Raw genomic sequence first — 90,936 nt, 5'->3', positions numbered from 1 at the left:
CGGGGGCCATACCGGGGTCGACGACATCGACGTCCACCGAGAGATGGACGCCGTCGCAGTCGTCCAGCGCGGTGCGTGACGCCTCGGCGAGGCAGACCTCCAGACCACGTTCGACGATCTCGGTCATCTCGTACGAGCGCATGCCCTGTTCGGCCATCCACTCCAGAGTCTCCGGGCCGGGCCAGTAGCCGCGCAGGCCCAATTGCAGGAAACGGTCGCCGCGGGCCGCGCCCGATTCGAGGAGGCGGCGCATCGGCTGGCCGTGGGCGACGAGGGAACCGTGGCAGATGTCGCCGGTGTCGGCGTGGGCGTCGAAGTGGACGACCGAGACCCGGCCCCATCCGACCGCACGTGCGACACCGGTGACGTTCGGGAGGGCGATGGAGTGGTCGCCGCCGAGTACGAGGGGAATCCTGCCGGCGGCCGAGACGGTGTGCACCGCCTGTTCCAACGCGGCGTGTGCCTCTTGCGCGTTGCCGCTGAACATCATGACGTCGCCGGCGTCCTTGACGCGCAGGTCGAGAAGTCCGTCCACACCCAGTGCGAGGGAGGGCCGGCTGCCCTCGTGTTCGAGGTAGCAGGCCTGCCGGATGGCCTTGGGCCCGAACCGGGCGCCCGAGCGGTACGAGGTGCCGCCGTCGTAGGGCGCGCCGAGGATGACCACCTGGGCGTCATCCCACGTCGAGTGTTCGTCCAGATCGCACGGCGGGACGCCCAGGAATGTGACGTCGGGGCCGTACATTGCGCCGTAGCGGGTCATCGGGGAAGTCCTTTGCATCGTGCGGAACGGGCCGCCGGGCCGACCTGTCGCGGTGTGGCGCGATGCGGGCGCTCGGTGAGCAGGTCCGGTGCGCGGCGAACGATCCGCCTGCCGTGGCGGCTGCACCGGACCCACCCACATCACGTTTTTCGCCGGGTCTGCCCGGCCGCCGCCGCGCGCCCATCGCGCAGGCTCAAATCCTCACAGCCTTGCGGCTGGTACAGGTATGGACGAGCTTTCGACGACGCTCCATATGGTCTATGGAAGCTGCGCGCGGCCTGCCCGGGTGTTGCGGCTCCGTGCCTGCATGGGTGTTGCGCGACGCCTGCCCGAGTGACGCGCGAGGCCTGCCCGGGGGTTGGGCGGCGCGCGCCGGGTGGTGCGGTTCCGTCAGGGCATCTTCCGGATCGCCGCCGCGCGGTGCAGTTCCTCTCGCAACCGACCCACCAGAGCCGGCTGGGTGCCTTGAGGGGCGAGAAACCGGACGCTGCGCGAGCCCAAGACCTGTACGGCAGGGCGGGCGACGACGTCGTACCCCGCCTCCAAAGCGAGTTCGGGTACGAGCGCGACGGCGGTGCCGGCTGCGACGAAGCCGTGGACCACACCGTAATCGTCGGTCCTGAGCACCGTCCGGGGTCGGAACCCCAGGGACTGGCAGGTCGCGAAAAGAGTCTGGTCGCTGGGATCGTACGAGCCGCGAGAGACGATCCACCCGTCGTCGGCCAGCAGTTCGATGTCCACCGGACCCGCCGCCCGGGCCTGGGGGTGCGATGCGGGGAGCAGCACCCGGTACGGATCGTCGAACAAGGTCTCGGCCCGCATGTCCGCGCCGTATCGTGCCCCGGCTCCACCGACGTCGTAGATCACGGCGCAGTGCAGCGACCCGGCTCGTACACGTGCGACCAGATCGAGTGGCTCGGCCTCGATCAACTCGATCCGCACGTCCGAACCGATCGCGGCGTCCCGTACGGCCTGGGGAAGCAACCGCGAGGCCGCGGAGTGGAAGGCACCGATGCGCAGCGTCGACACGCCGTGCTTCGCCCGGGCCTCGACATCCGCTTCGACCGCGTCGATCCGGTCGAGCACGGCGCCCGCATGCTCCAGGACCATCGTGCCGACATCGGTCAGGACCGCCCCGGTGGGGCCGCGCTCCACCAGCTTGACCCCCAAGTGCGCCTCCAGCGCCGCGAGATGGTAGCTGATGGTCGGCTGTCCGTAGTGCAGCTCGCGGGCCGCGCCGGCCAACGAACCACTCGAGGCAACGGCGCGGAGCACCTGGAATTGGCGAAGATCGAGCATCCATACATGCTATGTATCCCGGCCGAGCAGCCACCTCGCCCCGTTACCTCCGTCCGTGCCTGACACCAAGGCGCCGCAGTAGGTGACCGCCCTGCGGAGCGAGGCGCCCGTGAAGGCCGCTCGATGTGCCGCGCCGGTCCGGCCGGCGCGTTCACCGCACCATGCGGCTGCGTCGTTGGCGGTCCGTGCGGGGGTGTGGTGGCCGTTGTGTGTCGATGTCCGAACCGGACCTCGGCATCGCCGGGCGGTGGCCGACGCCGCAGACGGTGTCCCGGTGGTGATCCATGCTCCGCACGGGATGCGGGCGGCGTTGGGCGCGCCGCGGGTGGTCGACGGCAACACCGAAGCAGGTGTGGGGGAGGGCCGTTGAACACGGCGGCATCCCCATGGAGTTCGCGACCGAGGTACTCGTCGACCACCCCGCGGGTGTCGAGGAATGCGGTGTGCCCGACCCGACCCCGACCGAATGTTGGACTGGGGCCGCGGAGGACCTGGTCGACCGGGAGGAGATCGTCGTCCGCCTGGACCGGGCCGGGCGACGACGCGCTGCGCTCCACGAGGAATGCCGAGGCCAAGGCGCCGACCGGCTGCGTGAATCCCACCTGCACATCACGGGCCGCGCCGACGGCCCGGAGGCCACCACGGAACTCCTGCTGCGCCCCTGCCGGGAGCAGATCGCGGCATGCGACCGCGCGGTCGAACCCGAAACCGAACACAGACGCCATTGACCGGCTCGACCAAGCGGCGGAACCGGATCCGGCGAGTGGGCCCGGCCGCACTTCCGTATCCGGGCATGTAGACCAAGATGGCCCCGGGATCTACAGGCCCAATCTCGCGGTGAACGCCGAGAAGGTGGGTGCTACGACCCGCCACTGGCACAGATGGGGGTTCGTCCAGAGAGAGAGGTCAAGTGGGCTGGGAGGGCAAGTCCACGGACTGTCGCAGGCGCCATGGCGTGCAGCTTCGCACGGCAGGACGACTCTGCTGCGGGGGCCACCCCAAGGAGACATGCTCCAGCCGTGAAACCCGCGCGTACGCCTGTTGGCCGCCCCGTACCGAGAGGCACTCGGCTTGCCCCCTACCTCCCGATGCGAATGACGAAGCTTCGCCCACCCGCGAGACGACCGGGCGTCGAGGTCACCCGCCCACCAACGTGACCACCACGCTCCCACCCCCGGCCGCGCGTTCGACCGCCGCCCACGGAACCGGTGAGAACGCTGCGGGACTTCCGATGTTGCGTCAGGCCAGGCACGGGTGGGTGCCGCGTCCCATCAGGCCAGCCCCAACCCTGACGCGCTGACCACCTCAATCGGGCCGAACACGGTCGGCCGCGCGGTGTGAGGGATGGGTTGTCGTCGGGCCGTTCTAGTGCCGCGTCCGGCAACGTTTGCCCCGCCACGGCGCCCGGCACGGCACCTCGCCGCCCCGCCGAAACGTCCGAGTACTCCGGTACGAGAACGTTCCGGCGCGACACCGATGCACCGCACCGAACACCGCGACGGGGCAAACGTTGCCGGACGCGGCACTAGGATCGGTCCTGGTGATGGCCTGTTCTCCCGGTTGAGCGGTTCGGCGATGTGGGCCGTGATCGTCCGCACCGGACCGAGCCGGAGGAAGCGCTGCGATGAACGAGCCGGGGGATGCCGCCGCCGTCTTGGAAGGCGGGAGTTCGGGTGGGGGGTCGCACGGGTCCTCGGAGGAGGCTTCGCGCGAGTTCGTGGAGGACATCGTGGTCGTCCACGAGGGCGGCGGCGTGGTGCACTTCCTGTTGATCGCGTACGCCCCCGGTGACTCGGGCAACGCGGTGGGGTACGTCTTTCGGCGGCCCGTCGGCAGCGACGAGGCGGCCGAGAACATCCTCGCGACCAACGACACGCTCCGCGAGCTGTGGTGTTCGCCGCAGGGGCATGTGTGGGCGACGAGCAGCACCGGTCTGGTCTGGACGAGCGCACCTGTTCCCTGGACGGACACCGCGCCGCCGGACCTCGAGTTCGACACGCCCGAAGGCGGTGTGACCTGGCGTCACACCGCGCTGCCCGCACAGGCGCACAACCGCGGTCGGCCGAACCCGGCGGCCGTTTGGGGGACTTCGGACGACGACGTACACATCGCAACCTTCGGCGGCGTGCTCTACCACTGGAACGGCCGCCACTGGTCGCAGTTCCACCCGGGTATCGGCGCACCGATCGGTGCCATCCTCGGCCGCGCGGCGAACGACGTGTATGCCGCCGGCCACAACAGCACCCTGCTGCACTTCGACGGGACCGCGTGGACGCGGATCGCCGATCCGGACGGACCCGACGCGGCCGACCTGCTGGCGGGCATCGCCTTCGACGCCGACGGCGACGTGTACGTCACCGGCAGATCGCGCGGCGGCCGCGTACTCCGCGGGTCCGCACGGCGCGGCTTCTCGGTGGCCGTACGCGACCGAGTCGCCGCGATCGGCGTGGCGTTCGTCGAGGGACGGTTGTTCTGCGCCGCGGGGAAGGGCGGCGTCGTGGAACTGACCGCCCAGGGCCCGAACACGCTTCGCGACGACATCGCCGCGTGGTCGATCGCCGAGGGCGAGGGCCGCGTCTACGTGACGGAGACACCGGGAGAGGCCGCATACTCCGAACTCGACCTCGCCACCGGGCGATGGCACCGCCGGTACTACTGAGCGACGTCTCATGCGGTACGGCCGCAACCGCGACGGAGCCGCGTTCTGGGCGGCGTATCGGGTGGCGGCGACGGACAACCCTGCGTGGCACCTCCACGGACCGGCAGGACGCGGCACCGCATCGCGTTCGACGGTCGGAACGCGAACGCGCACGAGCCGCTCGACATCGATGCCGATCCGCCCGTGCACGCGCGGCACGACGAGGAAGGCGAGTTCGTGGGCATTCTGCAAGCCCGGCGTCTTTCAGGGGACTGGCTGCCGGTGGTCCACGTGTAGTCGGGTTCGTCGTCCGTCGTCCGTCGTCCGTCGTCCGTCGTGCGGTGCGCGGTTGATCAGGATGCGTCCCATGCCTTGGCGTCGGGTCGGCCGCCCGGGCGAACAACGACGCGACCTCCAACCATGTCCGGGCCTGCTCGAACCGGATGGCACCGGCCGCCGCTCCGACCCTGCCCCGCACCGGGCGGAACTCGCGCTGCCCCGCCGCGGCGGGCGCTGCGCCGGCCTCGCCGACGACGAGGAAGCGCAGCGCATGTGTCGTGACCACTTGGCGCGAGTTGCCGGCGTGTCGAACGATCCTTCGAGGAGGTGGGTACGCCGTGAAGCGGGTCGGTCCGGTGTTGGCGGCGGCGTCGTGATCGGAGGCTCTCCGCCGGACATGCGGTGTCGTACATTGCCGTGCCGTGAACTCATCGGCTGTGGGCGGACTTTCCCGGAGTCGTGTTGTCCGTGCCGTGCGGCAGCATGACGCCTGGTGGCCCGGGTCGAGGACGCGGGGGCCGGTGACGTTCGGGGGGTGAGTGTTCGTGCGGACGGTGTTCGAGGGTTCGGTGCACGTGCAGTACACGCAGATGTACGTCGACAGCCGCGCCAACTGCGTGTCGATCCGGGACGACCACCAGGCGGGGCAGGTCAACGGCCTGTGCGGCGCCGCCGTGGAGGGGTATCTGTTCCTGACCACCGGCATGCACACCGGCCACGTCGGGCTGACCATCGAGGTCCACGAAACCCCACCTGCGGTGGACGAGCGGTGGGAGGACGTGGTCGAGGCGTCGTTCACCCCACAGACCCGCACCGTGTGGCTCGCGCAGTGGGAGGGCGGAATCGCGTGCGAGTTCGAACTCGATCCGGTCGACCATCGGGTGCGTTACTGCGCGGTGGGGATGGACGAGGCCACCGCCCACGGCGTGGTGTTCGACGGCGAGCCGCCGGTCGACCGCTACCTGCTGCAGTTCTGGCCCGCGCCCGCGGAACCGGACCGCGTGGTGCGGCAGACCAGCGACCAGGCGGCCTATTGGAACCAGGTCGCCCGGGACCGGCCACCGCCCCCGACGCCCCACGAACGGGCCGCGGCAGCGTGCGCGGCCCGCGAGGAAGAGGCCCGCGCGTACGCGGAAACCGTCCGGAAGTACGAACTCCGCATGTGGGCTGACCGGTTGCCGACCGAGCGGCTGCGGCGGGTGGGCGGGAACGTGCACGGTATGCGCATGCTCGACGTGCATCTGGTCCACGCGATCGCGCGGGTCGACGACGGGACGCAACGCGAGATCGCGCGCTGGGCGGCGCACCGCGCCCATGCTCTGGCGGGGCTCGACGGCGTCGACTGGATCGCCCCGGCGTTGGCGGCGCTCGATATGGGCGCGCCGCTCCCCGCGCCGTTCGACGAGCCGGACGTAGCGTGGCGGCGCCTGCTCGAGGACCCGAATGTTCCATGCACCACGATCACCCTCCCGGACGGGACCACCCACAACGCGCTCCAACAGGCTTGCGCACTGCCGGCGTTGCTCGGCGCCGCCGAGCCGGACTCCCTGCAGGCCGCCCTGGACGCCCTGTACGCCGCCGCGGTGACCCATGGCACCGACCACCGGGCCTTCCTGGACGAGGTCCGCGACACCTGGCCCGGGCTCGGTGTCGTACCACCCGCGCCGGCCGAGTCGCCCCCGCCGCCCTTTCCCTTCCCCCTGCTCACCCGGGACGTGCCCGACGACACCGCGTCGGGCGAGCCGACCCCGGCAGCCGAAGCACAGCCCACCGCTTCGGCGCCCGACCTCAAGGCCCCGAAGGCCCCCAAGGCCCCGCCCCGGACCCGCCCATCAGCCATGCCTCCCGTCGCTCCCCCCACCGCACGGCGTCCCCCTGGCATGGGCCTCGCACCGCCGGTTCCGGCCCCCGGTCCCCGGCCGCGCCCCGCCGGCGAAGGAGTCCCGATCGCGAGAGCCGAGATCGTCATCGCCGCGACGTTCCCGGGCCGGCCGGCGGCCGCCGAGGCCGTCGCAGCGGACGGGGCGGCGCGTGTCCCGATCAGGGAGGACGTCGATTCCGACGGCGACGGCGAGCAGGAGCCTCCGGACGCCGGATGAACACCTTGGGCATGAGGGCGGGGGATGTCGTGCACGGACATGAGACGTGCCACGACCGGGTTTTCTGCGGAAGGGCGGTTACGAGCGGTGTCGGGGACCGCGGCGCGCGACTCGCTGCCGCACGTCAGCAAGCTCCCGCGCGTGGTGGCCGCCGAACCCTGATCGAGAGATGCATAAAGGATTCATATAAAACTGCTATGCTTCGGGCGTGAGTCGCCGAGACGCCGCGCACGGCGCTTCCGATGCCATCGGGTCAGCCCTCTACGGTCTGGCCACCAGGGCCGTGAGACGCCTTCCCCGCGACATGAGCCTGACGTCCGCCGCCACCTTGGCCACCCTGGACAAGACCGGCCCGCGACGGATCACCGATCTGGCGCTGGCCGAGGGCGTCACCCAGCCCGCGATGACCGTCCTGGTCCGGGTGATGGAGGAAGCCGGGCTGGTCGAGCGGAAGGGCGATCCGTCCGACAAGCGGGTCACGCTGGTGTGCCTGACCGAGGCCGGCGCGTCGTACGTCCGGACGCGACGCCAGGCGGGCGTCGACGCGTACGCGCGGTTGATCGACGAACTCACCGGTGACGAGGTCGAGGCCTTGGCAGCAGCCCTTCCGGCGCTGCTGCATCTGGCGGAGCTCGAAAGCCAGGCCCGAGAGGCGTCGGACCGGTGACCGCGGCCCAGGCTCGTGACCAGCCTGTGAGCACCGCGCGTTCCGAGGCACGTCTGCTGGTCCCCGCCCTGATGTTCATCGCCCTGGTCGTGGCGGCGGTCGGCAGCCTCGGGACGCCGCTCATCACCAGTGTGGCAACCACGTTCCACGTCTCCCTCGACAGCGCGCAGTGGACGCTGACCATCGCCCTGCTCAGCGGCGCCGTCGCCACACCCGTCCTCGGCCGGCTCGGAGCCGGTCCGCACCGGCGGGCCACGATTCTCACCACGCTGGCGATCGTCGTCGTCGGCAGCGCGCTCACCGTGCTGCCGCTGCCGTTCGCCTGGCTGCTCGTGGGCAGAGCGGCCCAAGGCGTCGGACTCGGTCTCACGGCGCTGATGATGGGCGTGGCCCGCGACCATCTTCCCGAGGAGCGCAGCGCGGCCACGATCGCCCTGATCTCGGTGGTCTCCATCATCGGAGCCGGCGTCGGCTACCCGCTGGCCGCGCTGCTCGCCGAGTTCGGCGGACTGCGGGCCGCCTACGGCCTCGGCCTGCTCGTCACCGCCATCGCCTTCGTGACCGCGTGGCGCTCCATACCCGCAGCTCCGGAAGGCCGCTCCGCTCACGTGAACGTCGCCGGTGCGCTCCTCCTGGCGGGTGGACTGCTCCTCGTCCTGTTCCTGGCCGGCGAGAGGAGCCTGTGGAGCCGACACCTCGCCGTGGCGGTGACTCTTGCCGTCGCCGCCGTACTCCTGCTCTGCGCCTGGACCGTTGCCGAACTGCGAACCAGGAAGCCCCTGATCGACATCCGGGCGGTACGGCACCCGGCGGTCGCCGGGGCGAACATCGCCATGTTCGTCGGCGGGAGCGGCATGTACCTCCTGCTCACGCTCATCACCCGCTACGCGCAGACGCCGCACAGCGCCGGCTACGGCTTCGGACTGACCACCTTCGTGGCGGGGTTGGTCCTCATCCCGTTCTCCGTGCTGGGGTACGTCGCCGGCAAGCTCACGCCGCGGGTCCGCGAACGGATCGACGGCCCGCTGGTCCTGGCCGGCAGCGCCGCCATCGTCGGCGGCGGGTTCCTCCTGTTCGCCACCACCCGGTCCAACCTGGCCGAACTGCTCGCGGCCATGGGCGTGCTGGGCTTCGGCGTCGGCAGCTTCTCGGCCGCCATGCCCGGCGTCATCCTGGCCGTCACCCCCAAGCGCGAGACGTCGAGCGCCATGAGTTTCAACTACGTCGTCCGCAGCGTCGGGTACTCCCTGGGCAGCGCCATCGGCGGTCTGATCCTGGCCGCCGGCACCCCCACGGGCCACCTCTTCCCGAACGACGACGCCTACACGACCGCAGCGCTGGTCGGCGTCGCCGCGATGGCGATCACGACGATGGCCGGCCTCGCCCTCGCCCTCCGACGCTCACCCGAGACCAATGCGATCACAGCCCCAGCCGGTGTGTCGGGCCTGGGCCGGTCGAGTCGAAGCGGAAGCTGAGGATCGAAGCCGTCCGACCTCGACGCCGTCTCCGCCGGCTCGCCGACCCACAGCGTGCCGGCCATGGATCCGAGCATGCTTGCGAGCAGCAAATTCCGAACCAGCAGGAACCGTGGCCAAGGGCCATCGGGTCAGCGCTTACCGCACCATTGCGGACCGGGAGAAGCCGCAGATGCCGGGCGTGCTGACCCGGTTGTCCGTGGGAACCGTCTGCTACGGCCTCTACGCCAACCCCAAGAGCGGCAACCAGGGCGCGATCGCACGCGACGGAGCCATCGAGGGCTGGGACCTGCATCCGGGCGGCGGACCGTACGAGGACGACACCCCCGAGGAGGTCTTGGTCGCCTACCTCTACCGGTACAACGCGGTGGCCTTCACCTTCGCCTTCGCGGGACTGCGCCCGACCGAAGCGCGGGCGGTCGTCGGACCCCCCGACCTGTGGGTTCGATTGGCGGAACGCGACTACTGGGAACACCGACGGATTGCTTCCCGTCAGGTCCCTCCGGTGCGGAGGTGCGGAGGTGCGGAGGTGCGGAAGTGCGGGCGAGAGTGGCCGCCTGGCGGTCCGTGTGAGGACTTGGCACCGTACGTTCGGGCTGCCATGCACCCTTCGCTCCCGCACCGCGGCTTCCGCAAGCGGGGCTCGGCGCGGGCCGACTCCGTCCGAAGCCTCGCCGGGCGATGCCCTATCCTCGCGCCGATCAGTGTCGGGCGAGTTCGGGGGAACGTCATGCGTCGGAGAATCGTCGGTATCGTCGCGGCGGGGGTGCTCGGACTCGGGGGTCCGATGTGGCTGTCCGGATGTACTTCGTCGGATGGGTCGGGTTCCTCCGCTTCGAAGAGACCCCCCGGGCCGGCGAGTGGCCCGAACGCCGGGAAGGGGCCGTCCTATTCGGGCCCCGCGCTCCCGGGGCTCCAGGCGAGCCCGGTGTGGTCGCTCGCGACGCCGCAGGGGGCGGGCGGTGAGAAGCCGAACGTCTTTCCGGTGGGTACGGCGGTCGTTGTCGCCACCGCGAACGGCGCACGGACGACGGTGGAGTTGCGGGACGCCGCCACCGGACACGTGCGCAAAAGCTTCACCACCGACGGCCGGGTCAGCGGTGAAACGTGGTGGGGCAAACCGGCGATCGTCGTGCGGGAACAGCGCGTTGTGCCGTCGGACGGACTGAGCGCCGAAAAGCGTTCGTGGTCGGTCGACGCCTACGACGAGCGCGGCGAGCCGCTCGGGCGGACCGAACTGCCCTTCCTGGGAAGGGAGAACACCAATGGCGCCGCCATCGAGGACGGTTGGCTGATCCGGACCACCGACAGCCGCCCGGGCGGGAGTGTGACCGTGCTGCGTGCGGGCGACATGGGATCGGGGCAGGTGTTCACCTGCGCGAAGGATTGCAGTTTCGCAGTCGGGAGCGGGCGTCGCGCCTCGGTGGTCGGCAGTGGCGAGGTGCCGCTTCTGGTGAACGGAACGGTGTTCACGATCGAGCGCACGGGCACCGGCACGCTCGCCCCGCGCCGGATCGTCGCCCATGACGCGGCCTCCGGTGCGCGGCTGTGGGCCACCGACACGGTGGACAAGCCGGCCGGCGCCGACCCGAAGGCGTACGACACCGGCTCGCTGCCGGACATCCTCGGCTCCGTCGACGGCAGGATCGCCATCGCGTGGGACACGAAGCCCTACGGCCAGGCCGCGGTGGTGAGTCTCCACGATCGGGCCACCGGTCGCCTGGTGGCCACCGGGCCCACCAGTCCCGAGGGAGCGTCGACCGTCCTCACCGACGCGACCGGCGCGGTGGCGGTGCTGGGCAGCGGCGGTACGAACTCCCGGAGCACCGTCTGGGAGCCGTCGTCGGGCCGTACGTTGTGGCAGCAGGCCGCAGACGAACACCCGCTCAGCGCCGAGAGCGTCGTCGGCGGCGTGCTCTACGGGATCCGGGCCGATCAGGACACGATGAACACTCGGACCCCCATCGCCGTCGACGTGCGCACCAAGCAGGTTCTGGCGCAGGGCTTCGACGCGACCTACCTACCGACGCCGATCGGCGAGCGTTTCGCAGTGGTCGCCACCCACCTCGCGGTGTTCGTCTTCGCCGTCCAGCCGCAGTAGCGCGCCACGCACACCCGCGCCACGCACACCTGCGGCAGCCTCCTCGTGCGGGGTCCCGCATTCGCAGGGCGAAGGGGCCACCTCGTGCGACCGCCGTCCTCACGACTTCGACGGCGGGGACGGTGACCGGCCGGGTCACCGGTACCAACGGCGGTTGGGCCAGGGGGCGACAGGTTTGCCTGATGGTCGCCGAACGCCTGCGTTGTCTGTCCGGTACCGAATACTCCGATGTCTGGGACCGTTTCGATGCCCGGTTCACCTTCAGGCCCGCCGTGTGCGTGTTCCCGGGGATCACACACCACCCCTGAGCCACAGGTGGACTCTAGGCGCGCCGACCGTCGAGGCGGATCGTCCACGGTTCGACGCTGTCCACTCGAAGGTGCGTCTCGCTCCACGGATCACGCGCGAGCATGGCACGGACGGTGTCCTGCGATTCGGCCTCGACGACGAGCACCACGCGATGCTCGTCGGCGAGTGGTCCGCCCAACACGACGGCACCCGACTCCACCAACTCGTCCATGAAGGACGCGTGGGCGGGCCAGTCGGACTGCTCCTGCATCGGGCGGGACGGATCCCAGCGGGGACCGGAGCGGCGGAGGAAGACGAGGAACACAGCCACGCTCGGACTCTACCGAACCGCAGGAGGGCAGCACGCCGCGCGCCCGCGCCGCACGCACGAAAGCCCTGGACCCCCGGCGCCGTTGTTGCGGATGTGCACGAGCGGTTCGCGGGTCGGGCCGCCCCCCGTCGGGATGCCGCATGACACCGGCATACGCCCGCAACCGGCCCCGTCGTTACCGCTGACCGAAAATCTCAGTATCGTTCGCGGCGGCGGGTCGTCAGCGTCACCACGATCAGCATCAGCAGGGCGGCTGCGGCGTGCACGAGCGACAACGTCATCCGCTCGTGCACGGAGCTCATTTCCCGCTCGATCCGTTCGTCGGTCGGTCCGAGCCACGGGCAACCCATCGAACGCCACAGCCGGATCATCGGGGCCGGCGCGAGCACGGCGGCGGCCGCGATCGCGGTCGCCTTCAACGCTGCCGAGCCGATCGCGCCGCGCCGCGTTTCCCGCGCCGGACCGTGCCGGACCGCGCGGTCCCAGGACACCAGCACGGCCCACGCCAAGACGAGCACCATCATCAACAAACACAGTCCCGTGACACCCGGATGTTCGTCGGTCCGAGGCCGAAGCAGCGGCGCTTGCAGAGCGGTTGCCGGGCCGGGGCGGTAGAGGTCATCGCCGAACACGTCCGCGAGTTCTTCGACGTCCTCGGCGTGCCGGCCGTGCCAGGCCTCGATCGCTTCGGCCCGCTCGCCCGCCTCGCGCAGGCTTCGGCGGGCAGCGCGCGTTCGACGTAGGCGGACAGGTTTCCCGCCGACGCGGTTTTGGCAGTGGCCGGCAGGTCTGCGGGAAGCGTCACCGTGACCCGTTCCTTGATTGTCATACCGCGGCGAAATGTGACCGAGTGGGTGACGATCTCTCGGTGGGTGTGGGTGTCGCTGTCGGCGGCCCGGTGTTGCGTTGGCGCCGCGAGGAGACCCTCCTGGAGCTCGAATGGAGCTCGGAAGACGTGCGGTTGGCGCTGTTGTCGGCGGCGGTGGTCGAGAACCACGAGTACCAGGTCTCCAGGTGGAGCGAACGCGACGACGCGGTCGCCGAGCTCGGGGTGTGGCAGGCTCTCGGGCTCGACCGTGTGGGAATGGAGGACGTGTTCATACCGGGCGATCAACAGGCCCAGACCTGGGAGGAGTTCGTCCTGGGGCTGGAGGAGACGTTGTCGGCGATGGTGTGGGACATGGGCCGACTGGACGACGAACTGGTCCTGGTGATGCGGCCGGAGACGGACGAGGACAATCCGAACGTGGTGCAGTTGATCTGCAACGGTCGGCTGCTGCACCTGGAGGCGAGCACCGCGGTGCTGAGCCCGTCCACACTCGCGGGCCTGGGCTGGCGGCCCGGCCCCGAGGCCGACTTCCACGTCCTCGACTTCCCACACCCCCACCCCAGGGACGCCGTGCGCGCGGCCCGGACGCTGGTGGACACCTTGCGCGCGCAGGACGTGCAGCTGGGCGATCTGCGGCACACGGCGTGGCTGAACAGGAGCGACTGCATGCTGATCCTGTACGGGCTGGGCCTCGAGACACTCTGAGTGGTCCTGGCGTCGGCCACCACACCGGGCGGGGATGTGGTTGCCGGTTTCCCAACCGGCGGCGCTCCGGGACCGGACACCGCAGGAGGCGCATTCTCGATCATTGCCACACAGGCGGACCTGCTCGATACGACCGAGAACCGAGAGACGAGTCCTACCGGCGCTCCGACCATCGGATGGCCCCGGCGCCCGCCCTCCTTCATCCAGGATTTGCCGGCCGGTCATGTTCGCTGCCAGGTAGCGAGGCCGGTACTGCGGCGGTGCCGAGGGAGACGTAGCCGCGCTTGCCGTAGCGGTATCGGGCCGGTGCTGCTTGTACCGGTGATGACTGGTTCGACGTGTTGCGCTGCCTACAGGCCTCGCGGTCGAGGCTGGGCCGCCGGGCAAGGGCGTGTTGTGATCATGTCCGATCCCGCGCCTTTGTGATGCGTCAACGTGGCGTGCGAGTAAGGAAGTTGTGGTTTGTTCGTTGTCTTCTGTCTGTCGGCGGCCGGGTCTACGCTGGATGCATGTCTCCCGGTGAGTTGGTGCGGCCCGGCCCTGACGCCGGCACGACCGACCTTGTCTTCCGCGAGAAGGGCGGTTCGGACGGCCAGGCGGTGCTCATCGCACTTGCCGCTGTGGCGTGGGTGCCCATTCTGTTCGGCGGCGCCGGATGCATGATCTTCTGGTTGATGGTCGGCTTCGGCGCCGGCTCCGCCGAGGCGCTTTCCGTGGCCGGTCTGTCCGCGGCAGCCGCCTCCCTGATCACCTGTCCGTTCGTCGCGGCCAAGGAGCTGCGTCGTGTCCGCCGGGTTCGGTTTGCCCCGACGCAGGCCCCGGCCCGGTTCCGCTTCGTGCGCGCCCGTCGGCCCGGTCCATGGCTGCCGATCGCCGACCTGGCGCGAATACTTCTGCACGAGACCATCATCGAGACCGACGTGGGCGGCGACCCGCGGCCGGCCGGCGGAATGGTGTCGGTGGCGATTGTGATCGGCGATGACCACGTTGTGCACGTCTATTCCGGCCCGGAGTCCCCGGACGCGCGGCAAATGAAGCAAGACCTGGATGCCCTGCTATCGGGAGTCGGCGTCCCCGTTGTGTTGGAGACATCGCACGTGCGATTGCCCAAGCCTCCGGCGAGCCCTTCGCGCTCCGGATCGGCTCACGTTGCCGCGATCGTCACCAATGTGAACTCAGGCGGTGCAGGCCCCGGCAACGCGGGCGGGTCCACCGGCGGCGCGTGATCCTGTGACCGGCGTGTGTCCGGGGCCGGGGCTGGGCGGGGTCGGGAACGGATGGATTCGGACGCGTCCGAGCGGGGCGATTCCACCGGCGATGCCACTCCGGAACGACGGACGATGGTCGAGTTCCACCGTCGGGTCGCGCTCGTGGGGTCGGTGCTCCTGGCGGTCGTCGGTGCGGCGGCGTAGCGTGCGGGTTCGGTTTCCCGTGCCGGGTTCCGAGTTCCGGGCTCCGAGTTCCGGGGTTCCGGGTTCCGGTGTGGAGGACGTTCCCCGGGGGGTGGGTGCGATTTCCGTCGTTGATTCCGCGCGTGGTCTCCTGTTCGTCGACAACCACTCGCTGCACCTGGTCGCGGGGGAGAGGTTTGCCTGGGACTGGCCGTATTCCGGGAACACCACCGGTCTCGTCCAGGCCCGGGACGACGAGGTCCGCTTGAGCACCGGACTGGCGACGTGTGGGCGGATGCCGTTGACGGTGGAGGTCCACGACACGGACTCGGGCACACCAGCGGACGGTTGGGAGGACGTCGCGGAGTCCTCGCTGACCGTGCACACCGACGACTTCCACGTCGTGGAGATCTGCGATGTCCCCTCCGTGCGCCTACCCCTCGGCGCCGACGGGGCGGCCACCTTCCGGGTCCGGGTCCACGCCCACGGACGGGACCTGGAATACGACGGCAGCGCCGGCGACCCGGCAGGCGAGCGCTACCTCGTCCAACTGTGGCCCGCGGCCCACGCCCCGGACCGCGTCGTACGGCTGAGCGCCTTCGCCCGGCGCGCACTGGACGCCGCCATCGCCCACGCCCGCAACCCCCTGCCACCTCTCCCGCTCCCGCCCCCGATTCCGCCCGGCCCGCCCATGACCGAACCGCGCCCGATGTCCGCGCCCGCCTCGGGCAGCGGGCAACACCCCACAACCATCGGGGCCATGCGGCGGTCCGCGGACGACGACCGACGGATTCCTCCCGCCCGCTAGCCTGCGGTCCAAGAGCCCGGACGCCGAACCAAGCGCGTTGGCGGCCCAAAGGACCTCCCGGCCGACCTGCCCCCTGCCCACCGAATGCGGAAACGGCATCCTCGTGTGGCTCGACTCCGGCTGACCCACCGGCCGGCCGGAGGCTGCCTCCGCCCCAACCGACGTGGTAGGACCCCGAGCAACCGCCGCCGTACATGCAGCCGAGGCGGGCCGCCGGTGTCCGATGCGTCGTGGCGTTCGCTGTGGTGCGGTAGGCCCACCGGTGTCCCGGCGTGCGGGGGATGCACTGCCGTCGAGTGGGCCGGGGCGGGCCGGTAGACTCGACTGCCGTGGCGGACACCCAGTACGAAGACCTACTGCGACTGGTGCTCACCTCCGGGACGGCCAAAGCCGACCGGACGGGCACCGGGACGCGAAGTGTCTTCGGGCACCAACTGCGCTACGACCTCTCGCGGGGGTTCCCGCTGGTCACCACCAAAAAGGTGCATCTCAGGTCCATCGTGTACGAACTCCTGTGGTTCCTGCGCGGCGACTCCAACGTCGGCTGGCTGCGTGAGCACGGCGTCACCATCTGGGACGAATGGGCCGATGCGAACGGCGACCTCGGCCCGGTGTACGGCGCACAGTGGCGCTCCTGGCCCACCCCGGACGGCAGGCACATCGACCAGATCGGCGATGTTCTCGACACTCTGCGCCGCGACCCCGACTCCCGCCGGATGATCGTCTCCGCCTGGAACGTGGCCGAGCTGACCAATATGGCACTCGCGCCGTGTCACGCCTTCTTCCAGTTCCACGTCGCCGACGGCAAGCTCTCCTGCCAGCTGTACCAGCGCAGCGCGGACCTGTTCCTCGGCGTTCCTTTCAACATCGCCGGCTATGCCCTGCTCACGCACATGGTGGCGCAGCAGGTCGACCTCGAGGCGGGCGACTTCATCTGGACCGGCGGCGACTGCCACATCTACGACAATCACGTCGAGCAGGTGACCGAGCAGCTCTCCCGCACCCCGTTCGAGTTTCCCGAGTTGCGCCTGCGCCGAGCCGACTCGCTCTTCGACTACGCCTACGCCGATGTGGAGATGCTCGACTACCGGCACCACCAGGCCATCAAAGCCCCGGTCGCGGTGTGAACGTCGGGCTCATCTGGGCGCAGACTCTCGACGGCGTCATCGGCGCGGACAACGCGATTCCGTGGCGACTGCCCGAGGACCTGGCCCATTTCAAGGCGACCACCCTGGGCCATCCAGTGGTGATGGGGCGCAAGACGTGGGACTCGCTGCCTTCGCGATTTCGGCCGCTGCCCGGCAGACGCAACATCGTGGTGACTCGCAATCCGCGATGGGTGGCCGAGGGCGCGGAACGCGCCGGGTCCGTCACCGACGCTCTGGCACTCGCTGCCGAGCCGTCGGAACCGGGCGTCCCCGGTGCCGCATGGGTGATCGGTGGCGGGGAGATTTATGGTGCCACCCTGGAATACGCCACGATGCTTTCGGTGACCGAAGTCGAATCCACGGTGGACGGCGACACCTACGCCCCGACACCGGACTCGACGTGGAAAGTCGCCGAGGACAAGGGCTGGCAGTTCTCGACGTCCGGGCTGCGCTACCGCATCCGCAGATATGCCCGGTGACCGTCGACTCACCACCGTGACCCGGGCCGATCCTCCGTTGTCCGCCGGCTCGTCTGGCCGAGACGGGTCGAGGAAACGAAGGGGCACCAGGTGCGGCCCCGTCTTCGCGCGTGAACTCCACGCCGAACGCCGGATCCAAGCTCCCCCCGACGGACGCCACCCAAGGCGCCTCGACCCACAGCGTGGTCCGCAGGAACTGATTCCCTGACACCCGGGGCGGGGGCCGACCGCCACCGCGCCCCGGGGCAGGGAGCGGCCTTGTTGTCGCCGGGCGGGCGTTGCCATCGCTCGACCGCTCCGGTGTGCACCGCGCACAAGGCCGACATCCAGGACGACTACACCTGGGCGCTGCGCGAATCGCCCTCGTCCTCGACCATTCCGAGGCTGACATCCACGACGCGCGCACACGGTCCGCCCGGATCGCGGCCGGGACCCCCGCCCTTCAGGCCTCGCCCTGCCGACCACGACGGGCGCGGGTCAGGTACGGCGCACCTCACTGGTCGGAATAGCTGACATCACCAACGCTCCAGGCGCTGATGTCCTCGATCGCGACGCGATACATTCCGCCCGTCTCGGGGATCCCGAGGCTGCCCTGCAGGACCCGGGCAAGATGGAAGTGCAGGTGCGTGGGCGCGGTGCCGCGATCGGGTCGGCCCGGTGTCCGGTCCACCGCGAAGACATCGGAGAACGGACCGAGGTGGTCCGAGTTCCTCAGGACCTCCGACACACGCTCCCGCCACACGGCTTCCGGGGCCAAACGGCCGGTGATGACGGCTCCGCCGACCACCACGGTCAACGACATCTGATTGCTTTGCCCGGACTCCACCATGGCGGAGACGTTCACGAGCAGTTCGTCAGGGTTCGACATGGAAGCCGATTCTATTCGGCACCCCGTCCAGGCGCACCGGTGGGACGCAGAATATCCACCGAGAGCAGCGAATACTCCCAGACCGGGATGGTTCATCGGATCGCTCGTGACGGTGGGAGCTGTGGGCGCGTCGGATGTGGAGACCCCTCCGATTCGGTTTCGGTGCGTGGTGGCAGAGCCGGCCAAAGTCCGCACATTGACCGGCCAGGAGGGCAGCGCGCTTGCCGCAAAGGCTGCTCGTCGGGGTCGTGACGACCGTGGAGGTTGCGGTACGACCGGATGGGCAACGCCGCGCGGTGGACCGCGGACCGCGCCGCCGCCCCGCGCGGACACCGGACCTTCGCACCCTCGACACCGACCCGGACGCTTCCAGGCGGCGTGGTGGCGGTTGGTGTGAGGGGGCGCGGGCCGGGTCTTTCTTCCCCGAGGACCCGGCGCCGCGCCCGAGGGGTTTCTGCCCGGCGTCGGAGGGTTCATGGGTCACCCGTTGTGGTGAACTCCGGTCGCGCCGGTCGCGTTCTCGCCGTACGAAACGGTGATCGGTGGGCGTCACCGGTGTCGCCCCGTGCCCCGTGCCCCGTGTGCTCGGTGGGTCGCTCGATGCGGTGGGTCGTTGTTGGGGGGCGTCGGGTGCGTGGCCGGGTACCGTGCCGGACGGTGGACCGGGCATCGCGGCCGTTCGCGGGCCGCGCGGCGCAGGGTCCGCGGGGTTGCAGGGTGTCCGGCGAGTACGGGCGGGTCGGAGGGCGGGCCGGGGGTGGACGGCCGCTCCGTAATCTTTGCCGATTCGTGCGTTGTTCATTGCGTGGGTAAAGAGCACCTCGGGTGAACGGCGTCACTTCCCTGTGCGGGCACGGGATTCGCGTTCTCGGCGAGGCGGGTTTCACCGCGTGAGTGTTCATAAATGTTCAACAAGTGGCCGAAAAGAGGCACGAATCCGAGTCGTCGTTCACCGTTTCGGACCAGCGCCATTCAAGGGGGAGCGTCGTTACCCGGGCGTGACTCTCCGAGCCTCCGCGTCCGCCGCAGCTTCTCCCGTGCTCGCCCAACGTGCCTTCCCGATGGGGGATTGGGTGCTCACCCCTCGCGCGGCGACGCTCCGTAAACGGTCTCCGCACGCGTACATCGAGCGTGCGGGACATCGCGTCGCACTGCGTCATTGTTCCGCGGACATCGAGCAGTTCGCCCTGACGATGGTGCTGATCGCGGCGGAGTACTCGCGCCGTCTCGACGACGTCCTGGACGATCATCGTTCGTGAATTCCCGGACCGGCCACCCGCCGACCCCATCGAAACGTGTATTCGGCGTCCAAACTCGCCTCTCGGCGCCCGATCCCTCGAATGAGTCAGGACCGTGTACGAAGGTTATGGATACGACCCGTATCCCCCGCCCGGCATGCAATTCCCCCCGGGGGCCGCGTCGTCGCCCGGCGTGGTGGAGTGGGCGACATCGACATCGACATCGGCCGCGGCCGTGCCGCCCGACGGGCTCTCCCCGTCGTTCGCGGTGGTGGGGGACCCGCGGTTCGAGGCGGATCTCGCCCGGCTGCTGGGGAGTGCGGTCGAGGAGGTTCCCGTCACCGTCGAGCTCCCGGTCCCGGTCCCGGTTCGGGGGCCGGGCGGTCATCGTCGGCGGCCTCCCACGCCTGTCCGTCCGGTCACGGGCGGGCGGCGGCTGGACCGGCTCAGCCGCCTCATGGTGGTGGTCAGCGTCGTGGTGGTCGCCGCGATCGGTGTGCTAGGCGCGGTGATCACCCTCGCGCCGCTGGGGCACACCGCCGGCGCGACCTCGGGCCCGGCCCGGTGGTGGCCCGTCCTGGTCCAGGGGCCGTGGGTGGTGGCCTCGCTGTCGATCCTGCGCTCCAGTCTCCACCGCCGTCGGGCGCTGCACTCGTGGATCGTGGTCACCGCCTTCGCCGGCCTGTCCATGGCGCTCTCCCTCACCCACGCCCCGATGACCGTCCAGGGCGTCGTCGTCGCCGTCCTGCCCGCGGTCGCGACCACGGCCTGCCTGCACCAGCTCGTACGCCAGATCACCCTCACCCGACCACCCCGACGATCCATTCCCGGACCACGCCGCGAACCTTCCTCCTGAACCGCGCACTTCCGTGTGCCGCACGGCACCACGTTCGAACGCCGGTATTCGGGGCGGCAGTTGCCGCGGGTCGTCGGCGCTGAAAAGGTTTCTCGAGAGGTATTGGGGCGGGCTGATCGTCATCCCCGTCTTCATCGTGTTGCACGCCGCCCTCGGCTTCCACGCGTGGCTGTTGCGCGACGTCGCATCGGGGATCGTCCCGGTGGGGTTCGTTGTGTGGTGGGACCGCCGCCACAGGAAGCAACAGAGGCATCGATAGAGCCCGAACGAGGTTTGGCCCGCCGCAGAACCGGCGGGCCATACCCGCACTCGGCAACCACGTCACCGACTCGACCGGCACCCGCGCCGTCCCGCCCGCTTGCACCCATGCACCCGGATTCGGTGGGGAGCCACGCATCCGGCCGGGGCGAGCGGAATTCTCCGGTCGGAGTCGCCGCACGCTCGGCCGAGCGTGACCTTGGGCCCGAACCGCACTGATGCCTGAAGTCATGTCCATCGCATGTCGAGCGCGGTGAGCGCGTCGAGTAGCTCGGGCGCGTATGCGGCGCGTCGTTGTCGTGCGTCGGCGAGGGCGACCCCGAGCTTTATCCGGTGGGTCCGGCAGTCGTGTTCGATGGTTTCGACATGTTTGCGGGAGACGGTGAGGTGGCCTTCGCGGCGCGGATACGCCGACGCGGCGGCGAAGGTGAATGTCCACGGGTCCGCCCTCGCCGGCGACGCCAACGCAGCGGGCTGCTCCGTCTGTTCGGTGACACGGACGCCGACCCCGGCCGGCGCCGCCCGCTGCGCCGGTGTCAGGTTCGCCGAACTGCCTTGTTGTCGTTGGATCCAGGCTCCGACGTCCTCGCCGCCGACGGTGTGTCCGGGAACCAGGTCCTCCACGCTGCTGCCTGCTTCGACGTGGGCGACCGGGCCTTGCCGAAAATTGGTTATGCGCATAACGTTATCCGCATAACCAATCGAGGGGGATCCCATGGACTTCGCGTACGCAGATGAACTCAACCAGGCGGTCCGTCTCCTGAGCCTGCGTCACCGGACCAGAGCCGCGGCGTTGTTGGCGCCGCTCGGGCTGCATCCCGGGCAGGAGGTACTGCTCCTCGAACTCGCCCGGACCGGGCCGATGATCCAGGCCCGGATCGGCCGGGCGCTCGGGTGCGAGCCGCCGAGCGTCACCGGCATGACCCGTAAGCTCGAAGCCGCCGGTCACATCCGCCGCACCACCGACGCGTCCGACAAGCGCGCAAGCCTGGTCGAACTCACCGACGCCGGCCGGGCATTGGCCGAGCAGATCAAGCAGGTCTGGGTCGCCCTGGCGGGGGAGACCGTGGTCGGCCTGCCCGCCGGCACGGCCACCGAACTGCCCGGCCTTCTCGACACGCTGACCCGCAACGTCGACACCAGGCGCTCCGCGGACCCGGTCGTTGCGGTCGGACTCGCCGGGAAATACGAACCGAGCGGTCTGGCGTGGGTCCGCGACCACGTCGACCAGGTCCACCGCACCGGCACAACCGACGGCGTCACGATCAAGGGCCTGCCCACGGTGCTGATGACCTACCGGGGCGCCAAGACCGGCAAACTCCGCAAGACCCCGGTCATGCGCGTCGAACACGAGGGCCGCTACGCGGCCGTCGCGTCCAACGGCGGCACGGCGACCAATCCGCAGTGGTTCGCCGGCGTACTCGCCGAGCCCGTCGTCGCGATCCAGGACGGGCGGACCACCCACACGTACCGCGCGCGCGAGGTCTCCGGCGACGAGAAGGCCCAGTGGTGGGCCCGCGCCGTCGACGCGTACCCCGACTACGCCGAATACCAGCGCCACACCGATCGCCGGATCCCCGTCATCGTCCTCGAACCGCTCGTCGAGGACGGCCGGGCGGATTGACCCGATCGTGATCCGGACTCGGAACGGGCCCTTGCGGCGGACTTCGTACCGGTTCAGGCCACATTCGTTCTCGGCGGCCTGGAAGCACCTCGATGGTCCGTCGGGCGCCGTCCACCCGCACCGGTTCGGAGACGACGGCGTCCGCCCGCCGGGGCGAAGGCGAGGTGGTAGGCGATCTCGTCGGCCGGGCCGGACGGATCCGGGACTGGCGCCCGGGGCGAACCGCCGACCCGGGCCCGCACGACACCGGTCCTGCACCTGCCTCGGAGCGGCGATCGAGGACGACACCCGGGTGTTTCAGAAGGCGTAGCACTTCACGGTGTTCCCCTGGCGCGGGGCCTTGCGTAGGTCGCAGACTTCCCCGGATGCTTCCGAACGCTATGGCGGCGGACGTGTGCCGCGACATCGACCACGGGTCGAAGTTCCGTCTCCAACGCGCGGTGCAGCGACGCCGGGCCGTGGTACCAGCGCGATAGGCAACCCACGCCTGGCGAGGTCTTCGGGCCGGACGGACCCGGACGGGCCACCCTGCCCCCACGGCTCGGCCGGCGCCGCGCAACGAAGAGGGCGCGCCTCGGTGGAGGTGGACCCGGACTTCGCTCGGTTCGAGTCCCCCGGCAGGCACACGACGAAGCACCACCGGAACCGGGCGGGACCTGGCTGGTGGCGGTCGCTCTCCGGTAGGCGCGCAGGCTCGACGCGGCCGGTTGTCTTGCCGGGCCGGGTCTGGACGAGGCCCCGCGGATCGAGGCCGACAGGCCGCGTCGGTCGGGGCGTTGCAGTCTCCGCTCGTGGTCGGGGACGACCGGGCGCGGGCGGCCGGCCTACGCGAACTCGCGTCCAGTCGGCTGGAAATCGGTCGAGAACTACGTAGCGCCCTCGTCGGCCGAACCCGGGCGCGCCGCGCCGCCGACGACCGCGTCCCACGCCGCCATCGCGCACGCGGCGAGCCGTTCCAGGTCCGCGCGGGACGCGCCGTCGCGGGCCTGCACGGACATGCCCTGGATCACCGCGGAGTAGAAGGAGGCCACGGCGGCGGCGTCGACGCCGGGTGGGACGTCACCGTCGCGCACGCCCTGGCACAGCCTCCGCGTCAGGTCGTCGATGCCCTCCCTGCGCACGTCCGCCACGTGCGCGCGGACCGCCGCGTTCGCCTCGGAGCAGTTCGTCGCGGACAGCACGATCATGCAGCCGCGCGGCTTGGCCTCCTCGGTGTACGCCCGCGCGTTGGTGGCCAGCATCGCGGCGACGGCGGCACGCGCGGTCGGCTCCTCGACCAGGGCCCGCGTCACCCTCCGGCCCTCGGTGGCGCCGTACAGCCGCAGCGACTCGCGGAACAGTTCCTCCTTGGAACCGAACGCCGCGTACAGGCTGGGCGAGCCGATTCCCATGGCCGACGTCAGGTCGGTCATCGACGTCGCCTCGTAGCCCAGGTCCCAGAACACCCGCATCGCCCGTTCCAGGGCCGCGTCCCGGTCGAATCCCCTGGGTCGTCCGCGTCCGGCCATGCCGGGCCACCACCCTTCGCCCATCCATTTCTGTGTCGTTCGTTCAATATATGCCTTGACCTGCCCGGACGGCCCTGTGATTATTTCTGTGCCGATCGACATAGAAATCGGCGGGCGCGGAAGAACATTCACACGAAACCGGGGGATGGGCATGCACGAGCCGACGAACGCGACGAATGCGACGGGTACTACAGGCACCACGGGCAACAGGGCCGCGCTGATCACGGGGGGCAGCAGGGGAATCGGCGCGGCGATCGCCCGACGCCTGGCGCACGACGGCGTGGACGTGGCGTTCACCTACGTGAGCGCGACCGGCAAGGAGAAGGCCCGGGAGGTGGTGGCCGCCGTCGAGGCGACCGGCCGGCGAGCCCTGGCGATCCGGGCCGACGTGGCGGACGCCGACGCGGTGACCGAGGCCGTGGACCGGGCGCACACCGAGTTCGGGCGGCTGGACATCCTGGTCAACAACGCGGGCGTCTTCCCGAACGGCCCGATCGAGCAGGTCGCCCTGGACGAGCTGGACCGCACGTTGGCCATCCACGTACGCGCCGCGTTCCTCGCCTCCCAGGCCGCGATCCGACACCTGCCCGAGGGCGGCCGGATCATCTCCATCGGCAGTTGCCTCGCGGACCGGGTGCCCTTCCCGGGCATCGCGCTGTACGCGATGAGCAAGGCCGCGCTGGGCGGCCTGACCCGGGGCCTGGCCCGCGAGCTGGGGCCGCGCGGGATCACCGCGAACGTGGTGCACCCGGGCTCGACCGCCACCGACATGAACCCGGCGGTCGGCCCCGACGCCGACGCGCAACGCCAACTCAGCGCGCTGGGACGGTTCCTGGATCCGGACGAGGTGGCCGCGACCGTCGCGTTCCTGGCCGGCCCCGGCGCCGGCGGCATCACCGGCAGCGCGCTGACCGTCGACGCGGGCTCCAACGCCTGACCCGGCCCGCCGCCGCGGGGCGCCCGGAGCGTGCCCCGGACGACCCGCGTGACCGGTGCGGCTCGCGTGGCCCGCCCACAGGGGCCGCTGCCGTCGGACGAGCGGAAGCCGCCTGGCCACGGGGACTTGCTGTGACCCGGCGCCTCGACGATGCGTCCGTCGCGGATGTGCATCGGATTGACGCCCGCCACCCACCCGGACTCCGCGTTCGCGTCGCCGAACACCTCGCTCACCTCGCGCCCGCCGAAGTACGGCGTCGACCGCGACGACTCCGTCACCGTCGCCGTGAGCACACCCCTCCCGGACGTCAGGCGGGCCAGGAACGCAGGAGGGCGGCGACGGACTGGGCACCGCAGTCTTCACGGCGGAGTTCGTCGACGAGCCGGGTGACCCCCTCGGGTCCGGGTTTGACCGGCCGGCCGGACGCCTGGAGGTAGGCGACTGCGACGGCGACCGTCATGTTCGAGCGCTCGAGCCGGTTCAGCCGGCCCAGGGTGTGCGCGAGGGCGGCGGCGCGGGCGTGGACGCCGTCGTAGACGTCCCGGTCGAACAGGACCGCCTTGTGACGCTCGACCGCGGCCGGCGGCACCCCACCGGTCCCTCCACGGCCGCCGTTTCTAGTTGCCGGTCGTGCCGTCGAGCATCTCGCGCAGGATGTCCAGGTGGCCGTTGTGGCGGGCCGTCTCCTCGGTGAGGTGGAGGAGGATCCAGCGCAGGTCGACGCGGAGACCGTCGCGGACGGCTCCCTTCGCCCTGGTGTCCAGGCTGTTCCCGGCGACCAGTTCGCGGTGGCGGGCGCTCTGTTCGGCGTATTCGTCGAGCAACTGCGTGAGCGGGAAGTCGACGGCGATACGCATCTCGCGGTCGGGGTCCTCGTCGGTCCAGGGGCCCCGGTCCTCCTCGCCGAGGAAGACCACTCGGAACCAGTAGTACTCGACCCAGCGGAGGTGGTTGATCAATCCGCTCACGGTCATCAGCGGTGAGCCCGGCAGGAGCGCCTTGCGGGCGTTCTCCGCGGAGACGCCATCGCACTTGGCGCGGGCGGTGGCACGTGCGTAGTCGAGAAACGTGGTGAGCTGCGTGCGCTCGTCCCACGCGGGCGGCGTGTCGTCGATTCTGGTCATCATGCGAAGCGTCCCCGATCACCGCGAGCGATGTCGAGGCATTTAACGGCGGGCCCGACCTGATCCGGGCGGCTTCATGTCCGGCGGGTCGCCACGGCGATTCAGCGCCGGTGAGTCGCCGGCATGATCCGCCGGACAGGCCCAACACCCGGTGGGGAGGGTTGTTCGGTCACGCCGTTCGGGGATCGTGTGTGGGGTGTCTCGTCGCCGCAGGCACCCGTGGATCTTTCGGGAACCGTGGCCCTCGTCGCCCGGGACGCCCCGGCTCGAAAGCCCGCACCGCGCCGGATCACTTGCGTCCGGTCGGGGTCGCGCGTTGCCACTTCGGTCGGGCGACGGTGACACCAGCGGGGCGACGAGGCACCCCGGGCCCCTGCGTCGGATGGGGAGGGTGATGCGAGACTGGCGGATATGGATATCCGTCGCAGGAACAACATCACCGTCACCGGCCGTGCGAACGGGCCGGTGCTGTTGCCGGCGCACGGGTTCGGCTGTGATCAGAACATGTGGCGCCTGGTACTCCCCGCTCTGGCCGAGGAGTTCCGGGTGGTTCTCTTCGACTACGTGGGCTCGGGACGAACCGACCCGTCGGCCTGGGACGAGCGGCGCTACAGCTCGCTGGAGGGCTACGCGCTGGATGTGCTGGAGATCTGTGACGAGTTGGACCTCCACGATGTGACCTTTGTGGGGCATTCGGTCAGCGCGATGGTCGGGGTGCTCGCGGCGGCGAAGGCACCACAGCGGTTTTCCCGTCTGGTGATGGTCGCCCCCTCGCCTCGTTACATCGACGAGGACGGGTACCGGGGCGGCTTCAGCGCCGACGACATCGATGAGCTGCTGGAGTCGCTGGAATCGAACTACCTGGGCTGGTCGGCGGCGATGGCCCCGGTGATCATGGGGAACGCGGACCGCCCGGAACTCGGCGAGGAGCTGACGGCGTCGTTCTGCGCGACCGATCCGGACATGGCCCGGGTCTTCGCCCGCACGACGTTCCTGTCCGACAGCCGCGCCGATCTCGAGACGGTTTCCCTGCCGACACTGGTGCTGGAATGCAAGCAGGACGTGATCGCTCCCCGGGAGGTCGGCGCCTACGTCCACGCCGCGATCCCCGGCAGCCGTCTGGTGACGCTGGAGGCCACCGGGCACTGCCCGCAGCTGAGCGCACCACAGGCCACCGCGGAGTCGATCATCGACTTCGTCGGGGCGAGCCGGTGATGTGCCGCACAGACCAGGCGTCCGAGCCGGGCGGGGAGCAGGACGCACACGCCACGGACGCGGTGTTCACCTCGCTGTTGGAGGACAGTGCGGAGGAGCTGTACGAGCAGGCACCGTGCGGATATCTGTCGACGCTGATGGACGGCACCATCGCGAAGATCAACACCACGCTGCTGGAGTGGCTGGACCTGGAACGCTCCCAGGTCGTGGGCCGCATGCGGTTCGCCGACCTGCTCACCGTGGGCGGCAAGCTCTACCACGAGACGCACTTCGCGCCGATGTTGCAGATGCAGGGCGAGGTCGGCGGAATCGCCCTGGACATCAAGGGCGCCGGCAAACAGCGCATGCCGGTGCTGGTCACCTCGAAGGTGAAGGTGAGCGAGGACGGCGAACCGCTGCTGATCCGTACCACCGTCTTCGACGCCCGTGACCGCCGCGCCTACGAGGCCGAGCTGCTGCGCGGACGCAAGGCGGCCGAAGAAGCCCGCCGGCAGGCGGAGGCCGACCGCGCACGGCTCCAGGAAGCCCTCGCCGTCCTCCAACAGAACCTGCTGCCCGCCGCGCTGCCCGCGATTCCGGGCCTGGAGGCAGGCTCCCACTACCACACGGCGTCCCCGGACCTGCTCGGCGGAGACTTCTACGACCTGTTCCCGCTGGGCGCCGACCGGTGGGCGTTCTTCCTCGGCGACGTGTGCGGCAAAGGCCCCCAGGCCGCCGCGGTCACCTCGCTCACCCGCTACACCCTGCGCGCCGCAGCCCTGCACGACCCCGATCCCGTCACCGTGCTGACCACCTTGAACACGGTGCTGCACGAGCGGTACACCAGCGGCGACACCCGCTACTGCACCACCATATTCGGCGTGCTGGACCCCGGCGGCGACCACGTCGGCGTGCACTTGGCCTCCGGCGGCCACCCCCCGGCACTGATCCAGCGCGCGGACGGCACCGCGGACTATCTCCCCACCCCCGGTGGGATGCTCGTCGGCGTCCTGCCCCAGGTCCAGTTCACCGCCGCCCACACCCGGCTGTTCCCCGGCGACACCCTGCTCCTCTACACCGACGGCCTGACCGAGGCCCGCATCGGACCCGAGCGCGAGCTCTACGGCGAGGACGCCCTGCGCGCCTTCACCGCCGCCCAACCGCCGGCAGGCCCGCGCGCCCTGATCGGCGCCCTGACCGCTCTCCTGGCCGGCTTCGGCGACGGACTCGACGACGACACCGCCCTGCTCGCCCTCGGCGTGCCCGCCCCCCGCAGGTGAAGACCCGAGATGAGCCCGCTGACGATCACCTCCCGCGACGCCGCCACCGGTCCCGTTCTGGAGATCACCGGTGACCTCGACCACGCGACGGCACCCCGACTCCGCCTGGCCGTGGACGGCCTCACCCTGGCCGCCGGGCAACTCCTGGTCCTGGATCTCGCCGGTCTTCGATTCTGCGACTCCAGCGGCATCACCGCCCTGCTGGCCGCCCGGAACCTGGCCATCGAACAGGACGGCGGCCTAGCCCTGGCGGCGGTGCCCGACAATACCGCCCGCATCCTGCGCATCGTCGGCCTGGACCGGGTGTTCACCATCCACCCGCACGCCCCGGCCGCCACCGCCTCGCGCTCCACCCCGTGCTGATCCCCCGAGGGGAACCAGCCGAGGACGCCGAACGGGAACCGTGGCCGTCAACGACGTCAAGACCCTCTACACCCGGCGCTCGAAGCTCGTCCAGGACGACGGATCACGCCGAGGGAACGCGCCGAACACCTCCGCAACCACCGGTGATCCGCACTTCGGCCGGTATGTCCCGGGCGGCTCGTGTGCGGCGGGGCAACGCGACGGCACCGTTCACGACGGTGCCGTCGCTCGTGTGGGGCGTTGAATCAGCGCGAGGTCCTTCGGCGGGCGTAGACGAGGGATCCGAAGCCGATGACGACGGAACCGGCCGCGGCGCCGGCCAGGATCAGCGCGGACTGCGATCCGCTCCCGCCGGTCCTGGCGAGTTCGGAGTTCACTCGTGCCCGGGCCTGTTCCGGCGACACGGACTCGGACTCGGGCACCGGTGCCGCGGCGGGCTCCGACGGGGTCAGCGAAGCCGGTTCCGTTCGAGGCTTCGACGATGCCGCGCCGGAAGCCCCGGCCGCGGGCCGGGTATGCGCGTCGTGTCCGCCGCCGGCTGCCGGGGTGGTGGGGGTGGACTTGTCGGCGGGTGCGGGGACGGAGCTGCCACTGCCGTCGAAGACCACGTCCGAGCAGGAGTAGAACGCCTCACCGCTGTCGGAGCGTTGCCAGATGATGTAGATCAGGTGACGGCCGGACCTCGCCGGCAAACGGCCCTTGACCACGTAGGCGCCGTTCTCGAGCGAGGGGTCGGTCGCCGTGGCGAACGGGGCCGACTCCAGGTCGGACCAGCGGAGGGGCTTGGTGACGTCGAAGCCGTTCTTGGTGATGTAGTACTCGAACGTGCCCTTGTGGGGGGCGGTGGCCTTGTAGCGGAACGTGTACGACCCCCCGGAGGGCAGGTTGGCCGTCGGCCAGTCGGTGCGCGGGAGATCGAGACCGGCGTACTGGGGGTTGTTCGCGCTGCACAACTTGCCGTCGGGGATGATCTGCCGATGCCTGCCCGCAGCGTCGGCGATGTTGACCGCGTTCGGGTCGTAGAACGGGGCGGGGTTGTTGCCCACCGCGGCCTTGGCGGCACGGCACGCCGGGAGTCGGAAGTTCTCCGGGTTCTCGCCCCCCTGGGTCGAACACAACTGGATACGGCTCGGAGGATTCAGCGACGTGCCGTGCGCGAACGCCGTTCCCGTGCCTATTCCGGAGAGAACGAGCGCGAGTGTGAACGGAAACGCTGCCAGAATTTGCACCGGATGCTTTTTCACCGGCGGTAGTCCTTTCGTCGTGTGGGGAAGGGCCGCTGCGTGGGAACCTAACGTCGGCAGGGGAGTCGAAGAAAGGATTCCGGAGAACTCGATCCGATCCCGAGCAGCGTTTATGTGGCAGATGAGTCGTACTTAAGGAATGCGCGGTCGTGTGCGTGCCGGGCATGCCGGCGGGGTGCCGGCCGCCCTCGGTGTCATGCGTTTCGCCGTTCGCGATGCACGGCCGTTCGCGATGCACGCCCGATCCGCCCGATCACGGACGTTGTCGACGGATGCGTCGGGATTTCACGGACGGCGATGCTTTTTGTTTCGATTCCCGTGGCGGGGTGCGCGCGGCTCGCCGTACCGGCGTCCCGGGTGGCGGAATTCCCGCATGCGTCGTGAGTCGTGGGACGCGCCGCGAGAGCGCGGTGGATGTGCCCGGGCCGGGCCGGCGGCTCGGCCGGGTCAGGTCGGTGCCTGGAGCTTCACCCCCACACCGCGCACCGTGTGCACGTAGCGTGGTTGCCGGGCCGTTTCGCCGAGCTTGCGCCGCAGCCAGGACAGATGCACGTCGATGGTCTGGTCGTCGCCCTGGGCGTGACCCCATACCTGCGCGAGGATGTCACGGCGGGTCACCACCGTCCCGGCCTGGGACGCGAGGCATGCCAACAGGTCGAATTCGCGCCGGGTCAGGTCCACCGTCCTGCCGTCGAACTCCACGTCACGGCGCAGGACATCGACGCGCAACGCACCGCAGACGAATACGCCGCCGGTGTCGCGGCGGTTGTCGTAGCGTCTCATCACCGCCGACATCCGTGCCCGGAGGTGTTCTCCCGAGAACGGTTTCGTCACATAGTCGTCGGCGCCGGCGTCGAGCAATCGGATGATTTCTGCCTCGTCGTCACGACCGGTCGCGACGATGACCGGGACGTCGGATATGCCGCGCAACATCTTGAGTGCCTCACCACCGTCGAGATCGGGCAATCCGAGGTCGAGAATGACCACGTCGAAGGGGTGCCGGGCGATTTCGCGCAGGGCATCCAGGGCGGTTCCCACACTGCGAACTCCGTGAGCTTCCTGCGTGATGAATCGAATCAGAGCGGAACGTACAAAATGATCGTCTTCAACCAAGAGCACCTGAGCCATGAAACGAGACCATAGTGCCTCGGCGTCCCGGTGGAGATCGGGAATCGAAACCCTGGGGAAATCAAAGTCGGAAAGGCGGCGGAATGAAATCGAAATACGCGGCCGGCCGCTGCCGCGGGCCCGGAGTGTTCGCCGGAGCGACCTGTGAGCTCGGGCGGTCCGGGGCAGCCGGCGCGCTCGGTGCGGGAACGCCCGTGAGGGCGACGATCAACACGCTCGTGGTCGTCAGCGAGAGGCCGGTGGCCGTGCGACGAAGGGTCATGGCGGTTCCTTGAACGAAGGAGCGAAGGGGATGTGTCGGTGCGTGCCGGCCTCGGTCACGTGGCGGGGGAGTACCCGGCCACGCGGGAGTTGCTCGGTCGCATGGTGGTACGCGGTGCCGTGATCGCTACGCGTCGAAGACTTCGGCGTGAACCTGCCCACGTGGCACACCGGCGCGGCGCAGGATTCGCAGGGTCGCACGCGCCATGTCCGGCGAGCCGCAGAGGTATACGTCGTGCTCGCCGATGTCGGGTACGAGTCGACGCAGTCCCGCGGACGTGAAGGGGCTGTCGGGCCCGCGCGAGGAGCCCAGCAGATAGTGGACCCGGCACGAGCGGCGCCACGCGATCTCTTCCAGTTCCTCCCGAAGCGCGAGTTGCGTCGAGTTGTTCGCTCGGTAGAGCAATGTGATGTCGCCCGGTTCGCCGGGCAGCGTTTCGAACAGGGCGCGCATCGGGGTGATTCCGATGCCTCCCGCGATCAGCAGCACTTTGCGCCGGGTGCGGCGTCGGGCGGTCATCGCGCCGAAGGGACCCGTGGCGAGCACCCGCGTGCCCGGACGCAGGCGTTTGACGCGTCGGGTGTGATCCCCGACGACCTTGACCGTGATGCGCAGGGTGTCGTCGCGCACGGGCGCCGAGACCGAGAAGGGCAGCGACGTCCACCACAGTCGACGGGTCAGGAATCGCCAACGAAAGAACTGACCCGAGGCCGCGTCCAGGGACGCGAGCCCGCGACCGGTCATGAGCACCGAAACGACGTCGGGGGTCTCGTCGTAGACCTGCACGACGCGAATGTCGTGTCGGCGCAGCGCACAAAGCGGGACGACGACCCGGTACCACAGCAGCAGTACCGCGACCTGGACATGGAGGAAGGTCCACAACCACGCGAGGACCGGGGCTCCGGCCAGGTCGGGGCCCGCGGGCTGATGGAAGAAGGCGATCGCCGTCCCGACGTAGGTGAGCAGATGGACCCGAAGCCAGGTCTCGTGGCGCACGCGAGTGCGCACCGCGCGTGCGGAGAACACCGCAACCGCGACCAGGAGCGCGCAGCCGAACGTGGCGGCGGCCAGCGCGGGGTAGCCGAGGACGTCGAGCAGCCCGTCGACGGGCCCCATGTGGTGGTACGCACTGTGGGCCCACCAGGCGAGTCCGGCGTGGGCGAGCGTCAACAGGATGACCGTGCGCCCGCCGCGCGCGTGCCAACGCGCCAGTGTGTCCGCGCCGATGCCGTGTTCGACCGCCGGTACGCGCGTCATCAAGAGCAGCATCGCCAACATGCCCAGACCCGCGAGCAGCCCGGTCAGGTGCGCCGCCGTCGCCAGGAGGGTGGCGAGGCGCGTGCTGGGTCGGATCTGTGAGGTCCAAACGCCGAAGGTCGTTCCGCCGACGAACAACAGGGCGAACAGCAGGACGTGGGGGGATATTCGCGGTGGGGCCACGGTGCGGTGCGCTCCCACTCCCGTCCGCTGCCCCTCACCCACGGGCATGGGGTGGTCTTCGGTGCGGACCGGCATTCGTGGATGTGCCGGAGACGTCGCCGACTTCGGGGAACGGGTGGAGGGACGGGGGTGCTGTGCGGCGGTGTGCGGCATAGGCGGGAAATTAGCTGTGAACCGAAGGCTTGTCAGGACGAAGAGCCCTACCGTGACGGCAATTAAGGTCAACTTATGATTTCCTTGACGTCGGTTTGAGAGACTCGTTTCGGTGTGCTGCCGAAGACAATGTCCGGGTCGGTGAGGGAGTGCTTGCCTCGCGCGACCGTCCAGCCGTTTCGTCGTCGACGTACGGGCGAGTCGGGGGTTGTGCGGACGGTGTCCGTCGAGAGGCGGATCCCTCGGCGGCCTGCCTTCGAACCAGGCTCCGCAGATTGCCTCGACGCTCCCAACACGCAGCGAGGAAAGGGGGTTTCGCCTCCCTGGTCGCCGGTGCGCGGATCTGTACGACCGCGTCGGATGGATCCCGGTCATGGACGTTCGCCACCCGTTCGTCACCCGTTCGCGCCCGTCCCCGCGCTCGCGTCGACAGCCGTCGGGAAGCGGCTCAGGTTCGTTCGCATAATTCGGTAAGGATCCACGATGCCCTCGCCAGGGCACGGCAGTTGAATATTCTCGGAATTGCTCGATCCACGTTCTCGCCCTCGGTTCGACCGAACACTCGGCCGCGTGTGTTCCTCCCGCGATCGGAGTGCCGGGGGAGCGAGGCAAAACGCAGGGGAGGCGCACCGCAGCACGCCGAATGAAATCCCCGGAAGCGGATTCGGCGGCGGCGTGAATCGTCGGGCACCGGACGAATCACGGTCGATGGACCGCTACCCGAGGAGCAGCGTCCAGTGGGGGACACCCGTTTCGTCGAAGTGCACGCCCGCCCCGGTGCGCGTCCAGCGCGGGTCCAAGATGTTCGCCCGGTGTTGTGGGCTGCGCATCCACAGTCCGACGACTGCCTCGGGGGAGGTCTGGCCGAAGGCGAGGTTCGCGCCGCCGATCCCGGCTGTCCGCGAACGGCCGCCGTGAGCCCACGGTCCGGGATTCCATCGGCCCCATGGACCGATGCGAGTGTCGTCTGCGTGCCTCGGCGTGGCCGCGTCCCGGCTCATCGCGCCGGCGACGCGCACCAGTTCGGCGTCCGTCGCGAGCGGGCGGAGCCCGGCGGCCACACGTTGCCCGTTGACCATGCGCAGGACGGTGCTCGCGAAGGACGACCCGGCCGGTGGTGGTGCCGGGGCTGCCTTGGCCGGTGGTTCGGCCGGTGCTTTGTCCGGGGGCGGGGCCGCGGTGGGTTGTGTGGCGGCCTTGATCGGCTCGGAACGGGCGATCGGCCGGGTGGCAGGCGGAGTCGGCCGAGGGGCCGCAGGCACGTCGGAGGTCGCCGACGAAGCGGGTGGCCCGGGCGGGATGACCGATACCGAGGCGGCCGGGAATTCGTCCCCGGGCGGCGCCGCTTCGACGACGTCGTGGCGCGGGGCGGTCGCCCGGTCGACGACGGTGACACTGACACCCAGGGCCAACACGCTCGCACCCACGACGTAGGCCATGCCCCGCTGCGCTCCGAGCGGTGCGGCCCCGGCCTGCGGCCACGTCGGGCGCCGGTGGCTCCCGGTTCTGCCGCGACGGCGATGCTGTCCCACGTTCGGTCCTTCCTGAAGGTTCGGGTGCCAGGGGGATACCGGCGTTGTCGATGCGCACCCGGCTCACGTCCGGTTGGCGCCGACGGGTCCTCGGCCGTCTGCGGGCGCGGTGGCTGTGGCCGTACCGGCTTCCAGGGCGCGGACGACGATGTGCGGCCCCGCAGGGAGTTGTCGTTGCCGGCGGCGTGGTGGCTCGGAGTCGACGACGGTGCCCGGCACGGTGATCGGGGGCGGGCCGAAGGAGTGGCTTCGGTGCGCGGTGGCGTGGGCGTCGAAGAGATCGTCGTCGCGGTTGTCGGCGTGCCGGCCCCGGCGGGAGGGCTGTGCGGCGGGCCGGGCACGGGTGGCCGCGGTTGCCGCGACGTGTGCCGCGGGCGGCTGCCGACGCGCGAGTTCGGTCGTCGGTTGTGGTGAGCCGTCGGCCGGTTGCAGCAGCCGGTCGGCCAGGTGTGCGGCCCGGCCGCAGTCCTCGGCGAGTTGCCGCAGGACGCGATTGGCCTCGGGCCACAGCACACCCGCCGGGTCCTCGACGATATGGGTCAGGATCTGCGCCATCCGGTCGAGTGGGGCGCGCAGTTCATGGTCGAGGACAGCGGCCAGCCGGTCGCGGCGAGTTGCGGCCGCATGCACGGCGGACCGGTCGGTGAAGGCCACGACCGCGCCGACGATGTGGCCCTCGTCGGTCATCGGGACGGTGTTGAGTCGGACCGGGTACCACGTGTCGTCTCGGCTCCACAGCACGGCGCCCATGTCGCGGTGGCTGCGTCCCGACCGCAGGGTGTCGGTCAGCGGCGACTCCTCCGGGGAGAGGGGGCTGCCGTCCGCGGTGGAGTGCAGTGCCAGGGCCAGGAGTTCGCGACCGCGGAGTTCGCTTGCCGGGCGTCCCAGCAGACGTGTGGCCGCCGGGTTGGCGAGCACGATCCGGCCGCGGATGTCCACTCCGACGATGCCTTCGGCGGTGGCCCGCAGGATCAACTCGGTCTGCCGGTTCAGCCGCCGGCAGGCGCGCTCCGCGGAGAGCCGCGACGTCAGGTCGGTGACGGTGACCATCAGGAAGCCGCGGTCCTCGTGGTCGAGACCGTGCGCGGCGGGCCCGGCCGGCGGGGACATCGGCGACGCCGGTTCGTCGTCGAGGTCGGCTCGGCGCACGATGCGGATCGCGACTTCGGCGGTGAACTCGAAGCCGTCGGTGCACCGTACGGTCATCCGCGTCGGCTCGTCGTCCCGGTCGTCGTCGCAGGCGACGCCGCCCGGAGTACGGCCGAGGTCGAACTGCGGAAGTATGTCCAGGACCCCGCGGCCGAGCAGGTGGGTCGTCGGTGCCTGTAGACCGTCGACGGCGGCCGTGTTGGCGCCGACGACGGTTCCGTTGCAGTCCACGAGCAGGACCGGTTGGGGGAAGGCGTCGGTGATGCGCGGCAAGCGTGCGGTGCGCCGGGCGGGTGCGCCGCAGGCGCCGGGCGGGACGGGGTGGGTCGTGGCCGGCGGTGTCCGGGCGGGGGTGTGCGGCTCCACGGGTGCAAGGTCTGCGTAGTTCACTGTGACGCCCATCTCGGAGTCGGAGGCGAGGTCGGTGCCGCGGCGTGGGCCTGCGAGCGGACCGGGGCGGGGCGGCCGAGACCGCCCCGCCCCGGTGCCCGTCAGCGTCGCCGTGCCGTCACGTCCGGCGGCGGCGCCGGGCCGCTGCCAAGACGCCCGCGCCGCCCACGAGTGCGACTGCGGCCGTCGCGGACACGGCGAGGATGGTTGTGTGCGAACCGCCGGTCTCGGCCAGCGACTTGCCGTCGCCGGGCGTGACCGGGCGGGCCGACTCCGGCGGCGTGGCACCCGGGGACTCCGCGGACGGGGTCGGCCGGCCGGGCAGGCCGGGTTGCTCGGGCGTACCCGGTCGGGAAGGCTGCGGGGCGGACGCGGACGGCAGGGGAGGTGTGGGAGACGTGGGGACTTCGGGCTTGCAGGCGAAGGTCGGCGCGCCGCTCCACGGATAATTGTGGCTTTCGTTGCCGGTCCCGTGCATTCTTACGTTCCCACCGACGTACAGGCGGCCGTTGGTACTCGCCGTCAGATCCGCCGATGCCTTGGGGGCGAGGATCGACCCGATGAAGTTTCCGCCGCCGCCCAGGGTCAGGGACTCGGCTTCGCGGAAGTTGTACAGGATGCGCGAAGCGGCCGAGCCGTATGTGGGTGACGAATAGATATCGACGCGTTCCCCGTTGAATCCGACGGACATCGGTGAAATGGATACGCCCTGTGTGCCGGTCGTGTTCACCAGGACCGAAGAGTTGTCCGGGATCGCCTCGAATACGAACGTCGAAGCGCCGTTCATATCCGCCGCCGATATTTCGAACACCTGGATGTTGCCGATGCTCGCCGCAGTGCTCTTGAACGTCACCGTCGCGCCCGAGCGGGTAGCCGTGCCGGTCTGCTTCAGGGCGCCGAGCGACGCGGACTCGTCCCGCAGGGTCCGGTCGAAGCCGCCGTACGGCTCGATCGCTCGGGCGGACCCCATCCGCGACGAGCTTGCCCCGCCGTTGGTCTGCAACGTGCCGGCCGCGTTCAACGAGCCGCCGATCTGCACCGAACCACCGTATTTGGGGCCTGCGATGAGCCCGGAGCCGACGTCGACCGTCGTACCCTTGGCGATCGAGAGGTCACCGCCGACGGCCAGCATGACGTTGCCGGAGGACGGCAGGATGCCCGAACCGGCGCCCACGCGGCCCACGTTGAAGACGCCGCCGGAACTCTTCGCGAACGTCGCCCGACCCTTGACCACCAACAGGCCCTCGGCTTCCGCGGCCGCACCGTCGGCCGTGTAGTCGCCGCCCGCGAAAAGCGCCACATTGTTGTCCGTGAAGCGCGGCGAATTCCCTATGGCCGGCATTTCTCCGGAGGTGGGACAGGACGCCGATCGGCCGCCCGCCTTTTCCGCGTAACCGGGTCCCGCGCCGATCAGACCGAGAGCGGCCGCTGCGGCGATGGCTGCGGTGATGCCCGCCATGTTCTTTCCATTGATTCTCACGACGCGAAAGATTAGCAGCCCGTGCCACAAATAGACTCGCCCGTACCATGGTTCATGATTAATATTGGCCTAGTGTCGGCTTAAAAGAATCTCAAGGACATCGTGGGCGAGTGCGGGAATCTTCCCGCAGTGCGCGGCGTCGATACGTGCATCGGAGATGCCCCCGGCGACGAGCACCGACACGTCCCGGGGTAGATGGATTTCGCTGGGGCCGCATCGAGGCGCGCATGCCGTACGCACCGGGTGCGCATGGCGTACGTACCGGGCACGCACGTCGTACGCGAAGTGGTCGGCCGGGCCGGGTGCGGCACACGCCGGGGACGGGCGTCGCGGTCGCCGTCGTGGAGCAGCGAGGGGCGGCGCGAGGCCGGGGCGACCAGGCGGCGGGAAGAAGAGGACGCGCAACGCGGCACGCGGCACAACGCCTGTCGATTCCGAACCAGGCCGTGCCCGCACCGACTTCGGGTAGGAGGTGCGGACGGCACCGGCCCTGTCGGGGAGCGCGGCGATCCGATTGAAGACGCCCACGGCCGAGACTTGCCACTGCGCACATCCCGTGCATCGGCCCGAAGCACTTCGGCCCAACGAACCCCGGACCGAGAGTCACACTCACCGGGGGCCACACTCACCGAGTGGCACACTCGGCGCGGAGCCGTACCACCCACCTATTCCTCGTGGGTGGAGACCTCGGGCGGGTGGTCGTTCCAGGTGACGAAGATCGAGGACGTGTGTCCGTCCTTGGTGAAGTCCACCCGGATCCACTCGGCGCTGTTCCACACCTTCGCGGCCCAGTTCGAGGCAGGGGTCGCGGAGATCAGCGTCGCCGACGTGGCGCCGATTTCGAAGGACGCCCGCCCGCCGAGAACCTGGTAGGTCCGAGCCGTCGTGTTCGCGCCGGCGGGGCTCTTCGTCGGTGTCGGGGACTTCGACGTCGGACGGGTGGACGCGGGTGGTGGGGCGGCCACCACCTTCTTGCCGGTGGGGGTCGGCGCCGCGGACTCCGACGACTGGGGCCGGGCCTGTGCGGACGGGCTGTGTTGCGGCGCGGCCGGGAACGGCGGCTGTTCGAAGACGGTATCGCGCAGCACCGTGCGCACCCCCCACCAGGCGATCGCGGTCACGATCGCGGTCGTCGTCACCCAGAGCACGAGGGAGGTGGCTGCCCGACGGGCGCGCCGCACCGTCGCTTCGCGGATGGCTCCGGACGTCGGGGTGCGCGGTCGCGCGGGAGCGACGGCGTTTCGGGGCCGGGCGTGGGAGCGGCGCTGCGGGGCCGGGGGCGCGGATCGGATGTTGACGGCGATTTGGTGGACCTCGCACTTTCGCCCGGCCGAGTGGGCGGCACGGTGTTTCCCGGCATGGGGAACCTGCGTCGGCCCGCCACAGTAGCGGCCGGCCCGAAGGCACGTCCTTAAGACGTGTTGAGCCGCCCCTTAACGTCCGCTCAAAGATCACGGCGGCCCCCGAGGAGCGCCAACGACGCGGCGGTTCGTGTGGGTGTGCTGTTGGGTGTCGAGCGCGTGAGGGCAGGCCGAGGAACACACCCGCGCCTCGGCCTCCCTTGGCGGGCTCGCGCATCTGCGCCGTGCCCCCGCTTCAGATGCGGATCACGATCTTTCCGCGTGTGCGTCCGCGCTCGGCGTGCGCGTGTGCGTCGGCGATCCGCTCCAGGGGGTAGGTCTGTTCGATGCGGGGTGTGTAGCGGCCTTGCCGACCCAGTTCCGCGGCCGCGGACAGGAGGGCGGAGTCGTTCTCCGCGTTGACCACATGCGTGCCCAGGCGCTGCCCGGCTGCGTGGTCGGCGACCGTCGCGACGCGTGTCGGATCGCCCGTGATCGCGACGAGGTCGTCCAGGGAGCCGGAGGCCGCCGTGTCGAGCGCGATGTCGACGCCGCGCGGAGCGAGAACGGAGAGGCGCTGCGCGAGGCCGGGGCCGTAGGTGGTGGGAACGGCGCCGAGAGAGGTGAGGAACTCGTGGTTGCGTTCGCGGGCTGTCCCGATCACGGTGGCGCCTTGTGCCACAGCGATCTCGACTGCGGCGCCGCCCACGCCTCCGGCGGCGCCCTCGACGAGAAGGGTGCGCCCCGCCAGGGAGCCGAGCGCGTTCAGGCCACGCATCGCGGTCACGGACGCGAGGCCGGCGCCCGCGGCCTGCTCGTCGTTCCACGTGTCGGGGACGTGGGCCCAGGCCGAGAGGACGACCAGCTCCGCGGTTGCGCCGGTGACACCGCCCAGCCCGAAGACGCGATCGCCGATGCTCACCCCCTGCACTCCGTCACCGATTTCGTCGACCACCCCGGCGGCGTCGCGCCCCGGGATGGCGGGTAGCTCCAGGGGAATCAGCCGGTGCAGGGCGCCGGCACGCAGCTTCCAGTCGATGGGATTCACGCCGGCCGCCGCGACGCGGACACGGATCTCACCAACTCCGGGATGCGGGTCGGGGGCCTGCTCGACCACCAGGCTCTCCGCTCCGCCGTATTCATGGAACCGGGCTGCACGCATGATGTCCTGCCTTACCTTTATGGATCGAAATAGTGGTGTCTATTCGACGTCCGTTACGGCGAATCTGACGTCGACGCGAGGCGCGGCAAGCCGACTGCCTGCCGGCAGAGGAGGGCGGGTGCGGATCGGACGTTGACGTTGTCGAGCAGTCGGGCAGCCACCCGCCCCGACAACCACGATCCAGCCCATTGTCGGAATCCCTCCCGCCCGTTGAGTCGATGCTCCGGAAGGTACCCACAAGGCCGGTTACCAGCTGGGTACCAAGACCTGAGACGGGAGACCCGCAACGACGCAACCGCCACCGCTGCCACCCGACTTGTTCGACGAGCCGTGCCCGTCCTCACCAATCGCCCACGGCGGTGTTCGCGGCACCGGGGAGCGGCTGTCCACCGTGAAGTTCATGGTGCAGACCCTTGCCGCCGCCGAGAGTTCCAGCATGACCTCCAGCGCGAGCCGACTTACGACCGGCTGAGGGCGACGGAGGCCAAGGGCAACTGCGGGTGCCGCGCTGCATCCATCCCGGACGAGAAGTTCAACGACCTGTTCGCCCGCCTGGGCTCACGCCGCGACCGGGCCCCGATCGCGTCCGGCGCGCGGGCGTCGGAACTGCTCGGGGCCGGATACGGCGACGCCGACGCGGCTCGACACTGGTCACCGTGGCGCGCAAGGGCACCCGGGCGATCCGGCAACTCCCGTCATTCCCGAAGCATTCGTCTGGTTGAGACTCCGCCGGCCACCTCCAGGGGTGGTCGCGCTCGTATGCGTCGATGCCGCGTACCAGGGCGTCGTACACGTCGTCGTCGAGCGCGGAGTCCGCGCCGGGGTGGGAGGACGTGGTCGAGGCACCGTTCACCCCGCCGACCCGCGCCGTGCGGCTCGCGCAGTGGGGGGACGCGGACGCGTGCGGGTTCGAACTCGATCCGGTCGACCATCGGGTGCGTTACTGCGCGTGGGGATGGACGAGGCGGGCGTCCACGGTGTGGTGTTCGACGGCGAGCCGCCGGTCGACTGCTACCTGCTGCAGTTCTGGCCCGCGCCCGTGGAACCGGATCGCGTGGTGCGCCAGGCGAGCGACAAGGCGGCGTACTGGCACAAGTTCGCCCGGGAACAGCCGCCGCCGACGCCCAGGGAGCGGGCCGCGGCCGAACGCACCGCCCGCGAGGTGCGGGCCCGTGCGCGTGCCGAGCGTGTCCGGCAGCACGAACTGCGCATGTGGGCGGGCCGATTGCCGACCGAGCGGCTGCGGCGGGTGGGCGGGAACGTGCACAGGTTGTGAATGCTGGACGTGCACCTGGTCCACGCGATCGCGCGCGTGGACGACGCGACGCAACGCGAGATCGCCCGCTGGGCCGCGCACCGCGCCTATGCTGCGGCGGGGCTCGCCGACGTCGACTGGATCGCCCCGCGTTGGCCGCGCTCGACGCGGGCGCGCCGCTTCCCCCGCCGTTCGACGACCCGGGCGAAGCGTGGCGGCGGCTGTTCGAGGACCCGAATGTTCCACGCACCACGATCACCCTCCCGGACGACACCACCCACAACGCGCTCCGACAGGCTTTCGCCCTGCCGGCGCTGTTCGGCGCCGCCGAGCAGGACTCCCTGCAGGCCGTCCTCGACGCCCTGTGCGCCGCCACGCTGTCCCACGGCACCGGCCAGACGGGTGCGTCTGAGCGAGGCACGTCGCAAGACCGTTGCAGTGCGTGGCTGATCAGGCGGTGTCCCAGTCCTCGGCCTCGACAACCCCCGGCGATCGTCGGGCGCGACCGTCCGGGCGCGGGCATGGTCGATCCGAGGAAGTCCGGGTCGCCATCGGGTCATCAGCCGTTCTGGAAGGGCAGTATCCCGCTGAGCCTGGTGTCGGCTTCGCAGTTGCTCCGCCACTTGATGACGAGCGTGCTGCCGTTTCGGAGTTCGAGGTGCAGTTTGGTTTCCCCGGACCAGTGAACCCTCAGTCGGGAGCGCTGAATGGATTCCCAGGGAATTTCGTGGATCCGGGTGGCGCTCTGTCCGGCCAGGTATCGGGCCCATTCGTCGGGAGTGAAATGGTAGGCGCGGCCGACCCGGTAGTTGTCCCCGTCGCGAGCCTGGCGTTTGTTCGCCGAGTAGAACAGCGGGTGGTTGCGGCCGGCGAGGACGGTCCTGAAGCCGCGTTTGGAGGTAGGAACCGTCGATTCCCCTCCGGCCCTCTGTGGCGTGTGCCCCCGACGCCTTCGGAACGCGAGTCACCCCGGGCCCACACGGCCTGCTCGACCTGTGCCGTGCTCGGACCCGCCGAACCCGCCTGGCCCGCCGGGTCCTGAAGGACGTCATCCCACCGGTTCGCTCGTCGCCTCGGTTGCCGCCGTCTCGCCTTGCGTGGCGGGTTCGGGGGTTGTGCCCCGCAGCAGCATTCCGATCGCGAGCGCCGCGCCGGTGAGCAGGGTCGCGCCGACCACGGCAGTGATCCGCATCTCCCGGGTGAAGGCGTCGAACGCCACCTGTCGCAACGCCTCGCCGCTGCTCCCGGGCAGGGTCGCGGCGGTGTCGACGGCGGCGCCGAGCGTGTCCCGGGCCGCGTCGAGCTCCTGGGACGACAGACCGTCAGGGGCGTTGTCGGTCACCGTCGTTCGGTAGATCGCGGTGCCGATGCTGCCCAGTACCGCGATGCCGAGGGCGCCGCCGAATTCGGCGGCGGTCTCGGAGATCGCCGACGCGGATCCGGCCCGCTCGGGCGGCGCGGAGGACAGGATCATGTCGGTGACCACCGCGACGACCCCGCCGATGCCGAGCGCCACGACGGTCAACGCGACGATCAGATGACCGCTCCCGGAGTCGGTACGGATCAGCGCCAGCGCGACGTAGCCGGCGACGGACACCAGCAACCCCACGACCATCACGTTCGCGTTGCCGATCCGCGGCGCGAGCACGGTGGCCGCCGCGATGCCCGCGGGCATCACCAGGAAGGTCGGCAGCGACCACAGCGCCGCTTCCAACGGCCCCATGCCCAGCACGAGTTGCATGTATTGCGAGGTGAACAGGCTGTAGCCGACGAGGGCGAAAATCGCCAGGGTTTCGGTGGCCAACGACACGCTGAACCTGCGGGAGCGGAACAGCGCCAAGTCGATCATCGGGTTGTCGACCACCCGTTGCCGGTACAGGAATCCGCCGCCGACCAGGGCCCCGGCGGCGACGTAGGCCGCGGGGACCCAGCCGAAACCGTGTTCCGCGGCCTGCTTGATGCCGTACACGATGCCGAGGACGGCGACGAGTGACAGGACGGCGCCGAGGATGTCGAACCGGCCGGGCTCGGGATCGCGATACTCCGGGAGCAACAATGGGCCGAGAACGAGCAGCAGCAGCATCACCGGCACGTTGACGAGGAAGACCGAGCCCCACCAGAAGTGCTCGAGCAGCGCGCCGCCGATGACCGGGCCGAGCGCGGCACCGCCCGCGAAACCGGCGGTCCACACGCCGACGGCCGTGGCCCGCTCCTGGTCGTCGTGGAACATGTTCCGGATCAGCGAGAGCGTGGACGGCGCGAGTGTCGCCCCGGCGACGCCCAGCAGCGCGCGGGCTGCGATCAGGGTGCCCGGATCGGTCGACAGGGCCGCCAGGACCGAGGCGACGCCGAAGCCGAGGGCGCCCGCGAGCAGCAACCGTCGTCGGCCGATCCGGTCGCCCAGCGTACCCATGGTGATGAGCATTCCGGCCAGCAGGAAGCCGTAGGCGTCGGTGATCCAGAGCAGTTCGGAACTGCTCGGTTCGAGGTCGGTCGTCAGGAACGGGAGCGCGACGAAGAGCACGGACATGTCCATCGAGACCAGTACGCAGGAGAGCACCAGGACCGCGAGCCCGATCCACTCCTTCGTTCCGGCTTTGTTCCGGGTTTCCGTCATCTCCACCATTCCCTGAGGTGTGTGTACTGGTACCTGCACGTCGATGCGTACTGCGTACGTGTCGACCGCGTACAAGATACGCACGGCACACGGGCCCGCCAAGTTCTTTATTTGATGGGCAATTGGCGCACGTTCCCGCCCCGCACGCTAGAATTTCGACACACAACTTGATCCGTGACGAAAAGGAGGCACGCGATGGCGACGTGCGCCCGCTGCGGCAACGTGCTGGAGTCGGCCGAGCGGGGAAGGCCACGGCGCTACTGCTCCCGGGCGTGCCGGGCGAAGGCCTACCGGGCACGCGTGGCACAGGAGCCCGACGACACAGCGGCGAACCCCGACGCCCAGGCAACGCACCTCACCGTCGAGGTCATCGTGCGTACCGGCATCGCGATCGCGGACGCCGAGGGGCTCGACGCGCTCTCGATGCGTCGCGTAGCGTCCGATCTCGACGCGGGCACCATGTCCCTGTATCGCTACGTGCCGTCCAAGGACGAATTGGTCGCCCTGATGGTGGAGGCGGCGATGACCGAGGCGCCGCCCCCCGATCCCGCTCCGCGAGGGTGGCGGGAGGGGCTCGAATCCGCCGCCCACCGCGACTGGCAGCTGTACCGCCGGCACCCTTGGATCCTGCGGAACGTCATGGTGAGCACCCGGTTGAGGACCAGCCCCGGCATCGCGGCGGACAGCGAACGCACGTTCACGTCCTTCGACGGTCTCGACCTCGAGCCGCGTGAGGCGTTCCGGTACGTCTTCATGATCGCCGCGTACACACAGGGCGTGGCCATGACCCTGGTCGACGAGATCGAGGCCGAACGGCGATCGGGGCTCACCGCGGCGCAGTGGCGCAAGGCCGCCGCTCCCTCGTGGGATTCGCTGTTCGAGTCCGGTGCGTATCCGCGCCTGACCCGCGCGATGCGCGCCGTCGGCGACTCATGGGACCTGGACGCCCTGTTCCGTTCCGGCCTCACCGGCGTCCTGGACGGCATCGCCGCGTCCCTGGCCCGACGGGGTGAGCACGATTGACCCCTCGACAGCCGGCCCGCCGCGCCTCGCCCGAACTCGCCCACGCGGCGAGCCTCGCGCCGGGCCGCGGGAGCCGAGATCGGGCAGCTCGGTCCGCTCGATCCGCTCAGGCGACTCAGGCGACTCAGGCGGCTCGGTCGACCCGGGCGGCTCGTCGGATCGAAGGCACCGCGGTCGGTGGCACCGTGAATCGCTTGACGAGGGCGTCGCGCTGATCACCGACATCTTGGCCCGCGCGCCGATCGGCCCGTATCAGGTGCAAGCGGCGATCGCGGCCGTGCATGCCGAGGCCGCGCGAGCCGAGGACACCGACTGGACGCAGATCGTCGGCCTGTACGACATCCTCCGGGACCTGGACCCCAATCCCGTGGTCACCCTCAACCAGGCCGTCGCGGTGGCCATGGCCCAGGGCCCGCAGGCCGGTCTCGCGCTGCTGGGGCCCCTCGACGCCGACCTCCGGATGTCCGGACATCACCGACTGCACGCCGTCCGAGCGCACCTTCTGGAGTTGGCCGGCGACCACCAGGCCGCCCATGTGCACTACCTGACCGCCGCCCGGCTGACCACGAGTCTCCCCGAACAGCATTACCTCCAGGGACGCGCGGCACGCCTCCAGGGCCGACCACGGTGACATCGCCGAGCGCCGGTGGCGACGACGCCCCGCGCCCGGGGCTTGAGGAGGTTCGGGCTGCGCGACCACCCGACAGAAGCCGGATCGCGGCGTGTGGCCGCGCCTCGGGGCGGTGTAGTCGTGCGCCATCCGCCGTCCGGGTGCGCGCGGGCTCGGCGGGGCCACCACCAATGCGCGGGGATCATCCCGGATTCGCGAAGCCGACCTGCGGAGTACGCCGAATCGACGTCGGATGGATGTCGGATCGCGCATCGCGGTGAGATGCCGTGGTGTTGTGTCACGGAGGTTCGCCGATGATTTTTCGGCGGCTCTGGGGTCTACCCATCGACGACCAAGGGAGCACATCATGCGCAAGATCATCGTTTGCACGTTCCTGACGCTCGACGGCGTCATGCAGGCGCCGGGCGGTCCGGACGAGGACGCGGAGAGCGGCTTCGAGCACGGCGGCTGGCAGAAAGCGGTGTCCGACGACGAGGTCGGCGCGGGCATCGCCGGTTGGTACCAGGATTCCGACGCGATGCTGCTCGGCCGCAAGACGTACGAGATCTTCGCGTCGTACTGGCCGACCGCCGATCCCGACAACCCGTTCACCGAGCGGATGAACAGCATGCACAAGTACGTGGCGTCCCGGACCCTGACGTCCGTCGAGTGGCGGAACTCCACGCTGTTGGAGGGCGACGTGGTCGATGCCGTGCGCGCGTTGAAGGCATCCGAGGGCGGCGACGTCAACGTCGTCGGCAGCGGCGACCTCGCCCAGACCCTGATGCGCAACGACCTCGTCGACGAGTACCGGCTGACCATCCACCCGGTGATCATCGGCACGGGCAAGCGGTTGTTCGCCGACGGAGCGATCCCCACCGCGCTGGAGCCGGTCAGCGTCTCGACCACGAAGGGCGGCACCGTCCTCGGCATCTACCGGCCGAACGGCAAGCCCACCTACGACAGCTACTAATGCCGTGCCGGGCGCCGCGCCGGGTGAACGTTGCCGGGCGCGGCACTAGGCATGCGCCGCGGCCCGCTGACGACCATTTGGCCCATCGGGGGGTCAGCGGGCGCCGCGGCATGTTTCGGCCCCGCCGAGGCTGTAGGCGTTGAGCGCGGCCCAGGCCAAGGCGATGGATGCGGCCTTGGCGCGGTGCGCCTTGGAGGGCAGGCACGCGCCCAGGATCGCCGCGTCGCCGATGTCGCATCCGATGCGGCACCAGGTGGCCACGCGGCGCGCGCGGTCGCCGGTGGCGCACGTGATGGCGACGCCGATGACCGCGTCGCGGGCGCCGACCATCCTGATCAGCGGCGCCGTGTCGGCGGTGGCCGAGCCGTCCGGCGCGGTCGGCAGGCCGCATGGGCGGGCGAGCCACTGGGGGCGCAGGAGGATCGCGACGCCGTACGCGGTGGTGGCGGCGCCGAGGGTGCGGTTGAGGGCAGACATCATCGTGTACCTCGTCGATTGTGTTCGGTTCGGGGGCAGCCGGACGCTGCCCGGGGTACCACGGGCACTCCGCGCAGCCACAGCCACAGGCCCTGTGCCCGGATGCCGGCCGTTACCCGATGCGGCAACAGAGGGAAGCGGATCAGCAGGGCGGCGAACCGGGCGGGGGTGGCGGGGACGCGCCGCCCCCGCCACTGTGCGGTGAACACCACGCGGCCGCCTTGGTGGAGCGTGACGCAGACGTCGAAGCGGTCGCCGGGCTCCGGCGCGCGGATGTCGTAGTGGCCTTCGACGGTCAGGAAGGGCGAGACGTAGAAGGCCTTGTCGGTCCGGGCGTGGCCGTCCCGACCCGGGTGCAGCAGGTAGCGGTGGCGTTCGCCGTAGGTGTTGTGCACCTCGGCGACCACGCAGGCGAGCCGCCCGTCCCGATGGTGGCACCAGTAGAGCGTCAAAGGGTTGAAGACGTAGCCGAGGACGCGCGCGTTCGCCAACATCAGGATCCGTCCCCCCGACAGGTCCACGCCCTGGTCGGCGAGCCAGGACGTCATGTTGGCGCGGATCGTGCGGGTCGGGTCACCGATGTGGTCGCGGGCGTCGAAGCGGGCGAACGACCGCAGCAGCCGGGGGAGTCGGACGGGTGCGTCGAGGTCGACGAGCCAGGTGTAGCCCTGGTTGCGGAACCGTCGCCGCGGCTGCCGCAGCCGGGTGTGGACCACTTCGGTGCGGTAAAGCGCCGTCCCCGTGCTCGCGGCGCAGGCGCGTGGGCTCGTCGTCGTCACCACGCCACCCCCAGTGCGGCCGCCGCGCGGACGCCCGACGCGCAGCCGTCCTCGTGGAACCCCCATCCGTGGTAGGCCCCGGCGAAAGCGGTGCGCCCGGCGTTGAGCAGCGGAAGTTGCCGCTGCGCGGTGAAGGAGGCGGGGGTGAAGACCGGGTGCGCATACGTCATGCGGGCCAGGACCGCTGCGGGGGCGGGGCGGTCGGTCGCGCCGAGGGTCACCAGGTATCGGTGCGGCTCGTCCAGACGCATCAGCCGGCTGACGTCGTAGGTGACCAGGACCCGGTCGCGATCGACGCCGCCCTCGCAGGCGGTCTTGAGGTAGTTCCACGAGGCGTGCGCCGCGGGCGCGCGGGGCAGGAGGGAGGGATCGGTATGCAGGCAGGCCTCGTTGCGCGTGTACCGGAACGCCCCGAGCACTCTGCGTTCCGAGGGGAGGGGATCCGCGAGCAGCCGCAGCGCATCGTCGGCGTGCGTCGCGAGGACCACGGCGTCGAACTCGTGCACACGGTCCGCGTCGTCGCGGACTTCGGCGCCCGTCTCGGTCCTGCGCACCGCCCGGACCGGCGTTGCCGCGTTCACCGACGCCAGGCCCTTGGCCGCGCGGTCGACGTAGGTGCGGGACCCGCCCTGCACCGTTCGCCAGGACGGTGAGCCGCCCACGGCCAGCATGCCGTGGTTGGCGAGGAACGCGAACAGGTACGCGGCCGGGTATTCGCGGCTGCCGCGCGTGCCTGTCGACCAGACCGACGAGACCAGCGGCATGACGAAGTGGTCGACGAAGTAGGGCGAGAAGCCGTCGGCCAGGAACTCGCCCAGAGTCGGGTGGCCGTCGGAACCGCGGGGCTCCCGGGCGAGCAGGGCCCGGGCCCGGCGGTGGAAGCGGACGACCTCGCCGAGCATGCGCAGGTAGCGGACGTTGACGCTGTTCGACCGCTGCGCGAACAGGCCGTCGACGCGCCGCGCGCCCGCGTACTCCAGACCGCAGCCCTCGCAGCGCACGCTCATCGACATCTCCGCGTCCTGGGTCCGCACGCCCAACTCGGCGAAGAGCCTGATCAGGTGCGGGTAGGTGCGTTCGTTGTGCACCAGGAAGCCCGTGTCCACCGGCACCGTCCCGCCGTGGTCCGCTGGGATGTCGTGCGTGTGGGCGTGCCCGCCGAGCCGGTCGTCGGATTCGAACAGCCAGACGTCGTAGCGGCGTTGGAGGACATAGGCGGCGGTGAGGCCGGACACTCCGGCGCCGATGACCGCGACGCGCGGCCGGGGCCGCGTCACCGCCGGGGCCTTGCGGCCGGGGTGATCGGGCCGGCGGATACCGGACTGCGGTGTTCAGGCATGACTTCTCCGTCCCCGAGGGTCGTGCGTATCGCGACGCTCGCCCACAGTTCGGGTCGTGAGGGCGCTGCGGATGCACTGCCGGGCCGGAAATTTCGTCGAGTTTTGCGCGCGGGCGGTCTTTCCGCCCGGTGGACCGGAAAGTTGCGGTTCGGGCGCATCCGCTCCGGGGGCGAGCGCGGAAGGAGGGGTGAAGGGTTCTGCACGGACGAGATCTGGAGTTTCTGATGGACACGAAAGAGAGGATCCCGATCACCCGCGACAGCGTCGCTCCCGGTCGCGATGTCGGGCGTGGCGACGGCCGCGGCAGTCGACCGATGGCGCGGCGGCGGGCCGCCGCCGCGCTCGGCGTCGGCGTGTTGTGCGCGTCGTCGGTCGCCTTCGGTACGGCGCCCGCGCACGCCGCCGACACGGCGACCGTCTCGGTCCTGCACGGCATCCCCGGGCCGACCGTGGACGTGTACGCGAATGGTCGGCAGTTGCTGCCCGACTTCAAGCCCGGCACCCTCACCGACCCGCAGCAGCTCCCGGCGGGCAGCTACGAGGTCAAGGTGTTCAAGGACAACGAGGGTCCGGCCGGGACACCGGCGCTGCAGAAGACGGTCGACGTCCCCGCCGGCGCCAACGCAACCCTGGTCGCGCACCTGGGGCCGGACGGCACGCCGATGCTGTCCGCGTTCGTCAACGACACGACGCCGATCGCGGCCGGCAAGGCCCGCGTGACCGTCCGGCACGTCGCCGCGGCTCCGGCCGTCGACGTCCGCGCCGACGGCACACCGGTGTTCACCAACCTGACGAACCCCAAGGAGGCCAAGGCCGACGTCGCTGCCGGCACCGTCAAGGCCGACGTGACACTCGCCGGAACCTCCACGGTGGCGCTCGGCCCGGCCGACCTGAACCTCGCCGAGGGCACCAACACGATCGTGTACGCCTACGGCGGCGCGAACGACAAGAGCCTCGCGCTGAAGACCCAGACGATCTCGGGCCTGCATTCCGCGCCCGGCGGCGTCCCGGCCGGCGAGTCCGGCGCGGCGGCGCACTCCGGTGCGGAAGGCGGCTCCGGTACGCCCGCATGGGCGATCGGCCTGGGCGCGGCCGCGGCGCTCGGACTCGCGGCCGGCGGGTATCGCCTCGCCACCGCGCGGCGCTGACGCCCGTGCGACGGACATCCGACAGGCAAGGGGCCGACATCACGGCGGGACCGTCCCGGCCGTGATGTCGCCCTGGATTGGAGGTTGTCGTGCTGCGTGATCCGCATCGGCGCCGGGTGCCGCCGGCGGACCCCGTGCCGATGGCCGGCTTCCCGGCCCCGCCCGCTCGGCGGCGCACGCGGATTCCGGCATGGCGACCGGTCGTTGCCGGTGTCGCCGTGACCGCGTGCGCGGCCTGCGGATCTGCCGGCGCACCCCCGGAGCCGCTTGCGCCACCGGCGCCCACCACGTCGTCCGTCCCGCCGACCGAGGCGTCGATCGCTCCGGCGGGCGCGGGGTCGGAATCCGGCACCGCGGCGCCGGAGGCACCCACGGCGGTACGTGTGGCGTCGCTCGGGCTGTCCGCTCGCGTGGTGCCGGTGGGCGTACGACCGGACGGTCAGGCGGAGATACCGCCGGACGGCGGGACGGTCGGCTGGTACCGCTTCGGACCGGCACCGGGCTCCGCCACCGGGTCCGCCGTCCTGATCGGGCACGTCGACACCGCGGACGGACGCCTGGGGCGGTTCGCGAAGCTGGAGCGCGGCGCCCCGGGCGACCGCGTCACGGTCGAGCGCGGCGCCGCGGCGGTGCTCACGTACCGGGTGACGCGGGTCGAGACGGTCCCCAAGGGCGGGCTCGCGGCCACCGGGATCTTCCGGCGCGACGGGCCCGCGCAACTGGTGCTGGTCACGTGTGGCGGCGCCTACGACCGCTCGGCCGGGGGCTACCAGGCCAACCTGATCGTCACGGCAGTGCCGGAGCCGACATGACCCCACGCACGGCCTTCCCCGGATCCGCGGTCCTGGCCAGTACAGTGGCGAGCGTGGAAGCGCTCGACGACGCCGACGTCGCCAAGGCCTTCGCGGCCGGGCAGCAGGCGGCGTTCGCCGAGACCTACCGGCGGTGGGGCGGACTGGTGTTCACCGTGTGCGTGCGCGCACTCGGCGACCACGCCGAGGCCGAGGACGTCACCCAGCAGGTGTTCGTCTCCGCCTGGCGCGGGCGGGCCACGTACCGCCCCGAGGCCGGGTCCCTGGCAGGCTGGCTGGTCGGCATCGCCCGGCATCGCATCGCCGACGCGTACGCCGCCCGCGCGCGCCGGGCCGACCCGACCGACGCCGAACCCGCCGCCGATCCGTCGTACGACGCGGACGTCGTCGAACGGGTGGTCGTCGCCGACGAACTCTCCCGCCTGGGCCAGCCGCAGCGGCGCATCCTCGAGATGGCGTTCTTCGGCGACCTGACACACACTCAGATCGCCGCGCGGCTCGCCCTTCCGCTCGGCACGGTCAAGAGCCACATCAGACGCGGCCTCGGCCGCCTGCGCGACCGCTTGGAGGAGGTGGACGATGAATCACAGTGACCCGACGACGCTCGCGCTCGCGGCACTCGGCGAGCCGGTGCCCGAAACCGACCGCGCACACATCGCCGCCTGCCCCGTCTGCCGCGCGGAACTCGACCGCCTCCAAGCCGCGGCGCGCCTCGGCCGCGACGTGCACCCCGACGACGAACCGACCCCTCCGCCGCCCGGGCTGTGGCAGCGCATCAACGACGAACTGGCCGGCGAACCGGGGCCCCCGGCAGCCGGCGACGGACGATCCGAAGCTTCCACAAGTCTCGGCGGCGACAGGGGTTCCGCGCGGCACGGCGAGGACGACTTCGCCCCGAGGGCGACCGGCGCCACGCACCTGCCCGGCAGCGCGCCCACCCCCTCGAACGGCGCCACCGCGCCCAGGGAACGGTGGTTCAGGCTCCGGACCTCACTGGCCCTTGCCGCCTCGGCGGCGCTGATCGGTGCCGCGGTCGGCATCGGCGGCACTCTGTGGGCCGCCCGCGACGACGAGAGCCCGCCCATGCAGGTCACCGCCGCGACCCGCCTCGAGCCGCTGCCCGCGCACCGGGCGGTCGGCGACGCAGTCCTCGACACCGGTGGCGAGACCGGCCGGCGCCTGGTCGTACGCGTCTCCGGCCTCGCCCCGCAGCCCGGCTTCTACGAGGTCTGGCTGCTGGACCGCGACGCGCAGAAAATGATCGCCGTCGGCATGCTCCCCGCCCACGGGGAAGCCACCTTCGACCTCCCGCCGACCCTCGACCTGGCCGGCTACCCCGTCGTCGACGTGTCCCTCCAGCAGTACAACGGCTCGCCCCAGCACTCCGGCGACAGCGTCGTCCGCGGCACCCTGCCGAGCAGCTGACCCGGCACCGTCGCCGCGTGCGCGGGCGGGCGGGCGTCGAGCCCGCCCACGGGGGCGCCGTGCCCCGGTGGCCGGCGTGGGCGGGGTCCTCGCCGTCGCCGCGAAGCGGGCGAACGGGTGCCATCGCCGGCTACTCCGTGGTCGGCGGCGTCGGTGCGGCGGCCAGTCGGGAAACGTAGTCCCACAGCTCGCGGCGGGCCGCGGCGCCGTCGGGCCGGGCCCCGAGGGCGTACGTCGCGGGACGCGGTCGACGGTCGTGCCACAGGAGCCCGGTCGTGCGGACCGCTTCGGGGGCGTGGCCGAGCCAGACCACGGTGTCGGCGCCCTGGGCGGGTGTGCGGATGACGGGGCGGGTGAGGGTGCGGAACACCGGCATCCAGCTACGCACCCCGGGAGTGTCGGCCCAGCCGGGGTGCACCGCGTGCACGTGTACGCCCGCATCGCGCAGCCGCTCCGCCCACTGCTGCGTCAGCACCACTTGGGCGCGCTTGGTCCGGGCGTAGATCTTCTTGGGCGTGTAGCGGGTGTCGGCCGACTCCGGGTCCCCGGCGGGAAGCCGTTGGCCGTACTGACCTCCGGAGGTGACGTTGAGGACGCGCGAGGGAGCCGCGGCCCGCAGCACCGGCAGGAGCGCCTCGGTGAGTACCCAGGGGGCCAGGACGTGGGTGGCGAAGGTCAATTCGACGCCGTCGACGCTGTAGGTGCGCTGGTCGGGCATGACGCCGGCGTTGTTGACCAGCACGTCCAGCCGTGCTTCGTCGCGGAGGAACTGCTCGGTGAAGGACCGCAATTGGGCCAGGGAGCTGATGTCGCAGGCGACGGGCCGCAGATCGGCCTCGGCTGCCCCGCCGACAGCGGGGCCGACGTGTTCGCGGACCCGGCGCGCCGCGTCGTCGGCCCGCTCCTGATTTCGGCCCAGGACGCGGACGGAGGCGCCCAGCCGGGCAAAGCCGACGGCGGCCTCCAGCCCGATCCCCGACGCGGCGCCGGTGACCAGCACGACGCGGCCGTCCATGCGGCCGCCGTCCTCGGGCCAGCCCGGCAGCCGGCGGCGCAGGTGGTAGCCGGGGGTGCCGTAGCCCAGGACAACGGTGCGGTCCAAGGCCCGGTCGGCCCACGTCGCCAGGTTCATGAGCGGCTGCTACCCCGGGCGCGAGGTGGGTATCCGTGGTCGCGAATGTGGGTTGCCGGGTGGGCCGGACGGCCGGCCGGGTGACGGCCGGTGCACGGCCACGCCGGCCGACGCCCGGAGGCGGTCACCGCGCCGCTCTTCCCGTATCCGGGCGCACGGCGGAGTCAAGGGCACACGAACATCCTCGACCGGCAATGCGGTTCACACCGCACACCGGGGTCGGTGGCTGTCCTTGCCGATCCGATCCACACCGAGCGAACCGCCTCCGGTGCACCCATGGTGGAACCGTGCGCCCCGGCCCGCGCCGCCGACGGCGTCCGCCGCTGCGCCGCCGGGGTGCCCCGGGCTCGTGGCCTCGTTCGAGGCGGGGTGGTTGTGGTGGGGATGATGGCGCGGTCGGGCGCCGGAACCGGACGGTCTAGGGCGCGTATCCAGTTGAGATCAACGGGTGCTCCGGCTGAGGGCGTTGACCCAGATCATGGCGGCGCGAAGGTGGAGGGCGGCGAGGTAACTCTGGGGGATTTTGTCGTATCTGGTAGCGATTCCGCGCCAGGCCTTGAGCTCGTTGATGAGGCGCTCGACGGTGTTCCCTTCCCTTTAGAGGTCGGCGTCGTGGCCGACGGGCCGGCCGCCGCCGCTGCCTTTCCTCTTGCGGTTGGCGGCCTGGTCGCTCTTCTCCGGGATGACCACCTTGATGCGGCGTTTCCGCAGGTGGGCGCGGTTGGCGCGGGACGAGTAGGCTTTGTACCCGGCGACCGCGTCGGGTCGGGTGCGGGGACGCCCGACGGGCCCGCGGACCCGTATCCTCCCGAGGACGGGGACGAACTGCGGGCTGTCGGCGGTCTGTCCCGCGGTCAGGACGAACGCCAACGGGCGGCAGTTCCGGTCGCAGGCGAGGTGGATCTTGGAGGACTGCCCGCCCCTCGATCGCCCGAGCAGAGCAACCCTCAGTCGGACCTTGTGTCGGCGCCGGACACGTCGTCGTTCCTCCCGCTTCGGATCGATTCCGGCTCCGTTCCCGTCTTGTTCCCCCGGCCTGCCCCCCTTTTTCCGGGCCTTCCCCTCCTTGGCGGCCGCCTTCTCCAGGGTGGTGAGCGTGGCGGGATCGAGATGCATCCCGGCGGCGTCGTGGTGCGCCCGGACGGTGGTCGAATCCACGCTCACCAACGACAGGTCCACCACGCCCTGCTTCGCGGCCTCCGCGATCAGGCCCTCCAACAGGGCCTCGAAGACACCGGCGTCCCGCCACTGTCGAAAACGGTTGTGCACGGTCGGCCACGCACCGAACCGCTCCGGCATCTCCCGCCACTGCGCACCCGTCCGAAACTTCCAGATCACGCCCTCGAACTGCTGCCGCAGCCGCTCGGGATACGGACCGAACCCACCGATAGGCAGGTACGGCCCGATGAACTCCCGCTCCACGTCCGTCAGTTGCTCTCGCGTCACAACACGACGATCCGCCAGCTCAGGACCGCCTCGGCGACGAATCCCACAGATCGATCGCGACCCGATACGCGCTAGTGCCGCGCCCGGCAACGTTCACCCCGTCGCGGCGCCCGGCACGGCACCTCGCCGCCCCGCCGAAACGTCCGAGTACTCCAGTACGAGAACGTTCCGGCGGCACGCCGATGCACCGCACCGAACACCGCGACGGGGCAAACGTTGCCGGGCGCGGCACTAGTTGAGCATGCCGGCCGCGTTCACTTGCCGGAGGTGGATCACGACGTCGTGTGTCTTCGCGAGTCGGATCTGCGGGGCGTCCGCGATCCCGGGGTAGGTGGCGCCGATGTTCTTGATGGTGTGCGGCTCGGCCAGCCAGGCGCGGGCTTCCGTCGGAGTGTTGCGCAGGTCGACCACGAAGTCGCGGTAGCGCACCCGGTCGAGGGTGTGCTCGGCGGTGCCGGGTGCGGCCGGGCCGACGGTGAAGCGGTGGACGCCGCCGTCCCGGCCGAAGGCGTTGAACGAGCCCCGGTCGAAGGTGAGTCCGACACTCAGGTATCCGCTGCCCAACCGCTCGCGGAGGAAGGCGCCCTGGACCTTCGGGTGAGTGGCGGGGGCGTAGGTGTCGAGGGCGACATGGGTGTTGTGGGCGGCGAGCACGATCCTGTCGCCGGTCTGCCGCTGCCACCAGGCGACGTTGTCCGCCATGCTCCGGTCGCGGTAGGTCATGGCGTCGGGGATGCTTCGGGGGTCGTCCAAGTCGAAGGCGTACAGCGTGGTCATCTGGTGGATCGCGGTGGCGTGCTGGACGGCCCAGGCATGCGCGTCGGCGTCGGTGCCCGTGCCGGGCCTTTGCTTGAGCAGTTCCACCGCCCGGCCCGTGCGTTCGGCGATTTCCCTGCGTTCGGCGATCGGCTTGGACAGGTACTCGTTGATGTACGTGTCGGCGTCGGTGGCGGGCCGCAGGCCCCGGTACAGCTCGGTGAGCTGCGGGACGAGTTCGGGGCGGGCCGCGGCCGCGTATGCGCCCACCTTGTCGTACAGCTGGGCACCGGCGAACCCGTTGTCGTCGCCGACGAAGCGCACCGGGTCCTTCGGGTGCTCGGCGTTGTACGCGCGCATCCACTGGAGCAGATCGCGGTACTCGGCGTTGTTCCACAACCGGTAGGAGCCCTGGAACTCCTCGTCCATGATCTGCTTCAAGTCGCCCTCGCCGCGCAGGACGTAGGCGTCGAGCCGCACTCCGGTGCTCCACGCGGCTTCGAGGGCGAAGGCCCGAAAACCCTTCTCCTCGACCAGGTACCGCAGGACCCGGTGCTTGACGGTGAGGAACTCGTGCGAGCTGTGGGTGGACTCGCCCAGGCCCACCACCCGGGCGTCGCCGACCATGCGGCCGAACGGACGCAGATCGGCCAGGCCGCCGCGTGGCTCGGTGGTGCGCAGCGGGTGGGCCACCCGGCCCAGGGCCGCCTCGGGGGAGCCGAACGCCGCGGCCGCGGCGCCCTCCGGGCCGGCGGACGCGGCGACGCCGGCGAAGACCGACGCGGTGGCCGGGGGGTTGGTGTCGGTCACCGATCCCGCATATGCGGTGCCGATCCCGCCGGCGGCCGCACCCACGCACAGCACGAGGGGCACGAAGGTACGCAGCACCTGCCGGACTGCCCGCGAAAGCGGCTGACTCGGTTGATCGGACGGGTGGTCGGGGATGGCCCGCGATACACGCGGGGTCGCGTTTGGCATGGCGCCCAAGCTAAGAACCCGGGCCTCGGCGCACATCGTCCTCCGGTCCCAGGACCGGAGTACTCCTTCGGCTCGTCCGGTCGGTACTCGGGTCCGGGGCCGGACGGCCCGGCCGAACTCACCTACCTGGTGATGAAGTTCGTGCGCGGTGCGCGGTGCGTGGTGTGCGATTCCGAGTGGCCCCGAAGCAGGACGGTTCGAGGGTTTCCTCGAGAATCGAGCGCCTGATCAACAAACCCAAGGCCTGGCGCGGCATCGCCACGAGATACGACCAGACCCCCGAAAGCTACCCCACCGGCCTCCATCTCCGCGCCGCGATGATCCGGCTCAACGCCTCAGCCGGAGCTCCTGCTGATCTCAACTGGACGCGGCACCAGGCGGCGCACGACCCTACTTGCCGTCCACGATCGACCGGACGTTGTCGATGGCTCCGCAGTTTGCCTCGAGGTACTTGCCACGTGCCTGGACGAACGCGGTGCCGAGTTCCTCGCGGCGGTCCATGGCGACGTTCTCTCGGGCGCCGTTGAGGATGGTGCGCTCCTCCTCGTCGGCGTGGTGGGTGACCTTCTCGACCAGTTCCTCCAGCTTCTCGTCCCACTCGTCCGAGCCGACCCGGTCGACATCGAGGAGGGCGAGAAGCGCCCTGTTGCCTTCTTCGTGCTCCTCCTCGCCGTGTTCGACTTCCTCGTCGTCGATGTGCTTGTAGCGCTTGAGTGCCGGATAGACCTCGGCTTCCTCCGCGAGACCGTGCGCGATGAGCAGGTCGGCGAACTCGGCCAGCGCGGCGGCCCGGTCGGCCTCGACGCTGCGCATGCGCCGGAAAAGGTCCTCCATCCGCCGGTGGTCCTCGAGGATCAGTTCGACGACGTCGCTCTGTGCGGCCATGATGGATTTCTCCCGTTGTTCGTTCGTAGGACCGGTTCGCCCGTGGAGTCCGGTGGAGTCCGAAGGCAACGCAGGACTACCCGCCGGCACGTGGCACATGCATGGCGTACCGATCGCTTGACGACCTTGCCGGACCCCGATGCGCTGACGCCGCAACAGGAACCGGCGCACGCCGCGGCCAGGTTGTTCACCGCGGGTGATCCCGGCACCGATGCGGCCGTCGGCGACCGCGGGGGAGCTCTCCGGCGTCGCCATCGGGACCGCGCCGACCTCGAGCCCGTTGCTGCGGCGAATCAGCGCGCATTACCCGTCGCCGGGATCGATCGCCGAGCCGTCGGTGTGCAGGACGAGGAGGGACACGTACATCGTCAGCATGTAGCTGCCGGTGTTGGACACCGCCCGCCCACCCACCGCCACTGGTGGTCGCGGTTGCGGCGCAGCGGCGGGGCTTGAGTTGGCATGCGCCGGCCAGGGTGGAACTCGCCCGACGACATCCCGCCGACGCGCCGGCCGCGGCGGTCCGCGCTGCGGCGCCGGAACCCTCCTTCGTTCCCGCGCACCGGGTGAAATCTCGTCTGCGCCGGCATGGTCGGCGACGCCAGGAGAGCAGCGGACGCAATGGCGCACCTTCGCCATCCGGGTATCGCACCGGACGACATCGCATCGAAAGGCCCTGACGGCCGATCAAGGTGTCCGCGCCCGGAGTCGAGTCGGCCCCGCGACCGCGGGGACGTTCCCTTGTCAACGCCGACGCCGGGTTGCGCCCGGCATACCGGTGGTCAGAGTTCGATGTGGTACCAGGTGCGGTGGTCCGGAAACTGCAGCCAGGCCTGATCGTCGCGGCAGACCGTGCGGCGAGCCCATGTGGTGGGCCGCGTTCCGTCCGGGAGCCGGAGCGGGGCTGATGCCACGGTCTCGAGGGGGCCGTTCCGGCCTTGGGTGAGCGTGACGGTGTAGTGGCCCGGGATCTTGCGCGGCCCGGTGCCGGCGGCGAGGAAGGCGACGTTGTCGCCGCCGACCAGCACGGCGGACGCGAACGGGATCGGTGTCCGTCGGGTCCAGCGGATGCCGGTGGCGTCGATCTCCACGAGGGGGAAGCCGGTGTAGGGGTAGGCCCAGGTCCGGTCCGACCCGACGTTGACGGCATAACAATCGGTCCAGGTGCCAGGGCTGATGGGGTCGAGCGTCGCGTACCAGGCGGGAGAGCCGTCACGGGTCCAGCGGACGAGACCGGGCATCGGCATGGTCGTCCGCGGCGCGGGCCGAGGCGTGGTCGCGCAGCTGCGAGCGCGGCGCAGGTTCGCGGGGAGTTGCGCGCAGACGAGGGCCTCGTCGCCGTAGCCGGTCCAGATGTTGTCGTGCCTGTCCGTGAGCAGGTGCTGGACATCGTCACCCGCGTGGAAGGTCGTCAGCGGTGTGCCGTCGCTGTCCACGATGAGTGCATTGTGGGGGATTTCTTTTTCGAGGGCTTCGAAAGTGGCCGCCGGTGGTCCGGAGGGCATGCGGCAGCGTGCGGCGGCGAGGACGAAACCGCTGCCCAGCGAGTCGATCCTGGGGAAGCGCAGGTGGAGGTCCGGCAGGTGCACTTCATGGACGTCGCTGCCGTCCATGAGCACGATCAGTGCGTCACAGGGCCGGTGCTGCTCCGGGGGCACACGATGGTTGCATGTCGCGTCCGGTGGGACGAGCAGTGTGACGACGCGTCCGTGGGCGTCGACGGTCGATGCCGCGACCTGCTGTTCTCCGTAGCGGTCGGGCAGAGAGGCGTAGGGCGCCAGACGGTGCGGAATTGCGGTCATGGGCTCGTCTCTCGGGGCTTGTCCTGCCGATGTGTCCGGGCGCCGTGGGGGTGTTCGGCGGCGTCGGAGTCGAGAAGGTCGGTGGGCCACCCGGCGAGGGTGGTGAGCGCGGCCTGGCGTACTTCGGGCGTGCCGGACGTGAGTGCGGACTTCAGCAGGGGCCGGCCGTGTTCGGGATGGTGGCGCAGGAAGTGCGCGAAGAGCAGGAGGGCATGGTCGCGTTCGGGTTGGGGCGTGGTGGCCAGGCGTTGTTCGGCCAAGGCGAGGATGTGTGCGGCCTGCTCGCCGTCCCCGTTGCGCAGGGCGTGGATCCAGGTCGGGTCGAGCAGGGACGGTCCGGTTTCCAGGCGCGCCAGGGCTTGCGCCGTCGGGCGCAGGCTCAGGAACTCGGCGGGTCCCAGGGCGAGGTGGAAGTCGGGCCGGCGGGGGTCGGCCAGGTGATCCAGGACAAGCGCCGACCATCGGGGTTCGTGGAGCAATGCCTCGTGGCGTGCGGTCAGGTACCGGATGTCGGCAGGCGTCCAGGGCAGGTCCTGGGGCGGGTGGCGGAAGAAGACGGTGATGCTGATCAGGTCACGCAGCATGGCGAGGGTGGGCGTCCGGGCCTGGACCAGGTCGGCGTGGCGACGCAGCACGGGGACGGCGTCCGGGTAGTCGGCCAAGCCGGGTGCCGGACCGCCCTGGCTCGCGGCGAGCGCAGCGAGAATGCCGCTCGCGCCGTTCATCAGCGAGGTGTCGATCTCCGGATTGCTCAGGGCACCATGCAGGTCGCCGGTGGTCGCGGCGATGTGAGCCAGGTACTCGTCCATGATGGCGTTGCGGAAGCCCTCGCGGAGCAGCCAGGCCCTGATGCCGGGGTCGGTGGTGCCGCGCAGCATGCGGACCGCGTGGATGCGTCCCCAGCCGGCGACACGTCGAGCCAACGTGTGGACGGCTTGGTCCCCGTCTGGTTGGGAGCGGTGGAGTGCGACGGCGGCGTACAGGGTGAGTTCGTCCAAGGTTCCCAGCAGGAGGAGCAGTTCGCGGTCGCGCATGTCCCCGCCCAGGCCCAGGAGTACCAGGCCGATCTTCACCGGGGCTCGACAGGTGCCGCGTTCCGCCAACTCCCGGCCCAACCGGCGCAGGCCACCGGACGGCAAGCAGCGACGGCGGACTTCGGCGCCGAGCTCGTCCGCGACGTCGATCGGCGAGCAGGTGGCGAGGAGGTCGTGGAGGTCCCGCAACCTGCCACTGCGGACGGGATCCGGAGTGCGGAGCAAGTCCTCGAAACGGTCGGCGAGTTCGATCCCCGTAGGATGAACGGAATCCTGGCCGTCGTGATCGCGCCTCACCAGGGCGTCTTCACCGCCGCCGACGATGACGGGGCGGGAACCGCCGGGGCGGGCGTCGGGAAGAGGATCGCCGAACCCCGGCCACGGACCATGTCCGTAGCGGTCGCGGAGGGCAAGCGCGTGGTCGAGAAGGATGGGATGATCGCAGGCGACACCGTCGTCGCGCTCCCACCACGAGCCGGTCACCGACCGGAGGGCTGACCGCCCTTTCGTGTAGTCATGACGTGGATAGTGCCCAATACGAAGCGACTTGGCAACCGAGCCCTGCGCCGACGGACTCCGCTGCGCCGAATGCCGTGCTCATCCGACGCACCACCCGGCGCATCCCCATCGAGGTCACGCCGGACGGCTGCACCGTGACGTTCGACAGGTCCGGTGGGGACTGGCACGCCACCCGCACCGTGCGTCGGGAGGTGGTCGTGCCGGCGTCGGGGACGGCACGGTTCGTTCCGGGTCGCGCATACGGTCCGTTCCGGGTCGCGCACGGGGCCGCGGGCGCGTGCGTCGAGCTACGGCAAGCCGCACGGGCTCGAACTGTCAAGACCCCACGGGCGAGCACTCGCGGAGGTCTCCCGACGCTGACGCCCGACGTCAAGAGTCGTGTTGACGGTGCTCGGCACGGTCCGCTCGCACGCGACGGCCGTGGCGGCACCGTGCCGTCCCGGGTCGCGGAGCAGCTCGAGGAACCGCGGGGGAACCTCGAGACGCGGCGGGCATCGGCGGTACGCGGCCGACGCTTCGCCCTTGACGGCAACGGCCCCGCGGTGGTGCCGCCGATGCGGGGTGTTCCCGGGGACGTGGTCGAGCAGGTGCGTCGGGGTGGGCCGGCGTAGCGCTTCCGCGTGCTCCATATGCGCGGTCGCGGGAGATGTCAAAGGAGTCTCGCATTGTGGATAGACACCGACAGCTACCGCTTGCACACTGGCCCCCTGTGCAACCGCGTCAGGGGGTCGAACTTGCCTTACGTCATTGCCGGTTTAGTGCTCGTCGGCATCGTCGTCCTGCTCAACCTCGCACTGCTCATCGTCATTCTGCGCCGTTGGCAGGAGCTCGAAGTCGTGCGCAGGCGAGCCGACTTCAGCGCCCAGGGTCCGCAACCGGGCGACCGTCTGCCGGACTTCACCGCCACCGGGATCAGCGGCCGGACCCTGACCCGGGAGGACGTCGGTGCGGGGGAGTTGCTGCTGGGGGTCTTCTCCCATGACTGTCCGTCCTGCATCGGCAAGGTCCCCGAGTTCGCCGAACGGGCCGACCGGGTCCGGGAAGCGGGCGGCCGGGTCGTGGCGCTGGTGATGGGTGCCGAAGCCGGTGAGAGCGGCCTGATCGCCGAACTCGTCGGGCCGGCGGACGAGGTCGTCCCGGAGCCCGAGGCGTCACCGCTGTTCCGGGCCCTGCGCGTTCCCGGCTTCCCCACGATCCTCAGCTACCGAGGCGGCGTACTCGCCGCCCCTTCCGCCGACGGCCGTCAACCGGTGCCTGCGGCGTCCTGAACCCCGGTGCGGCCGTGAGGTCACACCGTGGATTACGCACGTTCATCCACACACAATGAGGAGAACCATGCGCACACTCAAGGCCGGTGCCGGCCGCCTGATCGAGCGGATTCTGCCCAAGGCGGACGCCGAGGCCGGCTGCCCGACGGACTGCTGGACCGAGTGGACCGCCAACGGCCAGCGGTGCCGTCGCTGCTGTATCACGCCCAGGTGCGGGGTCAGCTGCGGCAGCTTCGACTACTGCTGACAGTTGCGGGGCGGGCCGCGTGCGGCCCGCCCCGCATTCTCGCGCCCACTCTCCCGGAGCCACATTTGTCGGACCTGCTGCTCATCTGCCGCCTGACCCTGATCTGCGTGCTGGCCGTGGCCGGCCTCGCCAAGTTGCGCGACCGCGACCGATTCGCCACGGCACTGGGCGACTTCGCCTTTCTGCCGGCCGCAGCCCGGCCCGCTCTCACCCTCCTGGTCCCCGCGGCCGAGCTCGCCGCCGCCGTGCTCCTGGCGCTGCCCGCGACGCTGACCGCGGGCCTGGCCCTCGCCGCGGTCCTGTGCGCGGCGTTCAGCGCCGTGGCCGTCACCACCATGCGCCGCGGCAGCCGGGCCGCCTGCCCGTGCTTCGGCAGCAGGACGACCGTGCCCATGGGCCCCTGGCACGTCGCCCGCAACGCCACACTCACCGTGTTGGCCATCCTCGGCGGCGCCGTCGCCGTCGCGCACGGCACGACCACGCCCCTCGACGCCCCCGCGCTCGCGCTCGCCGTCGGGAGCGCCGCATATCTCACCACGCTCGCCGTCTTCACCGACGACATCGCCTTCTTCTTCTCCGCCCGCAGCGGCCGACGCTGAAAGGACGACCACACGTGAACCACGCCGTTGCCGGCCTCGCCGTTCTCGCCGCGGCCGCCCTCGTCAACGCCCTCTTCACCCTCGCGATCGTCAGAGGCTGGCGCGCGACGATAACCGCCTCGACCTCGGCCGCCCACGCTCCGGCCACGGCCCCGGGCCCGCCGGTCCTCGCCGTGCAAGTGGGCGACCACACCCCCGCGTTCACCTTGCACACTCCCCGAGGCGACGTCACCGAGTCCGCCCTGGCCGGGCACCCCGCCCTCATCTGCTTCCTGCGTCCCGACTGCGGGCCGACCAGGAACAGCCTCCCCGTGATCGAGCGGTGGGCTCAGGCGAATACTCCGTCGGGCGCGCGCCTCGTCGCCGTCATCAGCGCAGCGGCCCCCGATGCCGATCCGCTGATCGAAGCGGTCGGCCCGCTTACCGAACTCGTCGCCACCGAGCCCCCGAACGGTCCCGTCGCTCGCGCCTTCGGCGTACGTCACCACCCCAGCTTCGTCCTCCTCGACGCCGACGGGACCGTCACGGAGACAGGTATCGGCCAAGGCTCGCTGCCCGCCCTCGACTACCTCTCCGCATGACCGGGACGTCCACGTACCGCGCATTCGCCGCCCGTACGGCCGAATACCTGCGGGGCCTCGCCGCAGTGCTGGCCCTGACCATCCGAGCCTGCCCCGGGGCGCTCGCCGTCCGCATCGCCACCGTGGCCGTCGCGGGCGCGGCCCCGGTGGCCGCCTCCTGGCTGCTCAAGTACGTGGTCGACGGCCTCGCCGCGAACGACTTCCGCACCCGGGACCTCTACCGGGCCGCATGTGGCATCGGCCTGCTCACCGTCCTCCTCGCCGCCGGCTCGGCCATCTCCTCCTACGCCGACGGCCGCATTCGTCGCGCCACCTCCACCCAGGCCCAGAGCGACCTGCTCGCCGCCGTCAACCGACTCAGCGGCCTGTCCAAGCTCGAAACGCCGACCTTCCAGAACCGCGTGCAACTCGCCATCCAAAGCGCGCAGGGAGCCGACCGGCTCGTCGCCGCGACACTCCAGGGCGCGCAGGGCGTGCTCACCATGGCCGGCTTCCTGGGCAGTCTCCTGCTCGTCAGTCCCACGTTGGCCGCCATCCTCGTCGCCGCGGCCGTCCCGGCCCTGTTCGCCCACCTGGCCAACAGCCGCCATCGCGCGGACATGTTCTGGCGCACCAGCAACCTGGCCCGCCGCCAGATCTTCTACCGGGGACTCCTCACCGACACGCAAGCGGCGAAAGAGATCCGCCTCTACGACCTCGGCGACTACTTCGCACGGCGCATGCGTACCGATCTCGACAACATCAACCGGCAGGAGGAGCGCCTCGACCGCCGCCTCGCCGGCTACGAGACGGCCCTCGCCGTCCTCGGAGCCGGCATCTCCACCGGCGCACTCGTCTGGGGCGTGCATCAAGCCGCCGCGCACGCCCTCACCGCCGGTGACGTGTCCCTTCTCGTCGCCGCCTCGGCCGGCATGCAGACGGCACTGGTCGGCCTGGTGGGGTGCATCGCCCAGAGCCACCAGACGGCCCTGTTGTTCAGCCACTACCGGCATGTCACCGGGGTCCGCGACGACCTCCCCCCACCGGCGAACCCGATCACACCCCCGCCCCTGAGCCGCGGCCTGGAAATCCGGGATGTCTGGTTCCGCTACACCGACGACGGACCGTGGATCCTCCGCGGCGTCACCCTGACCGTCCCGCACGGCACCAGCCTCGCCGTCGTCGGTCTCAACGGGGCCGGCAAGAGCACCCTCGTCAAACTGCTGTGCCGCCTCTACGACCCGCAGCGAGGCAGCATCCACTGGGACGGCATCGACCTCAAGGACATCCCCGCGGACCGGCTGCGCCGGCGGGTCAGCGTCGTCTTCCAGGACCCGATGGAGTACGACCTCACCGCCAAGGAGAACATCGGCCTCGGCGACCTCGGCTCCCTCGACGACGACGAGCGCATCCACGCCGCCGCCGCCGACGCGGACATCCACACCGCCCTTGCCCGCCTCCCGCAGGGCTACGACACCATGCTCAGCCGGGTGTTCTTTCCCGACGACACCGAAGACTTCACCCCCGGCGTCCAGTTGTCCGGCGGCCAGTGGCAGCGCCTGGCCCTCGCCCGGGCCCTGATGCGTTCCGAACGCGACCTGATGATTCTCGACGAACCCGGCACCGGCCTCGACGCGGTCGCCGAACGCCACGTCCACGACCGGCTGACCACACTGCGCCGAGGTGCGACGAGCATCCTGGTCTCCCACCGTCTCAACACCGTCCGCGCCGCGGACGCCATCGTCGTCATCGCCGACGGCACCGTGCACGAGAGCGGCACCCACGAACAGCTCATGGCCATCGACGGCGTCTATGCCGAGCTCTTCACCACGCAGGCCGAAGGCTACGAGGAGATCGTCCGGTGACCACCGCGGCCCGAAGGCTCCTCGCCCTCGCCGGCGTGCTCCTGTCCGCCGCAGCCCTGTCGTCGGCACGTGGGCGGTTGGTCGCGGTGACCGTTCGCGGCTACAGCATGTCGCCGACCCTCATGCCGGGCGACCGGGTGCTGATGCTTCGCGGCGGACGCCGGGTCGCCACCGGTCGGCTGGCCGTCGTCGTCGCGCCCCACCCCGAGTACGGCTGGAGTCCGCCCGCGGGCGCCACACCCGACGCGTGGTACATCAAACGCATCGCCGCCGTCGCCGGAGAGCCCGTACCGGACTGGGCAGGCCGATGCCCCGGCATTCACGTGCCGCCGGGCATGCTCGTCCTCCTGGGCGAGAGGCCGGGCTCGGTCGACTCCAAAAAATGGGGCTACTGCCCCGAGGACAAGCTCGTCGGCACCGTCCTGCTCCGGCTGGGGACCGCAGCCGGCGCGCCCCCCTCACGCCGCTCCACGCGGGACTCGCCGCCGCCGACCCCTGGCCACACGCTGCGCCGCGTGGCGGCCGGCGAAGTCGCGGACCCGGCGACGACCGGCACGGACCTGCTGCGCCGGGACATCAAGCCGCAACTGCCGGAGACCATGGACCTGTTGGCCGACCGACAGGTGGAAGCCATCGCGGACAGGATCCAGCCGGGCGAGCCGGACTGACCCGTGCACGGGCAACCGGCCTCCCCCGCCGGAGGTTCGCGTGACGAACGAGAACAGCCCTTGCGCTTGCGGCGGTTGCCGTCGCCATCGCCTGCATGTCCCGGTTCACCCCGTCGTCCCGCCGGGGTGGATCGAGGCGGCAGGGGAGGACCTGGTTGCCGATCATCAGTCCGCGCTGTTCTCCCAGGTTCGTGATCGCGGCCGTCATCCTTGGCCCCGCAACAGCAGCAGCCCTGGTCATCCGGCTTCGAACACGATCGATCGGAGAGTTCCCGGCAGCGCTTGGGCAGATTCACTCGGTGAAGGCAGAAGAGCCCGGAAAAAAGTTCCGGCGGACCTTGAGAGATTCTGCTTCGCCGGGCCACGTCTCCTCCGAACGGGCCGCTTTCGGCGGCCCCTCGCCGAAGGAACGGTCGATGAACGAACAACTGTGGCGGAGGCGTCGCGCACCGCGCTCCGCCTGCCTGTGGGCGGCACTGATGGCCATGCTCCTCGCCCTGATGACGACGGCGGGCGCGCCCCCCGCCTCCGCGGCCGACCAGCCGCTCTGGGCCACCGCCGGCTATCTCGGGAGCCCCGGCTCCAGCGTGGTCGCGGAAGTGGAGAACTCGTCGCCGGCCTCCGGCGCCGGGGTGCGGCTCTGGCCCTTCCACGGCGGGCAGAACCAGCGCTGGCAGTTCCTCCCACGCCCCTCGAACCCCTACACGTGGCAGATCACGGCCTCGCACAGCCGCATGTGCATGGACGTCGAGGGCGGCAGCCGCGCCCCCGGCGCACGGGTCCGGCAGGCCCCGTGTCACAACGGCTCCAGCCAGGCCTGGGAGCCGTTCGTCGTCCGCTACGACGGCTGGGGCCGGCCGCTGTACCGCTTCGTCAACGACAACAGCCACCTGTGCCTCGAAACCGCCGACACCCGCCCGGAAGGCGCGTTCCTGTACCAGGCACCGTGCGCCGCCAAGAGCGCCCAGGAGTGGTCGATGACCCGCCCGGTGAGCAACCCGCTGAGCGGCAGAGTCATGGACGTGTGGTACGCATCCACCGCCTCCGGAGTGCCGGTCTGGCTGTGGGACTTCGTGTCCGGCCCCCACCAGGATTGGTACGCCCGCACCCTGCCGGACGGCTACGCCTCCCAGTTGGTGGCCACCCACTCGCGCATGTGTCTGGATCTCGAAAATGGTTCGACGGCACCTGGTGCCGCGCTCGTCCAGCAGCCGTGCGACACCCGCCGCGCCGTCCAGCGCTGGGTCGTCGAGGTCACCTCCTGGGACATCCACCGCTACGCGATCTACCGCATCCGCAACACCACCGCCAACCGCTGTCTGACGGCACCCACCATCGGCAACGGAACACGCCTGGTCATCCTCGACTGCAACGGCGCGCCGAGCCAGGAGTGGCGGATGTAGCCCCCACCGGACCCGGCGTCGCGCACGGGGGGCGGGGGCTCTCACAGGCCCTGGCCGCCCATTCGCCGCCTCGCATGGTCGGCGGGCGGGGACCCCGCCCGCCGACCACGATTTGTGCCGCCACTCCGGGCCGAGGCAGCGCCGAACCACCCATGAAACGGGCCGCCACTTCCGCAGCCCGGCCTGATGTCGCCAGTGGCGAAGGCCGGCCACGATCGAGCGATCCCGGGAGTAGAACCGATCCGCGTCGTCGCGACGTGACTCGAACTCTCCTTGGGAGCAAAGGTGTTCAGACGAATACACGGCAGGCTCACGACCGCCGCCCTGGCCGCGGCGTGTGTTTTGATCGCGGTTCCCGGTGCCGCCTCGGCGCAGGCCGGCATCGTGCCATCCCCGCCCTCGGCCCGTGAGGGCCACATCGTGGCCGCAGCCCACCCCATTCCGGGTCGCTACATCGTGGTTCTTCGGGAAGGCGCACACACCGCGGCGGACGCACACGAGCGCTCCGCCGCGTTGGCCGGGTCGTACGGCGGCAGGGTGCGGCAGACGTACGGTTCCGCGTTGTCGGGGTACGCCGCCGACATGAGCGAGAGCCAGGCGCGCCGGGTCGCGGCGGACCCGCGGGTCGCGTTCGTGGAGCAGGACGGTGTGGAGGAGATCACCGACACGCAGAGCGATCCGCCGTCGTGGGGTCTGGATCGCGTGGACCAGCCGAAGCTGCCGCTCGATCGCAGCTACACCTACCCCAACGGTGCGGCGAACGTGACCGCCTACGTGATCGACACCGGCATCCGGGTGTCGCATCGACAATTCGAGGGGCGGGCGAGTGTCGGATTCGACGCCGTGGGCGACGGCAACAACGGACTCGACTGCAACGGCCACGGGACCCACGTCGCGGGGATTCTCGGCGGCCGTGACTACGGCATCGCGAAACAGGTCAAGATGGTCGCGGTGCGGGTGATCGGTTGCGCGAACACGGGCAGCACGTCTCAGCTGATCCAGGGCGTCGACTGGGTGACGGCACACGCGACGAAGCCGGCCGTGGCCAACGTGAGCATTCGCGGTGGGCTGAGCGCGGCCAAGGACGCGGCGTTCCGCAGGTCGATTGCAGCGGGGGTCGCCTACGTCGCGGGCGCGGGCAACGACGGCGCGAACGCTTGTGACTACTCGCCGGGTCGGCTCCCCGAGGCGATCACGGTGCAGAACTCGGACGCCTCCGATCGGCGGGCGTCCACCTCGAACTACGGCAGTTGTACGGACCTGTTCGCGCCCGGGACGAGCATCGTCTCGGCGTGGAAGGACGGTGACACCGCGACGCGGACGGCCAGTGGGACCTCCATGGCGACACCGCATGTCAGCGGTGCGGCGGCGATATATCTGTCCGCGCATCCCGCCGCGACGCCGGCAGAGGTACAGGCGGCGTTGATCGGAGCGGCCACGCCGGACCGGATCACGAGTGCGGGTGCCGGGTCGCCGAACCGGCTCCTTCGGGTCATCGGGTAGAGCGCTCCAGTGCGGGCGCCGCGGCACGCGGCGCCCGCCCCAAGGTACGTGGACGTGGCCCCGCCGTGGTCGCCGCCGATGTCTCGTCGCCCGCTGTGCCGTCCTGTCGGCCCGCTTCCGTGCTGCCGTGCCTCACGGAACCGCAGGTACGCGCGCGCTCAACGCGCGGGCCAGGTGCGCGTTGGCGGACCACCGGCCGGGTCTCTCGACCCACCAGCGGGCACGCCATTGCCCGTTGCCGTGTGCGCACACCATGAGCAGTGCAAGTCGCGGCACGGTGACCCAGCGCTCGGCGAGCGGTCGACAGCACGGGCATCGGCGGCCGCTCGCCCGGATCGCGGCGGCGATGCCGAGCACGAGCCGGCCGACCGGCGGATCGGTATACACCCGGGCGGCGCGTACGCCATGGCCGCCGCGCTTACGCCGGGTACGGAGCGGCCTCGCGTGCTGCGCGGAGTGCGCCCGCCCACCAGGACAGTTGATCGAGGAGGGTCTTGGCGTACCCCGGCGCGGCGGCGTCCAGCGGCCGGCCGTCCTGCCACGCGGTGAAGTAGTTCGGGAAGGCGAGGCCGTCGCGCACGGTGACCGCGTGCAGCTCGGTCGACACGTTCTCCAGGTGCAGGACCGCGTGTCGCCCGCCCGCCGCGCCGCCGTAGCTGACGAAGGCGACGGGCTTGGCCGTCCACTGCGTGAAGTGCCAGTCGATGGCCGCCTTCAACGAGGCGGGGTAGCTGTGGTTGTACTCGGGCGTCACCACGATGAACGCGTCGGCGTCCTCCAGCGCCGACGTCAGCGCCGCCATCCCGGCCGGGCGGGGGTAGTCGTCGCCCGCGTACTTCGGGGACGCGGCGGGCAGCGCCAGTGGGATGTCGATCTCGGCCGGATCGACGACGTCCACCTCGAAGCCGCCGTGGGCGGCGGCCTGTTCGGCGACCCACGAGGCCACCACCGGGCCGAACCTCGCGTCCCGAACGCTTCCGACGATGATCAGCAACCTGTGCTCGGTGTTGTCCATGCCCACCACGATCACGTGGCATCGGGAGAGCAACCAGACCGCGTTCAGGCCGGCCCCCGCAGGGCCTGCCTGAGCCCTCCACAGCCCGCCGACACCGTCGTACGCTCGCCTCATGGGTACGCCGTTGGGAGACTTCATCCGCGCGAAGCGGGACAGCATCCAGCCGGAATCGCTGGGACTGACGCGAGCGCGTCCAAGGCCGAGGCCGCGGTGCTCCACTGCTCGTGGCGGACCGCGGCGCCGGCGAAGTCGGTGATGACATCGACGGCCGCCGCATCGCCCAACTCGGCCAGGGCGCAGACGACGGCGCCCGCGCTCATGGCGGACCGTTGCCGCGCGACGTCGATGTCGGCGAGGCGGCGGATCAGCCGCGGCACCAGTTCGTCGGCGGCCAGGCGCAGATGTGCGGCGACCTGTTCGGCGCGCCAGGCGTCCACATCGTCGTCCAGTGCCGTCAGCAGTGAGGGCACCGCTCGTACGTCCCCCAGGCGTGCGAGTGCCATGACGGCTTCCTGATGGGCGCGGCGCAGCAGTGGGTGCGGATGCGCCCATGCGTCGGGTCCGTGGGTGGTGCGTTGTGCGGTGACGTACGCGGCGAGGGCTTCGCGGGCGGGTTCGGCGACCGGTGCCAGGGCTTGGAGGGTTTCGGCCGCTGCGGCAGCGGTGTACGCGTCGTGTGGCAGCAGGCAGTGCGCGATCAGCAGGACGAGTTCGCGGTGGTCGCCTCGCCAGGACACGATCAGGTCCCGGGCCATGCGGATCGCGTCGTGGCGGGTGGCGGGGTCCGGGCTGCGGAGTTGTTCGGTGCGTCGTCGAAGGTGAGTGGCCTGGGTCACTGTGCCGAGGCACGCCGACCGGCAGCGCCCTCCCTCGTCCATGACAGGATTCGAGGGTGGAGATGAGCGACGTCACGCGTGCGATCGCGGCCGCGATTTCCGTCGCCGCATCGCTCGACCTGCCGGCCGACGACGCGATGATTCTCCAGAACTCGAACAAGCTGACACTGCGGCTGACGCCGTGCGACGTCCTTGCCCGAATCGCCCGTGTGGGACACGAGGTTGCACACTTCGAAGTCGAACTCGCTCAACGGCTCGCCGAGGTCGGATGCCCGGTGTGCCCCTTGGAGCCTCGGGCGGACCCGCGTGTGTACACGCGCGATGGCTTCGCGGTGACGCTGTGGACCTACTACGAGCCCGTGACACCTCACACCCCGCCAGTCGACTACGCCAAAGCGCTGGAGCGGCTGCACGCCGGCATGCGCGAGGTCGATGTACAGACCCCGAGGTTCACGGACCGGATCACGCAGGCGGAGGAAATCGTCGCCGACCCCGATCACTCGCCGGAACTCGCCGACGCGGACCGCGTCTTCCTCGGCGGCACGCTGGCCGGCCTGCGACGAGCGATCGACGACCGCGGCGCCGTGGAGCAGCTGCTCCACGGCGAGCCGCATCCGGGCAATGTGCTCGGCACGAGGAACGGCCCGTTGTTCATCGACCTCGAGACGTGCTGCCGCGGACCCGTCGAGTTCGACCTCGCCCATGTTCCCGAGACGGTCCGCGCGCACTACCCGAACGTCGACCAAGAGCTGCTGGACGAGTGCCGGCAACTCGTCATCGCGATGGTCGCCGCGTGGCGTTGCAAGCTCGGCGACCAGTTTCCGAACGGGAGACGATTCGGAGAGGAACTCCTGCGCCTGCTGCGCGAAGGTCCTCCCTGGCCGACGCTCGACACCGTGGCCAGGCGACTGGATGGTCCGCAGAAATCGCCGAAGGTCACGTGACGGAGTCAAGGAACCAAGCGACGAGACCGGCGCTGCCGAGCATCCCCGTCCAGGCCCGCCCGCGCCGGCACGGGCGAGTGTGGACCGACGACCCCACCGCCGACACGAACCGCATCGCTCGGCCGGTCGATCCGGCCGGCGGACGGGAACGCGGCGATGGGGGCGCGAGGCGCGTTGGGGCGCGGTGGTTCCCGCCGTGCGGGGGCAAAGGGCGGCCCGGTCCGCGCGGTGGACGGCAGCGCGGACCGGGCCGGTCGGAGGCGGCGTTCTCCGAGGAGAGGCCGAATGCGGGTTCGGTCACGCCGCGGGTTTTTCCTCCGAGGCCTCGGGTGGGGCGAGCGCGGCGGGGGAGTCGGCGTCGGGGATCGCGAGGGTGGGGACGCCGGACCCGTCCGCGGGGACCTGCCAGACGTCGGCGTGGCCGCGCCCGCGCGCCACCGCGTAGGCCACCGTTCGCGCGTCGATCCAGGTGGCCTGGTCGTCGACCGAGCGGGTTTCGGCGAGTGGGGTCACCGTGTCGGTGGTCAGGTTCAGGACCGACAGGCGCCAGCCGTGTCGTGGGTCGCCGTCCACGGCGGATTTGAAGGCCAGTCTGGTCCCGTCCGGTGACAGGGAGGGGCACTCGACGTTCTCCCGGACGGTGCGGAGCGTGTGCGTCGCCAGGTCGCCGTGGACGAGGTAGCGCCGTCCGGCGGTGGACATGGTGGCGTAGAAGTGCCCGTCGTCCCGGGTGAACGTGACGCCCCAGAAATTGAGATCCGCGGCTTCGTAGGGCCTGTCGTCGACGCGCACCGACCAGTCTTCCAGGGTCGAGACCAGATCCCCGGTGCGGGTGTCGAGGATGCCGACCCGGGTGGAGAAGCGGCCGCCGTTGTACGAGTCGCCGGTGACGAAGACCGTCCAGGCGACCATGCGACCACTGGGCGAGACCTGGGCTCGGTTGGGCACGCCGACCAGCGGGAGCGCGCGCCGCCGGCCCAGGTCCGGACCCAGGACGACGGCTTCGAAGGTCCTCAGGCCGCCGTCCAACCGCAAGCAGATCCCGGTGCCGGCGGACGCGTACAGCCGCGCACACGAGGTCGTCGACACGGTGCGACTGCCACGAGGGTCGTTCGCCGCGACCGAGACCAGATGGTCGCGGCTGTCGTGCGCGAGGCTGCGCGCGATCAGGTGCGGACCCGGGACGAGGGAGACCGCGCCCGGGGTGCCGGCGCTCGCGGTCCGCCGGGCCGGCCCGGCGGCGGAGCCGATCGCCGAGGTCGCGACCGCTACGAGCGAGACGAAGCCGACGACCGCGAGCGGGATGCGCAGGCGTGGATTCATCCCACGGCCTCCTCGGGAGTGGGAGTGAGGGTGGGCGCCGTGAGTACGACCGCCGTGACGGTGATCGCCGCGAGCACGGCCGCGGCGGCGCCCCTGGTCGCGGCCGCGGGTCCCCAGGTCACCCACGCGAAGCCGAAGGCGACCGACGAGAGGAGATAGGCGAGGGCTTGGGCGGTTTGCACGAGCGCGAGTCCGGTCGTGCGCAGCGCGGCCGGTAGCACCGGTGCGGCGAGTGCCATCAGGACGCCGTCGCCGGCGGCGTAGAACGTCCCCAGGCACACGAGCACGAGGGCGGTGGTCCAAGTGCCGGGCAGCGGACCGAACAACAGGAGGTAGCCCATGCCCAGCGACAGGTAGCCGCCCAACAGGGTGCGCTTGCGACCCCAGCGGTCCGCGAGCGCGCCGAACGGTGCCGCGAGGGTCAGGTAGACGAGGTTGGTGCCCACCGCGTACAGCGGGAACCAGCCCGCCGAGAATCCCTGGCGGTCCATCAGGACGAGGTAGACGAAGCCGTCGCCGATGGTGGCCAGTCCGAGCATCCCGGCCGCGCACACCAGCCCGCGCACTCGCGCCGATCTCAGCAGCGCGACGGCGGCGCGGGTGGTGACGGGATCCGCGCAGGGGCGTTCCTCGTGGTGGTCGTGGGTGAACAGGGCCAGGGTCAGGAGGCCGGCACACGCGAAGCAGAAGCTGGTCACGAACAGGGCGTCGAACGCGGCCGGTGTCGTCGCGCCCACGACCGACAGCACGCCCAGTGCGGCAAGGGGGCCGAGGAAGGCGCCCGCGCTGTCCATGGCGCGGTGGACGCCGAAGGCCCGGCCGAGCAGGGGCTCGGGGGTGGACAGGGTGATCAGGGCGTCACGCGGTGCCGACCGCAGTCCCTTGCCGGCCCGGTCCGCCACGATCACCGCGCCGAGCGCGGACCCGGAGGTACCTGCGCCGAGGAAACCCAGTTTGGCCACCGCGGACATCGCGTAGCCGACGCCGGCGACCCGTTTGTGCCGTCGGGTGCGGTCGGCGACATAGCCGCCGACCAGGCGCAACAGTGCGGTGGCCCCGGTGTGGAGGCCGTCCATGACGCCGTAGGCGGCCGGGCCGAGGTTCAGCGCAAGGACGAAGTACAGCGGCAGGACGGCGGTGACCATCTCCGAGGAGACGTCGGTCAACAGGCTCACGGCGCCGAGCGCGAGCACGTTGGGGCCGATTCCGACCCGCCCGCGACGCGACCGGGCGCGGCGGCGGGGTCGGCGCACGCGCGGGGCGTCCCGGGCCGGTCGGTCGATGGTCGAGAGGTACACGGTGCGTTGCCCTTCTCGGTGGACGAGTGGGAGCGGGGACCGGGATGCGGTGACCGAGGGGGAAGAGTCGGCCACCGCACCGATCGAGAGGGGCGGTGGTCAGCCGGTGATCGTGACGTCGTCGACCTGTGCCTCGAAGAGGCTGACGGCGCCGAGGTCGGCGGCTTCGATCTCCACCCGGACGGTCCGGCCCGCGAAGGCCGACAGGTCAACGTTCACGACCTGCCACATACCGGCGACCTCGGTCGCCGTGCCGGCGCGTTCGAACACGGTCGTGGCCCGGGTGTCGTCGAGCACCCGGACGCGGAAGTGGTCATCGGCCCCGGAGTTGTCGCCGGTGGCCACGCTGTACGAGAACCGCAGGTTCGGCGCGGTCGCGCCCGCGGGCAACGTGATCGCCGGAGAGCGCACCGAACTCACGCCCGCGTCCAAGTCGTTGGCGCCGTACTCGGCGCCGGCCCGGGCCCCGGTGGACAATGCGTTGGTGCCGGAGACGGTCGTCCCCAACTGCTTGACCTGCTTGGGGCCGTATGTCGAGCGTGTCTCGTCGGGATCGCCGCGTTCCCAGGCTCCGGACGTCGCGGTGTCGGTTCCGGAGGCGTTCACCTTCCAACCCCGATCCGCTTCGAAGTCGTCGTCGAACAGCACGGATCCGCTGCCGGAGGGGCGTACCGTCCAGGTGAACGACGTGGTCGCGAGGGCTCCTGCGGCGTCCTGGGCGGTCACGGTGACCGACGCGGTGCCGGGCGTGGTCGGGGTGCCCGACACCCGGCCCAGGGCCGGGTCGAGCGTCAGGCCGGCGGGCAACCCGGTGGCGGCCCAGGTGTAGGGCGCGCTGCCGCCGGAGGCGGACAGTTGCAGCGTGGTCGCGGTGCCTGCGGCGGCGCTTTGGTTCCCGGGGGCGGTGATGACCGGTCCGGCCGCGGCGCCCCAGGCGTCGGTCACGGCGGTCTTGCGGGCCGCCTCGCCCAGCGGCGGCAGGCCGTGCATGTCCTCCAGGGTGCGCAGGACGCCGTAGTGGTTGATCTGGGTCGGGGATTGGTAGCCGGCCTTGACGTTCTGGCCGACGAAGACGGTGTGGATCTGGTTGACGGAGCGGAAGTCGTCCTCGTCGAAGGTGGTGATCAGCAGGCTGTTGTGGGTCTTGGCCCACCGGACGTAGCCGTCGAGGTTGCGCTCGAGCCAGGTGTCGCCGGTGCCGGTCGAGCAGTCGTGCATGTCGTTGCACATGTCCGGTACCACGAACGACACGTCCGGGAGCTTGGAGTAGTCCGACGGGAAGGCGGAGAACGGGACGTGGGTGCCCGCTCCCGCGGTGCCGGAAAAACTGGCCCAGGGAGCGTGCTTTCGACGGTACTTGCCGCTCGAGCAGGTCCTGGAACCGGCGCTGGGCAAACCTTCCGAGTACGCCTTGAACGTCTTGCCCGCCGCGGCGAGTTGTTGCCCGAGGTTGTCTCCGGTCAGGTCGGTGCAGGAGTCGCCGGTCACCCCGTGCTGCGAGCCGGAGAACAGTCCGATGTAGTTCGGCTGGCTGGGGTGGGTGATGCCGAACGAGTTGGTGAACAACGTGCCCTGCGCGGCCAGGGCGTTGAAGTAGGGGGCCTTGGAACTGCCTTTGATGGTTTCGTAGTTGGTGTTCTCGAACAGCACGATCACCACGTGGTCGAACCTGGGTACGGCCGACGACATCGCGGCGGCCGGAGTTGCCGCGTGCCGATCGGCGGCATTCGCGGTGGGCGAGAGCGAAGCGGTGGCGGCGACCAGTAGGGCCAGCGCGGGAAACCCCAGCGTGGCCGGGACGCGTGTGATCCGCATCGGGGGACCTCCTCGAAGGACGGTGGGCGGTGGCGGCGAGGTGAGCCGCGGTGGACGGGTACGGGTGCAGGTGCCGACGAGTCGGCGCGGCGTTCGGCCCGGGGGGTCGCGGGCGGTGGGTCGAGGGGGCGCCCGCCGGGGCGCGGGCCTGCACACCGGATCAGCGTGTCGACGCACTCGAAGCGGCAGAGGCCGTCGAGGCGGTCGAAGGGTCGATGTGAAGCAGGCGGTTGGGTGTTCCGGAGCGGGCGTCGGTGATCTTGTCGGGGGTGGCGTCGGCGATCAGCGCGCGTTCGACGTCGGCGGGTGTGGCCGTGGGGTGTCGGGACAGCCACAGGGCGGCGGCGCCGGTCACGTGCGGCGCCGCCTGCGAGGTGCCGGTCTTGGTGTTCGTGGCCGTGTCGCCGGTGTACCAGGCCGACTCGATGCCCGTTCCGGGGGCGAAAAGGTCCGTGCAGGAGCCGTAGTCGGAACTGCTGCGTCGTCGATCGCGGGAGTCGGCGTTGTTGACCACGATGGCCGGTGCGATCGCGCCCGGCGTGTTGCGGCACGCGTCCGCGCCGTCGTTCCCGGAGGAGACGACCCAGGTGATGCCCGAGGCTATCGAGTTGTGGATCGCCGTCTCCTCGCTGCGGCTGCGCGAACCGTTGATGCTCATGTTCACCACGGCCGGCTTCACGGCGTGCGCGGTGATCCAGTCGGCGGCGGCGATGATGTTCGAAGTACTCGCGCTGTCCTTGCAGTCGAGCACTCGCACGGAAACCAGGTGGACACCTTTGGCCACCCCGTAGTCCCGGCCGCCGATGGTGCCGGCCACGTGGGTGCCGTGCCCGAAACAGTCCTGGCCGGCACGACCGTCCCCGACCTCGTCGACTCCGACGCTCGCGCGTTGCTCGAACTGGCTGTGCGAGGTGCGAATGCCGCTGTCCACGACGTACACCGTCACCGCGCTCGCCGTGCTCGGGTAGGTGTACGCGTGGTCGAGGGGCAGGTCGCGCTGATCCACCCGGTCCAGTCCCCAGGAGGGGGGATCGGTCTGGGTGGACGCCGGGGTGTGTGCGTGGTCGAGGGGCAGGTCGCGTTGATCCACCCGGTCCGGTCCCCAGGAGGGGGGATCGGTCCGGGTGGACGCGGAGGTGTGTGCGTGGGCGTCCGGTTCCACGTAGGCCACCTGCGGATCCGCCGCGATCCGGCGCGCCTGCTCGGCACCGAGGTCGGCCGTGAAACCGGCGAGGGCCGATCCGTGCGTGCGTACGATCGTGCCTCCGTACGCCCGGACGAGGTGGGCGGACCGCGCTCGGATCGCGTCCGGTGACAGAGTCGTGTCCTTGAACACCACGATGTGGCGACCCGCCGCCGGGCGGGCGGCGGAGTCGCCCGCGTTCGGGGGGACGTTGCCGGCGTGGGACTGCTGAACGGCGAGGAACGGAAGGAGGATCGCCGAGACGACGACCGCGGTCGACTTTCGGACAGGTGTGCGCACATCCACTCCAAAAAGAAGGACGTCGAGGCCCACGACATTCGGGATGCGTAGGTCTACTCCCGATCCGGGCTCGCGGCGGCACAGGTTCGCCAGTGACACGAATGGGCGGACCGCGCCAACCGGTTCGCCGTCCTGCCATGCTTTTCCCGGATCGGGCATCCTGTCCGCGCGACGAGAAACAACGCCCCGGCGGAGGCAAGCACAGGACGAACGGATCGGGCACCGTATCGGCCCACCAGGAGCATCGCTCCGAGCGGAAGGCGAAGAGGACGGCCATGCGCGACGAGGAACTCACGACCCACCTGACCCGCCTCGGTCTGGGAAAACGCGAGACCCTGCTCTACCTGGCCCTGCTCCGCACCGGGCCGATCGCACCGGCGGAGGTGGCCGCCCGCCTGGGCCTCGACCTCGACGACGTGGAGGAGTCCGTGGACCACCTCGTCGACCTGGGCCTGGTCTCCGCCGGCGGGCCCACCCCGGCGGCCGTCGTGCCGATCGAGCCGAGCATCGGCATCGAACGCCTCGCGCACACACGCTCGGCGGAACTGCGCCAAGCCCAACTGGCGGCGATCGACGCCTACCGCGGATATCGGCGCTCCGTGCACCCGCAGTCCGCCACGGACGAACTGGTCGAGGTGCTCACCGGAGCGAGGATCGAAGAGCGCATCCACCAGGCGGAGGGCGCCGCGAGATCCGAGGTGCTGCGCTTCGACTCGCCGCCCTACCACACCGGAGGCGTCGCCAACGAGACGGAGGAACACAACCTCGCCCACGGCGTCGAATACCGCATCGTCTACTCGAAGTCCGCCGTGGAGGACAACCATTACTACACGTGCAACATCCAGCCGTGCATCGCCGCCGGCGAACAGGCCCGGGTACTGCCCACCGTCCCCGTGAAGCTGACGATTTTCGATCGACGCCAGGCCCTGGTGTCGATGTCGTTCGTCGAGGCCGACATCAACGACTCGATCCTCATCGTTCGCTCGTCGAGCCTGCTGTCGGCGCTGATCGGCCTGTTCGAGACCTCCTGGCGTTCGGCATTCCCGCTGCACCGCCACGGCCGCGTCCCGACGACGCTGCGACCCCTGCACCGCCGCATCCTCGAACTGCTCGCCGGCGGCCTGACCGACGAGGCCATCGCCGAACTGCTCGGCATCAGCCGCCGTACCCTGTCGCGCAACCTCGAACAACTCAACGCCGGCGCCGGCGCCACGACCCGCTTCCAACTCGCCCTCTACGCAACCCGAAAGGGCTGGCTCTGACCGGCGAGCGCCACCCCGACCGACCCGAAGCCCACATGTCCGGGGCCGCACTCACCGGGCCAAGTGCGAGGACCTGATCGGCGCCCGTTCGAACGCGCCCTGATGCCGCTGCGCGTCGACGGCGCCGCAGGAACCGCAGGACGACAGGCTGTTCCTGGTCGACGAAGTCGAGGCAGGCGGCGCTTTCCCGGTGCGCGGCGGTCATCTCGTCCGAGTCCGGTGACGATCGGTACCCGGGGGGAAACGCGTCTCTCCCGGGGTCCGTCGAACGGGCTCGTCGTCGGCTCACCCGGTCGGCGCGGACATGCAGTAAAACCCGCGTGCAGGGCACCGCCGATTTCGGCACGACCGCGCCGGTAGGGATACACGGGCCCGTCCGTGCCCCGACCGCGGCGGCGCGTCCAGCCCGGAAGAGAACGAGTCGGTCCTTCCTGTACGCTCGCCGCCCTGTCTCGCCTACGCGCCCGGGTGACCTCGTCGACGGCGCCGGCGGCCTTCCGGATGATCCGGACAGCCTGGTGCGCGAGGTATCGGCGGTCCGGCGATCATTGTGCCGCCCGCGCGGCGGGCGGGCCATCCGTGCCCGCGGGGGCTCCGTCCGGAACGTCTGCCCGTACGAAGGCGGCGATGTCCCCGATGGTCGGGGTATAGCCGCCGGCGGTGTCCACCGTGAGAGTGGGGACGTCGAGTGAGATCGGTACGAAGGAGTCCAGCGAATGCCTTCCGGCGGCGATCGCGTCGAGCAGGTCGCGATCGCCGTGCGCGGCTCGGTGCGCGTTCTCCTCGGCGCGCCGGACGATGCGGTCGTGCGCGATCGTGGCGGGCGTGACGCAGCGGATGACCCGGATGTGCGCGACCTTTGCGAGCGGCTCCAGGTTCGGGCGCCACACTCGGTCCTGGAAGGCGGCTTCGGCCACGGTCGTCACCCCGGCCCGGAGGAGCACGTTCAGTACACCGAAGAACGCGTCCAGCGTCGGGTGGTTGAGCGGGTCGCCGCCGCCGCTCCGGTGGCCGGGGGTGGACATGACCAGGCCCTGCTTGATCTCGTCCCGGATGATCGCGGGGCATCCGAGCTCCCGGGCGAGGGCATGGGCGAGGGTGGTCTTGCCGGTGCCGGGGCCTCCGCTCACGACGGCCAGGGTGGGTGAGGTCATGGCGTGTTCTCGCAAGTCGTCACAGTGGGCTGCCCGTTCGTATCGGTTGTCGGTCGGGAGGCGGAACAACCGTACGTGGTGGCGCTCCTGCCGCACGGTACATCGGTCGCTCATCGACTCGAACCCTTCATACCCGAGACCACCCACCGTCTTCCGGCCTTCCGGACCTTCCGGCAGAAGAGAATGCGGTGCCCGGTCGAAGCCCTGGCGAACTCTCGGCAGCCGAACGCACATCCAAGATCATCACCGACAGGGTCGAGATCGATCCGGTCGGATTCGGTCGGGAGGAACCCGACGGGAGTCGATTCCGACGGAAGGACGCCGGCACCGGAAGGCCCGGGCGATGCGCCGTCCACGCTTTCGGACGAGGGCGGAGGCGCAGATCGGGTGCGCTCGGATCGCCCACGATCGGCGCGCCGGTCGTACCGAGCGACGTCGGACCTTGCCGTGTCGCGTCAGGTGTCCGCCGTCTCGGCGCGGGCCGGCCTGGTGGTGTCGCCTCCTGCGATGCCCCGGGCGATCGCGGACATGCAGGGGGGACACAGCAGCTCGGCGAGGGTTTCGTCGGGTGCGCCGCCGGCCTCGGCGGGCAGCGCGACGCCGCACAGGGCGATGTCTCGGCGGGCCGTCGCGTGCCACCACCGGGTCTCCTCGTTCTCCACCGCACGCAGGATGTGCATGTCGACCTCCTTGGCGTCGGACACCGGTCGCCGTCCATGCAACTACCGCCGTCCGGGGATTGCATCCGCACGCCGCCCGCTGCCGTGGGGACATCGTGCCGACGCCGGGGACCACGCGGGGCGGAGGCCCTGCGGGCCCGTTCGGCCGAATGGGGGTGTGCCCGCGAGGGCCGGGGAGGTTCCGGCGTGGCCCGACGTCCACCGAGTGGGACGCGGCTCGCCGGCCGCCGACAGCCGTGTCCGGCGCGGCCGATTCGCGTCGGGCCGGACGGCGCGTGGTGGCGGTTGGTGGATCGCGCGGCGCCGCGTGCCTCGCCGGTCGTGTCGTAGGGGCCTTGGTGGGCCCGGGCCGCGTCCAAGTGTTCCAGTGCTGCCCGGGTTGTGGCGACGGGAGGTCGGGAGGTCGGGAGCAAGCGCGTACTCCGGGCGCGTCCGCGGGTTCGTGTTACCGGTCGGCGGATCCGGACGGGGACGCCCCCGCCCGGATTCTCGCCGCGTCAGCCCTGCCGGTGCTCCCACCCTCGGTCGGTACGGGTCAGTTCGCGGAAGCCGGCGGCGGTCAGTCGCCCGATCGCGTCCGCGTCGTCGGCCGACTCGTAGGCGAGCACGCGGTCGACCCCGGCCAGGCGGAGCCACCGGGCCGCCTGGGCCAGGAGCCAGTCCGCCAACCCTTCGAAGCCGTGGTCCGGTTCGACGACGAGGTTGCCGATGTCGGCCAATCCTCCGTTGCGGGCAAGGCGTTCGGGCCGGTCGAGGGTGGTGTCCACCTCGATGAAGCCGAGGGCGCGGCCGTCGAGGTGGGCCGTCAGTCGGGTTCCGCACTCGCCGAGCGTGCGCCGCACGGCCGGTCGGGGCACCGACGGCTCGGTGGGCGGCGCCGGCAGGTCGGCGACCTCGGCGAGCAGCACCACCTCGGTGTGGCCGGTGTGCCGAAAGCCGGCCCGCTCGTAGGCCGCCCGCACGTGCGGCCACGCGTCGGGCAGGCCGTAGACCCCGGGCGCGGGCAGGGTTCCGTCGGCGTAGCGGACCCGTACGTGCCAACGCGCCAACCGGGCCAGGCACGCGGCCATGAGCTGATCCGCCGCCGTCTCGGAGCCGGGCCGGAACGACGCCGGCGGGCGGTGCAGGAACCAGGCGATCTCGCCCGCGCCGCGAAGGTCCGGGCCGACCTCGGCGTCGTCGCGGTAGCGCAGCAGATGCGCGGCGGCGATCACGGCCCCGTGCTGTTCGGCGACCAGGGTGGCCCGCTCCGCCACCCACGGATCGGTGATGAACTCGTCCGGGCGCCGGGTGAGTTGCCCGAGAACGGTATTGACGGACACGGACACGCCGGGCACCACGGCGGCGACATGCGCGTTGACGAGCTCGGTCAACTGGTCGCGATCGTCACGATGAAAGGGGCGCACGGTGAGAGCAGGCATGAAGGACCTCCGAACGGCTTTGCTGCGAGGAAGGAGGCCGCCATGCGATGCGGTATGCCGTCGACGATACCTCACGCGGTCGGCCGCGTTCCCGGCCCTGGTTCCGGCCCCGGCCCCCGATCGGGCTCGCTCGCGCTCCGGTTACCGGCCCGATGGATTCCCGGCGCGGCGCACCGCGTGCCATCGGTGTCGATCCTTCCTTATGTCGTGCCGTGGCGCGCCGCGCCCGCCGCGGCCCCGCGTGGCGACGGCATTCCACCATGCCGTCCCGACCCGGTGCGAGGGCTCGTCGCGGCCCCGTGGCCACGCGACTTGACGCATCAATCCATGCCTGAATCCGTACTCAAGCCTCGTCCGCCTGCCGACTCGGGAGAACGCTGCCGGGGTCAACCGGCTCGGCAGCGATCTGCGCCAGGGCGTCATGGAGTCGGCGGACGGCATCCTCCGCCTCGGCGTATTGCTCGGGACTCGCGAGGACGGTGCCGAAGGTGCCGCCGCGGTCGGCGGGCAGGGCGCGCCAGCGCAGAATGGGTTCGAGCGCGTTGATGGCACCGGAGAGGAACCAGGCCATGTGGCCGTGAGTGCGGGCGAGGGTGACCGCCAGGACGGCGAGCGTTTCCCGCAGGTGTTCGAGCCGGTCGATCTGCGCCAACGCCTCCTGGACGTCCGGGGGGCCGACAACGTCGCGCAGGCCGGCCGCGGCCTTGAGGGCGAGGTCGCGGTCGCGCGGCGTCAGTTCCCACGTCCGGTCCCGGATCTGTTGTTCGGCTTCCTCGGCCAGCACCGCGACGATCCTCCGCATGTCCATGCGTCTCACCCTAATGAACGAATCCCACCGACCACCTTGTCTCTTCTTTCGACGTCGAAGACGAAGCAGACGTCAGGGTGTCGGCGAAGGTGTCGTCCGTGGTGTGTCGGCGCGCGAGCGACGTCTGTGCTCCGCTTTTGTTTGCCGTATGACAAACGTTCGATCCGGGTTGAGGCCTCGAATTCGGTGTGCGGGGTGGCCGAGCCGGGCTTGACGATGCACCGGCCGCGTTCGACGTCCTCGGGCTTGATGCCGCGCAGGAGCACGCTTACGTGCTCGCCGGCGTGGCCCTCGTCCAGCATCCTGCCGTGCATTTCGATGCCGGTGATTGCGGCGGTGGTCTTGTCGGGCCTGATGCCGATGATGTCGACGCTCTCGTCGACCTTCAGGACGCCGCGCTCGATGTGTCCAACCGCGAGACCTGGTGGTCCCCTTCGTACCTGGTCCGGAAGGCGCGCCGACAGGCGTCCAGCCGCCTGCGCTGGGACACCGGCCCCGACTGCGACCGGCGGTCCGCGCACCATCGCGCCGAGCGATCCGCCGCCCTCGTGATCCCGCGCGGTAGTGGCCTGCGCTGCCACCCAGGGGTGGTCTACATCACCGGCGACACTCGCACGTGGTGCTCGATCGCGGCCGATGACGGCGGTCTCATGACACTCCGGTACCAGAGGATGAGGTCATCCTCCAGGTAGCCGCTTCCTCGATCCCCCCGGCCAAGGAGTCAGATTGAAACGCGTATCCAGGCTGGCCAAGGGAACAATAACTTTGGGATTAATTGTCCAAATTATTATTCTCGGGTGGTATGCCGCTTTGTTCGTTCTCTTCTCCGAGGGGGTCGGGCCGAACGACCACCTCGAGGGAAGCGACGAGGGCGAAGGAGAGACGTCGCTGGTTCTCGCGATCTCCGGAATCGTCATCTTCGCCGATATCCTGGGTATCCGCGGCCTGTTCCGAGACAAAGATTCCGGTGCGACTGCTCCGTGGATCGTGATTCCGGCACTCATCGGGCAGGGCGTACTTGCGGTTGCGGCTGCCCTTGGTGGCTCGTGGGCGATATGCGCTCTGTCCGTCGCCTTCTTGGTGCTGGTGCTGGTGCTGGTTTGGGTGAGATACGTTTCGGGCTCCGATCCGGACACGGTCGACGCCATCGGAAACCCGTGAACGCACCGACGCGTTCGTCATGCGAGGTCGTCGGCCTCCAGGTACACCTCGGCCAGAATACGGAGTTCGCGGTCGGCGGCCTTGACCCGGTCGCCGGGCCGGAGCCTTCCCGTCAGGTCGTTCGGGCGCTCCGGGAGGGTCACTGTGGCCACCTGCTCCGGTTCCTGCAGGGCAGGAAGGACCGGGAAGAAATCGTCGGAGACGAGCTGCGCGGTCAGCACCTGATCGAAGTCCGGCCGTGCGGTGAGCCGGTGCGACATGAAGATGTCGACACCGCCGAAGTGGTCGTAGCTCAAGGCGGCGGCTTCGGACGGGCCCGGCGGGGTGAGGGCCCTGTGCTGCAGGACCTTCCCGATCCGGACGGTCATCCGTCCCAGCGGTTCACCGCCCTTCGCGAAGTGTCCGAGGAACAGCTCGGCGGCGAACCCTTCTTTTCTCGTGGCGTCCTCGAACGACAGACCCGGATTCGGCAGGACGGTGAGCGCCGCAGAGGTGCCGAATCGCTGCCGGGCGGCGTGGTACTGCTCTGCTTTCCCTGTCACCCGCATCACGGCCTGGTAGTCGTACGGGGCCGCGAAGGTCGCCATGTGCACGGCATAGATCCGGTCGGTACCCAGGAGGACCAGTCCGTGGATGGCGGGTGACCCGGTCACCATGGCAGCGAGGGGTCGGGGTCCGGGCTCTTGGGTAGCAGCCGGCAGACGAAGGCGGCGAGGAAGGTGTCCTGCGGCGTGGTGACGCTGTGTTCCTCGCTGGGACCTCCCCAACGATAGGTCACCCATCGGATCAGCATGTTGTAGCCGTACTTGACCACGAGGACCTTGGCGAAGTTGCCCTCGCTCGTCATCACGGCGAACACGTCGCCGTCGACGAGCTGGTTCGAGGCGTCCGGGTTCCCGGGGATGGGGACGTTGCCGTACGTCAACGTGACCAACCGGTCCAGGGTGAGGGTGTCGAAGTCGACGACGCCCAGGTTGACGATGCTCGATCGGCGGCCGGGGGTCATCTGTGCGGAGGTCTCGGTCAGCCATTCCCACCAGACGTCTCCGCTGAACAGGTCACCGCCCTGGTCCCCGGTGTCGAGGTCGAGGATCCAGGTGCCCTTCAGGGCCGTGTCGCCCCGGTTGACGACGATGGGGTCGGTGACGCGCCGGGTCAGATCGAGGTTCCGGGCCAAGGCGACGGACTCCACGTATATCGGGCAGCGGCCCTGCGGGGGGTTGCCCCCGTCGCTCAGTGGAGTGGTTCCCGGCGGCAGCCGCCAGGACCGGGAGCCGAACAGCTCCAACGGCGGATCCAGCCACGGGCGGACCAGGGACACCACCCGGTAGTCGAAGGCGAGGGACTGCACCGCGTCGTCGATGCCGCCCAGGGTCGACGTGAGCTGCGGCGGAGCCTGGGAGGCCAGGGTCAGCAGCAGTTGGCGGTCGAGGGTGACCCGAGTCCAGGGCAGGCTGAGGGCGGCTGCCGGGGTGTAGAAGGTGGGAGCGTAACGGACGCCGTTCGGGGAGGTCGAAAACTGATCGGGAAGGTTGGGATTGAAGGTGTCGCGATGCCGCTTCCAGATGCTGGAGGGCGCCTTCAACGCCAGTTCCGACAGCTCCCGGACGGCGTCCTCCACCGGGCTCTTGTGGCCGGTCGTCTGCCATGCCTCCATGGCATCGTCCCGGACTTGCCGAAGCCTGGGCTCCAGCTCGCGCGTCCAGCGATCGCGGACGGCGGGGTCGGAGGACATCGCGGCGGCCTGTTCTCCCTGGTGGTAGTCGGCGTCGGCCTGGAGCCACGCCTGCCGCGCCGCCCGGTAGTCGCTCAGGGCGGGCGAGGGTGAGGAGGCCCCGCCGGCGCCCACGGTGTAGAGGTAGGCGGAGGCCGCCTGGTATCGCTGCTGCTCGTTCGGAGTGAGCGTGCTGTCGGCGAGGTCGGCGGCGAGCACCTCACCGTAGATGTCCCACAGGTGGGGTGCGTCCCCCGGCGACCACACGGGCTGGGTGGGGATCCGGTTGACGAGGTCGGAGAACTCGGCGTGTACCCGAGCCTGGCCGAGGTCCAGCGCTCCGTCGAACCGGAAATCGGAGTCCCGATAGGCAACCGGCGTGAGCGGTACGGAGACCAGATGCTCTCTGTCGGTGAATAGTTGCTGCATGCGGGCCGCCAGCCCCAGAAGGGCGGAGCTGTCGACGGAGGTCGCCGTGACGGTGTTCATGAGGGGCGCCTTTGCGGTGGTGTGCTGTGCGATACGGGGAGCCGTAGCCCTCAGACGAGCTTCCCGGGGTCGATGCCGTCCAGGAGGTTGGGCGTCTTGCCGAGCAGATGGTTGACGAAACCGATGATCTGCATGCCTGGCACGGTGATGGTGGTTCCGTCGTTCTCCGCGTGGAAGTGCTGGTCGGACTCGGCGTGGCTGTAGCTGCCGTTGACGCTGAACGGTCCCCAGCCCACACTGGCTTGGGCCGACACGGAGCTCGAGTGCGACTGGAAGGCGCTGGCGAAGGACGCCGAGCGGATGGTGAGGTTCTTGATGAACAGGGCCTGCAGCGGGTAGCCGATGAAGCGGCCGCTCGGAGGACTGCCGCCGTCCGACGGCATCTGGTCATAGTTCCAGCCCTGCCCCCGCACCAGGGTCCAGCCTCGGTTCTCCAGGAATTCCGCGTAGAACCAGGGGCGTACGATCTGCACCTGAGTCATGTCGAAGGACAAAGCGAAGTCTTCGACCTGGTAGTTCGCGCTGAAGTCGCTGGACGTGGACGTCACTCCCCCGCTTGCGCTCCACAGGCCCCAGCGGACGCCGCCGCCCGCCGACCAGGAGGTGGTGTCGAAGCGGCTGGCGGAGTCCACCATCTGGTGATACATCGAGTAGTTGGTCCAGCCGCTGGATTCGGCGAAGTCACCGGGGACCACCGTCGTGTAGTAGAAGTTGGTGCCCGGACCGAGGGCGCTGGTGACGGCCTGGTCGTAGAACTGCTCGAGGTTGCGCTTCCACAGCAGCATCGACTTCTCGGTGGTCTGGTCGACGTACGCCCGAATCCGGTCGACCTCGTTGCGGTAGCCGCTCGTGACCCAGTCGTCCTCGGCGGAGGCCACCATCTGGGCGTACAGCTGGGCGTTGGAGGCCCAGTCCATCACCGCCGCCTTGCCGGCCTCACCGACGGCGGCCTGCGCGGCGACGCGCTTGTTGTTGTAGGCCAGCTTCGCCATGTTGTAGGCCGTCTGACCGGCTTTGTAGGCCTTCAGCATCGGACTGTCTTCGGTCTTCTCGGTCTCCTCGTCCGTGAAGGGATCTTTGACCTTGCGCGTCACGCGGAGCAGGCTGCGCGCCTTTTCCAGCTTCTGCTTCTGGTCGTCGGTGAGCTCGTCGTCGATGACCTTCGAACCTTTGAGGATCTGCCCGTAGATCTCGCTGAGACGGGCACCGCTCGCGTTGCGCCACACGCCTTCCTGGCGCTCGGAGGAGTACGCGGAGGTGACGTCCGGGATGTAGTCGATCAGCGCGGCGAAGTTGTAGGCCTGCTGGAGCAGGAGCTTGTCCTCCTGGGCCGTGTGGCCGGTGCCGATGCCCTGTGCGGCGAACGTGAAGTCCGCCGGCTGGTACGGCAGCCCCGGCATGCACCAGGTGATGAAACTCGACTTGTCCGGCGGAACACTGCCGTCCCCGCCCGTGAGCACGTTGTACAGCTGGTTGCGGAAGATCCGTCCGAGATCTTCGAGTTGGTATGCCATGAGAGTGTTTCCATTCCGCGGTGGCCCACCGCCAAGACGCCGGCGACGGGAGTGCTCGGCGGTCGGCCTCGATGGTTCGCATGGTGTGCGAGAGGGCTTCGTCATGGTTCGGTGCCGTCGGGTAGCCGGCGGTGGCGATCGCGTCGGCGAAGACGCACGGGTCGACGGTGTGCTCGAATGCCGGGGCGTGGCGCGCGTTTTCGTCAGGAACCTGCGTGTCCCGTGAAGGGTTCCTCCGGGGAGGAGAAGACGCGGAACCAGCCGCCTACCAGGTAGAGGCGTACGCCCTTCGAGGGGGTGCCTACCGCAAGGCCCGATTCGCCGTTGAAACCGATACCGGCGTTGAGAAATCGGTGGCACAACCTGTGCCGGTACCCCGGTCACTGGCATGACGTATTGCGAACATTCGGCCGCCCATACGCGACTCGCAATTAAAACCTAAGCCCGTGTCAAGGACAGTGCCACTCGGCGGGAAGGCGGCCCACCGCCGCCACCCAGGGCCGGCACGCTGAGGTTAAACGGGATGGTGCTGCCGGCGAACGCCAGGCGACGGCCCTTGCGCAGAGCGCCGGACTGGAGCCGGGCTCCGTCGTCCACCTCGACATCGAGATCGGCGGGGCCCTGACAGACGACCACCGGGCGGCAGTGAGTTCGACGGTGCCGACAACGTTGCCTTCGCCGGTGCCGGCATCTCGGTGGGCACCTGTTACCGCAGCCCGGTATCCCGCGTCGGCCTCGCCCCGATGTCGCAGGCACGGAGGCAATCACCGTCCCCATCCGTCACAGGGTCACGCATCGCGTCAGGGCGCTCGCCCTCGGCTGCCGTCGGGTGTCAGTACCTTCGATGCAAGCGTCCGGCGAACGAGGGACACAGACGTGAGTGTTGACTACGACGACGGTGTGCTTCGTGTGGAGCGGACCTCACCTCCACCGCGTGTGCGGCTTCTCGGCGAGGTCGACCTGGATAATTGCGCTCACGTCCGCTCCGCGCTGGACGCACACCGGGGTGTCGAACGGGGCGATGTCGTGGTCGATGTGTCGTCGCTCGGGTTCATCATCCCGGGCAGCACCTGTATCAGCTGTCCGGCAGGGCGCCTTACGACAGAGGGTGCTCGACAAGCCGCCGGAGGGGTGTTCGCAGGCGCCGCTGTGGTGAATGGTCTGCTCGACGAAGGTCTTGCGAGCGCACGCGGCCGGGCGTAACGGTCCTGCGTCGCGGCTTCGTTCCGGCCGCAGCCGCGGTGCCTGCCGCGTTCTCCTGACGTGGGCTTTCGCGTGCTCGGTGAGCCGGGACGGCGGGGCGACTGCGGTCGGGGTGGCGAGCCGGACTGGGGGTCCGGCTCGGCGGTCGGCGACCTCGGGTCCGTTGCGGTGGTGATCAGATCGTCGAAGGACAGCGGGGTACGGGTCGCCGGGCCGGTGCTCCCCGTTGCGCGGGTGGTCGGGCCGTCCGACGCCGCAGCTTGTGATCCGGGCCACGCGTCAGTCCATGACGCGACCGACTACTGTTGCCGAGGTGCAATAGTTTGTCGAGCGAAGGGACTGGGTGATGGAGGCACTTGGGGCGTTCGCAGGGGCCGCGCGGTGGGTGGGGGAACCCCTGCTGCTCGTCGACGGCACGGGGCGGGTGCGCGCGGTCAACGCCGCCACCACGACACTACTGGGGGCGGGCGCCGCCGGCCGGACGCTCGCGTCCCTGGTTCTCGACCCGGACGCCGAGGTGGGGCGGTGTCTGCGGCACTGGCGCTCGACCGCGGAGCCGGTGCCGGACACGTTGACCTTCCGTTCCGATGGCGCGCTCGTCGGACCCAGGACTTGTCTGGGACATCGCACGTCCGCCGGGGGCGACGTCGTCGTGCGCGTCGCCGCCTCGGAGTTCGCTCCCCTGGAGGGGCGCGCGGACGAGCGGTTGCGCCGGTTGTACGCGCTGTCCGCGGTGCTCGCCGCCGCGGTCTCCCTGCGGGAGGTCGCGCAGGTGGTGCGCGAGGACGCGCCGAGCCTGATCGGTGTGCGCTCGGCGACCCTGGGTCTGCACCTGCACCGCCTATTGCCCCTTCGCGAGAGCGGCGAGGCCGCCTCGGCGACGGACGAGCCGTGGCTCGATCTCGACGAACCGGGCAACCTGGAAGTCCTGAACTCACCCCATCCCGACGCCCGAACCGACGGCCCGCCCTCGGCGGACGCCCCGCACGTGTTGCTGTTGACGCTCACCGGACATCGTCCCGAACCCTTGGGGATCCTGCGGCTGGAACTCGAGGCAGTACTGCCGCCGGACGAAGCGGCGCACGTGGAGGTGATGGCCCGTCAGATCGCCCAGGCCCTCTCGCGGGCCGGTCTGTACGAGCACGAGCACCGACTGGCGCAGCGCCTGCAGCTCAGTCTGCTGCCGGATCTGCCCCCACTGCCCGAGTTGACGGTCGCCGCGCGCTACGCCGCCGGCGCGGACCAGGTGGCGGTCGGCGGCGACTGGTACGACCTGTTCCGCCTGCCGCAGGGGCGGATCGGCATGGCGATCGGGGACGTCGCCGGACACGGACTGACCGAGGCCACCGAGATGGCGCAACTGCGCAGCGTCCTGCGGGCCGCCGCGCTGCGGGTGGGGGACAGGCCGCCGGAGGTGATGGCCGAGGTGAACGCCTTCATCTGCGCGTACCTGCCCGAGCGCACGGCCACCGCGTGCTACCTGGTCTACGACCCGGCGCGCGGGCTGCTGCGCTACACCAACGCCGGCCACATGCCACCCCTGCTGCTTCCCCCCGGCGGTGCCCCGCGTCTGCTGCCGGGGCGGGTGCCCCTGCTGGGCCTGCCCGGGGTCGTGCCCGGACCCTGCGGAGAGGTGGAGATCGAGCGGGGGTCCACGCTGTTGCTCTACACCGACGGCCTTATCGAGCGACGCGGGCAGTCGTTGGACGAGGGGTTCGCGTTGCTGTCCGCTCTCGTCGCGGACACCCACGACATGGCGCCGGACATGTTGTGTCGTCTTCTGGTCGACGGCCGGGACGGGTCGTGGCCGGACGATCGGGCCCTGATGGCCGTGCGGTTCGAGGTCGCCGGTTCCGAGCCCGGCTTCG

At 70.5% G+C, this 90,936-nt stretch carries 81 protein-coding genes and 4 pseudogenes (1 of these 85 only partly in view); 44 read left to right on the top strand and 41 right to left on the bottom strand.

Going from position 1 to position 90,936, the window contains the following annotated elements:
* The coding region (locus ACFZBU_RS41390; RefSeq protein WP_391588946.1) for an agmatinase family protein at positions 1 to 760 on the bottom strand (760 nt) is incomplete at its 3' end.
* A gap of 390 nt (positions 761 to 1,150) precedes the next feature.
* Complete coding sequence (locus ACFZBU_RS41385) at positions 1,151 to 2,059, bottom strand: LysR family transcriptional regulator (protein ID WP_391588945.1); 909 nt, start codon at positions 2,057 to 2,059, stop codon at positions 1,151 to 1,153.
* A 386-nt stretch (positions 2,060 to 2,445) separates the two neighbouring features.
* Between ACFZBU_RS41385 and ACFZBU_RS41380 the strand changes: the two genes are divergently transcribed.
* The 6 genes from ACFZBU_RS41380 to ACFZBU_RS41355 all read left to right on the top strand — a co-directional run bounded on the left by ACFZBU_RS41380 (position 2,446) and on the right by ACFZBU_RS41355 (position 11,318).
* Complete coding sequence (locus ACFZBU_RS41380; protein WP_391588944.1) at positions 2,446 to 2,787, top strand: hypothetical protein; 342 nt, start codon at positions 2,446 to 2,448, stop codon at positions 2,785 to 2,787.
* An 896-nt stretch (positions 2,788 to 3,683) separates the two neighbouring features.
* Positions 3,684 to 4,718 carry a WD40/YVTN/BNR-like repeat-containing protein gene (locus ACFZBU_RS41375; RefSeq protein WP_391588943.1) on the top strand — a complete coding sequence of 345 codons (1,035 nt, stop codon included), beginning with the start codon at positions 3,684 to 3,686 and terminating at the stop codon, positions 4,716 to 4,718.
* Positions 4,719 to 5,521: 803 nt separating this feature from the next.
* Positions 5,522 to 7,075 carry a hypothetical protein gene (locus tag ACFZBU_RS41370; RefSeq protein WP_391588942.1) on the top strand — a complete coding sequence of 518 codons (1,554 nt, stop codon included), beginning with the start codon at positions 5,522 to 5,524 and terminating at the stop codon, positions 7,073 to 7,075.
* Between the two features lie 208 nt (positions 7,076 to 7,283).
* Positions 7,284 to 7,742, top strand: coding sequence for a MarR family winged helix-turn-helix transcriptional regulator (locus ACFZBU_RS41365; RefSeq protein WP_391588941.1), 459 nt, complete (start codon positions 7,284 to 7,286; stop codon positions 7,740 to 7,742).
* A gap of 26 nt (positions 7,743 to 7,768) precedes the next feature.
* Positions 7,769 to 9,217 carry an MFS transporter gene (locus ACFZBU_RS41360; protein WP_391588940.1) on the top strand — a complete coding sequence of 483 codons (1,449 nt, stop codon included), beginning with the start codon at positions 7,769 to 7,771 and terminating at the stop codon, positions 9,215 to 9,217.
* Between the two features lie 985 nt (positions 9,218 to 10,202).
* Complete coding sequence (locus ACFZBU_RS41355; protein WP_391588939.1) at positions 10,203 to 11,318, top strand: hypothetical protein; 1,116 nt, start codon at positions 10,203 to 10,205, stop codon at positions 11,316 to 11,318.
* A gap of 322 nt (positions 11,319 to 11,640) precedes the next feature.
* On the opposite strand, the gene ACFZBU_RS41350 is transcribed toward ACFZBU_RS41355, so the two are convergent.
* Positions 11,641 to 11,937, bottom strand: a complete 297-nt coding sequence (locus ACFZBU_RS41350; protein WP_391588938.1) for a YciI family protein — start codon at positions 11,935 to 11,937, stop codon at positions 11,641 to 11,643.
* Between the two features lie 194 nt (positions 11,938 to 12,131).
* Positions 12,132 to 12,461, bottom strand: a complete 330-nt coding sequence (locus ACFZBU_RS41345; protein ID WP_391588937.1) for a hypothetical protein — start codon at positions 12,459 to 12,461, stop codon at positions 12,132 to 12,134.
* Between the two features lie 27 nt (positions 12,462 to 12,488).
* On the opposite strand from ACFZBU_RS41345, the gene ACFZBU_RS41340 reads away from it, so the two are divergent.
* From ACFZBU_RS41340 to ACFZBU_RS41315, 6 genes are all read left to right on the top strand, one after another.
* Positions 12,489 to 12,680 (top strand): hypothetical protein, encoded by a 192-nt coding sequence (locus ACFZBU_RS41340; RefSeq protein ID WP_391588936.1) that lies wholly within the window; start codon positions 12,489 to 12,491, stop codon positions 12,678 to 12,680.
* Positions 12,681 to 12,805: 125 nt separating this feature from the next.
* Positions 12,806 to 13,471 carry a hypothetical protein gene (locus ACFZBU_RS41335; RefSeq protein ID WP_391588935.1) on the top strand — a complete coding sequence of 222 codons (666 nt, stop codon included), beginning with the start codon at positions 12,806 to 12,808 and terminating at the stop codon, positions 13,469 to 13,471.
* A 509-nt stretch (positions 13,472 to 13,980) separates the two neighbouring features.
* Positions 13,981 to 14,697, top strand: a complete 717-nt coding sequence (locus ACFZBU_RS41330; protein ID WP_391588934.1) for a hypothetical protein — start codon at positions 13,981 to 13,983, stop codon at positions 14,695 to 14,697.
* Positions 14,698 to 14,974: 277 nt separating this feature from the next.
* On the top strand, positions 14,975 to 15,670 hold the full coding sequence (locus tag ACFZBU_RS41325) for a hypothetical protein (protein WP_391588933.1): 696 nt from the start codon (positions 14,975 to 14,977) through the stop codon (positions 15,668 to 15,670).
* A 329-nt stretch (positions 15,671 to 15,999) separates the two neighbouring features.
* Positions 16,000 to 16,797, top strand: coding sequence for a thymidylate synthase (locus ACFZBU_RS41320; protein ID WP_391588932.1), 798 nt, complete (start codon positions 16,000 to 16,002; stop codon positions 16,795 to 16,797).
* Positions 16,794 to 17,297, top strand: a complete 504-nt coding sequence (locus ACFZBU_RS41315) for a dihydrofolate reductase (RefSeq protein ID WP_391588931.1) — start codon at positions 16,794 to 16,796, stop codon at positions 17,295 to 17,297. The genes ACFZBU_RS41320 and ACFZBU_RS41315 overlap by 4 nt, the downstream gene beginning before the upstream one ends.
* 493 nt (positions 17,298 to 17,790) lie before the next feature.
* Here the strand turns inward: ACFZBU_RS41315 and ACFZBU_RS41310 are convergent, their stop codons facing one another.
* Entirely contained in the window at positions 17,791 to 18,165 is a 375-nt protein-coding gene (locus ACFZBU_RS41310) for a hypothetical protein (RefSeq protein ID WP_391588930.1), read from the bottom strand.
* 1,061 nt (positions 18,166 to 19,226) lie between these two features.
* On the opposite strand from ACFZBU_RS41310, the gene ACFZBU_RS41305 reads away from it, so the two are divergent.
* Together ACFZBU_RS41305 and ACFZBU_RS41300 are read left to right on the top strand one after the other, a co-directional pair.
* A complete protein-coding gene (locus tag ACFZBU_RS41305) occupies positions 19,227 to 19,424 on the top strand; it encodes a hypothetical protein (protein ID WP_391588929.1) in 198 nt (65 codons plus the stop codon).
* A 94-nt stretch (positions 19,425 to 19,518) separates the two neighbouring features.
* Entirely contained in the window at positions 19,519 to 20,259 is a 741-nt protein-coding gene (locus tag ACFZBU_RS41300; protein ID WP_391588928.1) for a DUF2637 domain-containing protein, read from the top strand.
* 486 nt (positions 20,260 to 20,745) lie between these two features.
* Here ACFZBU_RS41300 and ACFZBU_RS41295 read toward each other — a convergent pair whose 3' ends face one another.
* Positions 20,746 to 21,234 carry a hypothetical protein gene (locus ACFZBU_RS41295; protein WP_391588927.1) on the bottom strand — a complete coding sequence of 163 codons (489 nt, stop codon included), beginning with the start codon at positions 21,232 to 21,234 and terminating at the stop codon, positions 20,746 to 20,748.
* Here ACFZBU_RS41295 and ACFZBU_RS41290 point away from each other — a divergent pair.
* On the top strand, positions 21,233 to 22,141 hold the full coding sequence (locus ACFZBU_RS41290; RefSeq protein WP_391588926.1) for a nitroreductase/quinone reductase family protein: 909 nt from the start codon (positions 21,233 to 21,235) through the stop codon (positions 22,139 to 22,141). The two genes, ACFZBU_RS41295 and ACFZBU_RS41290, sit on opposite strands and share 2 nt — an antisense overlap.
* Positions 22,142 to 23,007: 866 nt before the next feature.
* Here ACFZBU_RS41290 and ACFZBU_RS41285 read toward each other — a convergent pair.
* Entirely contained in the window at positions 23,008 to 23,649 is a 642-nt protein-coding gene (locus ACFZBU_RS41285; RefSeq protein WP_391588925.1) for a TetR/AcrR family transcriptional regulator, read from the bottom strand.
* Positions 23,650 to 23,800: 151 nt separating this feature from the next.
* On the opposite strand from ACFZBU_RS41285, the gene ACFZBU_RS41280 reads away from it, so the two are divergent.
* The gene (locus ACFZBU_RS41280; protein ID WP_391588924.1) at positions 23,801 to 24,586 is read left to right on the top strand and encodes an SDR family NAD(P)-dependent oxidoreductase; all 786 of its coding nucleotides are present in this window, start codon (positions 23,801 to 23,803) and stop codon (positions 24,584 to 24,586) included.
* A gap of 307 nt (positions 24,587 to 24,893) precedes the next feature.
* On the opposite strand, the gene ACFZBU_RS41275 is transcribed toward ACFZBU_RS41280, so the two are convergent.
* Complete coding sequence (locus ACFZBU_RS41275; RefSeq protein ID WP_391588923.1) at positions 24,894 to 25,175, bottom strand: fic family toxin-antitoxin system, toxin component; 282 nt, start codon at positions 25,173 to 25,175, stop codon at positions 24,894 to 24,896.
* 28 nt (positions 25,176 to 25,203) lie between these two features.
* A complete protein-coding gene (locus tag ACFZBU_RS41270) occupies positions 25,204 to 25,710 on the bottom strand; it encodes a DinB family protein (RefSeq protein WP_391588952.1) in 507 nt (168 codons plus the stop codon).
* Positions 25,711 to 26,121: 411 nt separating this feature from the next.
* Between ACFZBU_RS41270 and ACFZBU_RS41265 the strand changes: the two genes are divergently transcribed.
* Genes ACFZBU_RS41265 through ACFZBU_RS41255 form a run of 3 tightly spaced genes read left to right on the top strand, consistent with a single transcriptional unit; the run spans position 26,122 to position 28,547 of the window.
* Positions 26,122 to 26,925: an alpha/beta fold hydrolase gene (locus tag ACFZBU_RS41265; protein ID WP_391588922.1), complete on the top strand. Its 804-nt coding sequence runs from the start codon at positions 26,122 to 26,124 to the stop codon at positions 26,923 to 26,925.
* On the top strand, positions 26,925 to 28,184 hold the full coding sequence (locus ACFZBU_RS41260; protein ID WP_391588921.1) for a PP2C family protein-serine/threonine phosphatase: 1,260 nt from the start codon (positions 26,925 to 26,927) through the stop codon (positions 28,182 to 28,184). The genes ACFZBU_RS41265 and ACFZBU_RS41260 overlap by 1 nt, the downstream gene beginning before the upstream one ends.
* A gap of 9 nt (positions 28,185 to 28,193) precedes the next feature.
* Positions 28,194 to 28,547 (top strand): STAS domain-containing protein, encoded by a 354-nt coding sequence (locus ACFZBU_RS41255; RefSeq protein ID WP_391588920.1) that lies wholly within the window; start codon positions 28,194 to 28,196, stop codon positions 28,545 to 28,547.
* 245 nt (positions 28,548 to 28,792) lie between these two features.
* Here ACFZBU_RS41255 and ACFZBU_RS41250 read toward each other — a convergent pair whose 3' ends face one another.
* From ACFZBU_RS41250 to ACFZBU_RS41215, 8 genes are all read right to left on the bottom strand, one after another.
* Positions 28,793 to 29,776, bottom strand: coding sequence for a lytic polysaccharide monooxygenase (locus ACFZBU_RS41250; RefSeq protein ID WP_391588919.1), 984 nt, complete (start codon positions 29,774 to 29,776; stop codon positions 28,793 to 28,795).
* A 462-nt stretch (positions 29,777 to 30,238) separates the two neighbouring features.
* Positions 30,239 to 30,919: a response regulator transcription factor gene (locus tag ACFZBU_RS41245; protein ID WP_391588918.1), complete on the bottom strand. Its 681-nt coding sequence runs from the start codon at positions 30,917 to 30,919 to the stop codon at positions 30,239 to 30,241.
* A 388-nt stretch (positions 30,920 to 31,307) separates the two neighbouring features.
* Positions 31,308 to 32,669, bottom strand: coding sequence for a ferric reductase-like transmembrane domain-containing protein (locus ACFZBU_RS41240; RefSeq protein WP_391588917.1), 1,362 nt, complete (start codon positions 32,667 to 32,669; stop codon positions 31,308 to 31,310).
* Positions 32,670 to 33,490: 821 nt separating this feature from the next.
* Positions 33,491 to 34,213: a CAP domain-containing protein gene (locus ACFZBU_RS41235; RefSeq protein ID WP_391588916.1), complete on the bottom strand. Its 723-nt coding sequence runs from the start codon at positions 34,211 to 34,213 to the stop codon at positions 33,491 to 33,493.
* Positions 34,214 to 34,369: 156 nt separating this feature from the next.
* Entirely contained in the window at positions 34,370 to 35,821 is a 1,452-nt protein-coding gene (locus ACFZBU_RS41230; RefSeq protein WP_391588915.1) for a PAS domain-containing protein, read from the bottom strand.
* A 142-nt stretch (positions 35,822 to 35,963) separates the two neighbouring features.
* The gene (locus ACFZBU_RS41225) at positions 35,964 to 37,325 is read right to left on the bottom strand and encodes a choice-of-anchor A family protein (RefSeq protein WP_391588914.1); all 1,362 of its coding nucleotides are present in this window, start codon (positions 37,323 to 37,325) and stop codon (positions 35,964 to 35,966) included.
* 665 nt (positions 37,326 to 37,990) lie between these two features.
* Positions 37,991 to 38,464: a hypothetical protein gene (locus ACFZBU_RS41220; protein ID WP_391588913.1), complete on the bottom strand. Its 474-nt coding sequence runs from the start codon at positions 38,462 to 38,464 to the stop codon at positions 37,991 to 37,993.
* Between the two features lie 457 nt (positions 38,465 to 38,921).
* On the bottom strand, positions 38,922 to 39,827 hold the full coding sequence (locus ACFZBU_RS41215; protein WP_391588912.1) for an NADP-dependent oxidoreductase: 906 nt from the start codon (positions 39,825 to 39,827) through the stop codon (positions 38,922 to 38,924).
* A gap of 949 nt (positions 39,828 to 40,776) precedes the next feature.
* Here ACFZBU_RS41215 and ACFZBU_RS41210 point away from each other — a divergent pair.
* Together ACFZBU_RS41210 and ACFZBU_RS41205 are read left to right on the top strand one after the other, a co-directional pair.
* Positions 40,777 to 41,103 carry a hypothetical protein gene (locus tag ACFZBU_RS41210; RefSeq protein ID WP_391588911.1) on the top strand — a complete coding sequence of 109 codons (327 nt, stop codon included), beginning with the start codon at positions 40,777 to 40,779 and terminating at the stop codon, positions 41,101 to 41,103.
* 131 nt (positions 41,104 to 41,234) lie between these two features.
* Positions 41,235 to 41,768, top strand: coding sequence for a hypothetical protein (locus ACFZBU_RS41205; RefSeq protein ID WP_391588910.1), 534 nt, complete (start codon positions 41,235 to 41,237; stop codon positions 41,766 to 41,768).
* Between the two features lie 362 nt (positions 41,769 to 42,130).
* On the opposite strand, the gene ACFZBU_RS41200 is transcribed toward ACFZBU_RS41205, so the two are convergent.
* Entirely contained in the window at positions 42,131 to 43,708 is a 1,578-nt protein-coding gene (locus tag ACFZBU_RS41200) for an MFS transporter (protein WP_391588909.1), read from the bottom strand.
* 186 nt (positions 43,709 to 43,894) lie between these two features.
* Between ACFZBU_RS41200 and ACFZBU_RS41195 the strand changes: the two genes are divergently transcribed.
* The 3 genes from ACFZBU_RS41195 (at position 43,895) to ACFZBU_RS41185 (ending at position 46,305) form a co-directional block, all read left to right on the top strand.
* Positions 43,895 to 44,722 (top strand): TetR/AcrR family transcriptional regulator, encoded by an 828-nt coding sequence (locus ACFZBU_RS41195; RefSeq protein WP_391588908.1) that lies wholly within the window; start codon positions 43,895 to 43,897, stop codon positions 44,720 to 44,722.
* A 226-nt stretch (positions 44,723 to 44,948) separates the two neighbouring features.
* On the top strand, positions 44,949 to 45,353 hold the full coding sequence (locus tag ACFZBU_RS41190; protein WP_391588907.1) for a hypothetical protein: 405 nt from the start codon (positions 44,949 to 44,951) through the stop codon (positions 45,351 to 45,353).
* A 346-nt stretch (positions 45,354 to 45,699) separates the two neighbouring features.
* Complete coding sequence (locus tag ACFZBU_RS41185; protein ID WP_391588906.1) at positions 45,700 to 46,305, top strand: dihydrofolate reductase family protein; 606 nt, start codon at positions 45,700 to 45,702, stop codon at positions 46,303 to 46,305.
* 93 nt (positions 46,306 to 46,398) lie between these two features.
* On the opposite strand, the gene ACFZBU_RS41180 is transcribed toward ACFZBU_RS41185, so the two are convergent.
* Genes ACFZBU_RS41180 through ACFZBU_RS41170 form a run of 3 tightly spaced genes read right to left on the bottom strand, consistent with a single transcriptional unit; the run spans position 46,399 to position 48,838 of the window.
* A complete protein-coding gene (locus ACFZBU_RS41180; RefSeq protein WP_391588905.1) occupies positions 46,399 to 46,782 on the bottom strand; it encodes a DUF4267 domain-containing protein in 384 nt (127 codons plus the stop codon).
* Positions 46,782 to 47,561, bottom strand: a complete 780-nt coding sequence (locus ACFZBU_RS41175; protein ID WP_391588904.1) for a DUF1365 domain-containing protein — start codon at positions 47,559 to 47,561, stop codon at positions 46,782 to 46,784. The genes ACFZBU_RS41180 and ACFZBU_RS41175 overlap by 1 nt, the downstream gene beginning before the upstream one ends.
* Positions 47,558 to 48,838, bottom strand: coding sequence for an NAD(P)/FAD-dependent oxidoreductase (locus ACFZBU_RS41170; RefSeq protein ID WP_391588903.1), 1,281 nt, complete (start codon positions 48,836 to 48,838; stop codon positions 47,558 to 47,560). Before ACFZBU_RS41170 ends, ACFZBU_RS41175 begins: the two co-directional genes overlap by 4 nt.
* Positions 48,839 to 49,215: 377 nt before the next feature.
* Between ACFZBU_RS41170 and ACFZBU_RS41165 the strand changes: the two genes are divergently transcribed.
* The 4 genes from ACFZBU_RS41165 (at position 49,216) to ACFZBU_RS41150 (ending at position 52,286) form a co-directional block, all read left to right on the top strand.
* The gene (locus tag ACFZBU_RS41165) at positions 49,216 to 50,049 is read left to right on the top strand and encodes a DUF4397 domain-containing protein (protein WP_391588951.1); all 834 of its coding nucleotides are present in this window, start codon (positions 49,216 to 49,218) and stop codon (positions 50,047 to 50,049) included.
* A 383-nt stretch (positions 50,050 to 50,432) separates the two neighbouring features.
* Entirely contained in the window at positions 50,433 to 50,861 is a 429-nt protein-coding gene (locus tag ACFZBU_RS41160) for a class F sortase (protein WP_391588902.1), read from the top strand.
* Positions 50,858 to 51,454, top strand: coding sequence for a sigma-70 family RNA polymerase sigma factor (locus tag ACFZBU_RS41155; RefSeq protein WP_391588901.1), 597 nt, complete (start codon positions 50,858 to 50,860; stop codon positions 51,452 to 51,454). Before ACFZBU_RS41160 ends, ACFZBU_RS41155 begins: the two co-directional genes overlap by 4 nt.
* Positions 51,441 to 52,286, top strand: a complete 846-nt coding sequence (locus tag ACFZBU_RS41150) for an anti-sigma factor (protein WP_391588900.1) — start codon at positions 51,441 to 51,443, stop codon at positions 52,284 to 52,286. Before ACFZBU_RS41155 ends, ACFZBU_RS41150 begins: the two co-directional genes overlap by 14 nt.
* Positions 52,287 to 52,416: 130 nt before the next feature.
* Here the strand turns inward: ACFZBU_RS41150 and ACFZBU_RS41145 are convergent, their stop codons facing one another.
* The 3 genes and pseudogenes from ACFZBU_RS41145 to ACFZBU_RS41135 form a co-directional block, all read right to left on the bottom strand.
* Positions 52,417 to 53,418: an SDR family NAD(P)-dependent oxidoreductase gene (locus ACFZBU_RS41145; RefSeq protein WP_391588899.1), complete on the bottom strand. Its 1,002-nt coding sequence runs from the start codon at positions 53,416 to 53,418 to the stop codon at positions 52,417 to 52,419.
* Positions 53,419 to 53,859: 441 nt separating this feature from the next.
* Positions 53,860 to 54,864 (bottom strand): annotated as a pseudogene (locus ACFZBU_RS41140) (IS5 family transposase).
* A 231-nt stretch (positions 54,865 to 55,095) separates the two neighbouring features.
* Complete coding sequence (locus ACFZBU_RS41135; RefSeq protein ID WP_391588898.1) at positions 55,096 to 56,508, bottom strand: erythromycin esterase family protein; 1,413 nt, start codon at positions 56,506 to 56,508, stop codon at positions 55,096 to 55,098.
* A 305-nt stretch (positions 56,509 to 56,813) separates the two neighbouring features.
* Between ACFZBU_RS41135 and ACFZBU_RS41130 the strand changes: the two are divergent.
* Positions 56,814 to 56,921 (top strand): annotated as a pseudogene (locus ACFZBU_RS41130) (IS5/IS1182 family transposase); the annotation flags it as partial.
* Between the two features lie 67 nt (positions 56,922 to 56,988).
* Here ACFZBU_RS41130 and ACFZBU_RS41125 read toward each other — a convergent pair.
* The 3 genes from ACFZBU_RS41125 to ACFZBU_RS41115 form a co-directional block, all read right to left on the bottom strand.
* Positions 56,989 to 57,483 (bottom strand): hemerythrin domain-containing protein, encoded by a 495-nt coding sequence (locus tag ACFZBU_RS41125; protein ID WP_391588897.1) that lies wholly within the window; start codon positions 57,481 to 57,483, stop codon positions 56,989 to 56,991.
* Between the two features lie 779 nt (positions 57,484 to 58,262).
* The gene (locus tag ACFZBU_RS41120; RefSeq protein WP_391588896.1) at positions 58,263 to 59,282 is read right to left on the bottom strand and encodes a hypothetical protein; all 1,020 of its coding nucleotides are present in this window, start codon (positions 59,280 to 59,282) and stop codon (positions 58,263 to 58,265) included.
* Positions 59,279 to 60,505: a hypothetical protein gene (locus ACFZBU_RS41115; protein ID WP_391588895.1), complete on the bottom strand. Its 1,227-nt coding sequence runs from the start codon at positions 60,503 to 60,505 to the stop codon at positions 59,279 to 59,281. Before ACFZBU_RS41115 ends, ACFZBU_RS41120 begins: the two co-directional genes overlap by 4 nt.
* On the opposite strand from ACFZBU_RS41115, the gene ACFZBU_RS41110 reads away from it, so the two are divergent.
* The 9 genes from ACFZBU_RS41110 to ACFZBU_RS41070 all read left to right on the top strand — a co-directional run bounded on the left by ACFZBU_RS41110 (position 60,491) and on the right by ACFZBU_RS41070 (position 68,948).
* Positions 60,491 to 60,814, top strand: a complete 324-nt coding sequence (locus ACFZBU_RS41110) for a hypothetical protein (RefSeq protein ID WP_391588894.1) — start codon at positions 60,491 to 60,493, stop codon at positions 60,812 to 60,814. The two genes, ACFZBU_RS41115 and ACFZBU_RS41110, sit on opposite strands and share 15 nt — an antisense overlap.
* Before the next feature lie 755 nt (positions 60,815 to 61,569).
* Positions 61,570 to 62,103, top strand: coding sequence for a redoxin domain-containing protein (locus tag ACFZBU_RS41105; protein WP_391588893.1), 534 nt, complete (start codon positions 61,570 to 61,572; stop codon positions 62,101 to 62,103).
* A 67-nt stretch (positions 62,104 to 62,170) separates the two neighbouring features.
* A complete protein-coding gene (locus ACFZBU_RS41100; protein WP_391588892.1) occupies positions 62,171 to 62,350 on the top strand; it encodes a hypothetical protein in 180 nt (59 codons plus the stop codon).
* Between the two features lie 65 nt (positions 62,351 to 62,415).
* Entirely contained in the window at positions 62,416 to 62,949 is a 534-nt protein-coding gene (locus ACFZBU_RS41095; RefSeq protein ID WP_391588891.1) for a MauE/DoxX family redox-associated membrane protein, read from the top strand.
* A gap of 14 nt (positions 62,950 to 62,963) precedes the next feature.
* A complete protein-coding gene (locus tag ACFZBU_RS41090) occupies positions 62,964 to 63,530 on the top strand; it encodes a TlpA family protein disulfide reductase (protein WP_391588890.1) in 567 nt (188 codons plus the stop codon).
* On the top strand, positions 63,527 to 65,374 hold the full coding sequence (locus ACFZBU_RS41085) for an ABC transporter ATP-binding protein (RefSeq protein WP_391588889.1): 1,848 nt from the start codon (positions 63,527 to 63,529) through the stop codon (positions 65,372 to 65,374). Before ACFZBU_RS41090 ends, ACFZBU_RS41085 begins: the two co-directional genes overlap by 4 nt.
* Positions 65,371 to 66,042, top strand: a complete 672-nt coding sequence (locus ACFZBU_RS41080; RefSeq protein ID WP_391588888.1) for a S26 family signal peptidase — start codon at positions 65,371 to 65,373, stop codon at positions 66,040 to 66,042. Before ACFZBU_RS41085 ends, ACFZBU_RS41080 begins: the two co-directional genes overlap by 4 nt.
* Before the next feature lie 416 nt (positions 66,043 to 66,458).
* A complete protein-coding gene (locus ACFZBU_RS41075; RefSeq protein ID WP_391588887.1) occupies positions 66,459 to 67,445 on the top strand; it encodes an RICIN domain-containing protein in 987 nt (328 codons plus the stop codon).
* A 285-nt stretch (positions 67,446 to 67,730) separates the two neighbouring features.
* Entirely contained in the window at positions 67,731 to 68,948 is a 1,218-nt protein-coding gene (locus ACFZBU_RS41070; protein ID WP_391588886.1) for a S8 family peptidase, read from the top strand.
* Positions 68,949 to 69,080: 132 nt separating this feature from the next.
* On the opposite strand, the gene ACFZBU_RS41065 is transcribed toward ACFZBU_RS41070, so the two are convergent.
* Both ACFZBU_RS41065 and ACFZBU_RS41060 read right to left on the bottom strand, forming a co-directional pair.
* Positions 69,081 to 69,335 carry a hypothetical protein gene (locus tag ACFZBU_RS41065; RefSeq protein WP_391588885.1) on the bottom strand — a complete coding sequence of 85 codons (255 nt, stop codon included), beginning with the start codon at positions 69,333 to 69,335 and terminating at the stop codon, positions 69,081 to 69,083.
* Positions 69,336 to 69,366: 31 nt separating this feature from the next.
* The gene (locus ACFZBU_RS41060; RefSeq protein WP_391588950.1) at positions 69,367 to 69,963 is read right to left on the bottom strand and encodes an NADPH-dependent FMN reductase; all 597 of its coding nucleotides are present in this window, start codon (positions 69,961 to 69,963) and stop codon (positions 69,367 to 69,369) included.
* A gap of 112 nt (positions 69,964 to 70,075) precedes the next feature.
* Between ACFZBU_RS41060 and ACFZBU_RS41055 the strand changes: the two are divergent.
* From ACFZBU_RS41055 to ACFZBU_RS41045, 3 genes and pseudogenes are all read left to right on the top strand, one after another.
* Positions 70,076 to 70,168: pseudogene (locus tag ACFZBU_RS41055) on the top strand (transcriptional regulator); the annotation flags it as partial.
* A gap of 19 nt (positions 70,169 to 70,187) precedes the next feature.
* On the top strand, positions 70,188 to 70,427 hold the full coding sequence (locus tag ACFZBU_RS41050; RefSeq protein ID WP_391588884.1) for a hypothetical protein: 240 nt from the start codon (positions 70,188 to 70,190) through the stop codon (positions 70,425 to 70,427).
* A gap of 434 nt (positions 70,428 to 70,861) precedes the next feature.
* Complete coding sequence (locus ACFZBU_RS41045; RefSeq protein ID WP_391588883.1) at positions 70,862 to 71,743, top strand: phosphotransferase; 882 nt, start codon at positions 70,862 to 70,864, stop codon at positions 71,741 to 71,743.
* 297 nt (positions 71,744 to 72,040) lie between these two features.
* Here ACFZBU_RS41045 and ACFZBU_RS41040 read toward each other — a convergent pair whose 3' ends face one another.
* From ACFZBU_RS41040 to ACFZBU_RS41025, 4 genes are all read right to left on the bottom strand, one after another.
* A complete protein-coding gene (locus ACFZBU_RS41040) occupies positions 72,041 to 73,066 on the bottom strand; it encodes a TolB family protein (protein WP_391588882.1) in 1,026 nt (341 codons plus the stop codon).
* The gene (locus tag ACFZBU_RS41035) at positions 73,063 to 74,364 is read right to left on the bottom strand and encodes an MFS transporter (RefSeq protein ID WP_391588881.1); all 1,302 of its coding nucleotides are present in this window, start codon (positions 74,362 to 74,364) and stop codon (positions 73,063 to 73,065) included. The genes ACFZBU_RS41040 and ACFZBU_RS41035 overlap by 4 nt, the downstream gene beginning before the upstream one ends.
* 99 nt (positions 74,365 to 74,463) lie before the next feature.
* Positions 74,464 to 76,179 carry an alkaline phosphatase family protein gene (locus ACFZBU_RS41030; protein ID WP_391588880.1) on the bottom strand — a complete coding sequence of 572 codons (1,716 nt, stop codon included), beginning with the start codon at positions 76,177 to 76,179 and terminating at the stop codon, positions 74,464 to 74,466.
* A gap of 160 nt (positions 76,180 to 76,339) precedes the next feature.
* Positions 76,340 to 77,662, bottom strand: coding sequence for a S8 family peptidase (locus tag ACFZBU_RS41025; RefSeq protein ID WP_391588879.1), 1,323 nt, complete (start codon positions 77,660 to 77,662; stop codon positions 76,340 to 76,342).
* A gap of 275 nt (positions 77,663 to 77,937) precedes the next feature.
* Between ACFZBU_RS41025 and ACFZBU_RS41020 the strand changes: the two genes are divergently transcribed.
* A complete protein-coding gene (locus tag ACFZBU_RS41020; RefSeq protein ID WP_391588878.1) occupies positions 77,938 to 78,924 on the top strand; it encodes a helix-turn-helix domain-containing protein in 987 nt (328 codons plus the stop codon).
* Between the two features lie 545 nt (positions 78,925 to 79,469).
* Here the strand turns inward: ACFZBU_RS41020 and ACFZBU_RS41015 are convergent.
* The 5 genes and pseudogenes from ACFZBU_RS41015 to ACFZBU_RS40995 form a co-directional block, all read right to left on the bottom strand.
* Positions 79,470 to 80,078, bottom strand: a complete 609-nt coding sequence (locus ACFZBU_RS41015) for an AAA family ATPase (protein WP_391588877.1) — start codon at positions 80,076 to 80,078, stop codon at positions 79,470 to 79,472.
* A 455-nt stretch (positions 80,079 to 80,533) separates the two neighbouring features.
* Positions 80,534 to 80,782: a hypothetical protein gene (locus tag ACFZBU_RS41010; RefSeq protein WP_391588876.1), complete on the bottom strand. Its 249-nt coding sequence runs from the start codon at positions 80,780 to 80,782 to the stop codon at positions 80,534 to 80,536.
* 473 nt (positions 80,783 to 81,255) lie between these two features.
* Positions 81,256 to 82,179, bottom strand: coding sequence for a GNAT family N-acetyltransferase (locus tag ACFZBU_RS41005; protein WP_391588875.1), 924 nt, complete (start codon positions 82,177 to 82,179; stop codon positions 81,256 to 81,258).
* 343 nt (positions 82,180 to 82,522) lie between these two features.
* Positions 82,523 to 82,987 carry a hypothetical protein gene (locus tag ACFZBU_RS41000; RefSeq protein ID WP_391588874.1) on the bottom strand — a complete coding sequence of 155 codons (465 nt, stop codon included), beginning with the start codon at positions 82,985 to 82,987 and terminating at the stop codon, positions 82,523 to 82,525.
* Between the two features lie 161 nt (positions 82,988 to 83,148).
* A pseudogene (locus ACFZBU_RS40995) lies at positions 83,149 to 83,406 on the bottom strand (EF-Tu/IF-2/RF-3 family GTPase); the annotation flags it as partial.
* Between the two features lie 307 nt (positions 83,407 to 83,713).
* On the opposite strand from ACFZBU_RS40995, the gene ACFZBU_RS40990 reads away from it, so the two are divergent.
* Positions 83,714 to 84,148 carry a hypothetical protein gene (locus ACFZBU_RS40990; RefSeq protein ID WP_391588873.1) on the top strand — a complete coding sequence of 145 codons (435 nt, stop codon included), beginning with the start codon at positions 83,714 to 83,716 and terminating at the stop codon, positions 84,146 to 84,148.
* A gap of 17 nt (positions 84,149 to 84,165) precedes the next feature.
* On the opposite strand, the gene ACFZBU_RS40985 is transcribed toward ACFZBU_RS40990, so the two are convergent.
* Genes ACFZBU_RS40985 through ACFZBU_RS40975 form a run of 3 tightly spaced genes read right to left on the bottom strand, consistent with a single transcriptional unit; the run spans position 84,166 to position 87,865 of the window.
* Positions 84,166 to 84,804: a hypothetical protein gene (locus tag ACFZBU_RS40985; RefSeq protein ID WP_391588872.1), complete on the bottom strand. Its 639-nt coding sequence runs from the start codon at positions 84,802 to 84,804 to the stop codon at positions 84,166 to 84,168.
* Positions 84,798 to 86,351: a hypothetical protein gene (locus tag ACFZBU_RS40980; protein WP_391588871.1), complete on the bottom strand. Its 1,554-nt coding sequence runs from the start codon at positions 86,349 to 86,351 to the stop codon at positions 84,798 to 84,800. The genes ACFZBU_RS40985 and ACFZBU_RS40980 overlap by 7 nt, the downstream gene beginning before the upstream one ends.
* A gap of 50 nt (positions 86,352 to 86,401) precedes the next feature.
* A complete protein-coding gene (locus tag ACFZBU_RS40975) occupies positions 86,402 to 87,865 on the bottom strand; it encodes a hypothetical protein (RefSeq protein WP_391588870.1) in 1,464 nt (487 codons plus the stop codon).
* Between the two features lie 1,588 nt (positions 87,866 to 89,453).
* Between ACFZBU_RS40975 and ACFZBU_RS40970 the strand changes: the two genes are divergently transcribed.
* Positions 89,454 to 90,936, top strand: the 5' portion of a protein-coding gene (locus ACFZBU_RS40970) for a PP2C family protein-serine/threonine phosphatase (protein ID WP_391588869.1). It continues 65 nt past the right edge of the window; only the first 1,483 of its 1,548 coding nucleotides appear in the window; the start codon lies at positions 89,454 to 89,456; the stop codon falls past the right edge of the window.

Source organism: Embleya sp. NPDC008237 (assembly GCF_042956465.1).
GTDB lineage: Bacteria > Actinomycetota > Actinomycetes > Streptomycetales > Streptomycetaceae > Embleya.
The sequence above is the reverse complement of the archived record's forward strand: the minus strand, read 5'-3'. Positions and strand labels throughout refer to the sequence as shown.

Coding starts and splice junctions, on each gene's coding strand:
- ACFZBU_RS41385 (WP_391588945.1), bottom strand. CDS start 2,059: ATGCTCGATCTTCGCCAATTCCAGGTGCTCCGCGCCGTTGCCTCGAGT.
- ACFZBU_RS41380 (WP_391588944.1), top strand. CDS start 2,446: ATGGAGTTCGCGACCGAGGTACTCGTCGACCACCCCGCGGGTGTCGAG.
- ACFZBU_RS41375 (WP_391588943.1), top strand. CDS start 3,684: ATGAACGAGCCGGGGGATGCCGCCGCCGTCTTGGAAGGCGGGAGTTCG.
- ACFZBU_RS41345 (WP_391588937.1), bottom strand. CDS start 12,461: ATGATGGTGCTCGTCTTGGCGTGGGCCGTGCTGGTGTCCTGGGACCGC.
- ACFZBU_RS41340 (WP_391588936.1), top strand. CDS start 12,489: ATGTTCGTCGGTCCGAGGCCGAAGCAGCGGCGCTTGCAGAGCGGTTGC.
- ACFZBU_RS41330 (WP_391588934.1), top strand. CDS start 13,981: ATGTCTCCCGGTGAGTTGGTGCGGCCCGGCCCTGACGCCGGCACGACC.
- ACFZBU_RS41310 (WP_391588930.1), bottom strand. CDS start 18,165: ATGTCGAACCCTGACGAACTGCTCGTGAACGTCTCCGCCATGGTGGAG.
- ACFZBU_RS41305 (WP_391588929.1), top strand. CDS start 19,227: ATGGGGGATTGGGTGCTCACCCCTCGCGCGGCGACGCTCCGTAAACGG.
- ACFZBU_RS41290 (WP_391588926.1), top strand. CDS start 21,233: ATGGACTTCGCGTACGCAGATGAACTCAACCAGGCGGTCCGTCTCCTG.
- ACFZBU_RS41295 (WP_391588927.1), bottom strand. CDS start 21,234: ATGGGATCCCCCTCGATTGGTTATGCGGATAACGTTATGCGCATAACC.
- ACFZBU_RS41285 (WP_391588925.1), bottom strand. CDS start 23,649: ATGGCCGGACGCGGACGACCCAGGGGATTCGACCGGGACGCGGCCCTG.
- ACFZBU_RS41280 (WP_391588924.1), top strand. CDS start 23,801: ATGCACGAGCCGACGAACGCGACGAATGCGACGGGTACTACAGGCACC.
- ACFZBU_RS41270 (WP_391588952.1), bottom strand. CDS start 25,710: ATGACCAGAATCGACGACACGCCGCCCGCGTGGGACGAGCGCACGCAG.
- ACFZBU_RS41265 (WP_391588922.1), top strand. CDS start 26,122: ATGGATATCCGTCGCAGGAACAACATCACCGTCACCGGCCGTGCGAAC.
- ACFZBU_RS41260 (WP_391588921.1), top strand. CDS start 26,925: ATGTGCCGCACAGACCAGGCGTCCGAGCCGGGCGGGGAGCAGGACGCA.
- ACFZBU_RS41255 (WP_391588920.1), top strand. CDS start 28,194: ATGAGCCCGCTGACGATCACCTCCCGCGACGCCGCCACCGGTCCCGTT.
- ACFZBU_RS41245 (WP_391588918.1), bottom strand. CDS start 30,919: ATGGCTCAGGTGCTCTTGGTTGAAGACGATCATTTTGTACGTTCCGCT.
- ACFZBU_RS41240 (WP_391588917.1), bottom strand. CDS start 32,669: ATGCCCGTGGGTGAGGGGCAGCGGACGGGAGTGGGAGCGCACCGCACC.
- ACFZBU_RS41235 (WP_391588916.1), bottom strand. CDS start 34,213: ATGGCCTACGTCGTGGGTGCGAGCGTGTTGGCCCTGGGTGTCAGTGTC.
- ACFZBU_RS41215 (WP_391588912.1), bottom strand. CDS start 39,827: ATGCGTGCAGCCCGGTTCCATGAATACGGCGGAGCGGAGAGCCTGGTG.
- ACFZBU_RS41200 (WP_391588909.1), bottom strand. CDS start 43,708: ATGGTGGAGATGACGGAAACCCGGAACAAAGCCGGAACGAAGGAGTGG.
- ACFZBU_RS41195 (WP_391588908.1), top strand. CDS start 43,895: ATGGCGACGTGCGCCCGCTGCGGCAACGTGCTGGAGTCGGCCGAGCGG.
- ACFZBU_RS41185 (WP_391588906.1), top strand. CDS start 45,700: ATGCGCAAGATCATCGTTTGCACGTTCCTGACGCTCGACGGCGTCATG.
- ACFZBU_RS41180 (WP_391588905.1), bottom strand. CDS start 46,782: ATGTCTGCCCTCAACCGCACCCTCGGCGCCGCCACCACCGCGTACGGC.
- ACFZBU_RS41165 (WP_391588951.1), top strand. CDS start 49,216: ATGGCGCGGCGGCGGGCCGCCGCCGCGCTCGGCGTCGGCGTGTTGTGC.
- ACFZBU_RS41155 (WP_391588901.1), top strand. CDS start 50,858: ATGACCCCACGCACGGCCTTCCCCGGATCCGCGGTCCTGGCCAGTACA.
- ACFZBU_RS41150 (WP_391588900.1), top strand. CDS start 51,441: ATGAATCACAGTGACCCGACGACGCTCGCGCTCGCGGCACTCGGCGAG.
- ACFZBU_RS41145 (WP_391588899.1), bottom strand. CDS start 53,418: ATGAACCTGGCGACGTGGGCCGACCGGGCCTTGGACCGCACCGTTGTC.
- ACFZBU_RS41125 (WP_391588897.1), bottom strand. CDS start 57,483: ATGGCCGCACAGAGCGACGTCGTCGAACTGATCCTCGAGGACCACCGG.
- ACFZBU_RS41120 (WP_391588896.1), bottom strand. CDS start 59,282: ATGACCGCAATTCCGCACCGTCTGGCGCCCTACGCCTCTCTGCCCGAC.
- ACFZBU_RS41100 (WP_391588892.1), top strand. CDS start 62,171: ATGCGCACACTCAAGGCCGGTGCCGGCCGCCTGATCGAGCGGATTCTG.
- ACFZBU_RS41085 (WP_391588889.1), top strand. CDS start 63,527: ATGACCGGGACGTCCACGTACCGCGCATTCGCCGCCCGTACGGCCGAA.
- ACFZBU_RS41075 (WP_391588887.1), top strand. CDS start 66,459: ATGAACGAACAACTGTGGCGGAGGCGTCGCGCACCGCGCTCCGCCTGC.
- ACFZBU_RS41060 (WP_391588950.1), bottom strand. CDS start 69,963: ATGGACAACACCGAGCACAGGTTGCTGATCATCGTCGGAAGCGTTCGG.
- ACFZBU_RS41045 (WP_391588883.1), top strand. CDS start 70,862: ATGAGCGACGTCACGCGTGCGATCGCGGCCGCGATTTCCGTCGCCGCA.
- ACFZBU_RS41040 (WP_391588882.1), bottom strand. CDS start 73,066: ATGAATCCACGCCTGCGCATCCCGCTCGCGGTCGTCGGCTTCGTCTCG.
- ACFZBU_RS41030 (WP_391588880.1), bottom strand. CDS start 76,179: ATGCGGATCACACGCGTCCCGGCCACGCTGGGGTTTCCCGCGCTGGCC.
- ACFZBU_RS41020 (WP_391588878.1), top strand. CDS start 77,938: ATGCGCGACGAGGAACTCACGACCCACCTGACCCGCCTCGGTCTGGGA.
- ACFZBU_RS41015 (WP_391588877.1), bottom strand. CDS start 80,078: ATGACCTCACCCACCCTGGCCGTCGTGAGCGGAGGCCCCGGCACCGGC.
- ACFZBU_RS41005 (WP_391588875.1), bottom strand. CDS start 82,179: ATGCCTGCTCTCACCGTGCGCCCCTTTCATCGTGACGATCGCGACCAG.
- ACFZBU_RS41000 (WP_391588874.1), bottom strand. CDS start 82,987: ATGGACATGCGGAGGATCGTCGCGGTGCTGGCCGAGGAAGCCGAACAA.
- ACFZBU_RS40985 (WP_391588872.1), bottom strand. CDS start 84,804: ATGGTGACCGGGTCACCCGCCATCCACGGACTGGTCCTCCTGGGTACC.
- ACFZBU_RS40980 (WP_391588871.1), bottom strand. CDS start 86,351: ATGAACACCGTCACGGCGACCTCCGTCGACAGCTCCGCCCTTCTGGGG.
- ACFZBU_RS40975 (WP_391588870.1), bottom strand. CDS start 87,865: ATGGCATACCAACTCGAAGATCTCGGACGGATCTTCCGCAACCAGCTG.